Consider the following 115,343-nt stretch of genomic DNA (forward strand, 5'->3'; position numbering starts at 1 on the left):
TTAGCTCATTTTTAATTTCTTCTCAATATCATTTACATAGGCCCTGAACGTCTTATCGGTCTGGATCAGGTCTTCTACTGTCTGACAGGCATAGATTACTGTAGAGTGATCCCTGCCCCCAAAAAACGCACCGATAGTTTTCAATGAAGATTTGGTCATTCCTTTAGATAAGTACATCGAGATCTGACGCGCCTGAACGATTTCCCTCTTACGGGTAGGCGCTTTCAGTAAATGTACAGGAACCTCAAAGTAATCGCAAACCAGCTTCTGGATATAATCCATAGAAACCTCTTTACTGGTATTCTTGATAAAGTTCTTCAACATCGATTTAGCCAATTGCAAATCGATTTCCTTTTTGTTCATTGTGGATTGTGCCAATAGCGAAACCATTGCACCTTCCAGCTCACGAACGTTATTGTCTATATTGTGTGCTACATATTCAACAACCTCATCAGGCAGGTCAATCCCATCAGCATACATTTTCTTTCTCAGAATGGCAATTCTGGTTTCCAGTTCTGGAATCTGAAGATCCGCAGAAAGCCCCCATTTGAAACGGCTTAGCAAACGCTCTTCCAGACCGGTAAGGTCTTTAGGTGATTTATCTGAAGTGATGATGATCTGCTTACCCGACTGGTGTAAGTGGTTGAAAATATGGAAGAAAATATCCTGCGTTTTTTCTTTCCCGGCAAAGTTGTGGATATCATCCATGATGATTACATCCATTGCCTGATAGAAATTCACGAAATCATTGATCGTATTGTTTTTCAATGATTCCACAAACTGCTGACAGAACTTCTCGCAGGAAAGATAGATCACCAGCTTATCAGGAAGGTTTTGTCTGATCTCATTTCCAATCGCCTGTGCAAGGTGGGTCTTACCAAGACCTGAAGCACCATAAATCATTAAAGGGTTAAAGGAGGTTGCTCCTGGTTTTGCGGATACCGCATGTCCTGCCGAACGGGCAAGGCGGTTACAGTCACCCTCAACAAAAGTATCAAAGGTATAATTTGAATTCAGTTGTGGGTCTACATTCATCTTCTTCAATCCCGGAATCACAAATGGGTTCTTAATATCTCTGTTTACATTTACCGGAACAGGCATTGACTGTTTCCTGTTTGTGGAAGACATGCTTCCGTTTGAAGGCATATTAGTGGTGTACGGTAAAGCCCCATTGGTAGACTTATCCACCACAATATTATACTCCAATCTTCCTTCTGTGCCAAGCTGTTGTTTAACAGTCTTGCGCAATAACGCCACATAGTGCTCCTCAAGCCATTCATAAAAGAATAAACTAGGTACCTGTACGGTTAAAACGCTACCATCCAGCTTAAGGGCAGATATCGGCTCGAACCAGGTTTTAAAGCTCTGGGCCGGGATATTATCCTTTATAATTTGGAGACAGTTATTCCATACTTGAGTACAAGTGTTTTGCATAGTTCTTCTTTAATTTTTACGGTTTATAATTTTCAAACAGCGGATGGGCCCGTCGTTTTGGGAGTGCGAAGATCATAAAATTTACCAACATTCGGATGGAAAATCTCACCTTTTTCCTAACTCACTCATTCCTAAATCTATACAGGTGGGATAACTTTTGTTAACTGTGGATAACTCAAAAAATGTGGATTTCGTTGTTGGTAGTACAGGTGTTTTTTGTGTAATTTACATTATTAATCTGACATAAGGCAAGGCAATAAAATAAAGAATAAAAAGAACGGATGGAGCGCTGGAAAATTGGTTTCGCTATGGTTATGGTTCTTTTGTTTTCCAGTTGTGGATTATTTCTCCGCGATAGAAAAACAAATCATGCCGGACTCGAACGAGATGACTTCGGGCTTCCGATCATCCTCTACCCTTCTGCCGATTCTGATTCGAAGAAAATGATACTTATTCTGTCCGGCGACGGAGGCTGGCTGGAATTTGAAGATGAGCTGGCCAGGCAGTTTTCGGAAAAAGGATTTCATACCATAGGCTTCAATTCCAGAAACTTCTTCTGGAGTCAGAAAACTCCGGAAGAACTGACTAAAAAAGTATGGATGCTGCTTCGCTCCTATGGCAGGAAATATAAAGCCCATAAAATTTACCTCTGCGGTTATTCATTTGGTGCCGATGTAGTCCCCTTTATTTACAACCGGCTCCCTGCCCCGGCAAAAAGAAGAATTGCTGGCCTGCAATTACTCTCCCCCTTTGCTTCCTCTGCATTTAAAGTCCATACCTCAGACCTGCTCAACCTGGCCGGAGACGATAAAGCATATAAAGTCATTCCGGAGGTGGAAAAGCTGAATATGCCGGTCAGCTGCTACTATGGTATGGCGGAAAATCCTAAACCCTTACAGGAATTGAAGCTAAAAAATTTCCGGCTCAGGCTACTTCCCGGTGATCACCATTATGAATCCCCTGCTGTTCAAACAATTGTCTCAGATTGCCTGAAATCATTGCCTTAACTTCCTGATTCATTAAAAAATTTAGGTTAAATTTGCAGATATGAGCACTGCGGCCCCTTCCAATGAAATTTTTGACAAAGTCATCTCCTTTATTGAATATACCAATCAAAGTATCTTCCTTACCGGAAAAGCCGGAACGGGAAAAACCACTTTACTCAGAAAGATAAAAGAAACGACCGCAAAAAAGACGGTCATCGTCGCACCAACAGGCGTGGCGGCAATGAATGCCAAAGGAGTCACCATCAACTCCCTGTTTCAGCTTCCTCCGGGATCCTTCTTTCCGGGAGATGTGAGCCTGGCCAGTTTAAGGGCGGGTGTAGTCTCCATCAAAAACCTGCTTACTGAACTCAACTATTCCAGAGAAAGAAAAAGCCTGCTGACAGAACTGGAACTGATGATCATTGATGAGGTTTCTATGGTTCGCTGTGATGTGATTGATGCCGTAGATGCCATCCTCAGGATGGTCAGGAAAAATGATGCCCCCTTTGGAGGTGTTCAACTCCTGCTGATCGGCGATTTGTTCCAGCTCCCACCAGTCACCAAGAGAGAAGACTGGGACCTGTTAAGTAAGGTATACCCCTCTCCTTATTTCTTTGAGGCGACAGTAGTCAAACAACACCCATTGCTCCAGGTCGAGCTGAAAACGGTATTCAGACAAACAGAACCTGAATTCGTTGAGATTCTGAACGACATCAGGAACAACCAGATCGGTGAAGCCAGACTGGCCATCCTGAACCAGCGCTTTGACCCTGATTTCAAACAAGAAGAAGGATCCAATCACATCATCATCACCTCGCACAATGCAGAGGCCAATGCAGTGAATAATGAAAAACTGGATGAGCTGGAAGGACAAGACTATATTTTTGAAGGGCAGGTAGACGGGACACTGAATGTCCAGAACCTTCCTGTAGAACAATCCCTGCGGTTAAAAATAGGGGCTCAGGTGATGTTCATTAAGAATGATACCGGCGAAAATAGAAAATTTTACAATGGTAAGATTGGAAAAATAAAATCCATCGCCGGCGAAGAAATCTACATTTCCTTCCCCGATGAGGAAGACCTTCTGTTAGAAAGGGCTTCCTGGCAATCATTTGAATATAAAGCCAATGAAAACCAGGCTATTGTTCAGCAGCAGGTAGGAGAATTTTATCAGTTCCCGATCAAGCTGGCCTGGGCAGTAACGATTCATAAAAGTCAGGGTTTAACTTTCGACAGTGCGATTATCGATGCGGGTAATTCCTTTGTTTCCGGACAGGTATATGTGGCGCTCAGCAGGGTCCGCACCTTAAACGGACTGATCCTCCGCTCAAAAATCAATAAGGAAAGTCTGCGCTCCAATTTGGAAGTCCTGAACTATATGAATACCGGTAATGAAGGCGCACTCAGCGAACTCTTGTCGTCAGCACAGGAAAGATATATCATTCATTTATTTACCAATGTATTCTCTTTCCAGGAAGTGATAGAGTCTTTGAATACAGTAACTTCAGATCATGAAATCATGAAGTCTAACGACGCCGAACTGAGGTCGGTAATAGGCAACCTAAACCGGTCGGAAGAAGCACTTCAGGATGTTTCCTCACGCTTTCAGTCCCAGCTCCGTCAATTACAGAAAGACAGCGGCCTAAAAGATCATAAAACCATCCATGCCAGAATTGAAGCGGCATTCAATTACTTCTCAAAAGAAATCAACCTTCAGGTGATCAACCCGCTGAATAAACAGATCCGCGGAAAGCCGAAAAGTAAATCTGATCAGAAACTGGTTCATTTGTTCCAGCAACATCGTTTGGCAGCAGAGAATAAGCTGTACAAAATGCGTACTGCTACAGAAATAGCGGCAGAAGCCAGCAATTGGGAAGATCCTCATTTACTCATGAAAAAGATTCATGAGCTCCTGAAAAAGAAAATGAATACCCCCGCAGCGGCTCAGAACGCAACTACGATCCAGCTGTTTTAATTATTCATATTTCAGGGCATCAACAGGATTGGTCATGGCCGCTTTATAGGCCTGCCAGCTTACGGTAAGAATCGTCAGCAACAGCGATAAGAATCCGGTCAGTACAAACAACAAGACCGGCACCTCTATGCGATAGGCGAAACCATTCAGCCATTTGTTCATCAGGATATAAGCGATGATAAAGGCAATGATGTTGGCCACTGCCACCAATGCTACAAACTCTCTGTTCAGGAGCTTTAAGATTCCGGAAGTAGAGGCTCCAAGTACTCTTCGGACTGCAATTTCCCGGGTTCTGACCCTGGCATTGTAGGTCGCTAAGGCAAAGAGGCCAAGCAAAGCAATACAAAGTGTGGCGATGCTAAACACCTGCATCAAGACTCCCTGGCGCTGGTAATCTTTCATATTTTTAGCAAAAGACTCGTCGAGCCAGGTGGACCTGACCGGTAAGCCGGGTTCGATCTTTGTCCAGGCTTCGGTGATCTTTTTTAAAGTTTCCTGAGGATTTTCAGCATGGATGCTTATCAGCAGGTTTCCATATTGATACCAGCGCTGGCTCACAATAAAATGTGATGGTTTTACTTCAGTCTCAAACCCATGGTCATTAAAATCTTTTACTACACCAAGAATCCGGTAGTTTGTCCCTCCACGTTCATAAACAGTTCCAATAGGCTTTTTGAGGCCAAGTGCCTTTACCATCGCTTCATTTACCACTGAGCCTACATGAGTCGTATCTGCCCGAAAAGTGGCATTGGAAAAGGCTCTGCCACTCTTTAGAACAGCACCCAGCGTTTCAAAATAATCAAAACCAATATAATAATCCTGTACCATCAGGTTTTGTCCAAGGTAATTTAAATCCCCCGAACTGCCACCGTTGCCCCAGGGAGAACGACTGGAAAGTGTGACCTGTTTTACCCCTTCAATGCGTTTCAGTCTTTGACGGATTTGTTCAAACTTATCTGCAGGCATTTCTTTGATCCGATCCGTTTGTACATTCACAGACAACACCTGATCCCTTTGTAAGCCAACATCTTTGTTTCGCATGAACTTAAGCTGACTAAACATCACGGCAAAACAGATGATAAAAGTACAGGTAATCACAAACTGCGTAACCACCAGTACCTTTCTGATGAACACACCTCTGGCACTCCGGTCAAAATTGCCCTTCAATACCTTAACCGGTAAAAATCCGGAGAAATAAACTGCCGGATACAAACCGGCACAAAGGGTCACCAGAATAAAGACGACAGTCACTTGCAGAAACAAGAGGAATGCATTCCCGGCACCGAATAAACTGAGCTGGGTACCTAATAAACTATTGAAATAAGGCAACAGCAATTCCACCAGTGTTAATCCTACTAAAAAAGCACAGGTGGTCTGTAAAAACGTCTCAAACAGAAACTGAACCACCAGCATTCTTTTTTCTACACCCAATACCTTCTTCACCCCGATTTCACGGGCGCGTTTTCCGGCATGCGCAATAGCCAGATTGGTGAAATTAATACACGCGATGGCCAATAAAAATATAGCCAGTGCCGACAACACATACATCGTTGTTGTTTTGCTTTTTCCATAGAAAACGGAACTGGTAAACACAGTCCCGACCTGCTCATAGATCAGTTCCGTTTTACTGTCTCTTCCTTCATTCAGGATTGCCTGAGCTTCCGCTATAGTCAGCAATCCTTTAGTATTTATCACCTTATTTGCATTCCTGGCCGACCAGCGTGCTTTGGCATCCATAAACAAACGGGTAAGTTTAGGAAGGGCCACTTTTGGATCTACCCCTTCTTTTAACCGGATGTAAGAATTGTTACTGAAATTGCCCCAATGCTCTTCTGTAGGCATGGGTAAAGGAGTGATCACATCTGCCCAGAAATGAGTCCGGTTCTTTTCATTGTCCCAAACCCCGGTGATCGTATGGATCTCTTTCTTTAAACCCAGCTTTATGGTTTTTCCCAATACCTGTTCAGTCCCAAACAACATCACCGCAGTCTTTTTATTGATCACAACACTCTTAGGCTGATCAAGCGCGGTATTGATATCTCCCTGAAGGAAAGTAAATGGAAAAGTTCTGAAAAAGGTGCTGTCCGCCTGTCTGGCGTTGAGCTCATAATAAAACTGACGGTCATGCTCAATGACTTCATTTCCCCAGCCGGTGATGCTGGCACTCTCTACGTCAGGAGATTTCTCCCTGATCAGTGAAATAAAACTTGCAGGCATGGTTTCCCACCATTCATCTGCAGCACCTACGCGAAAATGTACCCCAACTTTATAAACGTTCTTCAATTTTGGAGACCATTTGTCATACCCTGTTTCATAATTCAGATACAATAAAATCAAAATAAAACCGGCAAGGCCAAATGCTAATCCGGCAATATTGACAAATGAAGCACTTCTGTTTTTCCAGATATTACGGAAGGCAATCTTTAAGTTAAGTTTAAACATCGGATGAAGTATTTATAGATAAACTGGTCAGCAGCCTCATAGAAACCATTTCAATGCCAAATCCTTAAACTATCCGTAAATCCATCGTCAGGTGGATATCCTACGAAAAAAGCGTTCAATATCGAACATAAATTGTTCCATATTGAACGCTTTCCAGTTAGCCTTGCTGTTCTTTCTTTTTAACCATTACGCTTACTCGGTATACGAAAATGCCGCAAATTAAAACCAGGACAGAAACGACCAGACCAAGAGTATCATAATGTTGCAGCGGACTGCTTTTTGTTTCCTGCGTAACGATCAATCCAGCACATAAAGCGGCTATTCCGCCCGCTACCTGCTGCAGAGAAGAGTTGACACTCATAAAAGCTCCTCTGTCTTTCATATCCGGTACACTCATTGTTAAAGTAGTAGCAGGAATCATCCGGCTCATAATTCCCATAAAAAGGATCATATTCAGCACCACCACTTCCCATAGCGGCACCGGACTCAGGTTCGTATAGATCAGGATCAGCACAACTGCCAGAACAGATCCGGCGGAAAAGATCATAAACTTGTCTACTTTATCACTTAATTTACCGATCAAAGGCATGATAATGATAGAAGCAACTCCGGTAAGCATGAAGACTACCGGCAATTCCGCCTGGGTAATTTTAATGTTATTGATCAGATAGGCACTTCCAAAGGGCATCAGCATAAAACCACCTACACTCAGAAAAGCGGTAGCGAGAAATCCGGTTTGATAAGAACGGTTGCTGATGGCATGCCACAGGTGTAGAAAAGCATTTTTATCGGACTGAAGTGCCAGGTGCTGATCAATCGGTTTGACCCTAAACAAAATGGTCAGGCCAATCAGAATCGCGAGGCCTACAATCATAAAGAAAGCCGCGTGCCAGCCCCAGATGTTGGCCAGGTAAAGTCCTACCGGAATTCCAAGCACCTGACTGGCGGCAAAAGCCATTTGTACGAAACCCATTACGCGTCCGCGTTGGTGAATGGCAAAAAGATCGGTTACGATGGTCATAGAAATCGCTCCGATGACTCCACCGAAAAGGCCGGTTACGATTCTCGCGCCAAGCAGCATTTCATAAGTGGTAGACATGGCGCAGCACAGGGTTCCGATGATAAATCCGGTGTAAAAAAACAGTAATAGCTGTTTCCGGTCAAACTTGTCGGCAAAACCGGCTGCCAGGATTCCTGAGGCCCCGGCACTGAAAGCATAGGCAGAAACCACCAGGCCAAAACCTTTTGGTGTAATAGACAATGATTTCATTAGAAAATCGCCAAGCGGTGCAAGCACCATAAAGTCGAGTACAATGGTAAATTGAAGTAAGGCCAGTAAAGCTATGACCAGCTTCTGGTACCCCGAAAATGGGGCGGCAATATTGGGATTGGGGAGTGTTTGTTCCATTAGAATAATTTTGATTAAGTTAATTCTTCACACTGGTATCCATTATGGACGACCAGCGCAATGACATCGTTTAGTTTTAATTGGGAGGATACGATCCTCAGGACACAGTCGACATCATCCTGGTCCACGGTCCAATTTGCAATCTGGTATTCCTGCATCACTTTTGCGATCAGCTGCTTATCTCCTTCAGTGCGGATGTCAGTCTTAAAAAGCAGGATGTCTTTCATTTGGAGTTCCATAGTTTTTGCATTTTAGGTTATTTTTTTAAAGCTTTTAACACCAGGTCAAAGGTGCCCCAAAGGACCTCGTCGGTTAATACAAAGGGCCGGCCGCCCATACTCCGGCCTTCATTATGGAAACGGATCAGGTTGTATAATGGCGCAAAGGCCACAGACCAGTAAGTTTCCAATGGCATCGCCTCTATCTCTCCTCTCTGTACGGCATTGTGCATGAACTTGCCCAGAGTAGATTTAAAGGTTTCAATCAGGCGTTCAAAAATTTTCTCCTGATAGGTCGAGGTTCGCAGCTGCTCCATCATCTGTACCGATAAAGGATTTTCCAGCATAGCCTTTGCCCGGTTTTTCCATTGTTGTTTCAAGCCTACCGCAAAAGGAGCTTCCGGATCAAAATCTGCCAGCATCATGGCACTCATTCTTTCCGTTTCTTCCATACCCACCTGCAAAATCAGGTCGTCCTTATCCTTGTAATAAATGTAAAGTGTAGCTACTGAAATCCCACATTCTTTGGCCAGTTTACCCATGGTAAAACCCTCGAAACCAACCTTGACAAGTAGTTCAACTGCCTTTTCTTTTACCAACTCTACTTTATTTACATCTCTGATACGCATAGTTTTACAATTGAGCACACAAATATAAATGAATATTCATTTACTTATAACTCTTCCGTATCTTTTTTAGAAAAAAAATAAAAAAGCCCGTATCATAAATCATGATCGGGCTCTTATTGGATGTCCGGAAATACCGGATAGGACAATTTTCTGTTTAGTCTTTACTTAGTTTTTTAATGGGTTTTATCCAGACCTTTCTAAACTCAACCTCAGATCCTTCAGCCTGTAAAGCTATATTTCCGCTTTTGGCAGTACAATCGTAGCCGTAGTTTACAAACTGATCATTGACCCAGACTTTAACTTTATTATCCAGACATTCTACAATCATTTTATTCCATTCGCCAACAGGATTTTCAACCCCGTCTATCCTCCTTTTGATCCTCCGCAGCTTGTCGCCATTTACCCCCCATTTTTCCTTTGAACCACGTCTTACTTCCATGTCAGGCACGGTAACGTCTTCTTCTATACACCAAAAATCTCCTGCATTCTTATTTTGCATTTGCACTTCAATTGATTTTGGGAACATCCCATAAAGCGCTCTTGGTGTTGAAGCATGTACCAGTACCCCACAGTTTCCTGGCTTAGATGAAAATCTGTATTGCAGCTCAATGCGGTAATTCTGATAAATAGCATCCGTGATGAGGTGCCCTCCCGGGGTTCCCATACTGACCAATAGCCCATTACGGACAATGAAGGACGGCTCAATGTTTGGATTTTGATCATGATCAGGTACATCACTGTGCCAGCCAGTTAAATCTTTTCCGTTAAACAGGCTCTTTGACTGAGCAAAAGAATTACGACCACCAAATGATATTAACATCATTGACAGTACGACGATCAGCGTTTGTTTCATATCAATAAATATAAGACAATACCTGAAGTTATCCTTTAATTGCATCCTCCAGGCTGGAACCATCTTTTGTCAGCACCTGAAAATGGTTTTCTTTCGCCAGCCCCAGCAGATGGTTGATAAAATCTGTAGCAGTAGGATAAACACTTTTGTCGAACTTCAGGATCGTTTCAATTTTATTTACCGCATTTACGTATTCGTCGTTTACTTCTTTCTGATTCATAACAGTTTTTTTTATAGGTGAAAATTATCCCCTACAAGGTACAAATTTTATAGCTGAATCCATTCCCGTTTATTGCCAGATCCGCTCTCAGAATCCGGAGGATATTGGCTTTGGAGCCATAAGCGATGGAAACATAAACCGGTAGAAACACCTGGCATCGCAGTTTAGAGATGCCGGGTGTAACAGTCATATGCTTATTTTAAGGCTGTTCTTTTAGATTTACATTGCTGCTTAAAAATTCCAGGTACTTGTCATCCTCCCCTTCAAAGATCTCTTCGGGATCCAATAAATACGCTCTTAAAAGGAATTCCTTAGCCCTTTCCTGATCGCCCTCCTCCAGGTAACATTCTCCCAGACGCAGCATGATGAAAGGATTGGAATAGACATTTTCCTCCACATTACCTTTTGCCGTCAGAAAGTAAGTCAGCGCCGTACCAAAATCATCCTGCAGAAAATAAGCATCCCCTATGGAAGCATTTAGCCAAACGCTTTGTATATAATGGTTTTGAGGTTCAGGAATAAGAGATAATGCTTCTTCCCAGATTTCCACTGCCCCATCAAAATCCTCCTCATCCATACAGTCGTTCCCGCTTTCGGAAAGTTCATCAATTTTAGCCAACACCTCATTGGAAAGCTCAGGGAAAGCCCCTTTTATTTCGTCTTCATTCATGATCTGATCTTTAAGTTTTAAAGTATTCCCCCAGGAATACTGTTCGTAAATACAATAATCGTGTTTTAGTTTGCTTAAAGCAATTCAAATATCTGCGAACTGCCTATAATTTTCTATCCTGCCGGAATCTGATCTGACTTTTCATTTTATATGTTTTTAATTTTTAAAGAATTACCTTTGTTCCAATATCTATTTAATACCACACAGATTGAAAAAAGTTCTTAAAATTACCGGAATAACGCTTGCATCGGTGTTACTGCTCTTATTTATTACCCCTTATTTATTGCCCGATACCATTTCCAGGGAGGTAAAAAAATGGCTCAACGGAAATATCAAAGGAGAAGTGAAGTTCGACAGCAGTAACCTATCCTTCTTTAAGCATTTTCCTTCCCTTACTTTTAGCCTTCATAACCTATCTTTAAAAGGTGCTGCGCCCTTCCAGCAGGATACCTTGCTATTCACCAAAGAATTATCCTTCAGGGTAGACCTGAGTACTGTTTTCTCAGATCAGGTAAAAATAGATCAGATTTTTATTGATCAGGCTGACATCCATATCGAAGTAGATGAAAAAGGGAATGCCAATTATAACGTATATCAAAGTAAAACGGATACCACAAAGAAAACAGACAGCAGCGCCACAGGCCTGAAAATTGAAGGCATCTTTATCAAGAAAAGTAACCTCATTTATAATGACCGTTCTGTTCCGATGATGATCAGTGCCAAAGGGTTAAATTATTCCGGACAGGGAGATTTAAGTAAGGCCATATTTGACCTGAAAAGCCAGGCAGAGATCGATACCCTTGACCTTTACTACGATGGGGCTCCTTACCTGCTGAATAAAAAGGTAAATGCCAAACTCCTGACCAAAATCAATACCAATTCCCTGGATCTGATGTTTGATGAAAATGACCTGAAAATCAATTCCCTCCCAATCCATTTTGTGGGCCGCTTCTCCTTTCTGAAGGATGGGTATGACATCAATTTTAGAACTAAAGCCAAAGAGACGGACCTTCATAATATTTTTTCTGCCATGCCCCCTGCCCTGGCAAGCCGCATGGAACAAACCGATATTAAAGGTTATGCCGAAATTGATGCTTCCCTGATCGGAAAATATCTGGCAAAAAGCAAAACCATGCCTACCCTTTCTTTTAATATGAAAATCCGTGACGGACAAATTTCCAATCCTAAAGCACCGGAGCCCATCCGTAATTTATACCTGAACCTGCAAACGAAATTACCCAGTCTGAATATGGACAGTCTATTCATCAATATGGACAGCCTGTATTTCAATATGGGGAAAGATCATGTCAGTTCGGTAGTCAAACTAAAGGGATTAAAAGAACCCGAAATTTACATCAAAACAAGGGCATCTATAGATATGGGCAAATGGGCTAAAGTATTTGGGCTGGACCAGATCAGAGGCCATTATGCCCTTGACCTGGATGCAGACGGCAAATACACCAGAAAGGTAGTCCGCAGTGGAATCAGACAAATTGATACCGTGATTGCCACCATTCCGAAATTCAGTTTAACCTCTTCGGTAAGTAACGGTTATTTCAAATATGCTTCCCTTCCGGCAGCGATCGACAAGATCAATTTCAGCATGAACGGCAGTAATCCGGATGGCAATTACAAAAACACCAAACTCGAGATCAGCGACATTAATATCCAGGCATTGAGCAATTATATCAGGGGCTTTGCCAAATTAAAAACGGCAGAAAACAACCCGATAGACGTTCGGTTAAAATCCATGATCAACTTTGCGGAGATCAAAAATTTCTATCCCCTCAAAGACCTGGAACTTAGTGGTGAGCTACACCTGGATGTGCAGAGCAAGGGTGGTTATAATAAACTTAAAAAACTATTCCCGGTAACTACTGCCAGTATCAAACTTGCAAACGGACGCATTAAAACGGCCCATTTTGATCAGCCTCTGGAACAAATCGTTGTGGACGGAACCCTGGTCAATAGAGACGGAAGCTTAAGAGGTACACAGCTGAACATCAAGCCGATCTCATTTCAAATGGCAGGTCAGCCTTTTATGCTGAAAGCAGACCTTCGGAATTTTGATAATATGTCTTATGACGTCAGCTCCAAAGGAACGGTTGACATCGGAAAAATGTACCAGTTATTTGCCATCAAAGGCTACAATGTCAAAGGTTCCGTGTTTACTGATGTCTCCTTTAAAGGATTACAGAGTGATGCCATGAATGGCCGGTATCAAAAGCTGAACAACAAAGGACGAGTGGAGGTTAAAGCGCTGACACTTGAATCAGACCTTTTTCCAAAATCTTTCTTTATCAAAAACGGATTGTTCTCTTTTGCACAGGATAAGATGAAATTTGAACGTTTCCATGCCAGTTACGGAAAGTCCGACTTTACCATGAGCGGCCATCTGGGCAATATCATCAATTATGTATTGTCGGAAAAGGCCATGCTTACCGGTAACTTTAACCTGCAGACCAAACAGCTTTTTGCAGACGAGTTTATGGTGTATAATGAAGCCCCTGCGCAACCTGGAAAAGCAACATCCGGAGCCGGAGTCATCATTATTCCAAACAACCTGAATGTTTCTGTAACCGCTGATGCCGGTTCAGTATATTATAACGGACTGAAAATTAAAGATGCAAAGGGAACATTAGCCCTGAATAACGGAACCATGACCCTGAGCCAGAGTAGTTTTAACCTGATTGATGCCCCGGTAAGCATGGAGGCAACCTATAAAAGTTTGACTCCTACTTCTGCAAGTTTCGACTACCACATCTCTGCTAAGGAGTTCGATGTTTCCAAAGCATATAAAGAAATTAAACTCTTCCGCGAACTGGCTACTTCGGCATCCAAAATAAAAGGGATTATCGGACTGGATTATCAGCTTTCCGGAAAACTGAATAAAGATATGTTTCCTGTTTTCCCTTCTCTGAAAGGCGGAGGAACACTCTCCGTTAAAAAGATCAGTATGATGGGTTTCAAATTCATGAATGCAGTGAGTAAAGCCACCCGCCGGGATAGCTTAAGCAATCCTGATCTGTCTGAAGTAAACATCAAAAGCACCATCAAAAATAACATCATCACCATCGAAAGGTTCAAAATGCGTGTAGCCGGATTCAGGCCTCGTTTTGAAGGACAGGTGAGCTTTGACGGACGTTTAAATATCAGTGGCAGACTTGGCCTGCCTCCCTTTGGTCTGATCGGAATCCCTTTGAGCATCACGGGAACGCAGGATAGTCCAAAAGTTGCCCTGAAAAGAAATAAAGAAGGCAAACTGGAAGAAACGGAAGATGACGATAAATGATGGATTAGCTTATTTACTGGAATTACCGGCCATTTATTTATGGCCGGTATTTTTATTGGAAAACATTCTGATTACCCTGATGGTCTTATGGTCGGGAAAAATCATCCGTCAATATTTTTCTCCCGCGGCAATGCCGGCATACCATTATACTTCCAGGGACTGGCTGATCTGCGGAATAACCAATGTACTGAATACGGTAATTACTTATCTGGGTTATTGGTTATGGAAACAGGGTTTCATTATCATCGGTACGGAGTTTTCGCTATTCATTTTAAGTGATTTGCTGATCCTGTTTCTGGCAATGGACCTGCTGATGTACCTCTTCCATTATGTCATTCATAAAACCTGGTTATATCAGGCGATACACGGACTCCATCATGAAGCAGTAAACCCTAAACCCATAGACTTGTTCGTATTGCATCCGCTGGAAACCCTTGGTTTTGGTTCGCTTTGGCTCTTATTATTGCTGGCATCTTCTTTTAATATTTATGCCATTATGATCTACCTGATGGTCAATATATTGTTCGGAATGATTGGACATCTTGGGATAGAACCTTTAAGTGCTCAGCTACGCAGTAAACCGCTGTTAAAATATCTGGGAAGCTCCAGCTTTCACCATGATCACCACCAGGACATTACCCGTAACTTCGGTTTTTACACCAGCATCTGGGACCGCTTATTTGGAACCTATAAAAGTTGAAATTCTGCGAAGAAAGGCAAAATTTCTCCCCGTTTTGTTTTAGACAAAAACAGGCCGCTATTAAAAATAACGGCCTGTTTCTGAAAATATTAATCGGTCATGATTATGGATTCATGATTTTGATCAGTTTTTTGGTTACCGCATAATCCGCAGCGATAATACTGTTCGTGATATAAGGGACATCCCGATCTATAGCATAAGAAAACACGCCTCCTTTGGTTCCCTGTGTAGGTTGCCAGCGCGCATACTGATAACACCTGCTTTGCAGGGTCGCATCAGGATACTGTACATCTCCCCAGCTTGCCCCATTCTCTTCATAGAAAGAAAAACCAGGTAAGAATTTATCAGGGGTAATGTAAGCCGCATACAGATTGAAGGTGCTCGTTAAATTACTGGTGCTTCTGCCGTAAGCCTGCAAAAACGTATAATCGATTAGCTTATAAATGGAAGTAAAGAAGGTGGTAGGGTTCTGGTTCGTGTCGTAAATGAACTTTTTACCGGTACCCGATCTTGGCCCGAAATACTTAGACAAGGCTTTCACTGCAGCCACTTTTTTTGTTAACGTAGTTCCTGTTGGATTGCTTTCCACATCAATATCAATTCCGTCCAGGTTATACTCTGTTACCCATTTATCATATATGGTTTTTGCCCAGGCTGCATAACCGGTAGAGTCCTGTCCGCCGGTAGTGGTCGCGCTGTTCAAATCACCAATAGTGATGATTACTTTCGTTCCTTTGGTATGTAAATAAGGGACATAATTGGTTTTCAGCACATTCCAGTAAGCATTTTCAGGAGGGGTATAATCCGGGAATACCATCACCATATCCAGGCTGTCCGGCAGACGGCGCATACTCGTTGCATTTCCACTCTCGGTTACACTGTCGCGCCAGGTGCGGTAATAGCCCACGCTCAGCTGGTGAGGACTGTTTTTGTAATCAATTAAAGTTCCGGTGGTTACATCTGTACCAGTGGTTGGCGGGTTCTTCTTACAGGCTGTTCCGAAGCCCAGCAAGGCCAGGCCAAGTAAGCAAATTTTAAAGTTTTTCATTTTTCGGGGGGATATAGGGTTGATATAATTTAGTTAATTCCGCTTAAGGCCAGCTTTGCAGCGGTGAGCTTAATTTCACACTATCTCCATACAATACCGTTGAAAATGAAGAAAGATAAGTAGCCATATTTGTTCCCGGAAGGTCATAAGCCAGGTAAACCCCATAACCCTGGTTTTTGGTGGATTGTGCCAATGATTTGGCCGTACTGGCGCTGGTATGATTGATCCATACTGCGGCCGGACCTAATACTGCTTTACCCATTGGTGGAACATTCGGAGCTGAAAAACTACCGTAATTGGCATTCCAGCTATAGTTCACGTTATCTCCTACCCTTTGTCCGTTCCACTGTACCCTTGAAGCCGCAGGTCCGTAATAGTAAAAAGTAATCAGTTTGGTTGGCATTAGTTTTCTGAGTTCCTGTACCAGCATCACGAATGAGCTGTCGTTTGGCTGAGTTGTTCCGTTTACACCATACTCTGCATATTCATCGTCAAAGTCGATTCCATCCAGATTATAGGTAGTCACTGCATTGCTCAGTTGCTGGGCAAATTCTTTTGCTGAAGCGCGACTGGTAAAATTACAGAAGCCTGCTCCCTGATGGTTTCCAAGAATAGAGAGTAAAACTTTGATTCCTTTGTCTTGTAGCGGCTTGATATACGTCGCTTTATTACTCAGTACCTTGGTTACTTTATCATTATTAAACAACACCGCTTTTTTGGTTGTCGTATTGTAATTGATATTCGCAGCAAAAATAATGGCAATATCGAAAAGTTGTTGTCCGCCATTTTTCAGGGTGTAATTCCCAACATTCAGGATATTGTTGTTGTTCACTTCCACATAGCAGACACTGATAGGCCCGGTTTTAGCCGTAGCTGTGGATGGGGCCGTTACGTCCGTTCCATCCACAGGTCCGTCTTTTGTACAGGCTGAGAAAAGCAGTCCTGCTGTTACTACAGCCACCAGGCTGTTTAACATGTTTTTTTTGTTCATCATAGGGTTTTGGTTAGATTGTTTATTGTTTAAAGATTAATTCATCATTCGATGGCTACCGAACGGGGCCGGTCTGCCGGGTTTACTCCCCAGGTTGCTGAAGGTTTAGCGCCCATAAAGAGGATCAGCTCTCCACCTGCTACCAGGTCTTTATGGCGTAAATAAGATTTTAAATAGGGTTTACCATTTAATACCACTTTCTGGATGTATTTATTCTCTTTGCTGTTTCCTTCTGCTTTAATACGGAATTTCTTATTTCCCGGAAGGGAGATCACCGCGTCATTAATTAAAGGAGAACCGAAGACATACGTTCCGTTTGCAGGATTTAAAGGGTAAAAGCCCATTGCTGAAAAAACATACCAGGACGACATCTGGCCAAGGTCTTCATTACCACATAAGCCGTCTGGTTTGTTCGTGTATAAGGAATCGGTAATATGGCGTACCAGATCTGCCGTTTTCCATGCCTGACCAGCATAGGCATACAAATAAGGGATATGGTGGTTCGGTTCATTTCCCTGTGCATACTGGCCCACTAAACCGGTAATGTCCGGTGAGCTGCCAGCTTCCATAGCTGAGCTCATGCTAAACAGCGTATCCAGCTTTCTGGTAAAAGGGGCATCACCACCAAACAGCTGGATCAGTCCCTCGGGATCCTGAGGAACCAGCCAGGTATACTGCCAGGCATTTCCTTCGGTATAATCGTCTTCTCGGTGTTTCGAAGCAACCGGATTAAATGGGGTCCTCCAGCTTCCGTTCTCCATTTTACCACGCATAAACTGACTTTGCTGGTCAAAATATTCGCGGTATAACTGAGCCCTCTGGCTAAAGTATTTATAGTCTGCTTCTTTATTCATGGCTTTTGCCATTTGTGCAATACACCAGTCGTCAATAGCATACTCCAGTCCTTTTGCCACAGATTCGATCACCTTTTCAGAAGGGATATATTGTAGTTTTTGTGCATATTGAATCCCTTCTACATTTTGCATCGCAGAATGTCTGATGGCCTCATAAGCAAGATTGGCATCAAATCCTTTGAATCCTTTCAGGTAAGCATCCACTATAATCGGAACCGCATGGTAGCCAATCATCGTATTCGTTTCACTGCCCATCAGGTGCCATACCGGCAATTTTCCCTGCTGTTTGTAAATCGCCAGGAACGTATTCACCACATCGGATACTTTATCCTGATGAAGGAAAGTAAACAGCGGATGATAAGCCCTGTAGGTATCCCATAAAGAGAAAGTGGTATAGTTGTTGAAATCTGCCTTAGGGTATACTTTTTTATCTGTACCCCTGTAATCGCCGTTGGCATCATTAAATATAGATGGTGCGAACATGGTATGGTACATGGCGGTATAAAATGTCTTTTTTACGTCTTCATCTGCATTGATTTTCAGTTTGGACAATTCCTTTTCCCATTTATTATTGGCCTTCAATCTGGCCTGTTCGAAATCCCAATCCGGAATTTCCACTGTGATATTGGCCAGTGCATTTTCATAACTCACCGGAGAAAGTCCTACTTTCAATTTTAAAATGGCCTGGTTAATGGCTTTAAAGTTCAGAACGGCTTTAACTCTTTTACCTTTTAATTCTTTTCTGTTTGTGCTTAAGCTGGTGCTATCCGATAAGGAAAGACTGCTCAGGGGCTGCGAAAGCCGGACGGCAAAATACAGGCGCTGATCGCTGGCCCATCCCGCAGAATGACGATAGCCGACTAAAGTTGTGGGATTGATTTGCTTCACATAGGTTTCCACCGGACTGTCCCATCCTACCCCCGCATTCAGATCCAGCATCACATGTGGATTTTTTGATCCTTTTTCAAAAGTATAACGGTGAAAGCCGACCCTTTCTGAACTGGTCAGCTCTGCTTTAATTTTATACTTATCCAGGATCACACTATAATACCCTGCTTTTACCACTTCTTTATCATGAGAAAAAGTGGATACATAATTGAGTTGTGAAGGACCTGTTGCAGGCATCACTAAAATATCGTTCAGGTCGCCGATACCCGTTCCGCTTAAATGGGTATGGGCAAAGCCTATAATCGTATTGCTGGCATAATTATAACCACTGCACCAGTCCCAGCCTTCAAAAACATTGGTTGGGCCTAACTGTACGGCTCCAAATGGAACATTGGCACCTACAAATACGTGGCCATGAGCCGCTGAACCGATGTAGGGGTCCACATAGCTCGTCAATGGTTTTTGAGCAAAGACAGGATCTACGGAAAAGATAATGCCAAGAAGTAAAAAGTGTTTAAGCTTCATTAAATTTTTAAATAAGGGTTTCATTGTTGACCCCGAAGGTATAAAAAATTGTCATGCAGCACCATTAGCGGGGGATAAAGGGTACAATAAGATGTACTTGGCTGCATGACAATTTTTTTAGAATGGTTTGTAATTAATTAGGTTTTTTATCCCACCAAAGTTTAGTTCCCCCATTATCTGCACCACCAAGCAGGCTTACTGCCTTGGTTACTTCTGCCTGATTGTTTTTATATTCATCCTCAGAGAATGGCAATCTTCTGATTTGTTTTTCTGTATTGATCGTTCCCCCGCTTTGGTTATTCACAACAGGGAAAATTTTAGGATAACCGGTACGTCTGAATTCAGACCATGCTTCCTGTCCGTCCGGAAAAATAGCAATCCATTTCTGGGTAATGATGCGTTCCAGTTTTTGTTCCATGGAAGCAGACTCATCCCATTTAACCGTTGTTTTACTTAACAATGGAGAATTTGCAGTTACATTATTCGCCGCATTGATCGGGTCGGTATAAGGTGCCTGGGTATTCGTATTATTGTTCAGATAAGTGCTGGCATCAGAACTTCCAAGGGTGTATTGCTCAAAAGAGATTTTCACCCCCTGCTCATAAAAGGATTGGGCAGATCCCCCCATGCTCCAGCCTCTTAATGCTCCTTCTGCACGCAGAAAGGCAACTTCCGCTGCGCACATGTATTGTACCGGCGTATTTTCCTTCAATGTGGAAGAAGAAGAATTCAGGTACGCATCCGGTTTACCACTAAAAGAAATCCCACTGCGAACGCCCTTATAATCACCAGGAATCACTTTTGAAGTCATAAAGTATTTAGATAAACGCGGATCTTTAAATCCTTTCAGAATGGATTCTGCCGAAGCATTCATTCTGGTATCGTTATAACTTAAATCATCTACCCATAATCCATTCCTCGTAGGTACCCCTTTACCTGATTTTACAAGCGCATTGTCGCCATTTAAGGCAAGTAATCCATAAGAATTATTTACCGCTTCTTCTGCTTTGGTCTTTGCCAGCGAAGGATTTGCATAGGCAATACGAATGGCCAGTCTGAGCTTTAATGAGTTTGCAAATTTGATCCATTGAATATAGTTCCCATCATAAACCAGGTCGAAACGGTTCAATGAATTATCAGATGGGTTTTTAGTCACGAACTCAGTCAGCGATTTTATCGCATCGTCCAGATCTTTAAAGAAAGTGTTATAAACGGTTTCCTGATCATCGTAAGGCGTGGCAAGTGCCCCGGCCCCAAATTTAGAATAAGGAATTGGTCCGTAAATATCAGACACCCGGTGCATGCCTTCTACCTTGAGGATATTGGCTACAGCAATGAACTGGGGATTGGTTACCGCACGTTTCGACACCTCTCTCCATCCATTCATTACCCCATTGTACCCCACTTTAAAAGGCCATAAGTTCCAGCCGTTCTTTAAGGCATAAGTGGAATTATTTGGCCCGCCGAAATCACCCGGAGGTGCAAAATATCCTGAAAAAATATCGGCATTTAGATTTTGCTGGAGTTGATAAATGTAATCCTCATTTGTTTTGCAGTACATGATGTTTACCTGCATCTCAGGAATAAAGATACCCGATGAAATGTTGTCTTTTAACAGATCTTCTTCTGTTAATCCATTTGGGTTACTATTGTATTTGTCAAAATCTTTTGTGCATGAACTCTGTACCATAACAAACGCTGCAGCAAAAATGGCCGCGCTAAGTCTGGTGTTTTTTATTAAGGTTCTCATAATATATGATGATACTAGGTCTTAAAATGTGAAATTTACGTTGAAACCAATGCTTCTTAAACTCGGCATAGAGAAGTAGTCATACCCCTGAAAGCCATTACCGGTAAGGGTCACTACATCCGGATCAAAAGGTGCTTTTTTATAGATCATCCATAAGTTTCTGCCGATTACAGAAAGCTGTATCTTTTGTATTTTGTTGTTAAATACTTTTGCAGGGATGGTATATCCAAATGACACCTCGCGTAAACGGATATTTGTTGCACTATAGATATAAGGCGTCAGCTCGGCTCCTATTCTATTGTAATAGGCTTCAGTTGCATCTGCACCATTAATCATTATTCCCCCTTGGTTACGGGAATCTGCAGTTCGTTGTGACATCCCACGTTTATCAAAAGTCTGCTCGGTTCTGGAAATCACCTCTCCTCCGATACGGCTGTCGACCAAGAAATTAAGGTTAAAATTTTTGTACCTGAAGCCATTGCTCATGCTGAGCATGTATCTTGGATTTACATTACCTGCAATGATATTATTGGTAGAATACTGTGGTAAGCCTTTATCATCCAGCACCTGATTTCCGCTGGCATCACGAATAAAATCTTTTACCTGAATGTCTCCATAAGAGCCACCTTTTCTAACGATAGAAGAACCGCCTAAGCTAAACTCCTTCACCTCTATAAACTGACCGGTTGCAGGATCGGTATAAGTATACAGTTCCTTGATTTTGTTTCTGTTGAAAGAGAAATTAACGGTCGGGTTCCAGCTCAGTTCTCCGAATTGCGCATTATAGCCCAATGAAAGTTCAAGACCCTGATTCTGAACATCTCCTGCATTCAGGTCATAGGTATTGTATCCTACTGTCGGGGATACATTCACTCTAAAGAACTGATTTACCGTATTCGTTCTGTAATAGGTGGCATTCAGACTCAATTTATTTTCCAGGAATTTCAAATCTGCTCCGAATTCAAATGATTTACTTCTTTCCGGATTTAACGTGGTAAAAGGTTTCCCTGTGAAAGGAACAATTGCACCCCCGATGATTGGAAAAGAAGGGTTTGTTGCATAGGCATAGTTATCAGGAATTTCGTTACCTACTTCAGCATAAGATGCCCTTAGTTTGGCAAAAGAAATAAATTCCGGTAATTCCGCCATTTCACTAATCACGGCACTTAAGCCCACTGATGGATAGAAGAATGGTTTTGGTAAAGTCGAATTCCAGTCGTTACGTCCGGAAACGTCCAAAAACAGGTAATTTTTATATCCGATGGAGGCGGTTAAAAAAGCAGCCTGAGTTTGTTTTCTGTAGGTATTTGGCGTAAATACTATACCCGCCTGCGTCAGGTTCAGGACGCTAAAAAAGTTAGGTACTTTAAAAGGATCCAGAGGCCCGTCGATCGTTAATCCGCTGGTCAGGTTATTGATGATACTGGCACCTGCGGTAGCATTAATTGTAAATTCACCCAACGCTTTATTGAAATTCAATAACAGGTCGGCATAAGTCTGACTGTTCAGGTTATCCAGTGTTGCATAACGTCCATTTGGACTATTGGAAACCAGGTTCCCCGGCGTTGTCGTTGCATAGACCTTGTTCTCTCCTTTATCTGTAGAGCGGTCCATTCTTACCCGTCCCTGAAGGTTCAGCCAGTCTGTAAACTTATATTTAGCCGTTACGGATCCTACTATACGGTTTCTTTGTGTCTGAAACATATTACGGTTGGCAATCCAGTAAGGGTTTTGAAGTGACATTCCCTGATCGCCATATGGCCAGTTTTGTACGTTTATTTTGCGGACAGCGTCAAAGGTTTCAAAATTCTTAGTATCATTAAAATTATAAGAAGCACCAGGAAATAAATAAACTGAGGTGATTGGATTATAATATTCACCCTGTCCCGGCATGTTCTGAGATTTCTGATAGATGTATTCTGCCCTTGCATCCACACTTAACTTATCCTCAAAAAAGGAGGTGTTATTTCTGAAAGAGAAGTTGTATCGATCCAGCTTGTTATTGGGAATAATTCCCTCTGCATTGGTTGCCGCAGCGGAGAAGAAAGATTGATTTTTCTCCGTACCACCTGATAATGACAAGGCATTGGTAAAAGTTTTACCCGTCTGAAAAAAGTCATTAGGCGTATAATTACTTTGGTTGGCTGTTTTTGCGCCCCAACCATTGAAAGTTGGACCTTCTTCTGGTTTCGCTTTATTGGCCGTTCCATAACTGCGTTGCAGTTCAGGAAGAAGGAAAGGGTTGTCGAATGTAGTACTGGAATTAAAGTTAACAACCGTTTTTCCGGCTTTTCCTTTCTTGGTCGTAATTAAGATCACCCCATTCGAAGCCTGTCCGCCGTAAAGTGCCGATGCAGAAGCCCCGCTCAACACACTTACTTCTTCGATGTCCTCAGGATTCAGGTTGGAAATCCCATCACCGGCATCACTTAGCTGAAAACCATCACTGGTTCCCTTTCCAGACAAACTTGGTAAAGGTACCCCATCCACTACATATAGCGCGTTGTTATTTCCACTGATTGATTTATTTCCACGAAGTACTGCTTTTGTGGATCCACCTGGTGCCGAAGAGTGTGTCAATGTCAAACCGGATACTTTTCCGGTTAAGCTGTTTACAAAACTCGGATCCTTAACGTCATTCACCTCTTTAGAGCCTAGTGTCTGGACATTATACGTTAATGATTTGGTAGATTTCTTAATCCCCAGAGCGGTAACCACTACCGTTTCCAGATTCTGTGAATCACCGGTAAGCACCACATCTAAAGTACTTGTACTTCCTACGGTGACTTCTTTACTCTGATACCCCACATAAGAAAAAACCAGGATATCCCCTGCTTTAGCCTGGATCACATACTGTCCTGAAACATTGGTCTGGGTGGTTAAAGTGCCGCCCTTAACTTTTACGGATACCCCTGGTATCGTTACTCCGGCATCGTCTTTTACGGTTCCTTTGATTCCTTCCTGATAGAATGAGTTGAATTCCATTTCATTAAATGAGGAAAGGCTGAGCGTCGGGAAGCTCTTTAATTTGTCCGACTTGACTCCAGCAAAAAGATTTGCTGAAGCGTAAAGTAATAAACACGTCAGTTGTAATGGTTTTCTCATCTCCATTGATACGGTTAGGTTTTATAATTGGTTAGCTATACCGTTTTACCTTTTTAAAATAAAAGCGGGTATAGGATAGAGACCCCGTTTAGAAATAAATTGCCTACAAGGAATTCATTTTTTTTGAAGATTATTTTTAATCCCTATCTTGCAGAGGATAATTACCTCCTAATCAAAACAATTGAAACTCGTAAAGCCTGACTTATCTGCTCTGTGGACCAAGATTTGCGTCGAAGATGATTTAAAATCTTTCGAGGTTTTATACCGTTCCCTTGCTGCCAGGCTTTTGAAGTTCTCCGTTTATTACGTCTCGCAAAAAGAGGTTGCAGAAGAAATTGTTTCTGAAATATTTGTAAAGTGCTGGGAAAACAGAAAGGACAACCTGCATGTCCTTAATCCGGAAACCTATCTTTTTGTGGCGGTAAAAAACCAGTCTTTAAAACACATCCGTAAATACAGCAATGTGCACCTGGTAGAGATTGAAGAGCAGCCGCAAAGCTTTCAATTCCGGGATAGCACGGATCCCTCCAAAGAACTGGAGAGAAAAGAGCTGCATCTTAAACTGGACCAGGCAATAGATACCCTCCCTGCCCAGGCAAAAATGGTTTTCAAGCTAATTAAGGAGGATGGAATGAAGTATAAAGAGGTGGCAGAGATTTTAGACATCTCTCCACGCACGGTACAGACGCAATTGTTCCGGGCAATTGCAAAACTCAGAATTGTGCTCAGCTCCTACTATGAGCTGGACCATAAAAAAAATAATAGCAGCAATATGGCCAATCTGATCCTGATTTTGGGGATAATGCATTATTTTTTAGTCTTTTGTAGGCAATTTTAGAAAAAATGGGAACCTTAATATATCACATCATAAAAAACAGATAATATCCTTAAAAATGACCGATCAAAGATTTACAGAATTGCTTAGCAAAAAACTGGCAGACGAAATTTCCCTTGAAGAACATAAAGAATTTATGCTTCTGCTGGAGGAAAATGCCGGCTATAGGCAAGAGTATGAATCTTTAAGTCATTATTTCCAGTATAAAGAAACTGATCAGGAAGCCGCAATGCAGCTTTTTGAGCAGATTAAATCAAAAATTGAAGTTCCTGAAAGTCCGTTGAAAGTTAGCGCGGCAGCAATAAATGAAATGCCTTTAACTGAAGTCCGGGCAGGCAGGTATGGCAACTGGTACAGGATTGCAGCAGTGCTTGCCATCGGCATCTGTTCTTTCGGGGCCTATCAGCTGTTTTATAAAAAATCATTCCCCACAGAACAGACGGCATTGGTTTGGAAGGAAACGAATAGTCCTGGCAGGCGGGTTTCAAAAATCAGGCTTGGGGATGGAACCCTCGTTACTTTAAATGCCGAAAGCCAGCTCAGGTATCCAGCCGAATTTAAAGGAGACAGCAGGGAAGTTTATCTTTCCGGAGAAGCCTTTTTCGATGTGAGTAAAGACGCACAGCATCCTTTTGTCATTCATACCGAAAAGATAAACATCAAAGTATTGGGCACCACATTCGATGTGAAGGCCTATAAAAACGACCCTCATACCGAAGCTACACTGATCAGTGGAGCCATTCAGATCAGCATGAAAGACCATCCGGAAAAACAGGTCCTGCTAAAACCAAAAGAGAAGTTCAGTATACAGAATCATGCGGCAGATGGAAAAGCTTCAGCCCTGTATAGTGTGATCCCTTTTAATGATACCGAGATCTCCTGGATGAACAACAAACTGGTTTTCAAAAATGAAACTTTCGAAGTACTGGCCAACAGCATTTCCAGGTGGTATGGCGTCACACTTATCTTTAAAAATGAAAGTTTAAAAAACGCCAGGTTTACCGGATTTTTTGAAAAAGAAAATATCTCTCAGGCGTTGAAAGCACTGCAACTTATTGAACCATTTCGTTATAAAATACAAGACAAAACTGTTTATATTTACTAATTTGGCGGCAAGCGTGTTTAAGGCGCGCAAACCGGGATATCAAATATAAATTTATAATGAGGCTAATTGGGTGGATTGTCATTTTTTTGACGCTTGTTGGCTCCTTAAACAGCTATTCACAATCTAAAGGCGAACAGCAAAACAAAGTAAGTCTCAGCTTTAAGTCGGCCGACTTTAAAAAAGTAATTGATGCCATTCAAAAGCAAACCTCCTATCATTTCATTTTTAGCGAGCGTAAAATCCCCGTTCATAAAATCAATATTCAGGTCAAAGATGAAGAGGCCTTAAAAGTCCTTGACCAGATCCTGGCCAATTCCAGCTATACCTATAAATTGCTTCAAAACAATTTAATTGTGATCAGGCCACGTCATAGCGATTCAGAGACCAGAATGGTTGCCGGAAAAGTGATAAATGAAAGTGGGCAAGCCCTTCCGGGAACCTCCATCAGGGTAAAAGGAAGTGATTTTTCGACCACAACCGATGCTAATGGTGAATTTTCAGTCCCTGTTTTCCCCCACACCTCCATTCAGGCCTCTCAGGTTGGCTACTTAAAAAAAGAAATCCCTGTCGGTTCATTAAACCACCTTCAGCTTACCATGATCGCTAAAACGAATGAGCTCGATGAGGTGGTGGTAACCGCCTTGGACATTAAAAAAGAACAGCGAAAAATCGGTTATTCCCTCTCTACCATTTCCGGTGCCGAGCTGAGCAAAGCAAGAGAATCCAATCTGATCTACGCTCTGGAAGGGCAAATCGCCGGATTAAATATCAGCGGTGTGTATGGTGGCCCCTCTTCTTCTGCAAAGATTTTACTGCGTGGTGCAGCAAGTATGAATGCCGGATCTCCTTTGTTTGTGGTCAATGGTGTACCCATAGACAATACCCAGAGGGGAAATGTAACGGAATATGGCGGTGCCGATTATGGCGATGGCATCAGCAATATCAACCCCGATGATGTGGAAAGTATCACCGTATTAAAAGGTTCAGCAGCCTCCGCCCTCTATGGTGCCCGTGCGGCGAATGGAGTCATCATCATCACGATAAAAAAAGGAATTAAAAATTCAGGAAGCATCGAGTACAATACCAACCTTTCTTTCGACAGTCCTTATAAAAACACCGACTTTCAATACGTTTACGGACAGGGAACACAAAACAGAAGGCCGGAAAGTATTTCTGCGGCCATTGCTTCCGGATCTTCCAGCTGGGGAGAAAAGCTTGATGGCCTTCCTACCATTCAGTTTGATGGAAAGAAATACCCCTACAGTGCGGTGAAAGACAACATCCAAAGGTTCTACCATACTGCCCCTACTTTTACCAATACCGTTTCCCTGAGCGGGGCGAATGAAAAAAGTATGTTTCGCCTCTCTGCCGCCAATCTCGATTACCAGTCTATCCTGAAAAACGGCCACCTGAACAGAAAAACGCTGAACCTCTTTACTTCCTACGATTTAACGAAGCGGCTGAGTGTTACTTTTAATGGAAATTATATCAATGAGCAAAATAAAAACAGGTCATACCTAAGTGACGGAACGCTAAACCCGAATTATGGAATTGCCAGTCTGGCCAATAGCGCAGACCAGATTGCGCTGTCGCCGGGCTACGATCCTTTAACAGGACGCGAAATGAGGTGGAACGATGATGAATACAAAACGAACCCTTATTTTATGCTGAATAAAGGAAAAGACCTTTCCAAACGGAACCGCTTCATTACCTCCACCTCCCTGAAACATAAATTCACCGACTGGCTCTACCTGCAGGGAAGGTTAGGTTACGACATCAGCAATGATCAGATCGTCAGCATTATCCCTACCGGGGCCTCATTTTCCATCAACGGACAAGGCGGGCTGAATGCTTTTCAAAAGATACAAACCTCAGAACTCAACAGCGACTTTCTGCTGGCAGCCAACAAAGACCTGATGCAGGATCTTAACCTGGATGTTTCCATTGGCGCAAACTACCGGAACCGGGAAAGCGATCTGTCGGATTCCAAAGGGAACCAGTTTAATACCCCATACCTCTACACCCCTTCCAATCTGGTCACCAGGACTGATACTTATACCCTGGCCAGGCTGGTCACCCAATCTGCTTATTATACCTTTGACCTGAACTATAAAAAATTCCTGAACCTTTCCTCTACAGGAAGGTATGATGTCTACTCCACCCTGCCCGGTAACAGCAGGGGCATTTTTGTACCCGGGGTTTCAGGAAGTTTTATCTTCTCTGACCTGCTCAGATCCAAATCACTGAGTTATGGAAAAATCAGGGCGAGTTTTGCGAAAACAAGCGGAGAACCTGCTCAGCCCTATATCACACAAACTTATTATGCTACTGAAAACGCAGTAAACGGAACACCGCTCGGAGATTATGACCGAAGTTTGCCCAACTACAATCTAAAACCCTTTACCTTAAATGAATTTGAGACCGGAATTAACCTCCGGTTCTTCGACAACCGGCTGGATCTGGATCTGACCTGGTTTCACCGCACCACACACAATGAAATCGTCAGTGCGATACAATCCGTTACCACCGGTTTTACCTCCGCTTACGTCAACCTCGGAAAAACCAGAAATGTGGGGACAGAGCTGACCATTCAGGGCATTCCGGTTGCAAAGGATAATTTTAAATGGAAATCAGGATTTAACTTCAGCCATATTCATAATATGCTTTTGTCCATTGACGGAAGCAGCCGTTTTTCCCTGACTGGTACTTATCGCCCCTTAAATGCCAATACCGCCATGGTGGTGGGTAAACCCATTACACAAATTATGGCCTACGACTATAAAAGGGATCCTGAGGGGAATATCATTATTGGAAGTGACGGCATTCCCAAACGCGGGGAACTCAAGCCTATGGGGGCTACACTGCCTAAAATTTACGGAGGCTTCAGCAATAGCTTTTTCTATAAAAATTTCAGTTTATCTTTTCTGGTAGACTTTAAGTTTGGTCATAAAATCCTCTCCGCAACAGAAAACTACTCCTATGTTTCGGGCCTCAATAAGGCCACGCTTCCGGGAAGGGAAACTGGAGTCATTGCAGATGGGGTAATGGAAGACGGCAGCCGGAACACCATCAATGTACCTGCCTACAATTATTATCCCCAGCTGGCCACCAATATCTCCGCAATTTCGGTTTTAAACGGAAGTTTTATCAAATTAAGACAGGCAGTATTGGGCTATGCGCTTCCTGCTAAACTAATCAAAAAGACGCCGTTTAGCAGCATCAACCTGGACCTGGTGGGAAGAAACCTGTTTACCCTGCTTAAATACACTAAAAATATAGATCCCGAATCCGAGTTTTCATCAAGGCTCAATTATGCGGGTATAGAAGGTGCGTCATTGCCTTCCACCAGAACTTATGGCATCAACCTGAATTTTAAATTTAAATAAGGATCGAATGAAACGTATTTTTCTACTTTACTTAGCCGGCTTGATGACACTCTGCTATGGTTGCTCCAAAGCAGACCTGGATCGCATCAATACAGATCCGACCAAGTCCAGACCAGAGAATTTCGACCCGAACTTTCTCTTGTCTACTGCACAGTTAAAATTTGCCAATAAAGGATATTATCAGTTGTTGTACCAGAGTACGATGATGCAATTGCTTGCTTCCACCTATTATTACTATAACAATGGCGATAAGTACATCAATGTGGCCAACTTCACAGATTATCAGGGAAGAATTTTTGATGAAGGTTATGCCGAAGCTTCCGCAATCCGGGAGATGCAGCGACTGGCCATGGAAAAAAATCCGGAGGCCTATAAAAACCTGATTAATATCGGGGACATCATGTTTGTCATGATCCTGCAGCGCATCACAGACACCTATGGTGATGTGCCCTATCATCAGGCCGGAAAAGCCAGGGAAGGCATTAAATATCCGGTTTACGATACCCAGGAAGATATTTATGAATCCATGTTAACCGACCTGGAAAACGCTATTAACAAGCTGGACCCCGCCGCTCCAAAAGCAACTGCCGATCTTTTTTATAAAGGAGACCTTACAAAATGGCGGAAATTCGGCTACTCGCTGATGCTCAGAATTGCCATGAGACTGACCAAAGTTGACCAGAAAAAAGCGAGGAACTGGGCAGAAAAAGCCGCTGCCGGAGGAACTTTTGCAGACATCAACGACAATACCTTCATTACCATGGATGCCTCCAGTTTTACCAGTCAGAACGGAACTTCACTGGCCTTGCGCACACTGTCCGATTATAGAGAAGTACGCTGGAGCAAAACCCTGATTGATCAGCTCAAAAATACAGCCGACCCAAGGTTGTCAGTAATCGGAGAAATTCCTCCTGACGGATTTGCCAACAACAACAACCAAAACCTTTCCGGAAATACCGATCCGGTAGTTCAAACCGGCCTGCCGAACGGCTATGATTTGCTGGGAGGAACAACCGATATCCGCAGCTATCCGGAATATCCCGGTGGAACAGGCAGCGGAACAGATGTTGCCCCTCTGGGAAAATATTCACGCCCAAGAACAGCAGTGTATCTGAAGCTTGGTGGCCCTGTATTCTTAATGACCTATGGAGAAACCGAGTTGCTCCTTGCTGAAGCAGCGGCAAGAAAGTGGAAAGTAAGCGGTACCGCAGCCAGCCATTTCAGCAATGGAATTAAGGGCGCTTTGCAAACACTGGCACAGATAGACCCACAGGCCAATATCCCTATGGAACAGATTAACAACTATGTCAAATCCCAGGTACTGGACCAGTCTTCCACAGAAAAATCACTGGAAATGATCAATATGCAATACTGGATCTCTACAGGAACAACCTTCAATTTCATTGAGTCCTGGCTCAATTGGAAAAGGTCCGGATATCCCCGTCTCCTTCCTGTAAATTATCCTGGAAATGTAACCAATGGCACCATTCCAAGAAGAATGATCTATTTATCTACGGAGATCTTAAATAACCCTGACAACTACAGGGCAGCAGTAAAACGACTGCCCGGAGGTGATGCCTTAACCTCAAGGGTGTGGTGGGACCAGTAAAATGCTGATCGGATAGTGATCAGACAGATGGTCGCTGATGTCGTCCTTTAAAATGGCAGATTTCAACATGGTCTTTTTCAGATCTTTCGAAATAAAAATATAATCAATCCGCTCTTTAGAGGAATCCGGGACAGGGCCAAATTCCACCGAAGGATAGCTATAATCGAAAGCGTGATGTTTCATAGACCAGGTATCTAAGAAACCTGCTTTCAGTAGCGCATCGGTAACGCTGTAATCCAGACGGCCCTGATTAGCATTGCTGATCTTACTGTTTTCATCACTTTTCAGCATGGGGATCAAACGTCCCTTATGGTTATAATCCAGACTATCGGAAGCAGCCAGGCTATTCATATCTCCCAGGATAATGATTTTTTTTGAGATAGATCAGCGCGCTAAGCTGTCGGTAATGAGGCCAATTTCTTCCTGCCTTTTCTCATGACTAAAGGGTGATAAATGTACAATGATAAAATTCAGGTCTTTAATGCGAACTGCCATAAAACCATGGTGCATCCCTTTGGTTACCGTCTTCACTTCCTGAATTGGATATTTGGATGAAATCCCAACAGCATAACCTTTTTCCTTAGCCAGGGCGGTGTATGGATGCCCGATAGACTGCCCCAATTGTGTTAGCTCCTGTGCATTGATATTCACGAGCTCCTGATAAGCAATCACGTCTGCCTGCTGTATTGTAGCCCAGGAGATGAAACGTTGCTTCCGTTCCTGCTCAGACTCAAAATAATTATAGACATTATAGGAGATGATTTTTAATGCCGGCTGCGCCAATAGATTTTGGCTATAAAAGCTAAACAGCAACAGGATAAGAATTTTTTTCATGATGACAGCCAAATTAAAATATAATTCTCAGATCCCTGTCTTTGTGTAACAAAAATGCAAAAAATTGAATAGTCAAAGAATAGGAATGCAAAAATTGCGTTTATATACGAGAACACAGTTTTAATAGACTGTGTTTAAGGGATGAATAGATTGGACGGTAATTATAATTTTTGAGAGAGGGAATTGTAATTCAACACATAAGGAGTGAGGACTCGCTGTCCAATCTATTTTCTTCAGCTATCCCCATTATCCTTTGTACTTCACATTTTTTCCTGTGTTCCAGGTTTTACTCCCTAAGTTCCGGATTTTGTTTCTGTGTTCCGGATTTTTTCAGGTATTTTTGATTTTTTTAAGATTTCGCCTTTAATTCCCTTTAATGTGCGCTTGATCTCCGTCCTCATCCAATTCATTTCTTCTTGATTTACGATAGGGGGTTGATTGATCCCTGATTGGTCTGAACGACCTGTTAAGGGCCTATTACCTACCAGAGAAATACAAATTTTATTGCCGCGTAGATTAACTGAATATGCAATTCATTTTGTATATTGAGTAAAATAATTTTTATTCATCAATTAAAAATATCAAAATGGGAAAATTAATAGGCGGTCCGTTCGGAATGATCCGCGGAAGAGTGGGTAACCTGGTGGGTTATGTACTCAATGGAGAAAATATCATGAGGAAAATTGGTAAGAGCTCAAAACCCTTAACTCCGGCAAGAAAAGCCAATTGCCAGAAGATGACGGTGGTGAATCAGTTTTTAAGTCCGGCACTTGATTTCCTCAGGTCAGGATTTCGTCTGGAGGTGGCCGGAACGAACAGAAACGCTTATAATGAAGCCGTTTCTTATAATAAAATGAATGCAATACAAGGCGAGTATCCTAACTTCAGCCTGGATTACAGCAAAGTTCTGATCAGCAAAGGCAGCCTTCCTGTGGCTGAAGATGTACAGATCAAAAAAACTGAAGATGGCTTAATGTTCACATGGGGTACTGCTGATACATGCAGTCAACGCGATCACGACCGTGCCATGCTCATGGTTTTTTTCCCTAAAGATAAGACCATCAATTATCATTTGATCGGCTCTAAACGCGTAGAGGGGAAAGATGTACTTTACATCGATCCGGATCATAGAAACGAGCATATGGAAGCCTATATTTCTTTTATCCGTCCGGATGGCACACAGATCTCAGACAGCGTATATGCAGGTTCCTTAGCAGCGGTTCAGGAGCAGGCGGCCCAAACAGAGCCGGAAGCTAAGGAAATAAAGCCAGCTGATTCCAGACCAGGCCATACCCTATCGGCAGAAAAAACAGTTCAGCAGGCGATGGATACCTCCGGAAAGAACACCGCCCCTTCCTGAAATTAGCCGAACAGTTCGCTGCTCAGGTAACGGTCTCCCCTGTCGCATGCAATAAATACGATCAGCCCGGAACTCAGTTCTTCGGCTAGTCTGAGCGAGCAGGCCAATGCACCACCACTACTCATTCCGGCAAAGATCCCTTCGGTTTTAGCCAGTTTGCGGGTCATTTCTGTGGCTTCTTTTTGAGAAACGTCCATCACACGGTCCACTCTTGAAGGATCAAATATTTTAGGCAGGTACGCAACAGGCCACCTGCGGATTCCGGGAATAGAAGACTCTTCTGTGGGTTGGCAACCGACAATCTGAATCTCCGGATTTTGTTCTTTCAGGAACATGGAATTGCCCATGATGCTGCCTGTAGTTCCCATAGAACTCACAAAATGGGTAATTTGCTGATGGGTGTCTCTCCAGATCTCCGGACCTGTGGTTTTATAATGAGCCAGGTAGTTATCCGGATTTGCAAACTGGTTTAGCAGAAAATATCCTTCATGCGTTCCTTTTTCTTCGGCGTAATCACGGCAAATTTCAATAGATTCCAGGAGGGTTACTTTAGCGCCATAAGCTTCCATCGTCAGGGTACGTTCTCTTGTAGAGTTGGCAGGCATCACCAGTTCAATTTCCAGGTCGTAAATGCTCGCAATCATCGCCAGTGCAATCCCTGTATTTCCGCTTGTCGCTTCAATCAGCTTCGTTCCTTTTTTAACATCACCCCTTTCCATTGCACTACGGATCATATTGAGGGCTGCACGATCTTTCACACTTCCTCCAGGGTTATTGCCTTCCAGTTTTGCATATATTTTCACATCCGGATTGGAATGTAATTTCTGAATCTCTACTAAAGGGGTATTTCCGACAAACGCTACAATATTTCCCATAATTTAATCTCTGTGTTTTGTTTCAATAACTTTAATGGCCGACTGATGATAAACGGTTGAATGTGAAGGGACGCTCTTGGTGAGCCATACGTTTCCACCGATGATGGAATGGTCACCAATAATGGTTTCACCTCCCAGGATCGTTGCTCCGGAATAGATGATGACATGGTCTTCTATTGTTGGATGACGCTTGATATTGGCCATATACTTCTCCACACTCAGTGCTCCCAGGGTTACTCCCTGATATAATTTAACGTGATTACCGATGATGGTAGTCTCCCCTATTACAATTCCTGTCCCATGATCTATGTATAAATACTCGCCGATCTCTGCTCCCGGATGGATGTCTATTCCGGTTTGGGAATGTGCATATTCGGTCAGGATTCGTGGAATCAATGGAACATCCAGTTTCAGCAATGCATTCGCAATGCGATACATGGAAATAGCCAGAAACCCAGGATAGGTACGAATAATTTCAAACTCACTTTTTGCAGCCGGGTCGCCCGTTAAAATGGAAGAAATATCAGTATTTAATTTACGGTAGAGCTCGGGAAGGATTTTAAAAAAGGCTTTCGAAATCAATTCATTATTACAGTTTTTACAAGCCTTCGTGGCATTCAGTATCTCCGTAAGTTCAATTTCCAAACCAGCAAACATCCCCTGTATTTCAGCAAAAGTATATTTCGGATAAGTGGAACGTTCCGGATAAATCAGGTCCATCAGTTTTAAGGCCCATGAGGCCACCACCTGATTGGAAGGAACCGCCTCCACAGCGTTCTGTTTATTAAAAATATGAAGATAAAATTCTTCGCTCATCTTAGATTTTGTTACTGTTTTGTTTGAAATTGTAAAGGAATGAAAATTATTACAAATAAAAACAGAAGACAACCAATTTTAAGACCGAATATTTAAAGCTATATTCGCCTGGAATCAATTTACCTTAATGCTATTTCCCAGAAATATGTCCGAAACATTTGAAATACTATATTTCTTTAATACCCCTTACAATTCCCTCGTCGAAATCAAACGACGTAATTTTGACTTTGAAACGGATCTTTCCAAAGTATATTTCTGGATTCTTTACGAAAAGAAAACCCATAGAATCTATCCGCTTCAATTTATTTCCATGAAAGATGACCTTTTAGGTCAGGAGCGCGTTTTTAAACAAGGAAGCTTTTTCTTCAATGAGCAGGAAGGAACCTTTCTGAATAGCAGTGATAAAGCAAAAATGGTCCTGAAAAGAATGCCGGCATCAGCAGTGACTAAATTATTAAAAATCAGAATTGATGAGTTTCTGATGATGATTGATAAACAAGCAGAAAAACAATTAGAGAAACTGTTGTAAAATGAAAAAATGGCTTTTGTTATTATTGATTGTTCCCATTGCATTTATCGCATGTAACAGGAAGAAAATACCTAAAGTTGAAAGAGACATCAGCATCACGCCTAAGAATGCAGTAACCCGGCTTGAACTGGACAGTTTGCAGATGGAGCGTTATATTTCCGGTCAGCAGCTCGGCGACAGCGCCGCACAATACCTGAGAAACTTTTACAACAGCAGGAACTTTCAGTTTGCCTGGATTGGTGAAAAAGGTTTAACAGAGCAGGCAAGGGTTTTCTATACACTCAACAAAGATTATGTCAATGATTTCCGGGACAGCACCATGCTGGACTCCACATTGCATGAAAAAATGGAGCTCCTGATGAAACAGGATACCGTATTTAAGAAAGCCGACAGCAGTCTGGCCGGATTGGAATTACAGCTGACCAGGCATTTTTTTAACTATGTGGCCAATGCTTATGCCGGAAAAGTAGATCCCGAAGTTTTACAATGGCATATTCCCAGAAAAAAACTGAGCGCCACTGCATTACTGGATTCTTTAATGGCCAGCAAAAACACCAAAATCGACGATTGGGAACCTGTAAACCAACAGTACAAACTCCTTAAAAAGGAATTGCTCCGCTACTATACCCTGCAAAAAAAGGGAGACTGGGAAAAGATCTCCCTGGGTAAGCAGAAAAGATATAAAACGGGAGATACCGGCCTTACGGTAAGAATGGTCCGTCAGCGTTTTCTTGAACTTGGAGATACCCTTCTAAAGGATTCCCTTCCTGAGTTTGACGAGACTTTAAAAACAGCAGTGAAACAGGCGCAGCAACAATTCGGCTACCGGGCTACCGGAAATATTGATGCTGCTCTGATCAAAGAATTGAACGTTCCTGTTCAGGAGCGTATAGAAAAACTACTCATCAATATGGAGCGCATGAGGTGGATGCCCGCCATGCCAGCAGGAAGAAGGGTTCTGGTGAACATCCCGGACTATCAGCTACACGTTTTTGAAGATAAAGAAATTGCGCTGAGTATGGGAATTGTGGTAGGTAAAGCGGCCAATAAAACCGTAATCTTCAGCAATAAACTAAGAAACATCGTATTCAGCCCTTACTGGAATATTCCTGCCAGTATCGTCCGCTCAGAAGTTCTTCCGGCCATGAGAAGAAACCGGAATTACCTGAGGAATAAAAACATGGAACAGACCGGGACCAGCAATGGCCTTCCCCAGATCCGTCAAAAACCGGGAGATAACAATTCTCTGGGCCGCGTAAAGTTCCTTTTCCCCAACAGTTACGACATTTATTTCCATGATACACCTGCAAAGTCACTCTTTGCAGAAGAGAAAAGGGCGTTTAGCCATGGTTGTATCCGCCTGGCACAGCCTGCAAAGCTGGCAGAATACCTGCTGGCCGATCAAAAACAATGGACTCCGGATAACATTGCGAAAGCAATGAAGTCGACCAAAGAGATCTGGGTTCGCCTGAAAAAGCCGGTTCCGGTTTTCATCACCTATTTCACGGCATGGGTAGATCAGCATGGACGCTTAAATTTCAGAGATGACATTTACGGTCATGATCAGAAAATGGCCGAACAACTGTTCCTCTCTGCCACAAAAGGGGCAGCGAAGCCAGTTACCATAGCAAAACTTTAATTCGTAAAAGATCTCCTTTCCCAACAAGTTTCGATATACTTTCAAAAAGTATAAGACAAAAAAAAACTGCCCTTGAGGGGCAGTTTTCACAATTTATATTGAGGAAATTTAAATCACCTTAACATTTACTGCATTAAGACCTTTACGGCCTTCTTCAACATCATAAGAAACTTTATCGTTCTCACGAATGTCGGCTAATAAGCCAGTTGAATGAACAAAGATTTCACTCTCTCCCGAACTTGGGACGATAAATCCGAAACCTTTAGTTTCATTGAAAAATTTTACTACTCCTTCTTGCATTGTATTTTTTATTATAATTAAAGTACAAATGTAATTATAAATTATTGCAATTCAGTTCTTTCATAAAATATAATTTTATTAGTACCTGAATTTCATCGTGATATAAGGATAATAGCCTTCTTTTGAATGCGCCAGTTGCGCCTGTATTACGGTCAGGATTGCAGGCGCATAATAAAGCCCGCCCCCATAACTGTAATGCCAGACATCCGACTGATCATTCTTTTCCCAGACCCTGCCGGTATCAAAGAAGGCAGTAAGGCCAAATTGTCCCGGTAATATATATCCACCCACATTCGCCACCTTTGCCCTCAGCTCCAGGTTGTTATACAGCATGTGTTTTCCACCGTAACGGAAGGAACGGAAACCCAGCAGGTTTCCTTGTCCGCCGAGAAAATGAGATTGATAGAAAGCCTGTTTTCCAAAGGTTAGTCCGCCGCCGATACGGTCTGTCAGCGTAAACCTTTTCCCTCCTCCCAAACGATGGTAAATGGAATAACTTCCCTGAAGCTGCACAGAAGGTTCTGCAGTACTGTTTAACCCGGTATATGCTTTTAATTTTGTCTCGATAAAACTTCCCGAAGAAGGCAAAACATCATTATTTCTGGTGTTTCTTGTAAAACCAACCGCCAGACCTGCATACAATTTATCCTGATCTATAGTGGCACTATCCGGAGAATGCAGCAGGTCTGTATTGCTAATGAACCTTCCTACATTGTCATGTCTGTTGAAACGGTAATACTGAAATGAAGGTCCGACTGTCCACACCGTCTTGTTTCCTCTCCACCTCAATGCGGGATCCAGCTCATATAAACTAAAACGTGCGCGGTAATATTTAATGTGCTCCCCATCTTTACGGTATGGCGTTTCATTTCCCAGGCCAAAGAAATTCTGGGAGTTTTCAGGTGCAAACGCGGTAGCCAGCAAAACGATATCTGCTTTACCCAGGGCCTGGAACCATTCCCCCGAATACTTAAAGCTAAAAGCATTGGTTTTAAAAGCACGCAGGAAAGAAAAGGAATGAATATTTCCAAAAGGCAGTTTTCTGAAACCCGGGCTCATCATTTTAAAGGAAAGGCCAAGAGAAAGGCCATCATCTGCATTAAAGCTTGCATTGAGCAGGGTCATCTTCCTGGTATAAAGATCTGTGGCTACATAGTGGGTATTATTGGTATCATTGTCAATGTGTTTAGTCAATCTCGATGCTGCCCCGGAATAAGTCAGGCCTTCTTCCATTCCATAAAACGGCACCCGACGTTTAGCATTCAATACCTGATAATGTTTATTTCCTTCCCCATTGACAATGCGAAGTTTGATATTCGAACTTTTATTGTTCAGGCTCAGGCTGTCATTTCCATCTCTGACATACAAGCGGATTTCCTTAGTCACTGCAGGATCATAGGACCTGTTAAAAATCACCTCTTTGCGTTGACCCTCTTTGGTCAATTTATGCATGGTAACAGTCAGCCCTTTCTGTTCATTGTCTGTCACCTCAACAAATTCATTTTTATTACTTCCCTGAATGTCTACAATCCGGTTGAGAAAATGATAATAGGTATTCATCATTTCAGGCAGGTGTTTTCTTCTTTCTTTCAATTGGGCAAGCAACTGATCATGGCGAAGCGAATAACCTGGTTGCGGCAGTTTTTTCAGGGCTCTTTCAAAAACCTCATCCGTCATTGAAGCGCAGAATTCCTGCACGATTGCATTCCATTGTTTTTCATCAATCTGTCCAAGAACCCGGTTATAGGTACTTCTTCCCTCCCAAAAAAACCAATTGATATCCGGCAGGTTCCGTTCATAGCCCTGTATCATCGGCAATAGCCAGGATGCCTGCGCAAATTTTGGAATAAGCCCCTGAGATAAATAAAATACCTGATCCCGGTCTCTCGGAACAACCTGATATTTTAAACCGGTATCTGTTTTCTGCGGAATCCACCTCCACTGGTCCTCATGTCTGTCCCAATCCCCGAGCAAAGCGTCTAAAGCTTTTGCTTTTAAGAGCAAAGCTGCATTCACGCTATTGTCATTGTTATCGTTCAGCTTTTTCAGCATTTTTTCCGTATTGTCGGTATCTCCCGCAGGTTCTCTTTCTTCCAGAAGACAAAGGCTGTTTTCAAACACTTGTGAATACTCTCCAAGGTTTGGATCCGGAAGCACCCAGCCAATCATCGGCTCACTATGTGGAATTCCCGCAGCACTTGCAAAAACAGGAACAACCAGGGCCGAAAAAGGATGCTGGGCAGACATGTTATCTTTAATGATATCTTTTGCAAAAGTCTGTCTGAGTTCCATGGGTAAAAGTACTTCCGGGTATTTTTCAACAGTTCTCAATACCCATTCTTTTCCTTGTTTATCTTCCAGACGTAAAGAATGGGTCTGATTTCCCCCACCTCTTTTAATCGGCGTCAGGCCACCTTTGATCTGAGACAGCCTGATTACCGGTACTTTGGTTTCCTGTGTATATTCTTTCCGGTAATTTTCACCAAAAAGAAAACGATGGAACTTGCCTACCTTATCATAATCGGGATAGATCCTGATTTTCAGCGAGTCCTGAGATTGTGCGTTTAGTCCCCATACAAACAAAGCAGTAAAGAGTAGATATTTATTCATTTTATACCTTTTTAAATTGTCTGGAAATCCAGATTGCGATGATCCATTTCATTTTATTAATCTCCTGTATACCCCTTTTATTGCTGGTAAAGGTAATCTATAAATGCTTTAAGACATATTATCATGTGATAAGAAATATAGTGATTTGTTTTAAAAAAGCAGGACTGAATTATTCCGATTTCATAATGAACAAAAAAAACAATTGAAGCTTCATCAGATCTACCGATATTGAGTTTAATACGGAACATCACCAGATATGGGTAGAAATATTGTTTATTTCCGTAAACATAGCTATATTAAACAAGGAGTTCGGGGGAACTCCAAATTTGTAGGGGCAAATATTGTTATAGGCATAATAAAATAGGAAGGAGGGGTATCCTTTTCATATTTACACATCGTCAATTTCAGGATATGAAACCAGAAGAACTGCACAGGGAGATTTTAAAAACCCCACAATGTCCCATTATGGACCCGGAACTCGTATCGGTATTAACCGACCTTTGTTTCCAGAAAGAGCATATTATCCCTTCAGACCTGCTCTTTGTTTTCGGATCCAATGTAAAGCATAAAGAAATCGCAGACCTGATCTGCGATCTTTTGGATACTGAAATCATCAATAAAGTTTTAATTACCGGTGGGGTAGCCAACTTTGGCGGGTCCTATTATCACCATAAACCGGAATCGGAAAGTATCCGCTCCTTTATTTCTGCGAAGAAATATGCAGACAAACAGATTGTCCTGGAAGTCATTTCCAGGAACACCCTTGAAAATGTAACCGAGGCACGGAAAATATTTTCCTTTGATCAGATAAAAAGTATCACTTTTATTTCTCATTCTTATGCTTCAACCAGGGCATCCTTATCTTTAAAACGGTTTTTCCCTGACATTAAGCTCTATTGTATCCCATTTCCCCTGCCATCGGATCAGGCAGAATTCCCCGTCAACAGACAGCTATGGTCCAGAACCAAGTATGGACAGAGCCTTGTTTTAGGGGAATACCTGCGTCTGATTACCTATGGAAAAAGAGGAGATTTTCCGATTGACGACATACAGGGGCTTTTAGACCAGGTTCAGGACCACCTGAAGATCAAAGACAGCTAGTATTTCCAGACCGGGATATCCACATAACTGTCTGTAGACCATTTGATTTTTAAAGGAACTTTTGCATCTGCAATACTTTCTTCACTGACCTCTTTTCCTGTGCCGTAATTGATTTGGGCAAAGGGATTTTTATTGATATCCAGAACCACCAGCAGGCGGCTTCCTTTACTTAAACGGCGGCTAAACATACGGGTACTGGAAAAGGGGATGGTATTGATTGCCCCTGCTTTCAATAATGTCCGTCTGGTCATGTCCTGGGCATAGCTGGCACGCCCTAAAAAGTAAGACAGGTGAAAATACTGTCCATCAGGCATCAGTTCATATAAAACCAATCCGACATCCATGTCTTTTTTATTGATTTCTGCTTTCAGGACCCCGCTGAAAATTCCATCTACAGAGACCTCTTCTTCAAATGGGGAAGAAATAAAATACAAGCCTGTAGAACGGTCCAGTTCCTTACGAACGATAGGATAAGGATAGTAATCATTATTGGTATGGTTGCGGTCTGCAAAATCTACTTCCTGTAAGGAAAATCCCGCTTTAACCGGCTTTCCAGGTAGTAACAAATGGTTTTCCCCCGACTTTAGATCAGTCAGGTAAAGGCGCTGAACCTGATTGCTCATTTTATCAATTGACGGCGCATGTTTCCATTCATTTGCGCCCATCACCTGATAGTTTATTTTATCCTTCAGCAATGCCGGCTTCGGTCCCCCTTTCAAAACATAATCCATCCATTCGTAAGTAATCTGAGCCGTATTGATCAGGCTCACCGGATCTACTTTATAATCTCTCAATACCGGGCTTCCACCCCGCTGTGCCCCAAAATGATCATAAGGGCCAATGATCAGGTAATGATCCGCATTTCTATGGTATTTATAATGTTCTTTAAAATAGCGGAGCGCTGAAATCTGTCCGTCATCATAATAGCCGGTAATGGACAATACAGGGATGTTGATTTTTGCAAAATCTTCCTTCCAGGGCACCATATTCTGCCAGTACCGGTCGTAGGCGGGATGTTGAATCCAGCGTTGCAGCAATGGATTTGGCCGGCCTTCAATACTGTCGATTTTACGATAAGGAAGGCCACTATGGTACCAGTTAAACTGCATATCCCTCCAGTGTTTCTGGTTGTAATAGTTGGTGGTATCCAGGTATTTATGATTGCTCACATAAAAACCCCATCCATAATTAGCGTTCAGGAAAATGTTATTTTCCATTGGCAGGCCAAATCCGGGAATTGCCGCCACGTATGGAATGATTGTTTTTAATGCAGGATGTAAGTGTTTTGTGGCCGCCCAGGCCGCAAAACCCGAATAACTTCCGCCATACATCGCCACACGCCCGTCGCTCCAGCCTTGCTTACTGATCCAGTCGATCACTCCATTTACATCTTCCGCCTCTGTCTCATAAGGATTGATCTGATCCGGACTCAAAGCTTTCCCTCTGGAATTTGCCACGACTCCCACATATCCACGATCTGCGGAACGTTTTGCTTCGGCAAGGTTCTTTTCATGATCGGCATAGATCGTGAAAAATAAAGCAGTTGCCTGTGGCGCTTTCCATTCCTTTTTACGCACCACGATTGCCGACAGCTGCTGACCGCCTTTAGTTTTAATCAATATACGATCCTGAATATCATAGATGTCTGCTGCAGGTACTTCTTTTTGTACTGCAGGTGTGGTCTGCTGCCCGAAAGCACAGGCAAAAGGAGCCATGCAAACCAAAATTAACTGGATTGTTGTTTTCATTTTTTTAGCTTAAAATTTATAATAAGAAGATCCTAAACCCCATTCAGGAGTTTGAACCTGACGGACTGCCGGTCAGATACATCCAGGACGTCTCCCGTTTGCAAACTGATGCGTAGCTTTCCTTTTGGCATTGGATAAATTTCTTTGATATAATTGAGGTTGATGATCTGGTTCCGGTTGATCCTAAAAAAAGTCAGGCCCTCCAGCTTTTCATTCAACTGGTTCAACGAGGTTTTAAGAAAGGCCTTCTGCGTTCCAAAATACAAACGGGCATAGTTATCCATAGATTCTATCAGATAAATGTCCTTTAGTTTTACAAAGTGACAGCGTTCTCCGTCTTTGATAAAAATAGTCCGTTCTGAGGTTAAACGCTGTTCCGCTCTTTTCGTTCTCTTTTCGCTCATCCGTTCCATCGCCTTGGCAAAGCGCTCATCCCTGATCGGTTTCATCAGGTAATCCAGTGCATTCACTTCAAAAGCCTGCAGTGCATACTGGTCGAAGGCCGTGGTAAAGATCACTTCCGGTACCTCTTCCAGGGAAGCCAGCAGTTCAAATCCCGATTCCCCAGGCATCTGAATGTCCAGAAAAATAAGGTCCGGCGACTTCATTTTTATTTCAGCCCTTGCTTCATCCGCATTTTTTGCTTCCCCGACTACCTCACAATAAGGATAATTTAACAAGGTGCGCCTGACTTCCTCTCTCGCAGCCCGCTCATCGTCAACAATCAGAACTTTCATTTTTTTCATCAGTGGGTAATTATTTGTTAATGGCGTTTATCATCGTCTTATGGCAAAGGAATAATGATGGTGGCCAATACGATGTTATAATCGAAAAGCATTAAGGCAACACTTGCTTTTCCCTCATACTGCAGGGCTAAGCGCTCCTCCAGGTTGTTGAGCCCCACTCCTTTTTTACCTCTTTCGGCATCTAAAATCCCGGGACTTAATACACTGATCCTTAATCCCTGTGCTCCCTCTTTGCAGACTTCTATACGGATCAGTCCTCCTTCCTTTTCATTTGCGATGCCGTGTTTAATTGCATTTTCAACCAGGGTATGAATAGATAATGGCGGAATGAGTAAATGATCCAGGTCAGTTTTCAGCTCAATACAACTTTCCATCCGGTCTCCAAACCTCAGCTTTTCCAGTTCCAGGTAATCCTTCACCAGCTCCAGCTCATCTTTGATCGGAATTAAAATAGATTCCTTCCGATAAAGTGAAATTCTGAGGAGCTCGGATAAAAGGTCGATTCCCCTTCTTGCCGCTTTTGGGTCATCGATAACCAGTGCTTTAATGTTATTCAAAGAATTGAACAGGAAATGTGGATTGAGTTGGGCAGAGAGGTTACTCAGCTGTTTTTCTTTAGCCATCAGTACCAGACGCGCGTTCTCTTTTGTTGTCTGAATCTCTCTTTGCGCATATAAATAAAGATGATAAGCCAATACCCAGATCGACATTAAGCGCAGCCCCGTCATAAAAACAGTTAGTCCGTTATTGGATAAAAACTCCCGGTAAGAAACATACATTTCAGGAAAAGATTTACTGACCCTGTTTCCATTAATCAGGAAAAAATAATCGTTAATCCAGGAAAGCTTGGCGCAGATTAAGATCATATACCATAATGCCATCAATAAGACTGCAGGAATCATGCGCCATATCAGCCGGCTGGTTTCCAGAAGGGCCCAGCGGTTCTTTTTTGCAAGGCTCCGGTAGGCATGTGTCAATCCGATCCCAATGGCCACATCGAATATAAAATGAATCAATCCGGCTGTTGGGTTAAAATACCGGCTGTTTAACATCGCCGGGAATAACCAGTACAGAGAAGCCAGCGACCAGCCGATGAGCTGACATTTCCAGTAAAGACTAAATCGGTTATTGTTAAGTGGCTTTTCCATAATTGCTTAACAAATATACCAATCCGGAAACGCTAAGAAATAAAAAATACATAAGCGCAGATATTTGGGTACGAACGCAGAATTTATCTCAAGAATTCAATCTTATTTGAGCAATTGCAGAAATCTTTGCACCTTCGTATCACACAACACCTGAGAATTATGTACCGTAGCATTGAAGATTTCCTGACCACACGTAAAGAAGAAGAGTCAAGTACCGTAAAACTATTTTCGAACCTTACCGAGGAAACAAAATCAGTAAAAATTCATGAAAATGTACGTTCTCTGGAGCGTCTGGCCTGGCACATCACCCAAACGCTTACAGAAATGGGTAAAAATGCAGGCTTATTTGAAACCGACCTGCTGCATGAACTTCCCATTCCGGCTACCCTGCCTGAACTGATTGAAACCTATGTCAATTACAATACTTTACTGATGCGAACCGTACGGTTAAAGTGGACAGATTCCAATCTTGATGACCTGGTAAACATGTATGGTGAAGAATGGAAAAAGGGAAAAATTCTTTCCGTTCTGATTGCCCATGAAAGCCACCACCGCAGTCAGATGACGGTAATTATGCGTATGCTTGGATTACCTGTTCCGGGGATCTATGGCCCCTCTAAAGAAGAATGGGCTTCCTTTGGCATGCCCCCTATGGATTAACCAATTCCTTCACATCGTCATAAACAAATGCCGGACGCAAGTCTTTGGCCTTGAGAATAAATTTCACATTGATGACCTTCAGCCCTTTTACATGTCTGGCCCATAAGCCATAGGCAGGAATTTTGGGGCCAAAGGTTTTCACTTCCGGATATTGATCTACCGCTTCCGGAACTACTACTTCAGTATCTTTTTCAGTCCCCCCTCCTGCCAGGGTAATTTCTATATTTTCAAGCTTCAGGTTGGTAATGTCATGACCCGGAACACCCGTAATCAGGATTCCGCTGGGGGGCATCAGTTGCGCATCATCTGCTGCAACAGCCTTTACATTTTTAATGCTCACCTGATCCATGATTCCCGTTTGCTGTTTGCTTTCTCCTTTACGAAAAACACTGAGCCTGGAGCCCAGCCGAAACAACATGGGCGTTCTTACATTGTTCATGCTGATGTCAGAGATCCTGATATTCTTTACCTTTGCCCCATCTACCGTCAGCAATTTGATCCCCCCGTTCCTGGTATCGTAAATATGGCAATCTGAGATCTCTATATTTTCAAAACCGGCCATCGATTCTGTTCCTATTTTTATGCCCGCCTGGTTGCTTTTTAAGCGTAATCCCGACACCACGATATCCTTACAGGCCATTTTTTCTGAAGTCGTTTTAAAGACAAGGGCATCATCACCACTCACAATATCACAATCTTTAATCCTTACGTTCTGGCATCCGTCAATCCCGATTCCGTCATTATGAGCCACTCCTATACTCTCGATCTTCAGGCCCTCAATACGGATCTCTTTACTCTGAAAATAATGAGAAGTCCAGGCTCCGGCATACTTCAGCGTAACCCCGGTTACTTTTACTCCGGTACAACGTACAATGCGGACCAGAAAAGGCCTTAAGCCCCAGCGTTGCCCCTCCGGGCGCGTATCCGTCAAAATATGTTTTGCTTTGATTGCCGCCCCTTGTCCGTCGATTATGCCAGCGCCTTCAATACCAATGTTCCGGGCGTCAATGGCGACCAGCAAAGCCCAGCCTACATCAATCCCCAGACCTTCCGTAAAAGGATCCATATTCGTATAGTCTTTCAGCTCCGTACTTCCGAGCAGCACAGCCTCCTTTTCCAGATAGAGGGTCACGTTATCTTTTAACACAATGGTACCGGAAAGAAATCTTCCGGCCGGGAAAATGACTTTGCCCCCTCCAGATTGATGGCATTCATCAATGGCCTTTTGAATGGCCAGCGTATTCAGGGTGCTGCCATCCGGAACAGCGCCATACTTGAGAATATGGGTATCAGCAGCTTTTCCAATGGTCAGAAAGGCGATAGAAATCAGGCCGGAAATCAGGATCTTTTTCATGTATTCTTTTTTATATTCATGCTGTTTATATTAAAACCAACCTGCATTCTGAGGATAGGACGGGCCCGTAGTCGTGGCATCAATTTGTGATTGAGGGATGGGGCGTAAAATATGGAAAGGTTTGATATTGCCTTTCGCTTCATTATTATACAATTTCACCCTTTCTTCCAGCTTACCCGTTCTGACCAGATCCAACCAGCGCGTCAGTTCACCACAAAGTTCCCGGGAACGTTCATCAAGGATAAAATCAAGTGAAGGGATGTTGTTTACATTCATCAGCTCCGGATTCGGGTTTGGAAATGCCGCTCTTCTGCGGATCACATTCAGGTTATTTAGTGCATCCGCAGCAGTTGCTCCACCCATAAATGCCGCTTCTGCAGCAATCAGGTAGGTTTCCCCAAGACGGTACACAATTACCGACCGGATCGAAGGATAATTCAGATCTGCCCGTTTGGTATCATTATACTTCTGCATATAAGGAGAAAGGCTCGTTGTATAATTTCGTGGCGGAATCAGCAGGTACCTGGCAGCTGCAATCTGTGCGTTGGTCACGTCTTTTCCAGGCATAAAAATCGCGGTGTCTCCCAATGCAAATTTGGGTTTTCCAACCACTGCATTAGCAGGTGCTCCCGGCGGCAGAGGTGCTGTCCATACCGGAATAGAAGCTTCATTATTGCAATACCAGACCGTTTGAAATGTCTTTTTATAACGGGTATCATTTACCCTTTCCTGAAAAGCGGTATTGGTAAGCCATGGTGTCGGGACACAACGAATATAAGGCCTTCCATAAAACACATCCCGCATCATTCCAGGCTGCAATTCGTATTGGGGAACCCACATGTGGTTCAACACGTTATCGGCCCCTCCACTATTGTTAGGTCCATTATAGGCTAAATTCGGGGTATGCTGAACACTCCACAGGACTTCATTGCTTCCTTCATTTCCCTCTGCATATACCTGTCCGAAATCAGGAAGCAATGCCAGGCCGCTGTTGTTGATCACCGCCATTGCATTCGTATACGCATCCTTGTAATCCGTATTTTTCTGAGCAGAAGAGCCTGCCCTGGCCAGATAAACTTTAGCCAGCACATGCATTGCTGCAGCTTTATTGGCCTGTCCCGGACGTACACCCGCAGCTTTTGGACTGGCATATAAACCAGGTGTAGCGATTGCTTCTTTCAAATCCCCAATGATGAAGTCGTACACTTCAGCCAAAGAGTTTCTGCCCGCAGCGGTAGTTGCCGCAGTCTGAAAGCTTTTATTCAGCGTCACATCTCCCCAGAACTGTACCAGTAGAAAATAAAAATTGGCCCTTAAAAATTTAGCCTCGGCAACCATTCTGTCCTTAGCGGCTTCATCAATTCCCGTTACCTGCGGCGCATTTTCTATAATTCCATTGCAGGTATTGATGTGCACATAACACTCCTTCCATACTGCCGCAACTGTTCCATTGGAAGTATTGTAATTGCTGTTGTATTTATTGATGTCATTGTTACCGTCCTTTCCGGTATAAAATTCATCCGTACCAATGACCGTCATAGTGAACAGGTTCTGGGTCCCCCAAAGCATTCTGGTTCCCGCATAGGCCGCATCCAGCCCTTTTTTAAATCCCTGAGTGGTGCGGAAAAATTCCGGGGTGAGAATGGAATGAGGTTCTTCATTGAGTTGTTTTTTACAACCCGAAATTCCTGCTAAAGTAAAGCAGGCATATAGTAGTATAGCGATCTTTCTCATGGTCTTTTAATTGAATTAAAGCGTCATATTAAGTCCGAAAATAATGGAATAGGATGCCGGGGTATCGACATTTACATCCCCTCTGTTGTTGTCACTGCCAATGGCTTCGGGATCTATACCACTGTATTTATTGCGGTATTTTGAAAACAGGATAAAGGCATCATTGGCCGTGGCATATACCCGCAGTGATTTGCCCCCGATTTTTGTCAGCACCGAAGCCGGCAGAACATAACCTAGTGTTAAGCTCCGGATCTTTACAAAAGTTCCGTCAAAGTATCCAAGTGTAGAGTTATTTGGCGTATTGGTAGAAGCTGCATTCGGCTTCGGCCAGTAATTCTCCTGGTTTGTTGGCGTCCAGTAACGGACATTCAGATTGTTGTAATTCCCCTGAAAAGTATTGGCAAACCCGCTGTTGTGTACCCGGCTTACAATCGTGCTTCCGAAACGGCCAAAAGCCACTACTGTAAAATCAAAATTGCGGTAGGCAAAGCGATTGGTTAAACCACCCGACCATTTCGGCTGACTGGAGCCGATGAACACCCGGTCGTCCGCATTGATGCGCTGTTCTCCTGCAGCATTTGGTGTGGTGTTCGCATTGTCTACTTTGATATTCCCGATCACAGAACCCGTTCCGCTTAATGAAAGGCCCAGACTTCTCGCCAGGGCAGAATCTGCTGCTGTATTTTGCCAGATGCCCAACCTCCGGTAATCATAAATCGTTCCGATAGGTTGCCCGACAAACCTGCTGTTGGTAATGTCGTTGGTAACATTTTCCTGCAATGCCGTGATTTTCCCTCTATTGATAAAAACATTTACATCCGATGTCCAGGAGAATTCCTTTTTTCCATCCCCCTTAAAATTCACCGTACTGATCTGAAATTCCAGTCCTTTATTCTCTGTTTTTCCTACATTCGTCAGGATAGAATTAGGAATTCCGGAGGTAGCCGGCAAGTTTTGAGGTAATAACAGATCTTCGGTAAAAGACTTATAGGCTTCAACTGATCCGGAAATCCGGTTGTCAAATAAGCCAAAATCCAGCCCGATATTGGCAGTTGTCGTGTACTCCCATCTTAAACCAGGATTTACCACATTAGCCAGGTAAACTCCGGTAGTGGTCTGATCACCAAAATTATACACGGCAGCACCCAGGCTTCCCAAAGTCTGATACGCATCGATTGCTGTATTTCCAACTCTTCCGTAACTCGCCCTGAGCTTCAGGTTTGACCATGTCTTAGTCCCTTTCAGGAAAGACTCTTCGAGCACATTCCAGGCCAGTGCTGCAGAGGGAAACAGCTGGTATTTACTTCCCGGCGCCAGTCGTGAGGAACCATCGGAACGCATGGTCAGCGTCATCAGGTATTTATTTTTATAGCCATAATTTAATCGTCCCATATAAGACACGATGGCCCATTTTTCGTACTCCCCGCTTCCGGTAAGGTTGGCACCGAAAGTAGGGTTATAGTACAACAATTCACCGGCAATATCATTGTTATTAAACCTGTTCGACTGGCTCAGTGATTCCTGAAAGCTGAATAAGCCCGTCAGGTTGATCCGGTGGTTAAGGGCAAAAGTTTTGTCATAGGTCAGGATATTTTCCAGGGTATAATTACTTCTGAAACTATTGCGGTTACTGGATGTAGACAAGCCGCCGAGGTTGTTCGAGGTTGCGCTTCCATAAAAATTCCCATAGTTATCAGATTTGATCTCCGTACCGGCATTAAACTTATACTTAAATCCTTCTGCAACCTTCACATCCACATATAAAGTGGTAAAAGTGCCGAACCGTTTCCTGTTTTCTTCCTTTGCGCCCGGCACAAAATCACCGAGCGGATTCCAGACCTGATTTGCACTTCCTGGTACAAAACCCACAAGGCCTCCGTTTTTATCGTAAGGAGTGGTAAGCGGACTCGCACGCAGCACTTGTCCCATCGGGTTTGCCCCTTCTCCCCGAGTGGTATTGTAAGTATTTAAACTACTCAGTCCGACTTTTACAATTTTACCCAGCTGCTGATCAAAACTGGCCTTTACACTAAAGCGTTCAAATGCCTGTCCGGGGTAAATTCCGGTTTCATTATGGTATCCCGCAGATACGGCATATTGTGTTTTTTCTACTCCTCCGGAAACACCGACCTGATGATTGGTATTCAAACCTGTTTTATAGATCAGGTCCTGCCAGTTGGTGCTCCTGCCCGATTTGATCCCTTCCAGTTCTTCTGCCGCAAATATGCCATCGGTCAGTAACCTGGGATCATCGATTCCGGTATATTTCGGTTTGCCATCTACATAATTCCCGTTTACCACCGCCCATTTTTTTAAGTCGGCAAACTGGGCTCCGTTCATCACATTGATTTCTCCCAGGTTTTTGGTTAACCCCGCATAGCCGCTATAGGTCACAACGGGAGTACCAGGTGCCCCTCTTTTTGTGCTGACCAGGATGACACCGTTTGCTCCCCTGGAACCATAAATCGCCGTAGAAGAAGCATCTTTAAGCACTTCCAATGAGACTACATCATCAGGGTTCAGGTCATTTATATTTCCATTAAATGGAATTCCGTCGACTACAAACAGCGGCCCGTTATCTGCACTGATCGACCGTACGCCACGGATCCGGATCACCGGGGAAGCTCCGGGTTTACTATTCCCTCCTCCTTTTTGAATGTCGATACCCGCTCCTTTTCCCTGTAAAGCCTGAGACAAATTGGCAACGGGCACTTCCCTTAAAGCCTTTTCATTAACAGAAACTATAGATCCGGTGATGTCGGATTTGCGCTGTGTTCCATAACCTACAACAATCACTTCCGTCAGGGTTTTATTTTCAGCAAGCAACGTAACGTCAATTACATTTCTATTGTTTACCGGGATTTCCTGAGCGATATAACCTATTGAACTGAAGACCAGGATTCCCGAACCTTCGGGAATGGTCAGGCTATAATTTCCGTTTTCATCCGTGCTGGTAGCAACAGCCGTTCCTTTAAGTTTAACAATCACACTGGGTAAAGTTCCTTCCGCATCCCTCACTTTTCCCTTCACTACGAAACTACCCTGATCTGAATTCAATACCGCTGGCTTCAGATTTCCTTCGGGAACCTTTCTATAAAACGGATGATAAACAGCCGGCCGTTTTGCCAGCACCTGCAGACTACAGCAGCAGTACATAAATACCATAAGGTACCCAGAAAGAGAAAATGCTCGGTTAATCATGAATTAAAGGTTTGATCGGTTTATATTTGATGATCTAATTGAAAAAAAAACCGTCAGATATTTATCTCTCTGATTAGCCTATATGTCGCTCTTTTTATCCTCCTTTCATTCCATAACCAACTCAAACACAGCACTGCTTAAGGGGCTGATCTTTCCAGGAGATAAGTTTAACCCCACCTTCATGAGGTAATCCCCAGTATAAGATTTTCCGTTATCCGGATGTGTAGAAACCGCATCGGGCAAAAGATTGATTTCTTTAATTTTATACCTCTTGTCCGGATCCAATCCTGACAGCAGGACTTTTCCCATATACTCTTTTCTTCTGAAATTAAGGAGATAACTGAACAGCACGGCCTTATTTCTGGCTTCGTTCACATACATTAATACCGCCCTGTTTTCTTCGTATGGGGAAACCAGACGGTACAAATCGCCAAACCAGATGACCTCACTGATTCTCTTATAGGTTTGCACCGCGGCGTTACTGAACCTGATTTCATCCGGTGACAGGTTTTTCACCCGGATATCATATCCCAGTTTTCCCATCATCGCCACATCCGTACGGAATTTCAGGGATTGTTTTCCCATGGAAGTGACGTGACTGGATACCGTAAGTGAAGGAAAAAAATTCAGATATCCCCATTGGATGAATACCCTTTCCAGTCCGTCTGTATTGTCACTTGGCCAGAATTCACTAAAATATTTCAGTCCGCCGTAATCTACACGACCTCCCCCTCCCGCGCATAGCATGATCGGCAAATGAGGATATTTTTTCCTCAGACGTTCCATCACTTGATACAGACTTTTGGTATAGTCAATGAACAGGTTGCCCTGATTCTCCTTCAGAAATGGGGAATAGGTATTGGTAAGCATCCTGTTGCAATCCCATTTGATAAAAGCGATGTCCGGATTTTCTGTCAGCAGGTCGTTCAGCAGGTTAAAGACAAAATCCTGAACCTTAGGATTAATCAGGTCCAGTACCAGCTGGTTTCTGGAATAAGATTCTTCCCTGTTGGGCAATTTCAGGATCCAGTCGGGATGTTGTTCATAGAGCTCACTTTTAGGGCTGATCATTTCCGGTTCCAGCCAGATGCCAAACTTCAGATTTCTGTTTCCGGCTTCTTTAACCAGATGTCCTAATCCGCTGGGAAGCTTTTTCTTATCCACCTGCCAGTCGCCCAAAGCAGTTTTATCCCCGTCCCTGGGATACTTATTACCAAACCATCCATCATCCAGTAAAAATAAATCTACCCCAAGCTGCTTCGCCCCCTCAAACAATTCTACCAGGACATTTTCATTAAAATCCATATGTGTTGCTTCCCAGTTATTTAACAAGGTTAAACGCGGCTGATCACCGTCCAAAACTTCGTATTGTCTTGCCCATCGGTGCAGGTTTCTACTTGCCTGTCCCTTTCCTTTATTGCTGTAAGTGAATATAAAAGCTGGGGTTTCAAAGGTTTTTCCTGCCGGCAATTTATATTCAGAAGCATAGGGGTTCATGCCATTGATTACCCGCAGCGAGTTTTGCTGATCAATTTCGAAAGTACATTGAAAGTTCCCCGACCAGGCCAGTGTACCGGCGATCAGCTCTCCGTTATTTTCATCTGAAGGTTTATTGAAAGAAAGGAAGAAGGCCGGTGCACGGTACATGTGTGCCCTTGTTCCCAGCTTACTGTCCAGTACTTTTATTCCCGTGGTCAGCTGGCTTTCTTTCATTCTCATTTCCGTCATATAATCTCCGTCAAACTGACTAAGCCAGTATTTTGAAGCTTCAAAATGAAGCATGGAAGAAGCATAATTACTGAGTGTCAGGGGCTTTTTTTCCTGGTGCCTGATTTCAGTCCAGGTTTTTATCACATCATCCTTAAAATAGGCTGCAAAATGGAGCAGCACTTCTACCGGATATTTTGGATCTTTCAGCCGAATGGAAGTCAGGCTGAGGTCATCTCCTTTTTTTTCTGTTTTATGGCTAACATATACCAGATCTAGTGAGGGGTTTCCGTCGGCATGTATCACACGGATTGCGGGTTCAAAAAGATCGCCCATTCCTGCCCCGATATAAGCCTCATGCCGGGTAGATTGCAACAAGGCATAATCTGTGGCATGGCCCGGCTTTTGTCCGAAATAACTTTGGTATAGTTTTCCATTTCCTCCGATACTAAAAACGAGCAGGCTGTTTTTCGTCTCCACCAGCAACTGGGGAGCATTTCCGGCGAAAGCACTCCGGCTAATCAGGGTGATCAACATCCCCATTAACACAAAAACAGCTATACATCTTTTCCTGTTTTTTTCTTTTGACATTGAATTTTCCTTTGATGTTAGCGGGTATATTTTAGTCTGCATCGTTTCCTTTTCAGGTAGCCGATGCGATCCGGCAATTTGAGAATTTCCTAAAAATAATAGAGAAGAGATGTTAGCCAGTTGATCAGTCATTTTAGCAAAAACTGAAGAAAACGTCTAGCAAAAAACGGAAGAAAGTGCAAGCTTTTCTCAACTTCAGCCTCAATTTCGTTCAATTCTGCAAATTAATTTCAACCTTCCTGTTGCGTTTTGACAGAAAGGTTCGTTTTAAAAGACAAAGCGTTAATGGCCATTAACCAATTACTAATTTTTATAAAAACCTTAAAAATGAAAACAATGACTAATTACTTTTCTCCAGTAGCCAAAACTTTAGTATGCGCCTTAACGTTAACCACCATTTTCAGTTCATGTAAAAAAGATAAAGACGGGATTACCCCACCTGTAGTAAAGCCAGCAAACCTGACCGTAGTTCATGCTGCACCGGGATTCGCGGAGCTTGACTTTTTCGTGGATAAAGACAAAGCAAATACCATTGCATTTACCTACAATACGGTCATCAATTATTTGTCTATTGTAAAACCTGGTAAAAAGGAGTTGAGTGCAACAAAAAAAGGAGTTACTGATATTCTGGTAAAACTTCCTGTTGAGTTCAAAGAAGATAAATTTTACTCTGCATTTGTTGCGGATCAAACTGCAAACACAATTGTTTTTGTAGAAGATGACCTGACCGCTCCTGCCGCAGATAAAGCAAAAATCCGTTTCATTAATTTAAGCCCTGATGCAGGTTCCCTTGATCTTAACATCACTGGAAAAGCAGAAGCTTTGGTTGCTAAAAAAGCATTTAAAGAATCCAGCTTATTCGTTGCTGCAGATGCCGGAGATGAAATCAATTTTGAGATCAAAGAAAATGGTAAAACTGATGTTTTAGCCAGCCTTCCAAAAGTTAAAATTGAAAAAGGAAAAATTTACACCATCTGGGCTAAAGGTTTAAAAACCACGGCTAATGTAGACGCCAAATTAGGAATGGCAGTGATGGCCAATAAATAAAAATACTGGAGCTGTCCGACCTCATTGTTCTCCTCCCTTCTTCATCCCAGACAGATTAGATCTTCCCCAGGGCTACGAAAAAAAGGATGTAAGACAAAATTCAAGAATTTACGGATGAGAGCGTAAGACATGAGTAAGGATGGCTCCTTCTATCAAACAAAAAAACAGGGACCCAAAACGGGTTCCTGTTTTTGTTTCATACGCTACATGTAAGCGTCACTTGGCTGTATCATAGCAATATGATGCTCTTTGAACAGCTCGCGGCAACTTTTTCCTTTCACTTTAAAATTCGCCAATCCTCCCACTTCCAGGTCAAACAGCACTTCCAGAATCCGGACCGTTTCATAAGGAATGTCTTTATCATCGCCCAACTGAAGTTTTCTGTAATTGTGGAATGTGTTAATAGAAGCTTTAATAATTTCGGGGATAAGTCGCTTAATCAACTTGTGCTGACTATAAGTCAGCTTTTCCATACATTCATTAATCTTATACTTGTCCATAGCCCTGATTTAAATTAAACAGATCATTTTTGAACATTTGCCTTGCACTTTTACAATTACATTTTTGCGCAAACAATAAGCATTGCTTTCTCATACGTTAGTTTTTTTATGTTAATTAACTACGAATCAAAAACCACTACGACCACCTCCTGCACACAGCTATAGCCAGGCAGTATATCGGCGTATGGTGGCGTCAACAGCACACAATCTATAAAATTTAGGTAACCGTCCGGGCGAACGGCAGAGAAAGACTACGACAACATTTTGCTGTCCCTATAATTAATCCCCTCTTAGCTCAAAACTAAGTAGTTAACTTTAAAAATACAATAGAAAAATAAAAAATAACACATTCACCTAAAGAATTGGACATTGTCTATATTTAAACGATGGCCACACTCACAAAAGGCTTCATTCAACACTCATTTATCCATGGAAAACAAAGAAATTAATCAGCTCATGTCTGATGAAAATGATCACCTTAAAAAGCTTCATCAGATTGTAAAAGATACTATTGAAGAGGAGCAGCTCATTGTAAATAACCTACTGAATCCACCGGAAGAGATGATCACCAAAGGACAGAAGATCTCTGATAAGGTCGCGCGTTTTGGTGGAAGCTGGGTATTCATCATCTGGTTTTTAATTGTGCTTACTTTCTGGATCATTTACAATTCTGCCGCATCGGGCAAAGCCGCCTTTGATCCCTATCCCTTTATCCTGATGAACCTGATTCTTTCCTGTATTGCCGCTTTACAGGCCCCGATCATTATGATGAGCCAAAACAGGCAGGAAGAGAAAGACCGGATGCGGGGAGAAAATGATTACCTGATCAACCTCAAGGCAGAGATGGAGATCCGCAAACTTCATTTAAAGATGGATCTGCTGCTGGAAGAACAGATCAAGACCATTTACGATACCCAATCCAAGCAGTTTATTTTGCTGGAGGAGATTTGTGAGAAACTGGACAGGCTGGAATCCAAACAAAAATAGACCTGTTTTATTCAGATACCTGCTTTAAGAAAGTCGCTGATAAGGAAGCATAGTCCTTATTAAAATGATGGTCTCCGGCAACGGTAATGACTTTTAATCCATTATTTATAAATTTACTTTTTATCCCGTTTCCTTCGCCCGTCCCGAAGATGGAAACGGGATCTGTTGTTTTGATACGTTTCATCTCTCTGATGACATCATACTGCTCTTTCGCGTGTCCGAAATTTAAAAGGTCGATCAGATGAATCTCAAAATCAGCTGTAACATCCGGAGAAAGAGACACCACTGCTTTCAGCTGTGTTTTCAATCCCTGAGGCAACCTGTTGGCCACAAAAGGGACAACGGATGCCCCAAAAGAATAACCTGCCAGGATAAAATTATCCTTTCCCAGCTCTTCCCGATAATGTGTTAAAGCGCTACTGATATCAGCGGCGCAATAGTCCGGGGTTTTGGCATTCCAGAAATACTTCTGTGCATCCAGTCCGATTACAGAAAAGCCCCGAGAGGCCAGGGATTCGGCCAGCGACTGGTCAAAGCCGGTCCATCCGCCATCCCCGGAGATCATAAATACCATCGGAAGGTTATTTTTTCTCACCGAAGGCACCAATGTCAGGGGCATATCTCCTGTATAAGGCCTGATTTGCCGGTTGCTCAGCGTTCCGTTTTTTTGTTCCGCAAAAGCCGGCGTCTTTAAGATTTTCTGATAGGCATTTCTCAGCTCCGGCTGCCAGTCGGCATCATGGAGAAAGCCGTGTCCCACTTTCGGCAAAGCAATCAGTTCGGTCATGGGCATTCCTTTTAGAAAAGCTTCCGCTTCATCAAAAGAACAACTCAGGTCCTGCTCCCCGTTTAACACGAAAAAAGGTGCGGTCAGACTTTTTGTACTTTCCAGGTAATAAGAGGTCCCTTTTTTAAGCACATGCTGATTCAGCCCATTCCCTTTACACAGCGGTTTCCGAAGGTTGATATCCGGAGAAAAGCCCAATGCAATTCCTCCACTGAACGTATTTGCCGGTGCCTGTACCAGCGTTCCGTAAATGAGTACGGCACCGTAAGAGTAGCCCATTAAAATCGGTTTGTGATAACCCGGCAATTTGTATTTCTTTTGGACCGATAAGCTCAGTTCCTCAAAATCAGCAGCAGGATAAAGGCAGGCTGCAGAGACTTTAGACAAATAATAGGCATAGTGCCGGGCATCAATTCCCAGCACCAATGCCCCTTCAGCGGCCATAGTTTTAGCCATCGGCACTACTGCATCCTTCCATCCCCCATCACCCGAAACAAAAAGGACCACAGAAACAGGTGCTTTTTCAGGATGATACACCGTAATTTTACCAAACTTACCGTAGGAAATCTGATCGATCGGCCCCATGGCAAAAGCCGGACTGCACAAAAGGATCAGTAAGAGGGATACGATCGCAAATCTTCTCATCTTTTTAAGGTTTAATCACTTTAGTTAATGCTGCAGGCACCTGCAATAAATCAAAATCATGGTCATAGATCAAATACCTGTTGTGCCATTGCGGGGAGAACTTTTCTTTGGCTGCCCGCAGGCCTTTATAATGAGAGAATGACCTGATTTTTTCATAGGCAAACTTCATCGACCTTTCCGGGAAATTATGAGGGGCCATTAAGCCCGACAAGGGTGCAAAACCAAGATTTACTGCTATACATCCTTGTTCTTTCAGGTGATTAAACAGGCCCACCATAATGAAATCAATGATTCCGTTCGGAGCATCTGTCGTTTTACGGATTAGGTCGTAGGTCCCCTCTCCTTTCACATAATCCGGAATGACGTTCAGGAATGCCACGATTTTCTCTTCGGCATTTTCCACCGTAATAATGGTCTGGGCTTTCAGCTCTTCCCAATTAAACATCCCCTGAGAAAAAACAATCTCTTCTCTTTCCGTACCCTCCAGCCATTCGTCTGAAACGGATTTTAATTTTTGCAACAGGCCATCTTTAACCGGAGCTTCATAGATCCGGGTATGAAAACCCTGATCGGACACCTTCTTCAAGGCATTGCGGATGGACTTTCGGCTTCCTCCTTCCAAAGAAAAACCAGCCAGGTCCAGCACTCCTTCCTGTCCGAGGAAAAGCTTTTTCTTTCCCAGAGCCATAAAATCTTCCAGACTTTCTTCCGGAACGCGGTAATACAGACTTTTCATTCCGTTTTCAAAACAATAACGGTCAAAATCTTTGATAAAGGCCGTTCTCAAAGCCGCCTCACAAACCGGACATTCCAGTACCACCGCAAAATTTCCGGCAATGCGGTAAGCGATAAAACCTTCCAGTGCTTCAGTCCGATAGATCAGCTTATCCCGATACGTTTTAAAATAGTCCACTGCCGAATTTCCATATTGCTCCAGCAATTGTTTTGCCTGTTCAAATTCTTCTTCTTCAGTATTGTTTTTCATCATGTATGGCCTGATCAGGGTATAGATCAGAAAGCCTATAGAGAGGAAACCACTGATGTTAATCGAATATAAAAAGCCTTTTGCAAAATGGTCCAGAGGCACCAGATCCTCATTTCCGATCAGCACAAAGTTTTCTAAAGTATACCTGATGGATTGTGACCAACTGAAATCGATACCGAAATGGTTTTTATCCAGAAAATAAAAGCCCAGTATTCCATAAACCAGAATCCCAAGGATACTCAGTAAGGTAGTTTGTATCCCAAAAGACCTCAACCTCGAATTATGTTTCACATAATACTCCTTTCTGGAACCAATGAGGATCAGGATCACCAGCAGGGAGAATCCTGCTTCTTCATAATCAATGGCCTTGGTGATGTGTCCGATGAAGGAAAGCAGACAAAGGGCTAGGCCAAAATACCAGGCCATGCGCAGCCCTTTCAACATAAATGCCGCCGTAATCAGCAGGAACAATCCGGCCACAAGAACAAAATAATTGGAGGCCGTAATCGCTTCCACAGGGATAAAATCTTTCAGAAACCTCAGCCTTTCATGGATTGCCGGAGTGAGCACAGAAACGACATTGATCAGCCCAAGCAATAAAAGGAACAATGCCGGAACCACCCGCATTAAGAGTTTATTGATCCGGAAAAGAAAGCTCATGGCACCAAGCCCCATGGGGATCCAGAATTCCATGAAGCGGTAAAGAAAGGTAATGGACACTGCTTCCGGTGCCGAATAGCCCAGACGGGTCAGGATAAAAGTCATGGAAGCTTCTACTGCTCCCAGCCCCCTTAAAAAAGGGGAAATGATCAGAAATACCACTGCCACAATGTAGCTGATAATGGCAATGATCCAGGAAGCAGGAATATTCAGTGCCAGCATGGCAATATAAATATGTACGATCCCTACGATCTCAATCAGGCTACTGTACAGAAAGGTGGAGATGAAATGTTTCCGCTCAATCTGGTTGTTTCTGAATTCCGCAGCATAGACCTCTATTACCGGAATGTACCTGACCACAAACCGGTAAAAACTTCCTTTATGAATCACCGAGCGGTAAAGCAGATAAATGCCCGCAATGAGTAAGATTGCCGCAATCAGCCCAAACCACTCTCCATATCCGATACTGCCCTGCAAAATCGCATAAATAAATACAGGAATTGCGATCACCAGTACCGACAAGATGCCTACAAAACCATAAATGGAAGAGGCAAAATTAATCTGGGATTTGCTTACCCCTTTCTGTTCTATGGCAGTACTGAAAAAAGCCAGCGAAGAAACTCCTCCGGCAGGTAAAAAAACGCTGACGAAATTGCGTTTTAAATAGAGTAAAGTACCATCAGCGATGGAGATTCTACTGGATACCGCAGCAAAGGAAGAGCGGTACATCATGCCATGAATAAAAACGTAGAGCACGCTCAAAGCAATCCCGATCGACAACCAGAACCATTGGGCTGTTAGCAGCAATCCTTTAACCTCATGTATCTCCCCACGCTGCTGTTTAATGAACCATATAATCAGTCCGATGAAAAAGAGACTGAACACATAACTGGATATAATTTTTCCGTTTTCGCGGAGGAAGGGAACAAAGAATTTAAATCGCTTCATTTTTTTATAGGATAAGCAAGTACCTGATTTCAGATAAAGGTACGTCTTATCAAAATAAAGAATATGAAGATTTCTTCATGTAAACCCTTAGAAGAGTTTATCATAATATCTAATATCTTTAACCAAATTTACAGCCAGTACCAATTACAAAAACAAACATCCCGATGAAAGATCCTTATCACAAAATCTTAAACCTCTTTCCGGAATATGCAAATGCAGAAAACACGGACAAGGCCCTGATTGAGCAGCTCTTTCATCCGGTAACCTTAAAAAAAGGAAGTGTATTGGTGGAAGAGAACAGTATTCCCGGGTACTTATATTTTATCAATACCGGATTCATCCGGGTGTATTATTATCATGATGGAGAGGCTGTTACCAGCCATATCAATTGTCCGAATGGTTTTATCACTTCCTTTGGCAGTTTTATGGCTCAGCGCAGGTCTATAGAAATTGTGGAATGCATCACGGCCTGTTCCGTACTCCGAATCAGCAGGAAGGACCTGGACCTTTTATATGAACGGAGTCCTAAATGGGCCGAGGCCGGTCGTAAGATCTATGACCAGTCTATCGTCTATAACGAACAGCGGACCAGAGATATACTCACACTTTCGGCAGAACAACGGTATTTGAAACTATTGAATGAATCGCCCGGGCTGATTCAGCAGGTTCCCCTGCAAATCATTGCTTCCTTTATCGGCATTAAGCCGGAAAGCCTCAGCAGAATCCGAAGACAGCTCATTTCCTAACCTAGGTTAGGTAGATTAGAAATCAGGTAGCAGACCTTTGTTTTATAAAAATAAACAAATGGAAAATACACCTCTTTCTCTGGTTACCGGTGCCAACGGGCATCTGGGAAACAACCTGGTCCGTGCCTTGCTGAATAAAGGAATCAATGTTCGCGCTTCCGTGCGTGACCTGTCCAACACCAGCCCTTTTAAAGGACTTACAGCTCAACTTGTAAAAGCAGACATCACCGATAAAAAATCTATGGTTCATGCGCTGGAGGGCGTACATACCTTTTATTCCGTTGGCGCTTCTTTTAAGTTATGGGCTAAAAATCCGGTAAAGGAAATCTACGAGGTGAATATGGAAGGAACCAGACTTTGCATCGAAGCAGCCAAAGAAGCCGGCGTAAAAAAGATCATTTATGTCAGTTCCATTGCCGCATTAGACTATACCCGGCTTCCTACCCGGGAAAGCAATGGCTATAATCCCGACCGCCGGAACTGGTATTACAACTCAAAAAACGACGGTGAGCAGCTCGCTTTTGAACTCTCCGCAAAACATGGGATAGAACTCGTTTCAGTGATGCCCTCCGCCATGATTGGTCAGGTCGCCCTTCCTCCGCTAAGTGTATCCTATGGCATTTTAAAACTGGTCCTGAACAAGGAAATTCCCGTAGACACCAAAATTACCCTGAACTGGGTTGATGTTAAAGATGTAGCGGAAGGACTCTATCAGGCTGCACAAAGGGGAAGAAACGGGGAACGTTACATCCTGGCCAATGAGCAATGCATGGGAATTCAGGAAGTTACGGCGATTGCCAAAGAATTATATCCTGAACTGGGCATCAAAATGCCAGCCTCTGTTCCGAAAGGAATATTGTACCTGATTGCCTGGCTGATGGAGATCGGCGGTAAAATTAAAGGGACGGCACCCTTGTTATCTGTAAATGACCTCGCCATGTTTTCCGGATTGCAACAGAATTTCGACATCAGCAAGGCCCGTACAGAATTGGGGTTTAACCCAAAACCACCGCGGCAGATCGTAGTAGAATCGCTGCAATACCTGATGGACAACAAGACCTTGTTTTTATAATATTGCGGTCCTTCGGACCGCAATACCCAATCCTTTTATTTGATGGTTTCTTTAACTTCTCCGCAGGTCAGCATTGACGCTCCATAATAAGGATTTTTAATGTCCTTATCATTGCTCAACCAGGAAGCACCTTTATCATTCATTGCCATCGGGCAATACTCTACATATATTTCTCCTGAATTGACTCCCGAGGCTTTTACCCTTTCAATAAAATCAGCACTCAATGCAGCAAAAGCTGTTCTTTGAACTTCAAGATCTGAAGCATTGCTGATTTTGCTGGTCAACGCAAGTAAGGCAGCTCCATTTCCAAGTTCTTTTGCGCCCAGTTCCACTGCCTGAGCAGCTACTTTTGCTTCTGCCACATCACCGGCGATCAATGCCGTACTCAACTTCAGGTAATGCGGATAAACTGCGTTTAGCCGGTCATCTTTTAAAGATACACCGCCTGCAGTGGCAGTAGTTCCCGCAGCGGATTCTTTTGCATGATCATGGCCATCATGACTTTCTTCTGCCGGCTTCTGTGTATTTCCGCATGCTGCAAATAGCGTTACTGTGGCGATGGTAAATGCTAAATTTCTAACTGTTTTCATTTTTTAAATTGTTTAATGGTTTATAATTTATGTGTTGTTATCCGCTTATCTTTAGGCCTTCAACAGGATTTTTACCTTTTTTCAGGATATATTCACTGTACAACAGGTAAGCTCCCGTTACCACTACCTGCTCCCCATTCTGCAAGCCGGCAGTGATTTCCACCTGATTGTCGTTCTCTTCTCCTGTGTTTACCCGTTTAGGCTCAAAGCTATCCTTCCCTTTTTTGATCCAGACATGCATTCCTTTGCCATCTCTGATCACCGCATCTACCGGTAAAGTCAGCACTGCGCTGTTGCTTCCGGAAGGAAGAAAAACATTGGCCTGAGCACCCGGTTGCCACTGATGATTTGGATTTGAAATGCTCCCCCGGATCTGGGTCAGCTGTGTTCCGGATTGTAACGCAGGGGTTATGAAACTGATGGTCATCTCCTGGGGCTGGTCTTCCCAACCCGGAATCACCACCTTTACCCTTTGTCCTTCTTTGATTCCTTTTGCTTCGTTGGGATATACATCGGCTTCCACCCATAAATTCCCATAACCCTCCAGTCGAAGAATCGGACCTCCTTCGGTCACATACTGACCCTGATTCACATAAAGTTCTGCCACTACCCCACTTTCAGGGGCAAAGAAAGTGACGTAAGGATTTTTCTTCTGCGTGTGCAGCAGTTGCTGCACCTGCCCGGCAGATTGCCCATACAGCAACAGTTTTTGTTTTGCAGATTCAACAATCTGCTTTTCTATTTTTTCTCCCGGAAATTGTTTCTCCTGAGCTACCGCCATCAGGTATTCCTGTTGTAAAGTAGCCAGCTGCTCGGAATACAATTGATATAAAGGCTGGCCTTTTTTTACCACTACACCGGTTTCCCGGATGTATAATTGTTCTATCCGGCCGGCAATGCGGCTGGAAATATAACTGCTTTGTTCCGGGTCTACGGTCAGGCGTCCGTTCAGTTGTTTTGCGCCCGACAGGTTATTAACGCCAATCACCATGGTGGTAATGTTGGCCAGGGCCTGACGCTTCTCATCTACTGTCAATGCCTTTTCATTACTGTTCTTTTCAAAAGGCACCAGGTCCATTCCGCAGATTGGGCAGGTCGACATCTCTTCCTTAATCACCTGCGGGTGCATGGGACAGGTAAAAGTCTGTTTTTTAACCGCTTTCGCCTCTCCGGTTTTCTTTTCTTCGCTACTGCAGGCGGCAATAAATACCGATGGAACCAGGGCCAGCAAGGCGAATTTTTGTATAAATAGTTTCCGTTCCATATCCTTAATGCTGATTATTTTCTGTCATTTTAATAAAACTCTCACTGTCTACCAGATAAGCCGCATTTTTGCTGATGTTCCAGTCGCTGATATCCTGGTTGATCTGAACCATTCCTCCGATAGTAATGCCCGCATTGACCGCTTTAGGAAGAAATACATTTCCTTCTTTCTTAAAGATGACCCGCTTATTTCCTACCGATAACACTGCAGGTTCCGGCAACCACCAGGAAGCCTGGAGCAACACCGGAATTCTGGCCGTCACGAGCTGACCAGGTTTAATGGTCGGGTTCCCAAGATATGCCCGGGCAATGGTAAAGTTCTCTCCGTTTTTAAAAGTGGGCTGAATGAGTCCGATCTCTGCCGTCTGGCTTTCCGACTTATCCGCAGTTTTATAAAAGATGAACTTTTTACCTTTTTTAATGTGCGCCGCAAAAGCTGCTTTCAATGAAAACTCCGCCACCAGGCGATCCGAACTATAAATCGTAAAAAGGGAAGCTCCCGCACTTACATATTGTCCTTCTCTCAATAGTACCGGAGCAGCTACCGGTACCGCTGCCGGAGCCGGAGCCCCTGATGAGGCCGGTCCGCTCATGTTGCTCATGCCATCACCACCTGAAGGAGCAGCAGCTGAGGGAGCCTGGGGGGCTGTAACTGAAGCTGCTGCTGTTTTCTCCAGGATATATCCCGAGGCATTGCTGTATACCGGAATCCGGTAAGCTGGTTTTCCTGTTTTTAATAAGTTACTGATTCCTGAAGGCGTCATCCCTAAAAGGATCAGGCGCTGTTTTCCCTGTGCCAGCATCACCGGATCATTTCCGCTACGGTGAATAAACAAGAGTTCCTGTTGTGCCGCTGCGAGGTCCGGAGAATAAATTTCCATGATCAGCTGTCCTTTTTTAACCGGCTGATAATTGTATTTTATCCATAGACGCTCTATCCGCCCGCTAACTTTGCTGGAGATGTTCTGCTCATTTCTGGCATCATAGTTAATGATTCCCTGAACTTCCTCCGTAAAAATTTTCGCACCATAAGTCGCTTTGATGACCGGCAATGCAGATACCACCTGTTCATTTGAAGGTTTCAGCAAATGAGAAAGGTTGCTGTCAATTTTTACCGTTCCAGGATCATGATGGTCTTTCTTTTTCTCCTTACAGGAGCTGATCAGCAGCATTCCCAGAATCCCCGGGATCATAAAGACCCGGAAAATCAACGCTCCGGACTTAACGATATAATTCTTTCTCATAATCTACGATCATTAAATAAAGTTTAAGTTTCTCATCCAGTACGCTGGTTTGCATCATTGTTAATGCCTCCCAGGTTCCGATCACTTCCGGAAGTTCCATTTTGTTCTCCCGATAGCTAAGGAAGCTGACATCCATTGTTTTCTGAAGGGTAGGAATGATCTTATCTTCCATTGCTTCGATCCGTTTTTGCATCGACTGGATTTCAAACTGCATCCCGTAAAGCATTCCCTGCGTTTCCTGCAGCATAGCTGATTTTTCCTTTTCCATGGCCAGCACTTCGTAAGCCATTCCTTTTGCTTCAGATTTATACATTTTCGAAGACCATGGAGCAATCGGAATACTCACCATCCCCATTACACTAAAGGCTTTGGGCATCATTTTAGTTAAGGGCGACATGTGGTCAAAGCGGAGTTTAAAGTCCGGCCGGCTCTGTTTTTTCATGGCCTCAATATTCAGTTTCATGGAATGGATACTGTAGTCCATCTTTTTAATATCCTTTCTCACCATTGCCAGACTGGCCGTATCAATTAAAGCTGCCGGTACGTATTGTGGCTGATAAGCAGAGTCGATTGCAAAATCCATGTTTCCGGGATTGTTCATCAGGCTGTTTAACCAGGCCCTGGATTTGGCCATATCGCCTTCCTGCATCCGGATCATGTTTCTGTTTTCTTCAATCTTTGCCGTAGCCTTATATACACTTCCCAGTTTCGACTGGTTATAAGGATACCTGATCTCTTCGATCTTTTTCATCGTTTGCATGATCTTCTCGTTCTTCTGCAAAACCGAGATCTTCTGAATCGCCACCAGCCAGGTAAAATACAGGCGTTTCGCCTGGGCTTTATATTCGTTCAGCGTTACCCCTCTGGTTGCATTTTCTACATTTCCTTTAGACTCGATGAACTTGCGGTTCGCATTCAGCTTTACCGGATTTGGAATATCCTGCTCAAATTGCAGCATGATGGAACCCTTATCCCGGTCGTCCATCATTTCCTGTCCCGGGTATGGCGTCATAAATGTCCCGACACCAACCATCGGGGCCATCCAGGCTGTTGCCGCTTTGGCGGTATGTTTATAGCTTTCTGCTTTCAATCCATACGACTGCAGCAGTAAATTATTCTGGTCTATCCTGTTCAGGATGGTGTCCAGTGAAAGGACTGGTTTTTGCTGTGCTGCCGAATAAAAAGGAAGCAGGCAAATCAGCCATATCATTCGCTTAATGTTGTACATCATGCACCTCCAGTTTTCCATATTTTCTCAATTCGTATTCTTTAGACATTAAAAAGATCAGTGGGGTCACCAGCAGGATATGCGTAGAAGAAGTCAGCACTCCCCCGATCATCGGCAAGACGATGGGCTGCATCACATCTACCCCTACTCCTGTGGCCCATAATACCGGTACCAATCCAAACAGCGACACACAGACCGTCATCAGCTTTGGTCTCAACCTTCTTGCTGCCCCAAAAATCACATATTCTCTTAAATCTGCTTTGGTAATCGTTTCGCTGGAATTTCCTTTCAATTTGATCAGTTGTTGCATGGCATCATTGAGGTAGATGACCATCACAATTCCCGTCTCCACCGCGATTCCAAACAAGGCAATAAAACCTACTGCAACCCCTACCGAAAGGTTTACATCCCAGAACCAGATCATGTATGCTCCACCAATTAAAGCGAAAGGAACCGTGATCAGACTTAGAAAAGCTTCCCTGACAGAATGAAAGGCAAAGTATAAAGAGAAGAAAATGATCACCAGCACTACCGGAGCAATCCACATCAGTGTCTGTTTTCCCCTGATCAGGTTTTCATATTGTCCGCTCCATTCCAGAAAATAGCCTTCCGGAAGTATTCCTTTTTCTTTGTTCAGCTTTTCCATTGCATCCTGTACCGTGCTTCCCAGGTCCCTGTCCCTCACGTTAAACATAACTGCACCCCTCAGGATCGCATTATCGGAACTGATCATTGGCGGACCATCTTCGAATTTAACCTCTGCAACCGCAGAGAGTGGAATTTCGCCAAAACCTTTAGACTGTACCGGGATGCGTTTGATCCTTTCGATGCTGTTTCTGTATTCCTGGGCCAGACGCACACTGATGGAAAAGCGCTGGCGTCCTTCGATGGTATTCCCGATCGTAGCCCCACCCAATGCCGTTTCCACAATCTGGTTGACATCATCCACATTCAGGCCATAGCGTGCCAGTTCTTCACGTTTCACATCAATAGAAAGGTATTTACCTCCTGTAATCGGTTCCACAAAAAGGTCACTTACACCTGCTGTTCCTTCCAATGCTGCTTTTACCCGCTCTGAAACGGAAGCGATGGTATCCAGATTTTGTCCGAAGACCTTAATCCCAACATCCGTCCTGATTCCCGTAGCCAGCATATTGATCCTGTTGATGATGGGCTGGGTCCAGCCGTTCACTACTCCCGGAATCTGCAGTTTGGCATCCAGTTCATTGATGATGTCCTTTTTCGTTACCCCTTCCCTCCATTCTTTTTTGGGCTTCAGGGTGATGATCGTTTCGATCATACTGATCGGGGAATTGTCGGTCGCCGTATTGGCCCTTCCTGCTTTTCCCAAAACTTTATCTACCTCAGGGACCGATTTAATAATCTTGTCCTGCACCTGTAAAATCCTTTTGGCTTCCGCATTGGAAACATCCGGCAGTGTTACCGGCATAAACAGGATACTCTGTTCATCCAATGGCGGAATAAATTCTGTACCTAAGTTTTTTAACAGCGGAATGGTGATCAATAAAGCAATGATATTGACTGCCAATGTTGTTTTTCTCCAGTTCAGGACCACCCTGATCACCGGTTCATATACTTTTTCCAGCACCCGGTTTACCGGGTTTGCATGATCCGGTCTGAATTTTCCTTTCATAAAAAAGGAAATCAAAACCGGGGCAAGCGTGATCACCAGCAAGGCATCGACAATCATGATGAAAGTCTTGGTAAAAGCCAGGGGATGGAATAATTTGCCCTCCTGTCCGGTTAACATAAATACCGGAAGGAAGGAAGTAATGATGATGACCGTGGCAAAAAATACGCCTCTGGACACCTGTTTGCTGGATTTGGTAATCACCGCGAGGCGATCTTCTTCCGTAATCCAATCCGGAGATTTACGGAATCTATTTTTTATCCACTTGATCATGATTCAGTTGTTTTTTGTTGATCCTGTTCCCAGATCGCATAACGTTCTGCAAGATGTTTGTAGGCATTTTCGCTCATGATAATCCCATTGTCGACGATCACCCCGATGGCCAGCGCAATCCCGGTCAGCGACATGATGTTGGAGGAAATGTTAAAGGCATTCAGCAGGATAAAGCTTGCTGCAATCGTGATCGGGATCTGAATGATGATGCTCAATGCGCTTCTCCAATGGAAAAGGAAAATGATCACGATGATCGAAACCACGATCATTTCTTCAATCAGGGTATGTGTGATGGAATCCACCGCTTCTTTAATCAGCTCCCCACGATCGTATACAATATCGAATTTCACCCCTTTAGGCAATCCTTTCGATACTTCTTTCATTTTAGCCTTTACTTTTTCAATCACCTCGGCTGCGTTTTCGCCGTAACGCATGACGACGATCCCACCTGCACGTTCCCCTTCTCCATTCTGATCAAAGATGCCAAGCCTCGTTTCTCCGGTCATCTGCACTGTTGCCAGGTCCGAAATCCGGATCGGCGTACCATTTTGGTTTTTCACCGGAATGTCTGAGATTTCCTTTATGGACTTGAGGTATCCGGAGGTCTTGATGATATAGCCCATATCACTCATTTCAAACTTCCGGCCTCCCGATTCGTTGTTATTGCTTCGTACTGCTGCAATCACCTCCGGGGCAGACAGCTTATAATAAAGGAGCTTGTTGGGATCTATCGAAATCTGGTATTGTTTCTGGAATCCGCCAAAAGAAGCAATTTCACTTACACCCGGTACCGTTTGCAAGGCAAACTTCACGTACCAGTCCTGGATGGCCCGCTGTTCTCCCAGATCCATATCCGGAGCATCCAACGTATACCACAACACATGTCCTACCCCCGTTCCATCCGGTCCAAGCTGAGGGGCAACCCCTTCAGGCAGGGTTCTGGATATCGTACTGATCCTTTCCAATACCCGTTCTCTTGCCCAGTATACATCCACATCATCTTCAAAGATGACGTAGATAAAGCTCATCCCAAACATGGAAGAACCACGAACATATTTAATCTTAGGAATCCCCTGCAAATTGGTGACCAGCGGATAGGTGATCTGATCTTCAATCAGTTGTGGCGAACGGCCCATCCATTCTGTAAATACAATCACCTGGTTTTCTGAGAGGTCAGGAATCGCATCTATGGGGTTTTTCTTCACGGCATAAATGCCCCAGATAAACAGCCCCGCAGAAAGCACCAGTACAATAAACCGGTTGCGCATTGACCATTCTATAATTTTATGTACCATTTCTTTATGTTAATGATGGTGATTCCGGATTAGTGTTTTTTCCCCGCCTTAACCGGAAGTTTTTCTGCGCCTTCGCGGTCATACTGGCAGCAGCCATGAAGCTTATCATACACCTCATCAGGCGCTTTAAATTTTGGGGTATCGTAACCTGCTGCGGCTACCTTTTTCTGTATTTCTTCGTTGGTAATTTTTGCAGCATCATAATTTACCTTCAGCATTTTTGTTTCCGGGCTCCAGCTTGCTGTAGTTACGCCGGGCACTTTAAGCGCAGTTTCAATGGTTCTTTTACACATGGAACAGTTACCTGAAACTTTAATGGTGTCAACTTTGGTTTGCGCAAATACGCCAATGCTAAGGAAGGTCAATACGACCGCCGGAAGGAATCTCAATGATTTCATAATGTTATTATTTAAGAAAATGGATGTAATAAAAAATGGGTTACGACAGTGTCATAACCATGACGCGGATGCGTCTGGAAATAAAAGGAAAGGGTATTATATTCTGTAGGTACAGTTTTTCAGGAAGACGGGAATTTTATTGCCGTCGGGAGGTGCATTGCTCCATGCTTCCCTGGTGATTTTAACAGGGATCTCCAGTTTGTAATTTACAAATAAAGAAGGGAGGATGACTGCCGATAAAGCGGCATTGAACTCATAAATCGGTGTATTGGCCTTTTGAGACTTATCTACTTTCGGCTGTTGTTTTTCATCCTCACAGCAAGATTTTGTTTTGGGTTTGGATTTTCCTTTCGGCATTCCACAAAGCCCGCAGATGTCTTTATTTTGCTGATCAAAACCCCAGCTCACCAGCTCTCCCATACAATAATGGAAATGCAGTGTCGCCCCACTGGAAACACCCAGGTAGAAGACAGCAAGTATGGTCAGCAGAGTTCTTTTCATTTAAGGTTCAAAGTTTAAAAATTACGCCCTTATATTTTTATATAATTACGGAATTATTTTATAAAATTCGGAAATTGAGTTTAAATTTTATCTATTGGTGTACGTCCCGGACTTCCGGCAGATTTAAATTTACTTGGAGAAAGACCGGTAATTGCCTTGAACTGTGCCGATAGGTGAGCGCTGCTGCTGTAGCCCATTTTCACGGAAATCTCATTGATGTTCATTTCCCCATATCCGATCAGTTCCTTTACTTTTTCTATTTTCTGATGGATGATAAACTTTTCGATCGTCAGTGCTTCTGAATCAGAAAACAGGCGACTGAGAAAAGTATAATCCCGGTTGATGCGGCCGGCAATAATGCTGGCTATACTTTGCTCCAGATTCGCCAGATCAGAATGGTGCACCAGTTCAATGATCACATTCTTGATCCGCTCTACCAGCTGATCTTTTTCCTTATCTATCAATTCAAATCCCAGCATTTTCAGCGACGCGGCAATATTCTCCAATTGCTGGCCGTCTGGTTCGGGGTGTATCTGTACGGTTCCCAGCGTAAGGTCAGAAACCCGGAAATTTAAATTTTCCATTAGTTGGCGGACCGCCATAGTGCAACGGCCGCAAACCATATTTTTGATGTGTAATAACATGAGTATTCAGGCTTGATAACAATTCAATTTCAGATCATGGTTGCACAAAGTATCCTATACTTCAGCTTCCTAAACCAGGAGATTTGAATCAGATCAGGAGTACCCTGTTTGAAAGATAAAGCGGTGTTTTCCGGTCCGGAGGGTGTCCGGTATCCGGGTTCCATTTTTCCCTGCCGGTCAGCAGGTCCGGAACCAGTAAATCAGGAAAAGAAGACAGGCTAATGGCCAGCAACATGGCGGGTACCTTTAGTTCATCAGCTATCGTTCTTTTGATGTTTTCCTTGATCACATATTCTCCATGTCCGTCACAGCAATCTGCAGCTTTCGACGCTCCGCAGGATTTGTGATCTGCCGCAGATTTTTTGTGAAGTCCTGTTTCCTTTTTAGCGGCGCTGCAATGCGTCTTTTCGGGAACGAATAAAGACCGACCGGAACAATGAAGCATGCACACAAACATCCCTGTGGTTAACATCAGGTAAAATGCGGCAAAACTTAAAGCTCCAATTTTTTTCATCATCAGGAATAGAAAATGGTGTTGCTGGCAAATATGCTAAATAAATCAGGAGAAACCTGAAATTCCGGTTTCTCCTTTTAAATTTACCATACCAGATGATTAATTTTCATGAGCAGGTAATCGTTTTATATTTTTTCAGCTGTATATCCTGCTTTACTCAGCGTGTCTTTAATGACCTGGGCATCCAGAGATTCCGATCCTTCTATCGTTAGTATTTTATCCGGGTCAACCGTATCCACTTCCCATTTAGAGATTTCCGGCAGGTTATTCAGATGTGGAGTAACAGTGGCAATACAGCCTGAACATTTGATATTGGTTTTGAATTTTAACGTTTCCATTTGAATTATTTAATTATGATTGATATTGATTAACTTAATTTAGAGAGTTTTAACCTCAGGCTATTTCCCACTACTGATACCGAACTCAGCGCCATTGCAGCCCCTGCAATCATCGGGTTTAGTAAAAATCCATTGAATGGATATAACAGACCCGCTGCAATAGGAATACCGATCAGGTTGTAGATAAAGGCCCAGAACAGGTTCTGTCTGATGGTTCGTACCGTTAATTTGGAAAGCCTCAACGCTTTAGGCACCTGTTGCAGATCCGAAGAAACCAGGGTAATCTTGGCCACATCTATCGCAATGTCAGATCCCTTGCCCATGGCAATCGAAACATCTGCCTGAGCCAATGCCTGACTGTCGTTGATCCCATCACCTACCATCGCCACTACTTTTCCCTGAGCCTGTAATTCCTTCACAAAGTCAGCTTTATCTGAGGGCAATACTTCGGCTTTGAAATGGTCAATCCCTGCATATTTAGCAACTGAAGCTGCAGTATGCTGGTTATCACCGGTTAACATATATACCGCTATTCCCTGCGCTTTTAAGGCAGCTACCGCTCTAGCTGATCCTTCTTTAACCTGGTCTGCAATGGCTACTATGGCCAGGACCTGTGTGGCATTGGCCAGATAAATCACGGTTTGTGCCTGTTCCTGCAATTGCAGCACCCTGCTTTCCAATTCTTTAGAAACCCCGATCTGCTGATCTTTTAAAATCTTATGGCTTCCTGCCCAGTATTTTGTACCCTTGAATTCCCCTTCCACTCCTTTTCCGGTTAAGCTTTCAAAGCCACTGATTTCTGCAGGTTTTATTCCTGCTGCTTTCAGATGACCCACAATTGCTTCCGCAAGCGGATGCTCAGAGGCATGTTCCAGTGCCATCAGAACTTCAGATAATGTTCCTTTTTCTTCAGGGAGGTTTCCAGCCCATTCCAGTGCGGTCACTTCCGGCTTTCCGGCTGTAATTGTACCGGTTTTATCCAGGATTACCGCATTTACCTTATAGCCCAGTTCCAAAGCTTCCGCATCTTTAATCAGGATACCACTTTCGGCACCTTTCCCTATTCCAACCATAATGGCTGTAGGTGTGGCCAGCCCTAACGCACAAGGACAGGCAATCACCAATACAGTCACCATTGCCAGAAGACCATGAGTAAAGGCATGTTCTCCACCTAAAAGTAACCAGGCCCCCAGCGTCAGTACCGCGATAAGCATCACAATCGGAACAAAGATTCCTGCAATCTTATCTACCAGTTTCTGCACCGGTGCTTTTGAGCCCTGGGCATCCTGAACTAATTTTATAATCTGGGCAAGCATGGTTTCCCCGCCTACCTTTTCTGCTTTAAAGCGGAAAGTTCCTTTTTGATTGATCGTACCCGCGAAGACTTTGTCGCCCTCCATTTTGGATACCGCCACCGGCTCTCCGGTAATCATGCTTTCATCCACATAAGAACTTCCCGAGTAAACAACCCCATCTACCGGAATTTTTTCTCCCGAACGGACCATGAGCAGATCTCCGATATGTACATCGGCTACCGGAATTTCTTTTTCTCCATCTTCGGTAACCAGAAGCACGGTTTTTGGTTGTAAGCCAACGAGTTTTTTAATCGCCGATGAAGTATTGGATTTTGCCTTTTCTTCGAGCAGTTTCCCCAGCATAATAAAGACAATGACCACTGCTGCTGCTTCGAAGTACACATGAGGATGTAAACCTCTGGAATGCCAGAATTCCGGGTAAAAAGTATTGAATACACTAAAAATATAGGCAATTCCCGTACTTAAGGCGACCAGGGTATCCATATTTGCTTTTCCATGCTGTGCCTGTTTCCAAGCATTGATGAAGAAGTTCCTTCCAAAAATAAACAGGATCGGCGTGGTCAGTGCCAACATATAATAATTACCGTTAGGCATGTCCATAAACAACATTCCGATGATGACTACCGGTATCGCCAGGACAGAAGAAGCAATCATCCTCTTTTTTAAAGACTCATAATTGTTCTTTTGTAGTTCTTCCTGTTTCTCCTTTGCCCCTTCTACTTCCAGGATCAGGTCATATCCAATGGACTGAACTGCTTTTTGAAAAGCTGCAGGCTGTACCTGGTCCGGATGGTAAGTTACTTTTACAGATTGTGTGGCATAATTCACTTCCGCATGTTCCACCCCTTCCTGAGCGCCAATCATAGACTGGACACTGGTGGCACAAGAGGCACAGGTCATTCCTAAAACGGGCAAGGTCAGGGTTTCTATATTTTCTTTCATGACGTATCTTAATTAGATTCTAACACAAAGGTAAGTCCCGGACTGCCGAACAATTTTATAGGATTTCGGGAAAGTTTTACATAATATCAGCCAAAAGAATCAACAGCAAACCTGATCATCCTTCGGTCAGGGCGGTTACACGGAACATCCTGAAAACAGACCTGAGACGTAGCATGAACGTCTGAGGATTGCTCAGGACGTTCATGCTACGTTCCGTATACGTTCATGGTACGTTCCGGTTAACCGTCCTTATCGAACAAAAGCCAAAGAAAAATGCTGCTGGTTTTTAGTCAGGAATCCTGAAGATTTCAGGTTACCCGGTAAAAACAACGTTACATATCTACTGATAAAGAAGCAGTTATTAATTAAACCGGCAAACAATTTAAGGTCTCAATGGTTTATTATTTGCGCTTTCTTATTGAAATTCTGTTTGATCTAATTATCATAACATGGCAAAGATTAATATGTGTTTTGAACATCAGGTAGCAGTTAAAGCCTTCTTTGTTAACAGGGATAAAATAAAGGATCCTGCCATCATAAAATACCTTAAAAGTGATCCAGAGGGTATTTTAGAGATTTCTCTGGACGGAATAAAAAAAGGTAAATGGAAGATGACGCTGGAATGGAATTATGAAGACAAAGATTATTCCCTGGTAAAAAATATAGTTATTCCTATCCCCGAAAAAGCCGCCCTTTAACCCTGGAACCCAATTAACATTCCTGATTTTGCCTCACTATCTTTCCCCATTCCTACTGCCTTCAAATAATTTTTGATTAATGATTTTATTTTATAGATTTGGTAAACCAATAATTGGTAAACCAAATATATCTTATGAAATCATTTATAGAAACCATCAAATCTATAGAGGTGGAGACTCCCGTAGATAAAATAATCGGGCAGCTCAAACAACTCATTACTTCCGGGCAGCTTCAACCCGGCGACCGCCTTCCTGCTGAAAGGCTTCTTGCCGAGAAGTTTGGTGTAGGCCGCAGTTATGTTCGCGAAGCCATTTTAAAACTGGAGTTTTATGGATTACTCAAAACCAATCCTCAAAGTGGCACCTATGTATCCGGTTTAAGCATCAAAGTTCTGGACAGCATCATTACCGATATCATAAAATTCAATAAAGAAGATTTCAATGCCCTTCTGGAAGCCAGATATTACCTGGAGCTTGATGCGGTAAAACTTGCAGCAGAGAGAAGAACAGAGCAGGACCTGATTAGTCTGAACGAAGCTTTATTAGATTATGAAGCCAAAGTAAATGCCAACCAGAATGCGGTGGAAGAAGACATGATTTTTCACATCTGCATTGCTAAGGCCTCTAAAAACTCTGTGATTGAATCCATGATCCTGATTCTGATTCCAGACCTCATTAAAAGCATCGTAGAAAATAAAATATGCGGGGATAACCGTGGTATACTCGCCATCGATGAACATAGAAAAATTTTAAAAGCAATACAGGAACAGGATATTGATGCCGCTGAAAATGCAGTAGCTGCACATTTAAACGACATGTTCCAGATTAGTAAAGCGGGATTTGCCGCACAAAAGATTGTACATGGTAATTAGATAAAGACGCCCTCAGAAAAAATGGCATAAGCCGCAAATTTTAATCTTCTTAACATCATTATGAACTACTTAAAAAAGTTGGTATGGGCACTTATTTGCCTTTTTTTCAGCCTTTCATCCTTCTCGCAGGAGCATCCTTCCATTATGCTCAGCAAGCAGAATATTGGTGCATTAAGAAAAGGTGTACAAACCTATGCCCTGCTTAAAAAGTCCTGGAAGAAAATAAAATCCGATGCAGATAAAGCCATTCTGGAAGCCATTGAGGTACCGGTACCCAAAGAGGCCGGAGGCGGAAAAAGCCATGAGCAGCACAAAAAGAATTACAGCACTATGCTCAGCTGTGGCATCGCTTATCAGATCAGCGGAGATCAAAAATATGCGGCCTATGTAGAACAGATGCTGTTAAAATATGCTGCAGAATATGAAAAATGGCCGCTACATCCTAAAAGAAAAGAAGGCCACCAGGGAGGAAGAATTTTCTGGCAAAGCCTCAACGATTTTGTCTGGCAGGTCTACACCATTCAAAGTTACGACCTGGTTCATGACGCCTTATCCGCCAGCAACAGAAAAACCATTGAATCAAAGCTGTTTGAGCCTATCTTAAAATTTTTCACGGTAGACTGTGCCGGGACTTTCGACAAAATTCATAACCATGCCACCTGGGATGTGGCTGCAGTAGGCATGACTGGTTATGTAATCAACAAACCTGAGTACGTACAGATGGCTTTAAAAGGCTCCGCTAAAGACGGAAAGACCGGTTATCTCGCTCAGGTTGATCAGCTTTTCTCGCCCGATGGATATTATACAGAAGGACCTTATTATCAACGCTATGCCTTACTTCCTTTTATCCTATTTGCCAAGACCATCAATAATTATCAACCCGAGCTAAAAATATTCCAATACCGTGACCAGTTGCTTGCGAAAGCCATTCAAACCTCCTTACAGCTCACCTATACCGATGGGACCTTCTTCCCGATAAACGATGCTATTAAAGGCAAAACCTATGAATCTTCAGAACTCGTTTACGGAGTAGACATTGCCTATGCAGACATTAACGCTTCGCCTGATCTTTTAGACATTGCAGCAAAACAAGGAGAAGTAGTGGTTTCTGATGCCGGGTTAAAAATTGCAAAAGACCTGAGTGAAGGCAGGTCAAAACCTTTTTCCTATCAGAGCCAGCTGATCAAAGATGGTGCTTCCGGCAAGGAGGGTGGTCTGGGTATCTTCAGATCAGGCAGCAATGAAGACCAGCAGGCCGTAGTACTTAAAGCTGCTTCGCAGGGAATGGGCCATGGTCATTTTGATCGTTTAAACCTGTTGTATTACGACAATGGCGTTGAAATATTCCCCGATTACGGTTCCGCCAGGTTCATCAACATTGAATCCAAAAAAGGGGGTGATTACCTTCCGGAGAATAAGACCTGGGCTAAGCAAACCATAGCCCATAATACCTTAACTGTAGACCAGACCTCAAACTTTAAAGCCAATGCCGACCTTGCCCAGCAAACCGCTGCATCGGTCAGCTATTTTAAGATTGATAAAGACCTGCAGATTTTTAGTGCAGATGAAAACCATGCTTATCCCGGCGTTCGAATGAACAGGACCACTGCCCTGCTCAAGGTCAAAGAACTTCAAAAACCATTATTAATCGACGTATTCAGGGTAAATTCAGATAAAGCGCATCAATACGACCTTCCCTTCTGGTATAAAGGTCATCTGGTAGATGCCAGTCCAAAAATCAAAGGATTTACCGATCAGCTGAAACCTCTGGGCAGTAAATATGGCTATGAACACATCTGGCTCAACGCAGAACAAGCTGTTCCAGGAAAAAGCGGATACCTCAGTATCTTAAACAACAAGCGTTTTTATACCGTCCATTTTGCAGCCGATGCCCCACTGAGCCTCAAGTTATTGTCCTTAGGTGCAAATGATCCCGATCTCAGTCTGCTGGAAAGCAAAGCCTTTATGCTTTCTTCTACTGACAGCAAAGACCAGCTCTTTTTCAGCATTACCGAAACACATGGACAAACCAATCCGGTAAATGAAACCACGACCGGAGCAAGTAGTCAGGTTACTGATCTTCAGGTTACCGCCAACCATCCGGACCGGGCCTCTCTTTCTTTTAAAGTGAAGGGAAAAACTTATCAGTATCAGATCAATTACAACAACAAAGAAAACTTCATAAAAATCAACTAAGCAACATGTTACAAAGCAATTTATTTCAAATAGAAGAACAAGTAGAATGGCAGGACCTAAAAAACGGTATCAAAAGACAGGTTTATGGGTACGACGATAAAATCATGTTAGTGAAAGCAAAATTTGAAGCTGAAGCCATTGGCGTACTTCATGAACACCACCATTCGCAGGTGACCTATGTAGATAGCGGCGTCTTTGAAATGAGGATTGGCGACGAGAAAAGAATCCTGAAAAAAGGAGATGGCTTTTACGCTCCCCCTCATGAAATTCATGGATGTGTATGCCTGGAACCGGGAATCCTCATTGACGTGTTCTCCCCGCACCGGGAAGATTTCTTGTAAATGATCAGCTAAAACCTATTCAAATGAAAAAACTCACGATACTATGCGCTTTGCTATGGACCACATTTAGTCTTAGCGCACAAGACACGGCAACGGTTAAAAAAGTACAATATCCCAAAGGGTTCAATGAACAGCTCAACCTGGTGTATACCAATGTGAACGGCTGGGAAGGGAAACTGGATTTGTACTTTCCTCCCACAACAGGAGCAGCCTCGCCTTTGGTCATCAACATTCATGGAGGGGGCTGGAATAAAGGAACTAAAGAATCTCAGGGCGGCTTCAGTCCTTTCTTTAAAAAAGGTTACGCGGTGGCCAATATTGAATACCGGCTAACTGGTGTAGCTACAGCACCTGCAGCTATAGAAGATACACGCTGCGCTTTGATCTACCTGATCAGCAATGCAAAAAAGCTAAATATCGATGTCAGCAAAATTGTCATCATGGGTGCTTCCGCAGGCGGACACCTGGCCTTAATGGGAGGTTTAATGGAAAATGACCACCTTTTTGATGGCAATTGCAGAGGAATAGAAAACATCAAAGTGGCTGCCATTATCGATAAATATGGCATTACCGATGTCTGGGACTGGGGCTATGGTAAATTAAAAACCAGCAAGTCAGCCAGCAGCTGGCTGGGTGCCAAAGCCAACGACAAAGACTTTGCGAAATCCGTTTCTCCGTTGTATCAGGTAAAGAAAAGCAGTCCGCCTGTATTTATTGTTCATGGTGATGCCGATCCTACCGTTCCCTATGAGCAATCGGTAGCCTTAAAGGCGAAGCTGGACGAAATTGGGGTTAAAAGCGAATTCATCACCGTAAAAGGCGGTTTACATGGTAAATTTTCTGCGGAAGACAATGCCATGGTGAATGAAAAGATCATGGAATTCCTGAAAGGACTGGGCTTATGAAAATTAAAGGGTTAAGGTGGTACATTGTGGCGCTGATTGCCTTGGCAACAGTGATCAATTATATCGACAGAAGTGCCATTAACATCATGTGGCCTTATATTTACAAGGAATTCGGGATTGCCGATGCAGACAATAAAAATGCACTCGCGCTGATTACCACCTTCTTCATGATTGCCTATGCATTGGGTCAGACCTTTACGGGTAAACTGATGGATGCGGTAGGAACCAGATTGGGAATGACCATTTCTATCATTGGCTGGAGTATTTCCATTGCCCTGCATTCCTTTGCAAGGTCGCTGATGTCTTTTAACCTATTCCGGTTTATGCTCGGTTTTTCTGAAGCAGGCAACTGGCCCGGAGCAACCAAGAGCAATGCAGAATGGTTTCCGGCAAAAGAACGGGCCATTGCACAGGGAATCTTTGGCGCAGGAGCTTCATTGGGATCGGTTGTTTCCGCCCCTATCATTGCTTTTCTGTACATCGTTTTCGGCTGGAAAATGACCTTTGTGCTCATTGCTGCTTTAGGCTTAATCTGGATCATCCCCTGGCTGATCATCAATAAAGCAGCTCCTGAAAAGCATCCATGGCTGACAGAAAAAGAAAGAAACTATATCCTCGATACCGATCCGGAAAGTAACAGTTCGGTAGAAGTGGTGCCCGTTCTGAGCTGGAGAGAATTATTGAAATTCAGAAATACCTGGGGCATCATCATGGCCAGATTCTTTATTGACCCGGTATGGTGGCTGTTTGTGACCTGGTTACCCACCTTTTTGAAAGAGCAGTTTCTCTTCGACATCAAACAGATCGGTGCCTTTACCTGGCTACCCTACCTCTTTGCCGCAATCGGCAGTCTGCTTGGCGGCTATCATTCTTCATGGCAGGTAAAACGGGGAGTGGATGCGGTTAAAGCAAGAAAAAATTCTGTGGCTGTTGGTTGTGGTTTTATGCTGGTATCCCTGGTTGCCATTGTCTATAACCTGGATGGCTTAAAAGCAAACCCATCCCTGGCCATGGTGCTGATTGGCACGACCCTTTTCGGTTTTCAGTTCCTGATCGGCAACCTGCAGACCTTACCCAGCGATTATTTCAACGGGAAAAATGTAGGTACCGTAGCTGGCATGGGTGGCACCGCAGCGGTAGTCGGAACCCTGATCACTACCTGGGCCGTTCCTGTGATGACGAAAACAAGTTACGTTTCCTTCTTTGTGCTGGCGGCAGTGCTGGTACCAATTACCTGGATCTGCATTAAATACATTACTTCTAAAAAAATCATTCATTCATAAATATTTTACTATGCGTTTAAAAAACAAAGTGGCAATTGTAACCGGTGGTTCAAGAGATATCGGAAGAGCTGTTTCCTTACAGCTGGCACAGGAAGGGGCTAAAGTAGTGATCAACTACCTGAGCAATCTGGCCAATGCAGAGGAAACCTTAAATCTGATTAAAGAAAATGGTGGCGAGGCCATTATTGTAAAAGGCGATGTGACCAAATCAGCTGAGGTGACTCAACTGATCGAACAGGCAAGAGCTGCCTTTGGAGAAGAGATCCATATCCTGGTGAATGTTGCAGGCGGTATGGTGGCCAGAAAACCGACCGCAGAGCTGGGTGAAGACTTCTGGGATGCGGTGATGGACCTCAACCTGAAAAGCGTGTTTCTGGTGAGCAAAGCGACCATCCCTTATATGGGTTCCGGCGCTTCAATCATCAATTTATCTTCCCTTGCGGGCAGAGATGGAGGCGGGCCCGGTGCAAGTGCCTATGCAACCGCTAAAGGCGGAGTAACCACCTATACCAGAGCCCTGGCAAAGGAACTGGGACCGAAAAACATCCGTGTAAATGCGGTACTACCGGGCATGATTGCAACCACCTTTCATGATACGTTCAGCAAACCTGAAGTCCGGGTAAATGTGGCCAATGCAACCTTATTAAAGCGGGAAGGACAAGCTTCGGAAGTTGCCGACCTGATCGTTTACTTAGCATCAGACCAGGCGAGTTATATCACCGGAACGAATATCGACATCAATGGCGGTTTAAACTTTTCTTAAACCAGAATCACCATACGGGAGGCCGCGGTCTCCCGTAATTAAACCAATACCTGGCTTTACGCTGCTACAGAAAAAGCTGCTTTCTACAGTAAATAGGGATTTTACCTGTAGGATACCACCTGAACCAAATATAAATCGACTAAATATGAATTCGAAAGTTTACTTACGAGGTATGCTCCTCCTTGTCATTTCCTGTTTTCTGATTTTGAAACCGGCATTTTCTCAAACCAAAGTAACCATCCAGGGTGTTGTAAAAGATGAACAAGGCGGAATCCTGCCAGGTGCTTCTGTTACTGTTGCCGATAGCAAGCAAGGAACAGTTACAGATGATAAAGGAGCCTTTTCCATTACTGTAGACGCCGGAAAAAACCTCCTGATCAATTACCTGGGCTATCAATCAAAAACCTATCCGGTTAGCAAAACTGAAACCATTACTATCGTGCTTGCCGCACAGGAAAACACGATGAATACCGTGGTGGTAATTGGCTACGGCACACAAAAGAAATCATCCGTTACCGGCTCTGTAGCCAGGCTGAGTAATGATAACCTGAACCAGATCCCGGTATCCAGGGCAGATCAGGCACTGGCAGGAAAACTGGCGGGAGTACAAATTCAAACCACCGATGCCACTGCAGGTGCGGCCCCGGTGATCCGGATCCGTGGTGCAGCCTCGATCACTGCCGGCACCAATCCACTGATCGTTATAGATGGTTATCCGGTTCCTACCGATCTCTCTTCTGTAGACATGAACAACGTAGAAAGCATTGAAGTCTTAAAAGATGCGGCTTCTGCGGCAATCTATGGTTCCAGAGGAGCAAACGGGGTGATCCTGATCACTTCCAAATCAGGAAAAAACGGAAAAACTGTAGTGGGTTTAAATACCTCAGCAGGATTTAAAGAAGTATACCGAAGATTAGACTTCCCTACCCTTTCCCAATGGTCTGAGCATGTAAAGTCTGTGAACAATGGGGTCTTATCTCCTGAGCTGCTTGCCGCTCAGCAATTTGATGTGCCTACAGATCCACAAGACATTGTTTTCAGAAACGGGTCTTTTCAAAACGCACAGGTGAATGTAAGCGGAGGAACGGAAAAGGTAAAATATTACGTTTCAGGTGAAGCCCTTTTTGATAAAGGCGTGATCGCTACCAACAATTACAAGCGCTATGGCGGACAAGCTAACATTGACATCACTCCTAATAAAAAATGGAAGATTGGTCTGAGCATCACCCCTTCTTATACCTTGCAGGATGCTCCCGTGTATAAAGTGCATGACCTGCTCAGGAGCTTTGCCACCTGGCTTCCACTTTATGCCACACAAAATATTTCTGATGCAACGGGATTACCAGTTGGCAACATCGTTCATCAAAGGGCCTTCGATCCCGCCACCAATCCCCGCTATAAAGGGATAAATTTATCCGCTACCGCAAATAACAATGGTTACAGCAATCTGTACGGCATCAACAACCGCATTTCCATTTCCAAAACACTGGCCAATGCCAATGTCCAGTATAACTTCTCCGAAGCACTTTCTTTAAAGGTATCCGGGGGTGCTTTTATCAGCAATTCCAGGAACGACTTTTTCCAAAAATCATGGGCCACCAGAGATCCTTTTTTACAAGGCGCTGCAGTGGCACAGGCCTCCACCAAAGGAAGTCTGGCCAATAGTGAAACCATAGATTTACTGAACGAGAACATCCTGAACTATACCAAAAGTTTTGGCAAACACGACCTGAATGTGATCGCTGGTTTCACTGCACAAACCACAAAAATCACGAGTAGCAGTGCCTCGGCCACCAATTTCTCCACAGACGAAATTCCAACCTTAAATGCAGGAACCATGAGTTCCTTAACCTCCAATATAGAAAAAAACGCTTTGGCCTCTGTACTCTTCAGGGCCAACTATGCTTACGACAATAAATACCTGATTTCCATAGGCTCCAGATGGGATGGCAGCTCCAGATTTGGCGCAGACAACCGCTGGGGATATTTCCCTTCTGCTTCCATAGGATGGCGGGTAAGCAATGAGAATTTCTATGACAGGGATGCTTTTGTAAACGACCTGAAAATCAGGATGAGTTATGGAGCTACCGGAAACAACAATATCGGCAACTACCGGGCATTTGCCAATGTAAATACTGTAGGGGCTATCCTTGGAGATGCCACCAGTCTGGGTTTTAACTCCAGCTTTTACGACAATCCAGATCTGGGATGGGAACGCAGTTTCAGTTTAAACGCGGGAGTAGATATGGCTTTTCTGAAAAACAGGTTTACCTTGACCGTAGATGCTTACCGCTCAACGACAAAAGACCTGCTTTTCTTCCTGCCCATCAATACCATCACCGGAAGTAATGGCGTATGGACCAATATAGGTGAAGTTCAAAACCAGGGTTTGGAAATAGAATTAGGAGCTAAGATCATCGACAATGAAAGTTTTAAATGGAACCTGAGCGCCAATGCAGCCACCAATAAAAACAAGGTTAAAGCTTTAGGAAACAGCAATTCCATCATCAGTATCGGAGATCCTAAAAGACTCAATTATTTCCTTGCCCAGGTGGGGCAGCCGCTGGTTCAGTTCTATGGATATGAGTACGACCGCGACATTGAAGTTGGCGGAAGCTACTGGCCTACCAATGTGCATTCCGACAGGATCATTGCCAGAGATATGAATGGAGATGGTGTAGTTAACGAACAAGACCGCGTAGTGCTGGGGCAACCGACACCTAAATTCACCTGGGGCTTAACGAGTAACCTCAAATACAAAGATTTCGACCTGAGCTTCGTCTTACAGGGATCGCATGGCGCAAGTGTATTTAACGCAGATCCGAATTATTATGAAACCCAGTTTTCGGCCACTGGAACTTCCGCTTACCTGAGCCTGCCGAAAGATCTACAGGCGAAAACGAAATACAAAACGGAGAGCAGGTATTCCATTGAAGATGCGTCATTTATCGCTTTGAGAAGCCTGAACCTGGGCTATACCTTAAACGCAAAATGGCTGAGCGCCATTAAAGCGAGCAACCTGAGGGTCTACGCTTCTGCGGCCAATCTATGGTACAAATTTGCCAAAGGATACTCCAGCTACAATCCTGAGGGCGTTAACGAATATACCGACGATCCGTTAAAAAACGGTTACCAACGCGGTTCGGCACCGATTACAAGAAACATCACATTTGGTATCAATGCTAATTTTTAAATTAAAACTTACTCCAATGAGACATCAAATATTCCTGGCGCTTATGCTGATCTTAAGTTTTAGCAGCTGCAAAAAATTCCTCAATGAACAACCGATTTCCAACCTGATTGAACAGAACTATTACCGGAACACAGAAGAGGTGGAAGCAGGTGTGATTGCCTGTTATGACGGACTTCAAAAAGTATACGATATTGAATTTAAACTCACCGAGATCAGGGCCGACAATACTTCCGGCGTTTCCCTGGAAGGCGACTGGGGGGCCATCAAGTTTTTCAGGGATGCCCCTTCCAATTTCTTTGTCCTGGATTACTGGCAACGGACCTATAATACCATTGCAAGGTGCAACCTGGTCTTAAAGTACCTGGATAATGTAACAGATCCTGTCAAAAAGAAATCTTTTGAAGGAGAAGCGAAATTTATCCGTTCCCTGATGTATTTTAACCTGGTGAGGCTATATGGTGATGTTCCGCTCCTGACCGCAGCGATAAAGTTCGATGATTTTGAAAAGTTTAAGCGCATCTCTAAAACAGAAGTTTATAACCAGCTGAAAACAGACCTGCAAACCGCAGTCGCTTCCTGCCCTGTTTCCTGGCCGAACAACCAACTGGCCAGAGCAACAAAAGGAGCCTCACAGGCTTTACTGGCTAAAGTATACCTGACTTTAAAAGATTATCCAAATGCAAAGTTGCAGCTGGACCCTTTGGTAGGCAGCAATTTTAAAGGCAATACTTATCAGCTTAACCCTTCCTATGCAGCAATTTTCGCCAGCACCTCAGAGATGAGCAAAGAGATTCTTTTTGCCGTTCGCTATAAAGCCAGTGCCAATGGAGAAGGAAATTCCTTCTCTTATGAATATTCCAATAACGGCGATGCCAGAAATGTAAAAGCCTCCGCTCCTTATCAGGCGCTATTTGAAACGGCAGATGTCAGGAAAGCAAGCACCTTTAATGCAACGAACGGGTTGTGTACAAAATTCCTGGACCCTACCGCTCCTCAGCGGGATGCAGGAAATGATTTCCCGGTTCTGCGTTTTGCAGATGTGTTGCTCATGTATGCGGAAGTCAACAATGAATTGCTTCCCGCACCAACCAATGAGGTGATTGATCCATTAAATGAAGTGAGAAACAGGGCTTCAGCAAGTGTGTATATGGCCGGCATGCTCAACAACAAAGAAACCGCCAGGGCGGCCATCTTCAAAGAACGAAAACTGGAATTTGGTTTTGAAAACCAACGTTGGTATGACCTGGTAAGAATGGAGGAAAGCAATACCATTTCCATCCTGAATGCTTACCTCAGTGCAACCGGTAACCCAGCCATTACCGTTCCGGCTTTCCGACTGATCTTTCCGATTCCACAAACTGAAATAGACCTGAGTAAGGGGAACCTGACACAGAATACAGGTTATAATTAACAGCGTACCGGCGGTAATTAGCCGATCATAAAACGAGCAACCGAACCAAATATAAATTAACCAGATATGAATTTTAAAGTTTTGTTACGAAGCATAGGGATGGTGATGATCTCCTGTTTCCTGTTTGCAAATACAGGCTGGTCGCAAAGCAGGGTAAAAGTGCAGGGTGTGGTAAAATCCGCAGCCGGCGAAACTTTACCAGGTGCATCTGTAACGGTAAAAGACACCAAACAAGGCGCAGTGACCAATAACAAAGGAGAGTTTAGCATCACTGCAGAGACTGGAAAACTACTGCTCTTCAATTACCTCGGTTTTCAGCCTCAGGCTTATGTTGTGAAAGCTGCCGAGACCGTTACCATCACCCTTCAGGAAATCCCGAATACGATGAACGAAGTGGTGGTGATCGGCTATGGTACCCAGAAGAAATCCGCAGTAACAGGTGCCGTGAGCAAGTTAAAAAATGAGAACCTGGACGAGATTCCTACCTCGCGCCTGGATAATGCATTGATCGGAAAAATTGCCGGGGTAACCATTCAGAATGTCAGTTCTGAATCCGGTGCAGAACCCATTGTGAGGGTGCGTGGATTTAGTTCGATCAGCGCCGGATCCCAGCCGCTGGTTGTGGTAGATGGTTACCCCGTTCCCGATGGTTTATCTTTTGTAAACCCTCAGGATGTGGAATCTATAGAGGTACTTAAAGATGCGGCCTCCGCAGCAATTTATGGCTCAAGAGCTGCAAACGGGGTGATCCTGATCACCACAAAAAGCGGCAATTCGGACAAACCAAGGTACAGCATCAAATCTTATTATGGTTTCAAAAAACCTTATGAGCTTAACCCGATCATGAGCATTACCGACTATACAAAAATGCTCTTTGCAGAAGCGGCCTTAAGGGAAAATGATCCTACCGTTCCTGCCAATGCAAAAAACCTGATTACCGGACCAGAAAGGGCGGCTTATATCATCGAAGACCAGATCAGCGGCATACCCACCGACTGGCAGCAGGAAGCTTTGCAAAGTGCAGGCATTAAAAACATACAGCTCGGCATTTCCGGAGGTAAAAAAGACCTGCGGTATTACATTTCTGCCAGCGGACAAAAAGATGAAGCAGTGCTGAAATACAGCGACAACAGCAGGATCAATGTTAAGGCGAAAGTGGATGGTGCATTGAGCAAGAAAATAGATTTCAGTATCAATTTTAACCCCTCTTATATTAAAACACAAAGACCGGCCGTAAATTTCACGGATTATTTCAGATTTGGGTCTTTCCTTCCGGTAAATCACAATGAATTTACCGCTGCCTATGTACGTCAAAACTCACAATGGGCCAATATCCTTCCCGGTGATTTTGTACAGGCAAGACATTTTAACGGATTGCAATATTCCGGGACCATGCCCGATGGCAGCATCTGGACAAGCACCGGCCCGGTGGAACCTTTTGCCACGAGCAACAATACCCCGGTATCAATTGCTGCAAGGGAAAACCGAGATCAGCAGACTTACCGGATGCTGGGTGCTGGGGATGTCAGCATTAAATTCCTGCCGAACCTGATCTTTAAGAGTTCCATCGGTGGATATTATTCCCAGCAGGAGAACAATACTTTCACAAAATCAAGTGCCAGAAAAGATGGAGATGTTAATGAAGCGACCATCTATACCAAAACCTATCTTGACCTCTTATTGGAAAACACGCTGAACTATAACCTCAGTAAGGGCAACCACAGTTTCAGCGGTTTACTGGGTTTCACCACTCAGCAAACACAGATCAAAGAATCCAATATGGTAGGAAGGAATTTCCCTACTGAAAATTTTGAGACCTTAAATCAGGCTGCTCAGATTGACCAGGCTTTAACCAATACGCTCAAAGACCGCATCGGCCTGATCTCTTATCTCGGTCGTTTTACTTATGATTACAAAAACAAGTATCTGCTGGCATTGAGCTACAGAATGGATGGTAGCTCCTATTTTGCTGAAGGACAAAAATATGGTTCTTTTCCCGCGGTGTCTGCCGGATGGGGAATCGGAAAAGAGGACTTCATGAAAAATGTTTCCTGGATCAGCAATATGAAAGTCAGGGCAAGTTATGGAGCTACCGGAAACAATAAAATTCAGAGTTTTGCCTTCCAGAACCTGTTATATCCGGGCAATTATTCTTTTGGCAGCGGCACAGGATCCGTAAACCTCGGCCTGGCGCCCAACTCCGATGTACTGGCCAATCCAAACATCACCTGGGAACGTACTTTTGAATTTAATGCGGGATTGGACCTGGGTTTTATGAAAGACCGTTTCGGACTTACCCTGGAATACTACAACTCAAATACGGATAAACTGTTATATAAACGTTCTACACAATCTTTCAGTGGATCTTTTGAATACTTTGACAATTCGGGAAGGATCAAAAATCAAGGTATAGAGATAGAACTTAGCTCCCACAACATCAAAAATGATCATTTTCAATGGTCTACTTCCCTGAATTTCTCTGCCAACAGGAACAAATTGCTGGAGCTTGGCGGGGAGCCTTTTCAATATAACTATGGAGAACGGAATGAAATCTATGCGGCTATTGTGGGGCAACCGGCCATTCAGTTTTTTGGTTATAAAACCAATGGAGTCTGGACATCACAAGCTCAGATTGATGAGGCAAAAGCAGGCGGACAGAGCTCTACCCTGGCAAAATATTATGCGCCAGGAGGTTTAAAATTTGTAGATGTTAATGGCGACAATAAGATTGATGTTAACGACCGTACCTCATTGGGAAGTCCTTTTCCTGACTTCACCTGGGGCATCAACAATTCATTTAAGTACAAAGGTTTTGACCTGAACATTCTGATTCAGGGCGTGCAGGGGGTAAAGCTGATCAATGGCGATGCCAACTATAACGAATCCAGGAGGTATAACGAAAACTTCAATAAAAACAGGTGGATCAGTGCAGCCAATCCCGGAGATGGCAAGACCCCTTATTATACCAACGGAGAAAACTGGTTGTTAACGGATTATGTGATTGAAGATGGTTCTTATGCAGCAATCAGAAATGTGATCCTGGGTTATACCATTCCCTCCAGGTTCACTAAAAAATTGGGAGTTACCGGCATCAGGTTATACAGCTCTGCAGACAACCTGCTGTACCTGATGGGCAAATCGTATCGGGGCATTAACCCGGAAGCAAGAGCTACTTCTTCTCAATACTCCTCTCCTTTGATTGACGGGTATCAGCGTGGAGCCTTCCCGATTTCCAGGACTTACACTTTTGGGATAGACGTTAACTTTTAATTATGAAAAACTTAAGCACATTTAAGATGAAAAAGCTGACCCATATCGGAACAGGAATTTTACTGATCATGAGCACAATGGCTTGCAAAAAGATCATCAATATTGATCCCATTTCTAATGTTGGGGTGAATGCTTTCTATAGAAATTATGAGGAAACAAAGGCAGGGCTAACCGGCTGTTATTACGGGTTGCAAAAACCTTTGGAATATGAATGGATGTTAACAGACCTGCGAACCGAAAACTCAAAACAAGGGGTAGCGAACAGTTCTGCCTCCATCAATTTTGAATTCAATGAACTGGATATGTTTACCCTGAATTCGGCGCATGATAAAGTTTACCAATACTGGTTACAGACCTATAAAAACATCAGGTCCATCAATTATGTATTGAAGAGCCTTGGCGCAAGCTATGCGGCCGGAAAAACCAGTCTGGGGGAAGGGACGGCCATCATGAGCTCAGCACAGAAAAACCAGCTTGCCGGAGAAGCCTTGTTTTTACGCGCCTACCATTATTTTAACCTGGTAAGGCTATACGGAGATGTATTCCTTGTTACTGAACCTGTAGATCCGGAACAATCAAAAAGAATCACCCGGACCCCTCTGGCAGCATGTTATCAATTGATCATTGCAGACCTGCTTGCTGCTAAAGATCTGCTTCCTCAAACGGCCTATTCGCCTACCGCCAACACAGATGTTGGGCGGGTCAGTTCATGGGCCGCAAGCGCCTTGCTGGCCAAAGTATACCTAAGCACTAAACAACCCGCAGCAGCCCTTCCCTTACTGGATGAGGTCATCAGCAATAGCGGACATGCACTACTCCCATCTTTTGGGGATGTCTTTTCCATCAATAATGAGATGAATAAAGAAATTGTTTTTGCAGTAAGGTTTAAAGCGGGAGGCTTTGGCCTGGGCAACCTGATGGCCAATAATTTTGCACCTACTTCAAGCGGGAGCGCCATTGTGAACGGAGATGGGCTTGGTTATAATTTTCCGACCAATGAGTTAGACCAAGCTTATAAAACGCCTGCTACCGGGGCTGCAGATAACAGGAAGGCAGTCACCATGGCTAAGTATTCTTCTAAATTGTACGTCAAAAAATTCATCTCTCCGGTATTGGTCAAGTTTGATGCAGAAAACGATTTTCCTGTGCTCCGCTTTTCGGACATATTGCTTATGAAAGCGGAGGCTTTGGGCTTCGGAAATTCAGCTGTTAACCTGATCAATCAGGTCAGGGAAAGAGCCGGTGCAGCTGACTATGTTTCAGGTGATTTTTCTGCCGGATTTTATAAGTATCCCCTGGATGCCAGCAATCCAAATGCATTGACAGATGAGGCCCTTTTTATCAATGCTTTGCTCAACGAAAGAAGACTGGAATTTGCTTTTGAAAATCAGCGGTTCTTCGATCTTTTGAGAACCGGGCAAGCCATTAAAGTCATCAAAAATCACTTTGCTTTAGAGTTTGACAGTCATTATAAAGCCTACCGCCCGGCATTTACCCTTGCGGAATTACAAGCCAACCTGACCGAAGAAAAATTGTTGCTGCCCATTCCACAGCGGGAACTGGATGCCAACGATCAGATTAAAATCATTCAGAACCCAGGGTATTAACCTTTAACAATATTGATGATGAAGCATAGCTTTTTAACCATTGCAGTTTTGAGCAGCATGTTGCTCTATAGTTGCAAAAAAGATAAAACGGCAGTCAGCAGCCCGGATACGATAAGCACCAGGGATTTTAGCTATAATATAGCGACCAGACAGATCAGCCCTGATGCAGAAATTAACGGGGAACTGAATTCCCCTGCAGGGATCAAACTCATCTATTATTACCTGGTACGGAACAACATTCCCGATTCTCTGGTCCATATCGGAACTCCTGCCGAAGGAAGTAGAAACAGTTACAAATTCAGTATCCCCACAGGCAATTTTGGAAACGCAAAAATGAACCAGGTAACCGGAATAAAAATGATGGTAAAACACCTGGACAACACTTCATTTGAGGGCTTCATAAAAGTCACTGCTTTTACGCCCCCTCTTCCAAAAATAGAAGACACTCCGGTAAGCCTGATTCCTGATGCCAATGGAAAAATTCACATTAGTGGAAAGGCCAGCTCTGAAAATGGCCTGAAACTGATCGAGATTTACGATGATTTTGAAGGCACATTTGCACTGGCCGGCAAAATCGATCTGAGTCAGAATGAAAAAGTTTATCAGTTAAATTATGAGTATAGTTATCGTAAAAATGCAGGTAAGCTCAAGATTGTGGCCACTGATCATTTTGGATTAAAAGCCGAGGCTTTGATCAGTATTCCTTTAAAATCATACGCACTTTATCAGGACCTGACGATGATGGCCAATGGAACCGCTTCTGCTCCATCCGGCAGTAGTTTCTTTATCGGGGAAACTGGTTCCGTTCTGGGCAGCTGTAACATCAGCGGACAAGAGCAAAAAATTGATTTCGTGACTTATTGCTCCTCTACGACCGCTGTATTTACCCTGTATAGCCCTGGAAACACGACTACCATCGCCAAAAACTATAAATGCGGGGCAATCATCTGGGAGCCAAATGCAACCGACCTTAAAGCCAGCAGGTTCAGGGTACTGATTCCGGGAATAGCCGCAGCAGACCGCATCTATACCGCTTATAATGGCAATACGATCACCGATCTTAATGATCAGTTTTTTGAAGGAATTGCCCTTCCGGGCAGCAGTACCGCAAAGTTCGACGCAGCAGTTGCGAACCAGGCAGCAAATACCTTTAACCTGACCGCGGCCTATCTGCTTTGGATCAGGGTACCAAAAGCCGATGGCAGTTTTGTGAATCAATTGCTAAGGGCAAAAGAGGTCATTATCGGCTCTACGCCTGCCTTATCAACGATTAAGTTTGACATTTTAGTTTCCAGATAAGCCATGAAAACATATCTTTTATCTTTTCTGTTGTGTTATAGTCTAATCTTATTTCCTGGTCCCGGGATAGCAGGAGCATCTTCCCCGATGGCAAATGCTTTCCTCCGGTCCGGGAATCATCTTGTCCCTGTAGTTCCGGATAACCCTATAATTGTAGATAGTCCTGAAGCGTTAAAAGCAGCTCTGGCAAAGGCCAGTCCAGGAGACATCATCCTGTTAAAAGATAAAGAGTGGAACAATGCAGCGCTTCGTATTCAGGGAAATGGGACCGCCCAAAAGCCCATTTTCATCATGCCTCAGACACCTGGCGGAGTGACCTTTACGGGCCAATCTTTTGTACAATTGGGCGGCTCTTATCTGGTGTTTAAAGATTTTCATTTCAGGAATGGCTACAGCCCAAAAAGAGAAGTTATTTCTTTCCGCATCAACAATGAGATCCTGGCCAATCATTGCAGGGTAACGGGGATAGTGATCGAAAATTATAGTCAGCCGGAAAGGTTTAAATCCGACAGCTGGATTACTTTGTATGGCAAACATAACCGTATTGACCATTCCACTTTTGTCAACAAGCTCAATTCCGGACCGCTGATCATTGCCGAACTCGATGACGAACGTAGTCAGCAAAACGGGCATAACATAGACAGTAATTATTTCAAAGGCCGGCAGCGGTTTGGTTCTAACGGCGGAGAGACCATCAGGATTGGGGTTTCCAGATATTCGTTAACCGCTTCCAGAACCAATATTGTCCGCAATTTCTTTGAGCGATGCAATGGAGAAGTAGAGATTGTGTCGATTAAATCCGGAGAAAACAACGTCAGTTTCAATACCTTTCTGGAATGCGAAGGAGGACTGGTTTTAAGACATGGTTCCGGCAATGTAGTGGAAGGGAATCTTTTCCTGGGCAACAACAAACCTTTTACCGGCGGTGTCCGTGTCATCAATCCTAAGCAGAAGGTAATCAATAACGTATTTTCTGACCTTCAGGGTGTAAATTTCAGGTCTGCACTGGCCGTATTGAATGGTGTTCCCAATTCCTTAATCAACAGGTATTATCAGGTAAAAGATGCCCTGATAGAGCGAAATACTTTTATCAACAGTGCCAGCATTCTATTTGGAGCTGGTAAAGATGCGGAACGCAGCCTTGCACCGGAAAATGTATCCTTTAAACACAACCTGATCCTGAGTACCGGAACAGCGGTTTATACCAATGCCAATACCGGAAACGGGATTGTCTTTTCAGATAATGGACTGGAGAAAAGTTTCAAAGGAGAAGTGCCTCAGGGCTTCAAAATCATGAAAACCAGCACCATAAAAATCAATGGTTTTTCATTGCCTTATCACCCGGATTACGGCGCTGATATCAGGAAACTACCCTTGATTAAAAAAGAAAACACCGGTGCTTCCTGGTATCATCCTGAACCGGACAAAGCCATCAGGAAAGCCATGAGCTTCCGGGTCAAATCCAATCAGAGTCAGACTTTACCTGCGTTGCTTAAGCAAGCCAATGCCGGTGATACGATTGTCCTTTCCGAAGCAGGAAATTATAAGATATCAGCAGAGCTTTCGGTAAGCAAACCGCTGATGATCATGGCCGCTCCCGGATTAAAAAGCAGACCCGTATTGGTCGGAACCTCCACAAAATCAATGGATGCTTTTATCAGCATTGAAAACGGAGGAGACCTGCTGGTCAAAGGCATTGCTTTCAAAGGAACTTACGAAAGTTTTCCTGCTGTTGATGCCGGCATCCGTTCTACAGACCTGCCCATGAACAGACCTTACCGCCTGGAGATCAACAATTGCGAGTTCTATGATTATAATGAAAGTTCGAATGCAGGCTTTAAAGCCTCAAAAAGCACCCTGGCAGACAGCCTGGTGGTACTCAATTCCATTTTCCACCATATGTCTGGTACCGGGATTGATCTTTCCTCCGAGAAAGATGATAAAGGGATGTACAATGCAGAATATACCGTGATCAAAAACTGCACATTCAGTAATTTACTCGGTGCTGCCATAAACATCTATCGCGGAGGAAATGACGAAAGCACCTTAGGTCCGTTTGTGACCATAGACCATTGCACATTTAACGAGGTCGAAAACAGAGAACAGGGAACAGTGGTCAGGCTGATTGGCGCCCAACAGACTTCCCTGACCAACAGTAATTTTTCCTATTCCGGACAAGGGGGAAGATCGGTTTTATTTCAGGAATACCGCTGGGACAATATCCTGGTAGATTACTGCAATTTCTATGAATCAGGAAAGGTAGAATCCTTTTACAACAAAGCTTCGGGTGCTCACATTTACCAGTTGAAACCGGAGTATAAAAATCCGGAACAGTTGAATTTCGAATGGTCGGGAAACGCTCCTTTATCCAATCATCAAACTCCTGTTGGAATTATCGCCTATGATCCTGAATAACACGATCCGCAATAGAATCCGGTTTCCGCACTGCAATTACCTTCGGGTAACTGTAAAACATGAATAAAATCAGTTCGCCTCAAGAATGGCTTTTCCATCTTCAATTTTAAAATCGCAATGGGCACTTAAACACAATACTTTCAACACACGTTCCAGAGGTTGGTTCGTAAAATCTGCAGAGAAGTTATGGTTCAGCTTCTTTTCACCGATTATTTCAAAAGGAACACCATACCAATCTTCGAGGATCTCAAGTACTTTAGGGAAACCAACATTATTAAATTTAAGCTGTCCCATCAGCCAGGATTGACGTTCTGTAATAGCATATTTTTCTTTTTCCATGAGATCGACTGTTCGGTTTAGCATCACCATTTCTCCGGGCAAGAGGAATTCCGCCTTATTATCTGACTCAGAGTGATAGGATTTCTCTACTTTCAAGTTGCCTGCAGTAACCTCTATTTGCCGACCGGATTCGTGAGGATAGGCTCTTGCAAAAAAAGAGGCACCCATTGTGCTTGCCTTAATATCAGTAGATTCAACTACAAAAGGAAATACGGAACCCGGCGCAACAGTAAAAAAAGCGGCCCCGAGTAAGATGACCTTTCTGCTGTCTTTGTGATAACCATGAGGAACTTTAAGGATACTGTTTGAATTCAGGAGCACACTGGAACCGTCGGGAAGTTTTAGGCTTAACCGGTGTCCGGGACGCGATTGATAAACCTGATATGCACCATCATCTTTGCAGCCTGAAGGAATAACCAGTACCACAAATATCAGGAATAGCATCAGTCTTTCAGCCCATAATGGGGTATGTATTTTTATGGTCACGACCGCAATCTACCATTCTAATCCTTCAACATGAAATATTTCTCTTAACCGTCATCATCATTTTACCTGCCGTCAACGGGATCATGCCTTTCGTCAAATACTTTTCCCATCAACAGGGATTATTCGCCCTTTTGCAGCCAACAAATAAAAATCAATAACACCGGTGGTTCCCTGGAACTGCCAGCAACATTAAAAAAAATGAAAAAACAATTTCTTTTACCTCTGATTGCATTTACAATGATGGCTACTGCAGCCTCTGCTCAAAAAAATCCTTTCCATATTGGTCTTAAAGGAGGAGCCAATTTCAGTAAGTTACCTATTTCTTCTGAAGGCATTTCGTCCAAATATGCGACAGGTTTTTCAGCCGGTGCTTTTACAAGAATCGATATTTCTAAAGTTTACGTTCAGGGAGAGCTGTTGTTCAGCAAAAAAGCCAGTAAGTTTAATTCCGACTTATTAAATGATCAGAAAGTGAGCTGGTCAAGTATTGACGTACCGGTATTGGTAGGTTATAAACTGCTCAACATGGATTTACTGAATGTAAGAATTTTTGGTGGTGGTGTTTATTCTTATACCATCAATGAAAAAGCATCTCTTTTCAAACAGATAGACAATTCTTTTAACAAATTCGACAAATCAAATATCGGTTACCAGGTTGGTGCAGGAATTGATGTAGGAAAGCTTACTTTTGACCTGAGATATGAAGGTGGATTATCAAGCGTTAGTAAACAGTTTAAATCCCGCCCTAACTCCTTTCAGGCAAGTGTAGGATTTATGATTTTCTAAACCCTTTGATCTAGCTTATTTCATCAGCATGAAGAAACCCGTATTTGACAAACATTTCTTTTTTATAGCAGGATTCTGGATCCTGCTTACCATTACTCTGATTGCACAAATCAGCCGGGATTACCCTACCGCTTATGTCGTTCTCCCTTGCTTGCTAATCATTGGATGTGCCATGCTGATTTCTTATATTTTCAGTAACAAGATTCTTCCGAATGCTTTTATAAAGGGAAAAACACCTTTGTTCGCGATGCAGAGTTTCAGTGTTATTGTATTGCTCACCTTTGTCATTGCAGCTGTGAACTACATGACATTTCTGAAGTATGGAGCCAATTATACACCCAGCGACTTGTCTTTAATAAAATCACAGAACTCTTTTTGGTTTTTATTTTTCACAAGTTCCCCGGCCTCCTTATTGATTTTAGGATCAGTTTGCGGGTTCAAATTTTATCAGCGGCACAACCAGATCGAACAGCAGCATAATTTATTAAAACAGGCTCACATGGAAGCACATGTTCGTATCTTACAGGATCAGATCAATCCGCACCTTATGTTTAATGTGCTGAACCATATCCATATCCTGATGAAAAAAGATGTGGATTTAGCCTCAGTGTTGCTGGTCAGATTTTCGGATATTCTGCGATACCAGATCTATGAATGCAATAGGGAAACTGTGACACTGGAAAAAGATGTAAAATACCTTAAGGACCTGGTTTCTGTAGAAAAAATACGATGGGGAGAGGAACTGGATGTCAAATGCGAATGGAATATTGCTAACGGAAAGAGGGACATTGTCCCTCTTTTATTGGTTCCATTTGTAGAAAATGCATTTAAGCATGTGTCCCGTTTACCCTCTTCCAAAGGCTATGTCCACCTGGAATTAAACCAACACGAGGAAAACCTCCGCTTAACCATTGAGAATTCAAACTCCACACAACCAACAAGAAAGAATAGCAGCAATAGCGGACTTGGCCTGGAAAATGTTCGTCAACGACTGGAGATTCTCTATCCGGAGCATCACGAACTGGAAATTACAAACACTGGCACTATTTTTAAAGTTGTACTCCATATTAATTTAGAAAAGAAAGCAAGCTATGCAGAGCAATAAAACCACTACAGAATTACCCCTGCAATGTCTGGTCATTGATGATGAACCTATCGCAAGAACAGGGATCATAGATTTTATTGATCAGGTGGATTTTCTTCAGGTGGCCGGCTCCTGCTCAACCGCCATGGAAGCTTCAGACTTCATCCATAGTAATCCTGTGGATTTGTTGTTTCTGGACATTAATATGCCTTATCTTACTGGTCTAGAGTTATTGGAGTCTATGGAAAATCCTCCATTAACCATCCTTACGACTGCCTATTCAGAACATGCACTGGAAGGATACCGATTGCAGATTGTAGATTACCTGTTAAAGCCCATCACTTTTCAGCGCTTTCATCAGGCGGCAACAAAAGCAAGGCAACTGCACCAGATGCAGCGCTTGTCAAAACAAGCCCCCACCATAGATCCTTTCCTTTTTGTCCGCCAGAAAGACAGCTTTAAGAAAATTCTCTGGGCTGATATTTTATATGTAGAAGGCATGCAGAACTATGCCAAGTTAAAGTTCAAAGATCAGGAGCTGATCATTCATCAGACTTTAGTCTCCCTTGAAGAGATCTTACCTGCTGATCAGTTTTTCAGGATCCATAAATCTTACCTGGTCAATATCGCGCATATAGATGTGGTATCGGGTGGACGAATATTCATTGATGGTCATGAATTGCCCATATCCCGACACCGCAGGGAAGAACTGCTGAAAGAAGTCGTTTACAATAAGCTCATCAGCCGATAAGCATGTTCAAACAGAAAAGAGAGAGATGTCCGAAAAAGGCATCTCTCTTTGTTTTTAAGGGAATATTGATCTTTTAAAAGGGAATTCTACTGCTAGCCTGGAAACTGTTGAGAACAGCATTCTTAATTTAACAACTGAAATTTCAAAAATCAATGACACTAGCGGTTATGAGGGTTTGTATGCAAATATGAAAATAGTGGGTTTCAAAAAAGTTCTTTGCCAGGGTGTGGCAAGTTAACCAATCACTCCACACCAGGAACGGATGATGGAACAGGGATAGAATAGAACTGATAGGAGAATTTAAGATTAGTAGTTTTTATAAAAAAGTGATGCCCTCAATTGAAATCAACAGTTCAACTGAGGGCATCGCCTTTAATTTTTCAACTATTTCTTTCCGAAATTCCATTTTAAACCTATTCCTCCATAGGGCGCAGGCTTAAAATAAGATATTTTTTCGTCGGTTTTATCTTTAAAAAAGTCCGATAATTTCCTGCTGGTAAAAGTCATGGAACGGTATACAGAGTAACCTGCCGTCAGTTCAACACTCAGTGATTTGCCTATTTTAAATTCTGGCCTTAAGCCGGTCACCACCTGCAGATAAGACAACATGAACTTATCTTCGCGGTCCACATCAGCCGTCATCGAGCTCACCTCTCCTACTGCTTTTAAATTAATGGCCTCATTTACTTTCATCCCCAGTTCAACCCGTTGCGGGAAGTTCACAAGCACCTGGAATTTCCCCTCTGTCTTCCAGGTAAAATATATGGCGGGCAATATCATTGGCACCCCAAAAGTATTCGACACTACAGGTCCAAATCCCAGGGCAGTTCTCGGGTTGAATTGTTTGATAAAGATCACCCCTCCCATTGCTAAAATATCTCTGGAATCTACCTTTTTCATATTTGTATATACACCCGCCGAAGCCATAAACATGATGTTCCATGTTTTTCCCAGGGGTCTGAGGTGCATCAGGCCCACACTTGCATTTAACAACTCATTTGGAAACAGGCTCTTTTCATAATTCTGGTTTTTTATCGAGGCATAAGACCCTTCAAGCATCAGCCCCCAGATCTTTGGCCTGCCCAGGGAATCCATCTTTACTGATAAAGGAATTCCTATCCCTCCTTCAATTCTTCTCATATCACTCTTGCCACTATTGCTATCTCCATTGCCATTTGGATTGTAATTGGAAAAAGGAATATACTCGCCTTTCAGCCTTATTCCCGGTTCCATTTGTGCTTTGCTATTTAGGGTAAAAAATGCTGCCATGACCACAAGGCAGTACGTTGAAATTTTCATAGTTTCTTAAAATCAATGATTAAATATATTTTTCGGCGAATTACGGAATGTTCCATACCCTACCGAAATATTATTGACCACTGGTAAGCTGGTGTTGACAAAAGGGAGGATTTTACATTTGTCAATAAGAATTGGCATAAATTAAGCTGAATTTCATTTTTTTAATACATTTGCAGCATAGGGGGACATACGCAATAATTCTACGTAAGAACAACAGTTTGAAGGCAAGAAACTATAAAATTCCAATCATTTATATCGTGTTAGGTGTTTTATGGATCACACTTAGCGACAGTTTACTCAGGTCTATCGAATCTACTTTAGGACCCGAAACGGCGGAATACACAGCTTCATTAAAAGGCATTTTTTATGTTCTTGCAACCGGCTTTCTTCTATATTTTCTGATCAAACAGGAACGCAAAAGACTTACGCAGGGCGACAATAAGAGAATGGCTGAGATTGTTGACAAGATGAACAACCTGATTATCATTTCTGACATCTCCGGAAAGATCACCTGGGTGAACCGTGCATTTGTCAATATTACCGGATACACCATGCAGGAAGCCCTTGGAAAAACGCATGGAGAACTTTTATATGGTCCCAAAACAGATCTGGAAGTTGTCAAAACGTTAAGCCAGGCCATAAAAAACAAAGAATTCTTTAGCGGGGAGCTGGTCAATTACGCAAAGGGGGGAAGAGAATACTGGTCTCAGTTTAACCTCTCTCCCATGTTCAATGCAAAAGGTGGGCTGGAGGGTTATATTTCGGTGGAGAACAATATTGACGACAATAAACGCAAGGAAGATGTGATTGTACAGCAACACCAGAAACTAAAGGCTGTTTCCTGGCTAAATTCACATGAAATCAGAAAACCTGTTGCTTCCATTATGGCACTTACAGAATTAATTCTGGAGGAGAGCGATCAGGAAGAGCTAAAAGAACTGGTCAGATATTTGCATCAGAGTACAATGGCACTCGACCTCATCATTCATCAGATTAATGAAGAGGCGGCTGTGAAATAAATTATGTACCTTTGAAAGCAACACACAATACCAAACAAACAATTTCCTTAAAATGATCCGGCAATTTAAACCATCCGATCTTAACCCGATGAGGGAGATCTATAATCACTATGTGGAAAATACACTACTGACTTTTGATGAAGTAGCGTTGACAGAAACCGAATTTTCGGATAAACTGAATCCGGTTTTTTCTAAGTTTCCCTGCATCGTGTATGAAAAAGAAGGAAAAGTGCTGGGCTTCGCTTACGCCACAGAATGGAAACAAAATCCGGCTTATCGTTTTACGGTCAGCAGCTCGGTTTACCTTCATCCTGAAGCTCTTGATAAAGGAACAGGAACCTCCTTATACCGCAAACTGATTGAGGAACTCCGGGAAATGAAAATTCACTCTATTGTAGCGGGAATCCTGATGCCAAATGAGAAGAGCACTAGGATGCACGAAAGGCTTGGATTCAGTAAGGTAGCACACCTGAGCCAGATCGGATATAAGTTTAACAAATGGATAGATGTCAGCTACTGGCAGATGATTTTGTAATTCCCCATTCTTTTATCTCCCCATTCCCGCAGATGATCAATAAAAGGAATGAGTTCTTTAGCTGATTCAGTTAAGGTGTACTCTACCTTTGGAGGGACTTCATTGTAAACCCTTCTGTTTACCAGGCCATCGTCTTCCAGTTCACGAAGGGTCTGGGTCAGCATCTTTGGCGTAATGCCTACTATACTCCTCTTCAGCTCCCCATATCGAAGAACGGTAAAGCTGTGGATGTACCAGATGATTCTTCCTTTATATTTTCCGCCAATTCTCTGAAAAGCATAATCGACTGCACAAACGGGATCGGAATTGAGTTTTTTTGTCATTTTATAAATCTTTATAGCTGATAATCAATATTAGTATGATTTTAGTATGTAGGATACTAAAATGTGCATACTTGACGCAAAGATACTACTCTCTTAGCTTTGATGAAATTTAAGATCAAAGAAAATGAAAACATTAGTTGTAAATGAAAAATACGGAATACGGAACCTGAACATTGAAGAACATCAGATCCCCGAGCCACAAGCCCATGAGGTTTTAGTTAAAGTAGCTGCAATTTCATTGAATTATCTGGACCTGATGATTGTAAACGGAGATTTTGGTCATCAGTTCCCCTATATTCCTGGATCTGATGCTTCCGGGACCGTTGTGCGGACCGGAACTGCGGTTAGCCGGTTTCTTCCGGGCGACTTGGTGACTACCCATTTTACCCCTGGATGGGCCTCCGGTGAGTTGAGTCCTGAAGGATTAGAAAAACGCTTAGGGGTTGATGTGCCGGGTGTATTTTCAGCATACATTTGTGTTCCCGAAGCGGCTTTAATCAGGAGCCCGGCTAATTTAAGCCATGAAGAGGCCGCAACACTTCCTATTGCAGCACTTACTGCCTGGGAAGCCATTCATCAGGCAGGCGATCTTAAAGCAGGAGAAACCGTCCTGCTGCAGGGAACCGGAGGAGTATCCATATTTGCTTTACAATTCGCTAAGATGGCCGGTGCCAGGGTCATCATTACCTCTGGTTCAGATCAGAAACTGGAACGTGCCAGACAACTTGGTGCAGACCATGTTTTCAATTATAGAACAGATCCGGAATGGCCGGAAAAAATAGAAGCAATGGGAGGAGCAGACCTTATTCTGGAAGTTACAGGAACCGGAATAAAGGATGCTGTTAAGGCCAGCAGATTTGCCGGCAGAATTGTGATCATTGGCTTTTTAGATGGCAGTGAAACCAGTCTTAACATTTTTGACTTTCTGCAGAAGAAGTTAACCATTAAAGGTGTTTTGGTAGGCTCCAGACATACCTATCAGGAAATGAACGAAGCTATAGAAAAGAAGGACCTCCATCCGGTAATAGACAAGATCTTTTCATTTTCAGAGATTAAGCAGGCCTTTGACTACCTTTCAAAAGGAGCTCATTTTGGGAAAATAGTGTTGAAACTAAACGAAGGGACCTAAATTATCAGAAGGAAAAAAGAAATTATAAGAATAAAAAAAGAGGCAAGTGCCTCTTTTTTTATTTACCACCTGTTTCTCCCGACAATTGTCGGCGAAAAATGTGACAATTGTCTACGAAAGATGTGACAATTGTCGAAATCAATGCCCCCTTCCCTTCTTAACTTAGTATCCGGACGAAAAATGAATAAAATGATGAACCTTATACCTGTTTTTATTCTTGCGATTACTACGATACTAATGATGCTTTGGGCTTATTCTTCCCTATCTAAATTCATGGACCTTCCACGATTCCGACGGGGATTAAGAAATCAGGCATTTCCCAAATGGGTTGGAGCACTCTTGTTCTGGACGCTTCCCCTTACCGAACTTTTGCTCATTTTACTTTTATGGTTGCCTGACACCAGACTATCAGGAATGTATCTTTCGGCCATCCTGCTATTGATTTTTACGATCTATATCGGAGGTGCTGTTTATGGCTTTTACGACCGTTATCCCTGCCCCTGCGGGGGAATCTTCCGGGGCATGAGATGGAATACCCACCTCAAGGTCAATTTTATCCTGACCGGCATTGCAATAGCAGGTTTACTCTTAATGGAATTCGGCACAAATTAAACCAAACAACTATGCTATCCTGGTACATTTTAAGTCTGGGCAATGACCCAACCACGAAATACAACTACGAAAAAGTTTATACCGCTCCAACCTGTTGCGGAACAGAAGCTATATGCGCCATCCGGGCTTTCGACGACGGCCATAACCATCCGTTAATTTCTGAGCAGTTAAAGTTTGAAATGATTTCAGCGTTATGGAATAACAGGGGAACTCCAAATGTCCGGTTACACTATTCCGGCCGGGAGCAGGAATCCATTAACATTGTCTGCAACAATTACCTATTCAATAAGATGGCTCCGGTCTAGGCTTAATTTACCGCAAAACATTTCAGTTTACAACACGTTTTGGACAATTGTCGTTAAAAAATGTGACAATTGTCTTAAAAAAAAGTGACAATTGTCCGGCAATTCCCTTCATTTCCTAATTAACTTGGTATTTAACAACGGGAGATGCCAGATACCCAGAAAAGCAGGCAAGGGACAACACTGAAAACCCTGAAAAAAGTAAGTATAATTATAAATTTAAGGACCGTACTCGATCTACTAACATTTAAATCATTGGGAACTAACACAGGAGGATTCCTCCTGTGTTAATTAGAACTAAAGATAGAGTATAGGTGATATTAACGCTAAACCTTATGCAGTGGTATTCTTTTATAGGAACAGATTCCTTAAATCCAACTCATTATAAAATCATACAAACAGCTCCCGGTTGTTCAGGAACCAGAACCATTTGTGCCATTTTTACTTCCGGAAATATTTATCCTTTTATAGATTATGATGTGATTTGCTATATGGTATTAGCACTAAGCAGCCATAACAGTAATGAAAAGGTAATCTTAAGGGGTTAAAAAAAATAATTCTTTATGTCACCACTTTACATGAAACCGATAATTAAGTTTGAATATGTAGACTTAAAGAATTGAATTTATCATGAAAGAACAGACACCCTACTTCGGCGACATGATGTATAGCCCTGCAACATTTTCCCGTATTGATTTACAACTCACTGAACAGCCCTTACCTAAAACAAAAATCCTTATGATATATACTGCGTTAAGAAGAAAGATAGGGTCATTATGTCCGGTCAGTGACGAAGTCTTTCATTCTTTAAACAGGGACTTTAATCCGCTAACCCTATCCATGAATCAGATCCTGATTAGTGCAGAACAATTGCCTGATCGCATATTTTTTATCCAGAAAGGCTTATTAAGGGGATATTATATGGGAGAAAAGGAGCCGGTCACGACCTGGTTTGCAGGGCCTGACCAGTTTATCATTCCCAACAACTTCTTTTCGCAGGAGCCCTGCAATGAATACATTCAATCCCTGGAAGATTGTTCTTTACTTTCTATCAGTCATCATTCCTGTTTAAAGATGTCTTTGGAATCAAATGATATCGCCAAAATATTCTACAAGCTATTGGAAGAGAAACAACTGTTATCCGATGCAAGGGAAAGAATGCTCAGGATTCCCAATGCGGAAAAAAGGTACCTGAGCATGACTAAATTAATGCCTGTCCTGCACAGGAATGTGAAGGATGATACGCTTGCTTCTTACATGAATGTCACCAGAAGACATCTTGAGCGTATCAAAATAAAAACCTCAAGAAAATAAGCAGGATTAAGCTTTTTTAGCAGCGGCATCAAATGCCCATCCGACAAGTTGTTTTAATGCTTTAACAACTTCCCTCCTGTCGGACTCCTTCTTAATATCCAGTTCACAGAAATTACTGCCACTATTTTTTGAATGTAATACCAGGTAATTGATCCCTGAAATCAAGATGGCTTCTATTGCCCTGAAGTTTACAGATGAGCCTTCGAAATGAGGATCTGTCAATTCAAAGAGTTCCGATTTGATACTCTCCCGGAACCGGGCTATTTTATTCATCATCTGGCTTCTGCCATTGATTTCCCATAAAATGATGTTTTGCAATTCAGGGCTATCGGAGAAATACTCCAGATTTTCCTCCAGCATATTCTCAGCCAGGCTCCTGCCGAAATCATGTCGGTTAGCTTCTACAATTTCAGGAAGCTTTTTATAAGATCTGGTCCAGTAATCTTTTTCCAGGATATAAGATTCGATCAATTCCTGAGGTCCGACAAAGTACCGGTAAATCAATTTTTTATGAACATCCGCATACCTTGCTATGTTATTAGGGCCCAAACCACTGTACCCTTCAGTTTTTAAAATATCCCCTACTGCATCGTAAAGTTTACGTTTAGTCCTCCGACTATCTCTTAACTTTTCGGTTTCCTTATAATTATTCATTGAAACTACGTATTAGATTTTCATTTAACGGACCATTTAATCTCTAACCTGTGTACTCCTTAATTTAAGGAATTTCCTTCATGACCAATTCTGAAGGAAAGTTTAACAGTTAGAAGGGTTTAAAAGCTGAACTGTTATTGAAATCCTTAAAAAAGGTGTTTTGCAAATTAATTTTCATGATAAGAGTGTTAATGATTGAGAGCCGACTGTGTTACCTTCCATATTTCGGGATGCCTTCTAACATTTAAAGTCACCGTTAAGTTTAAATTGGAATTTCAGTAAAATTAAATCGTAATTTATAAATCCATTAAAACTATGGGTTTTAAGTTATAGCCAAAACGTTTAAAATAACCTATAAGGAGAAAATAAGGAGATAAATTAACCAATCCTATTTTTGATTAAATATTTTAACCTTTAAGCATAAATCAGCTGTTAACCTGAGATTACGGTTAGAAAAACAGGATGCAGAAATAAGAAATAAGAAGAACAGATCAACTGAAATCGAAAGATTTATTCCACCTTTTATCTTCAATCGAATAAGGTGTTAAAGAATGATTTGCTTTTTATAACCCACCTGCCCAGACCTGAGAGATTGACCACACTACTGGACCTCACATCAGGAAGTAATTGATAAACAGAAACTTCTAAAATTTCGGCGATTTCATAAATTCTTCTGACACTCAGCTCAGTCTCTTCTCTTTCTAATTTAGAATAGGCATTTTGGGAAATATTCAGCCTTGAAGCCATATATTCCTGACTGTAACCTTTTATCACTCTCTGTATCCTTATAGCGTTACCAAATTGCATATTTACGTCTCAATCTTTACGAAGATAACAAGAATAAAGTTAAACATATCAAGCTAAATATAAAACTTCTTGATTTGTCTTTTAATATTCAGTTTATCAAAACAAAATAATTACATTAAATTTTATAAAATTGAAACTAAAAAAGAAGTAAACTTATCTCAATAGGAAAATTATAGTTATAAGATAAACAAACACTTCAATGCTCAGAATCACTGTTAAAAGAGGTAGATTAAACGAAATAGATGGGGATAAAACAATAAAGTAATCAGAATTCCGGACAATACACCGAAGATATGGGCATATTGATCTGTATGGTCTTTTTTGCCAAACTTAATCTCATAGATCAAACCCAGAATAAAGATGATGACGAAGTGAATGTTCAGAATTTCGCCCAGATAAGGTAGGGAAATATAGCTTTCAGTGGCATTCACGATACAGAAGCTTCCCAGAATAGCCAGTGCCCCTGTTGACGCCCCTGCACTTCTAAAAGAGAAATCTTTTCTATGGACAAGGGCTGAGCCAAAATTTCCGGTAATCGTTGTAAAAAGATAAAGGACAAAAAACCGGACAGAACCATAACTTCCCATCATTTCGAACTTCTGCTCCACCATTACCCCTAAAATATAGACAATCGCCATGTTAAAGATCAGATGAAACCAGCTGGTATGTACCAGGGCAGCAGTAATCAGTGTATACAGCTTCTTCTTTCCCGCGATACTATATGGATGAAGCAGGAAAGAAAAATAGACTTTTTGATAATAGAATGCGTAGACGCTGATTATCGTAGTGATGCTGATAATCAGGAGGATTCCCGGGGTTGGGGAGAGAGGGGCATTAAAGTCTGACAACATGGGACAATAATGACAAAAAAATAACTTCTAATTTAAAACCTACAGCTCTAAATTAAAACACTGTGGTTTAGTAATTTGATGGCTATTAAAAGATTTTTGTATAGATCATGAGCAGAAATCCATCCCTAAACCCTGCCGGAATATGTACCGGATTCTTCCCTTTTAAAAGAAAAAATGCAGCCAAATGGATCTGGCTCAGCAAGCTATTAAGGGACGACATCAATATCATTACGGCCAATATGGTTATTGGTTTTTTCATTACAATCCTTAGTTTTTCTACCGCTGTCTTTTCACAGGTATTCATTGATGAGCTTCTTCCATCAGCAGACCGAAGCCGGTTCACTGTCGCTTTTATCCTTCTGTTTTTAACCCTCATTGTTCGTTCAGGTCTGACTTATTTTCGCAGGCAACTGCTGTTATCACAGAACAAGCGCATCAACAATAAAGTACTACCAGCTTTCCTTAGCCTTGCTCTTCACCTGCCAAAATCATTCTTTGATGACCACAGTACTGCTGAGCTCCTTTCGAAGCTTCATGAACATAGGGGGCTTCAGAAAATCATTTCCTATATCACGAACACCCTTTTCATGGACCTCCTCCTGATCTTTTCCGCAACTGCTTTTCTGGCCTGGTATTCGGTCCCGGTTGCGGCAGCTCTTTCCATAGGCATTTCGATTTTCTTCTTTGTGACGTTGAATTTCGCAAAATCGATAAAGAGTCAACAAATAGAGCTCAGCCATGCCGATGAAGCGAATCAGGAACAATATTTAAGTATGTTCCAAAGTATTGAAGCTATAAAGATCCACAATGCAGAGGATCACTTCATCACCCGGACTGAAGAAATACAAAGTGCATCTTACCAAAAGAAAGCGGGGCTCTCCGCATCAAAAAACGGATCTGCCGTCATCGCTGATCTCTTAACCGTGATCTTCAGTCTCCTGATTACCGGACTTTCCTATTTACTTTTAGTCAGGCATGAGCTGAAAACCGGCGAGATGATGGCCATTATCATCACCGGTCTTTCCATTATCCCTGCCATCTACCGTTCTTCACAAATCCGTTTACCAATCGAAAAGCTGGCCCTGATTGTAGAAAACATGTATGCTTTCTCCACCCTCGAGAAGGAATATCCTGAACGAGAGAAAGAAGAGTTACAGTACATCCATTTTCAATCGCTCTATGTGAAAAACCTGAGGTTTTCCTTTCCGGATTGCAGCGCCATTCTGAAGGACATTTCTTTTCGGGTAAGTTCCGGAGAAAGTATCGCCTTACTTGGAGAGAGTGGCTCAGGAAAAAGCACCGTTTTTGCCCTATTACAAAAGCTTTATACTCCACAATATGGTTTGATTACGATTAATGAACAATCCATCAGCCATATCGCCACCCCTTCGTTACGCAACATCGTCGCCATCGTGCCTCAGGAAGTAAAAATCTTTAACGGAACCTTGTTGGATAACATTGCACTGGGTAGCCCTCATGCCAGTCCTTCTTCCATTATAGACTTCTGTATGAATACCGGGCTTCATCATTTCTTTCAATCACTACCTCAGGGATATCTGACTCAGATCGGTGATGGAAAAGTAAAGCTTTCTTCCGGTCAGAAACAACTGGTTGGTATTGCCAGAGCACTTTACCGGAGACCTCAGCTACTTTTGCTCGATGAAGCAACCGCATTTATGGACAGCAGTACTGAAAAATTCACTCTTGAGCTACTTGTACGTTTCAAAAGAAATATGGCCATCATCCTGATCACTCACAAAACCGAAACCACCAGATTGGCAGATCGTATTTACGTCATTAAAGATGGCCATATTCAAGATCCTTATCCCGTTTTATATCATAAAAATTAGAATCTTTTTTTATTCATATCCATTTTTCAACACAATTTCTCCTCCAGGCTTACAGGTTAAGCTGAGGAAACCATCTTCAGTATTCTTCAGAACGACACCATTGTTTTTTGCTGCATACCAGGTTTTAAAGGGCAATTTCAATTTCGTCTGTCCACCTTTTTCCGCAACAATTTTCAATTCCTCTACCTGTCCTCCTGTTCTTTTCACACTGAGCAAAAAGGCGCCTTCTGCGCGTAAATTTTCGAAGGAAACATCCGACCAACCTTGCGGGATAGCCGGCATTAGCTCAATAAACCCTGCATAGCTCTGTATCAACATTTCCTGTAATCCGGCTGCAAAAGCAAAATTTCCCTCCAGCGTAAATGGGCGATAATGAAATTTTGAATAACCCGCTTTCAGCTGATCTCCATTCAAATGAAAACTATTTGCAGAACAGAATGCTTTTGCGAAAATCCGGAGATCCTCGGCAGCCGCCTCTCCATTTTTAGCTCTGGCCTTCAAATTTGCCCGCCAGGTATAAGAATACCCCACAAAATAATCAGGGCCTATGCTATCTAATAGTTTAATGCTGTTGGCGATCACCCTTTGTGCTTTTTCACCATCTTCCCATTTGATCAATCCGAGCGGATGTATCGCCATCAAATGAGAAAAATGACGGTGCGACTCCTTATAGGCAAGATCTGGTGCGAACATCAGTTCCCCTTTCTCTGTAGTTGAAAAATCTTTAAACTCCTCCAGTATCTGCGTCCAATGTTTTGCTTCCTGAGAAAAGCCCAGTTCCTGAGCCAGCTCAGCCGCAGCTTTAAAGGTGAATTTCATGATGGCCAGATCGTAATTTGTATTATCTGAGAACCAAGCATTTAAAGAATTATCATTAATCTCCGGACTAGAGCTGATTTTCAATTTCCGGTTTCCATTTCCATCCTTCACTGTAATGCTTTCCAGAAATACAGAAACCCCTTTTATCCATGGATAAGCTTTCTTTTTCAAGAAATCACGATCCATACTGTATCGCCATTGCAGGTAATAATGTTGTGCCAGCCAGCCCGAAACAGTTGGAGAAAGAGAATATTGAATCCAGCCTCCCATTTCTGTACCATCCAGAGTGGTGACTCCAGGTACAGCAATCCCCTCCGCATTAAAGAACTGTTTTGTATAACGTTTATAATTCGCTTTATTCTCCTCTAAATGATCAAGATAGCCCATTGCTTCTTTCAGGTGATTACCACTATAAGCCGGCCAATAGCTCAATTGAGTATTTAAGTCGTGATGAAAATCTCCTTTCCATGGTGGTATTCTCCCATTGTCAGCCGTCCATACTGCCTGCAAAGAAATCGGAGGAGCCCCTACCCTCGCTGCCGAACCAAATTTATATTGTTCCAGGTACCATTGTTTTTCCAGCAAAGCATCAGGAATATGGATAGCGGATTTACTCCAAAAGGTTTTCCACCAATTTTTATGAGCAGCATAACGCAAGCTAAAATCACCGGTAACCGGTTTATCTGCAGCCTTGCTAAGCTTTGCCTGTCTTGAAGTGATGGTCCAATACCCTTCCACAGCACCAGACTTCATCTTTTTCCAGTTTACTACAATCTGATAACTAAATCCACCCCAGCCTTGCTGCAGATAAGTGATCCTGTTTCCTTCTTCCTTAATCTTTCCCTGAGGATACCCCAGTCTTGACAGGTCATCTCCTCCTACCGGATCCCCGGAGCTCCTGACTGCCCCCTGGTATCTGGGTGCAATTAGTTGAGGCTTAAAGTTATCTTTTACGTTTTCAAACCTGAACCAGCCGGCAGGTTTAACCGCATCTACGAAGGTTTTCAATTTCACTCCATTTGTCCATGCTACCTCACATAAGGCATCTTTCAGCGACAAATGTACCGCCTTGACTTTCCCCCAGTTTCCGGTCTCAAATTCCAGTGCCCCTCCGGGAATTTTTGAAGGTGCCGGCTCCCGGTCATAAGGTGCATCAAAATATTCCTGTACAGGTTTATAATCTTTCTTATTCACCTGATCTACCACCCATTGGTAACTGAATTCTTTGCGGTGCAATCCTTTCATTGGGCGCATATCCCAAAGATCTGCCCTATCGAGCGAGAACCTTAACCGGGTTCCATTCTGCCAGATCAAAGCGCCCAACATTCCGTTTCCTAAGGGGATAGCTTCATCCCATTTATTTGCCAGCTGATCAAAATGTAAGTCATGCTTCACACTTTGTCCACTTACATTCATGGCCATACAGGTCGCCAGCAAGAATGCAGTGAGTCCATTTTTTAAATTCATAGTTTCATTTGTGTTTTTGGTTTATTTAATTCCGGAGATGTGTTCTTTCAACGGAATCTGGTTCATCTCTTAAAAGTCTGATTTTATTTCTATCAAACCAATAAAATAATAAGGTTCAAAAACAGAATTGGCCCTCCAGTAACGGAGCGCCTTTCCTGAACTAATTAACCAATTGCAGCCTCTTTTAATATCCCGGATTATTGGGATTCAGTTTACTATTTTTATCTACTGCCGCCTGCGGAACCGGCAGCTTCATTAATTTAGCATTCCAGGATCTTTTCTGCACTGAGGAATTTTTAATGTCCACCAGATCTTTCATAACTGCAGGTGCAATTCCCCAGCGTCTGATGTCAAAATAGCGATGACCTTCTCCGGCGAGTTCGATCCTTCTCTCTTTCCTTATCAATAAACGGACTTTATCCTGACTATTGTAAACGACTCTATCTACGACAGGCATTCCCACCCTGGTTCTGATTTCATCCAGTGCCTCATAGACCTCCGAATTGGGCCCGCTCAGTTCATTCTGCGCTTCAGCCAGGGTAAGTAAAACCTCGGCATAACGGATCAGTATCGCATTATTGAAAGCTTTATATTCTCTTTGCTCATTTGGATCCACCATTTTCCGGAATCCGTAACCTGTTTTGGAAGCACTCTCATTCACACCCCAATTATAGCTATATCCATTCACCAGTAAGTTCCATGGATTGCCATCAAATTCAATAGAGGCATAGAACCTGGGATCTCTGTTTTTATATTCATCCAAATACTTTGGATCTTTTGCATTATACCAGGCGGCCCGGGTAGTTACAGCTACCGGCACATGATCCTGGCCATTACTCATCCAGTAATCATCCACTAAAGGTTGGGTCGGACTGATTGACGCCCAGCCACCAACCTGAGCAGGCAACATCAAAGTATTCAAACCATGTGTATCTTTTTCAGGTGTATACTGTCGCTCCAGAATCACTTCCGAATTCCCCTCATTCTCGGCATAAAACAGCTTCTCATAACTACGTAAACCTAATCTGAATTTCTTTTCTGCCGCAGCATCTGCAAAATCCACCCATTTGCTGTAATCATCTTTCAGATCCTGAGCATTGGTTTCCGCAGTTACTTTAAACAGGCTATACCCCAATGCTTTTACTTCTTTCGCAGCAGCTGCTGCTGCTGCCCATTGTTTATAATACAGGTGAGCTCTGGCCTTCAGTGCCAGTGCAGCTCCCTTAGTAACTCTGCCCTTTTCCATTTTTTTACCTCCGGCATAAGAAACCGGCAATACTGCCCCGACTTCAGACAATTCCTTGATCACAAAACTCAGTACTTCGGTTTCTTTCGTTCTCGGCAACTCTTCTCCAAAGGGCAGTGTCTTCGTCACCAATGGAACATCTCCCACCAATAAAATCATATTCAGGTATTGATAGGCTCTTAAGAATCTTACTTCCGCTTTATAACGCTCCAGCAAGTTTTTATCCTCCGGTGTTTTGTCTATATTTTCCAGCAGGTAATTGAATTTTCTAATTGCCTTATACCCTGCTTCCCAGCCAAAATCCACTGTCAGGTTCACATCTCCAGAGCTCACCACAGTTGCAATACTTTCCCATGGATATTGTGCATAGGCATTATCCGCATAAGCATCATAATAGGATTGATAAGCATCTCCGGAAATGTCCATATAACAGGCATTTACTGCCAGAAAAGCATCATTACTGGTTTTCCAAAAAGTTTCACTTGAAATACTATCCTGTGGAATTTTATTCAGCAGGTCTTTTTTACAAGCTGATAATACGGCGGCAAACAGCCCCAGATATATGATATATTTAAATTTTTTCATCACTATATTTTCTAAATTAAATGAAGGCCAACAATTAAAAACGAACACTTAAACCCATTACATAAGATTTTAAACCGGGATAAGAAGACCTTGCTGAAGGCACCTCAGGATCAAAATCTTTAAGACGTTTATCTGCTCTTACCGTGAAAGGATTAGTTGCACTCAGGTAAATTCTCAAGCCACCCAGATGCATTTTCGAAAGCAAGGGATCGTTAAAAGTATAACCCAATGAAAGCGATTTGATCCTCAGGTAAGCTGCATTAAATAACCAGAAGTCTGAGAATACGGTATTTTGGGTGTTATTTTCTGACTTTAACACTCTTGGATACGCTGCATTTGGATCCGGGTTTTCTACCGTCCATCGTTGCTCATGAATAGGTTTTACCCCTGCACCATTAAAGAAGGCCATGGAAGCCTCGTTGTCCAGATAAACTTTAACATTCGTAACCCCCTGCGCAAGCATAGAGAAATCGAATCCTTTATACCCCATATTGAGGTTAAAACCATAGGTAAAAAATGGCTGATCATTTCCAACAATCGTCCTGTCATTGGCATCAATTTTACCATCCCCATTTAGATCCATGTATTTGATATCTCCGCCTTTAGAGGCTGAATTGATTTTAGGAGCCGCCGCCGCATCTGCATCACTGGCAAACAATCCCTGGGTTTTATACATATAGAAAGATCCCAATGGCTCACCTACTTTATAGATGTATTTATCGTTGATGTTACCATCTGCACTGGATAAGGAAGTAATTTTGTTCCAGACCTTAGCCATATTTGCCCCGATTCCATAAGTAAATGCACCAATATTGTTCTTATAGCCCAATTGCAATTCCAGACCTTTATTCTGAACCGAACCTGCATTCTGCGCCGGAGCCACCAAGCCATATTCCAGCGCACTTTGTAAAGAAAGTAAAATGTCATTGGTATTTCGGACATAATAATCAGCCGTCAGGTTGACCTTCCCTTTGAACATAGAAAGATCCAGTCCCAGGTTGGAGACTGTTGTCTTTTCCCAACTTACTTTTGAATTTGAGCCCTTTTCCTGCCATACCCCGTTCTGGGTCTGGTCTGCAAAAGAATAGGCAAACTTTGATACCAAAAGATCCAGATAATCATAATTACCTACATTGTCCTGGTTCCCCAGTTTACCCCAGGAGGCCCGTAGTTTCAGGTCGTCAATCCATTTGACCTGTTTCATGAATTCTTCCTGACTGATCCTCCATCCAGCTGAAAAACCAGGAAAAACAGCCAGTCTGTTCTCCGGTCCAAACCGGGAAGATTTATCAAACCTGATGTTCGCTTCCAATAAATACCTGTCGTTGAACACATAATTCATCCTTCCGAAGAAAGACTGAATAGCCCACTCTCCAAGGTTTCCTTCGTTCGTATTAAAATTAGGATTATTGGCCCCCGCGTTGATTACCCCAAGATCATTGTTTGGGAAATCTTTACGCCCCGCGCGGATAAACCTGGACTGGAACGACTCATAAGATGTTCCTGCCAGTATTTTGCCATAGTGTTTTCCAATTATTTTTTCATACTCTGCTGTTCCCTGCAAGAGCATTCTGTTGTTTCTATCCCACCTTTCGTCTAATGCGTTTGGTGTTACCGCTGTACTGGCGACCGGTTGTTTTGTCAAAAAGTTGATGATCGGCGCCATTTCATTTGTGAACGTTGAGGCCGTTTTATTGTAGGCATTATAAGAAGCTGTTCCGCGTAAAACCAGTCCCTCTATCAGGGTCAGATCAGCATTTACTGCAGTATTGATTCTTTGTTCTTTCGAACTGCTACGTCCTCCCTCTTCTATCGTTCTTACCGTGTTTCCACTAACCAGGGGGTCAAATACGCCCCCATTCAGGCTTCCCCAGGTTCCATCAGTATGACGAATCGGAATACTGGGTACGTTTCTGTTTAAAGTGGTAAATGAATAATCTCCCTTACCCATCTGGAACATCTCCTGAGTGAAAGAGCTGGTAGTACTCAGGTTCAGGCGTTTATTTACTGTTGCATTTGTATTTAAGCGGAAGGAATAACGATCCAGGTCTTTTCCTGCTTTCAGGGATTCCTGGTTCATGTAACCAAAACCGGAATAGAATTTAATTTTCTCTCCGCCGCTTACACTAATCTGATGGTCCTGTAATGGCGCATTCTTTCTTAATGACGCCTTATACCAGTCGGTATTCGGATACTTGTCCGAATCTTCTCCGGTGTCGAACTTGCGAATCTCTTCGTCTGTAAAGCGAACTGGTCTGCCCGCATTTTTCAGCGCTTCATTCAGCAAACGTGCATATTGCGGAGAGCCCAGGTATTTAGGGATATTGGTTGGCGCCTGTTGTCCATAATACCCGTTATATTCAATATTCATCACCCCTGCTT

At 43.0% G+C, this 115,343-nt stretch carries 92 protein-coding genes (1 of these 92 running past the window's edge); 41 read left to right on the plus strand and 51 right to left on the minus strand.

The features are described 5' to 3' along the window. Complete coding sequence (gene dnaA, locus BFS30_RS00005; RefSeq protein WP_069377393.1) at nucleotides 1-1,434, minus strand: chromosomal replication initiator protein DnaA; 1,434 nt, start codon at nucleotides 1,432-1,434, stop codon at nucleotides 1-3. A gap of 281 nt (nucleotides 1,435-1,715) precedes the next feature. Between dnaA and BFS30_RS00010 the strand changes: the two genes are divergently transcribed. Further along, the gene (locus tag BFS30_RS00010; protein WP_069377394.1) at nucleotides 1,716-2,441 is read left to right on the plus strand and encodes an AcvB/VirJ family lysyl-phosphatidylglycerol hydrolase; all 726 of its coding nucleotides are present in this window, start codon (nucleotides 1,716-1,718) and stop codon (nucleotides 2,439-2,441) included. A 40-nt stretch (nucleotides 2,442-2,481) separates the two neighbouring features. After that, nucleotides 2,482-4,395, plus strand: coding sequence for an ATP-dependent DNA helicase (locus BFS30_RS00015; RefSeq protein ID WP_069377395.1), 1,914 nt, complete (start codon nucleotides 2,482-2,484; stop codon nucleotides 4,393-4,395). Here BFS30_RS00015 and BFS30_RS00020 read toward each other — a convergent pair whose 3' ends face one another. The 8 genes from BFS30_RS00020 to BFS30_RS00050 form a co-directional block, all read right to left on the minus strand. Further along, nucleotides 4,396-6,837 (minus strand): ABC transporter permease, encoded by a 2,442-nt coding sequence (locus tag BFS30_RS00020; protein ID WP_069377396.1) that lies wholly within the window; start codon nucleotides 6,835-6,837, stop codon nucleotides 4,396-4,398. Nucleotides 6,838-6,994: 157 nt separating this feature from the next. Beyond that, nucleotides 6,995-8,245: an MFS transporter gene (locus tag BFS30_RS00025; RefSeq protein ID WP_069377397.1), complete on the minus strand. Its 1,251-nt coding sequence runs from the start codon at nucleotides 8,243-8,245 to the stop codon at nucleotides 6,995-6,997. Between the two features lie 14 nt (nucleotides 8,246-8,259). Continuing rightward, nucleotides 8,260-8,484 (minus strand): hypothetical protein, encoded by a 225-nt coding sequence (locus BFS30_RS00030; RefSeq protein ID WP_069377398.1) that lies wholly within the window; start codon nucleotides 8,482-8,484, stop codon nucleotides 8,260-8,262. 17 nt (nucleotides 8,485-8,501) lie between these two features. Next, nucleotides 8,502-9,092 carry a TetR/AcrR family transcriptional regulator gene (locus BFS30_RS00035; protein WP_069377399.1) on the minus strand — a complete coding sequence of 197 codons (591 nt, stop codon included), beginning with the start codon at nucleotides 9,090-9,092 and terminating at the stop codon, nucleotides 8,502-8,504. Nucleotides 9,093-9,246: 154 nt separating this feature from the next. Beyond that, nucleotides 9,247-9,945 (minus strand): 3-keto-disaccharide hydrolase, encoded by a 699-nt coding sequence (locus tag BFS30_RS00040; RefSeq protein ID WP_069377400.1) that lies wholly within the window; start codon nucleotides 9,943-9,945, stop codon nucleotides 9,247-9,249. A 28-nt stretch (nucleotides 9,946-9,973) separates the two neighbouring features. Further along, nucleotides 9,974-10,165: a hypothetical protein gene (locus BFS30_RS00045; RefSeq protein WP_069377401.1), complete on the minus strand. Its 192-nt coding sequence runs from the start codon at nucleotides 10,163-10,165 to the stop codon at nucleotides 9,974-9,976. 31 nt (nucleotides 10,166-10,196) lie between these two features. Next, nucleotides 10,197-10,355 carry a hypothetical protein gene (locus BFS30_RS27640; RefSeq protein WP_157262835.1) on the minus strand — a complete coding sequence of 53 codons (159 nt, stop codon included), beginning with the start codon at nucleotides 10,353-10,355 and terminating at the stop codon, nucleotides 10,197-10,199. Between the two features lie 9 nt (nucleotides 10,356-10,364). Further along, nucleotides 10,365-10,835, minus strand: coding sequence for a tetratricopeptide repeat protein (locus tag BFS30_RS00050; protein WP_069377402.1), 471 nt, complete (start codon nucleotides 10,833-10,835; stop codon nucleotides 10,365-10,367). Nucleotides 10,836-11,043: 208 nt separating this feature from the next. Here BFS30_RS00050 and BFS30_RS00055 point away from each other — a divergent pair, with 208 nt between their 5' ends. Together BFS30_RS00055 and BFS30_RS00060 are read left to right on the plus strand one after the other, a co-directional pair. Further along, nucleotides 11,044-14,127: an AsmA family protein gene (locus tag BFS30_RS00055; protein ID WP_069377403.1), complete on the plus strand. Its 3,084-nt coding sequence runs from the start codon at nucleotides 11,044-11,046 to the stop codon at nucleotides 14,125-14,127. Beyond that, nucleotides 14,114-14,827, plus strand: coding sequence for a sterol desaturase family protein (locus BFS30_RS00060; protein ID WP_069377404.1), 714 nt, complete (start codon nucleotides 14,114-14,116; stop codon nucleotides 14,825-14,827). Before BFS30_RS00055 ends, BFS30_RS00060 begins: the two co-directional genes overlap by 14 nt. A 103-nt stretch (nucleotides 14,828-14,930) precedes the next feature. Here the strand turns inward: BFS30_RS00060 and BFS30_RS00065 are convergent, their stop codons facing one another. From BFS30_RS00065 to BFS30_RS00085, 5 genes are all read right to left on the minus strand, one after another. After that, on the minus strand, nucleotides 14,931-15,875 hold the full coding sequence (locus BFS30_RS00065) for an endo-beta-N-acetylglucosaminidase family protein (RefSeq protein ID WP_069377405.1): 945 nt from the start codon (nucleotides 15,873-15,875) through the stop codon (nucleotides 14,931-14,933). 43 nt (nucleotides 15,876-15,918) lie between these two features. Beyond that, complete coding sequence (locus BFS30_RS00070; protein WP_208603018.1) at nucleotides 15,919-16,869, minus strand: endo-beta-N-acetylglucosaminidase H; 951 nt, start codon at nucleotides 16,867-16,869, stop codon at nucleotides 15,919-15,921. Nucleotides 16,870-16,910: 41 nt separating this feature from the next. Further along, a complete protein-coding gene (locus tag BFS30_RS00075; RefSeq protein ID WP_069382200.1) occupies nucleotides 16,911-19,133 on the minus strand; it encodes a GH92 family glycosyl hydrolase in 2,223 nt (740 codons plus the stop codon). Between the two features lie 133 nt (nucleotides 19,134-19,266). Beyond that, a complete protein-coding gene (locus BFS30_RS00080) occupies nucleotides 19,267-20,883 on the minus strand; it encodes a RagB/SusD family nutrient uptake outer membrane protein (RefSeq protein ID WP_069377406.1) in 1,617 nt (538 codons plus the stop codon). 21 nt (nucleotides 20,884-20,904) lie between these two features. Further along, complete coding sequence (locus BFS30_RS00085) at nucleotides 20,905-23,988, minus strand: SusC/RagA family TonB-linked outer membrane protein (RefSeq protein ID WP_167353108.1); 3,084 nt, start codon at nucleotides 23,986-23,988, stop codon at nucleotides 20,905-20,907. A 181-nt stretch (nucleotides 23,989-24,169) separates the two neighbouring features. Between BFS30_RS00085 and BFS30_RS00090 the strand changes: the two genes are divergently transcribed. The 4 genes from BFS30_RS00090 to BFS30_RS00105 are packed head-to-tail and all read left to right on the plus strand — an operon-like array spanning nucleotide 24,170 to nucleotide 30,923. Next, the gene (locus BFS30_RS00090) at nucleotides 24,170-24,826 is read left to right on the plus strand and encodes an RNA polymerase sigma-70 factor (RefSeq protein WP_069377408.1); all 657 of its coding nucleotides are present in this window, start codon (nucleotides 24,170-24,172) and stop codon (nucleotides 24,824-24,826) included. Between the two features lie 55 nt (nucleotides 24,827-24,881). Continuing rightward, nucleotides 24,882-25,928 (plus strand): FecR family protein, encoded by a 1,047-nt coding sequence (locus BFS30_RS00095; protein ID WP_069377409.1) that lies wholly within the window; start codon nucleotides 24,882-24,884, stop codon nucleotides 25,926-25,928. Nucleotides 25,929-25,984: 56 nt separating this feature from the next. Continuing rightward, complete coding sequence (locus tag BFS30_RS00100) at nucleotides 25,985-29,314, plus strand: SusC/RagA family TonB-linked outer membrane protein (protein WP_083251877.1); 3,330 nt, start codon at nucleotides 25,985-25,987, stop codon at nucleotides 29,312-29,314. Nucleotides 29,315-29,321: 7 nt separating this feature from the next. After that, the gene (locus tag BFS30_RS00105; RefSeq protein WP_069377410.1) at nucleotides 29,322-30,923 is read left to right on the plus strand and encodes a SusD/RagB family nutrient-binding outer membrane lipoprotein; all 1,602 of its coding nucleotides are present in this window, start codon (nucleotides 29,322-29,324) and stop codon (nucleotides 30,921-30,923) included. On the opposite strand, the gene BFS30_RS00110 is transcribed toward BFS30_RS00105, so the two are convergent. Beyond that, nucleotides 30,900-31,304: an endonuclease/exonuclease/phosphatase family protein gene (locus BFS30_RS00110; RefSeq protein WP_335645382.1), complete on the minus strand. Its 405-nt coding sequence runs from the start codon at nucleotides 31,302-31,304 to the stop codon at nucleotides 30,900-30,902. The genes BFS30_RS00105 and BFS30_RS00110 overlap by 24 nt on opposite strands. 3 nt (nucleotides 31,305-31,307) lie before the next feature. Then, a complete protein-coding gene (locus tag BFS30_RS00115; protein ID WP_069377412.1) occupies nucleotides 31,308-31,757 on the minus strand; it encodes an endonuclease/exonuclease/phosphatase family protein in 450 nt (149 codons plus the stop codon). 586 nt (nucleotides 31,758-32,343) lie between these two features. Here BFS30_RS00115 and BFS30_RS00120 point away from each other — a divergent pair. Continuing rightward, nucleotides 32,344-33,117 (plus strand): DUF6266 family protein, encoded by a 774-nt coding sequence (locus BFS30_RS00120; RefSeq protein ID WP_069377413.1) that lies wholly within the window; start codon nucleotides 32,344-32,346, stop codon nucleotides 33,115-33,117. Between the two features lie 2 nt (nucleotides 33,118-33,119). Here BFS30_RS00120 and cysM read toward each other — a convergent pair whose 3' ends face one another. Then, the gene (gene cysM, locus BFS30_RS00125) at nucleotides 33,120-33,992 is read right to left on the minus strand and encodes a cysteine synthase CysM (protein ID WP_069377414.1); all 873 of its coding nucleotides are present in this window, start codon (nucleotides 33,990-33,992) and stop codon (nucleotides 33,120-33,122) included. Nucleotides 33,993-33,995: 3 nt separating this feature from the next. Beyond that, the gene (gene epsC, locus BFS30_RS00130) at nucleotides 33,996-34,808 is read right to left on the minus strand and encodes a serine O-acetyltransferase EpsC (RefSeq protein WP_069377415.1); all 813 of its coding nucleotides are present in this window, start codon (nucleotides 34,806-34,808) and stop codon (nucleotides 33,996-33,998) included. Between the two features lie 145 nt (nucleotides 34,809-34,953). Between epsC and BFS30_RS00135 the strand changes: the two genes are divergently transcribed. After that, nucleotides 34,954-35,337, plus strand: a complete 384-nt coding sequence (locus BFS30_RS00135) for a hypothetical protein (RefSeq protein WP_069377416.1) — start codon at nucleotides 34,954-34,956, stop codon at nucleotides 35,335-35,337. Nucleotide 35,338: 1 nt separating this feature from the next. Beyond that, a complete protein-coding gene (locus BFS30_RS00140) occupies nucleotides 35,339-36,976 on the plus strand; it encodes a L,D-transpeptidase family protein (RefSeq protein WP_069377417.1) in 1,638 nt (545 codons plus the stop codon). Nucleotides 36,977-37,084: 108 nt separating this feature from the next. On the opposite strand, the gene BFS30_RS00145 is transcribed toward BFS30_RS00140, so the two are convergent. Together BFS30_RS00145 and BFS30_RS00150 are read right to left on the minus strand one after the other, a co-directional pair. After that, nucleotides 37,085-37,276, minus strand: a complete 192-nt coding sequence (locus tag BFS30_RS00145; RefSeq protein ID WP_069377418.1) for a cold-shock protein — start codon at nucleotides 37,274-37,276, stop codon at nucleotides 37,085-37,087. Between the two features lie 78 nt (nucleotides 37,277-37,354). Next, nucleotides 37,355-39,886 (minus strand): BamA/TamA family outer membrane protein, encoded by a 2,532-nt coding sequence (locus BFS30_RS00150; protein ID WP_069377419.1) that lies wholly within the window; start codon nucleotides 39,884-39,886, stop codon nucleotides 37,355-37,357. A gap of 411 nt (nucleotides 39,887-40,297) precedes the next feature. On the opposite strand from BFS30_RS00150, the gene BFS30_RS00155 reads away from it, so the two are divergent. Beyond that, a complete protein-coding gene (locus tag BFS30_RS00155; RefSeq protein ID WP_069377420.1) occupies nucleotides 40,298-40,987 on the plus strand; it encodes a YdcF family protein in 690 nt (229 codons plus the stop codon). Here the strand turns inward: BFS30_RS00155 and BFS30_RS00160 are convergent. Genes BFS30_RS00160 through BFS30_RS00170 form a run of 3 tightly spaced genes read right to left on the minus strand, consistent with a single transcriptional unit; the run spans nucleotide 40,984 to nucleotide 44,629 of the window. Then, a complete protein-coding gene (locus BFS30_RS00160) occupies nucleotides 40,984-42,735 on the minus strand; it encodes a CocE/NonD family hydrolase (RefSeq protein WP_069377421.1) in 1,752 nt (583 codons plus the stop codon). The two genes, BFS30_RS00155 and BFS30_RS00160, sit on opposite strands and share 4 nt — an antisense overlap. Nucleotides 42,736-42,767: 32 nt before the next feature. Continuing rightward, the gene (locus tag BFS30_RS00165; protein WP_208603019.1) at nucleotides 42,768-43,481 is read right to left on the minus strand and encodes a LytR/AlgR family response regulator transcription factor; all 714 of its coding nucleotides are present in this window, start codon (nucleotides 43,479-43,481) and stop codon (nucleotides 42,768-42,770) included. Nucleotides 43,482-43,519: 38 nt separating this feature from the next. Then, nucleotides 43,520-44,629 carry a sensor histidine kinase gene (locus BFS30_RS00170; protein WP_069377422.1) on the minus strand — a complete coding sequence of 370 codons (1,110 nt, stop codon included), beginning with the start codon at nucleotides 44,627-44,629 and terminating at the stop codon, nucleotides 43,520-43,522. 159 nt (nucleotides 44,630-44,788) lie between these two features. Here BFS30_RS00170 and BFS30_RS00175 point away from each other — a divergent pair, with 159 nt between their 5' ends. After that, complete coding sequence (locus tag BFS30_RS00175) at nucleotides 44,789-45,289, plus strand: DinB family protein (RefSeq protein ID WP_069377423.1); 501 nt, start codon at nucleotides 44,789-44,791, stop codon at nucleotides 45,287-45,289. On the opposite strand, the gene BFS30_RS00180 is transcribed toward BFS30_RS00175, so the two are convergent. From BFS30_RS00180 to BFS30_RS00195, 4 genes are all read right to left on the minus strand, one after another. Then, nucleotides 45,279-46,643 carry a glycoside hydrolase family 28 protein gene (locus tag BFS30_RS00180; RefSeq protein WP_069377424.1) on the minus strand — a complete coding sequence of 455 codons (1,365 nt, stop codon included), beginning with the start codon at nucleotides 46,641-46,643 and terminating at the stop codon, nucleotides 45,279-45,281. The genes BFS30_RS00175 and BFS30_RS00180 overlap by 11 nt on opposite strands. Nucleotides 46,644-46,673: 30 nt before the next feature. Beyond that, nucleotides 46,674-48,377 (minus strand): RagB/SusD family nutrient uptake outer membrane protein, encoded by a 1,704-nt coding sequence (locus BFS30_RS00185; protein WP_069377425.1) that lies wholly within the window; start codon nucleotides 48,375-48,377, stop codon nucleotides 46,674-46,676. A 15-nt stretch (nucleotides 48,378-48,392) separates the two neighbouring features. Further along, nucleotides 48,393-51,578, minus strand: coding sequence for a SusC/RagA family TonB-linked outer membrane protein (locus BFS30_RS00190; RefSeq protein ID WP_157262836.1), 3,186 nt, complete (start codon nucleotides 51,576-51,578; stop codon nucleotides 48,393-48,395). A gap of 105 nt (nucleotides 51,579-51,683) precedes the next feature. Beyond that, nucleotides 51,684-53,876, minus strand: coding sequence for an alpha-galactosidase (locus tag BFS30_RS00195; RefSeq protein WP_069382204.1), 2,193 nt, complete (start codon nucleotides 53,874-53,876; stop codon nucleotides 51,684-51,686). Between the two features lie 327 nt (nucleotides 53,877-54,203). Between BFS30_RS00195 and BFS30_RS00200 the strand changes: the two genes are divergently transcribed. Then, entirely contained in the window at nucleotides 54,204-54,923 is a 720-nt protein-coding gene (locus tag BFS30_RS00200; protein ID WP_069382205.1) for a DUF4397 domain-containing protein, read from the plus strand. A 203-nt stretch (nucleotides 54,924-55,126) separates the two neighbouring features. On the opposite strand, the gene BFS30_RS00205 is transcribed toward BFS30_RS00200, so the two are convergent. After that, nucleotides 55,127-55,423, minus strand: a complete 297-nt coding sequence (locus tag BFS30_RS00205) for a hypothetical protein (protein ID WP_069377426.1) — start codon at nucleotides 55,421-55,423, stop codon at nucleotides 55,127-55,129. A gap of 429 nt (nucleotides 55,424-55,852) precedes the next feature. On the opposite strand from BFS30_RS00205, the gene BFS30_RS00210 reads away from it, so the two are divergent. Next, nucleotides 55,853-56,410 (plus strand): DUF1003 domain-containing protein, encoded by a 558-nt coding sequence (locus BFS30_RS00210; protein ID WP_069377427.1) that lies wholly within the window; start codon nucleotides 55,853-55,855, stop codon nucleotides 56,408-56,410. Between the two features lie 7 nt (nucleotides 56,411-56,417). On the opposite strand, the gene BFS30_RS00215 is transcribed toward BFS30_RS00210, so the two are convergent. Both BFS30_RS00215 and BFS30_RS00220 read right to left on the minus strand, forming a co-directional pair. Continuing rightward, the gene (locus BFS30_RS00215) at nucleotides 56,418-57,842 is read right to left on the minus strand and encodes an AcvB/VirJ family lysyl-phosphatidylglycerol hydrolase (protein ID WP_069377428.1); all 1,425 of its coding nucleotides are present in this window, start codon (nucleotides 57,840-57,842) and stop codon (nucleotides 56,418-56,420) included. 4 nt (nucleotides 57,843-57,846) lie between these two features. Continuing rightward, nucleotides 57,847-60,435: a phosphatidylglycerol lysyltransferase domain-containing protein gene (locus BFS30_RS00220; RefSeq protein ID WP_083251879.1), complete on the minus strand. Its 2,589-nt coding sequence runs from the start codon at nucleotides 60,433-60,435 to the stop codon at nucleotides 57,847-57,849. A 164-nt stretch (nucleotides 60,436-60,599) separates the two neighbouring features. On the opposite strand from BFS30_RS00220, the gene BFS30_RS00225 reads away from it, so the two are divergent. Continuing rightward, nucleotides 60,600-61,181: a Crp/Fnr family transcriptional regulator gene (locus BFS30_RS00225; RefSeq protein WP_069377429.1), complete on the plus strand. Its 582-nt coding sequence runs from the start codon at nucleotides 60,600-60,602 to the stop codon at nucleotides 61,179-61,181. Between the two features lie 58 nt (nucleotides 61,182-61,239). Beyond that, complete coding sequence (locus tag BFS30_RS00230) at nucleotides 61,240-62,253, plus strand: NAD-dependent epimerase/dehydratase family protein (RefSeq protein WP_069377430.1); 1,014 nt, start codon at nucleotides 61,240-61,242, stop codon at nucleotides 62,251-62,253. A gap of 35 nt (nucleotides 62,254-62,288) precedes the next feature. Here the strand turns inward: BFS30_RS00230 and BFS30_RS00235 are convergent, their stop codons facing one another. The 12 genes from BFS30_RS00235 to BFS30_RS00290 all read right to left on the minus strand — a co-directional run bounded on the left by BFS30_RS00235 (nucleotide 62,289) and on the right by BFS30_RS00290 (nucleotide 74,450). Beyond that, nucleotides 62,289-62,843, minus strand: coding sequence for a DUF3347 domain-containing protein (locus BFS30_RS00235; RefSeq protein WP_069377431.1), 555 nt, complete (start codon nucleotides 62,841-62,843; stop codon nucleotides 62,289-62,291). A gap of 37 nt (nucleotides 62,844-62,880) precedes the next feature. Beyond that, on the minus strand, nucleotides 62,881-64,107 hold the full coding sequence (locus tag BFS30_RS00240) for an efflux RND transporter periplasmic adaptor subunit (RefSeq protein ID WP_069377432.1): 1,227 nt from the start codon (nucleotides 64,105-64,107) through the stop codon (nucleotides 62,881-62,883). Nucleotides 64,108-64,111: 4 nt separating this feature from the next. Then, nucleotides 64,112-65,350 carry an efflux RND transporter periplasmic adaptor subunit gene (locus BFS30_RS00245; protein ID WP_069377433.1) on the minus strand — a complete coding sequence of 413 codons (1,239 nt, stop codon included), beginning with the start codon at nucleotides 65,348-65,350 and terminating at the stop codon, nucleotides 64,112-64,114. Then, nucleotides 65,328-66,581 carry a TolC family protein gene (locus BFS30_RS00250; protein WP_237028680.1) on the minus strand — a complete coding sequence of 418 codons (1,254 nt, stop codon included), beginning with the start codon at nucleotides 66,579-66,581 and terminating at the stop codon, nucleotides 65,328-65,330. Before BFS30_RS00250 ends, BFS30_RS00245 begins: the two co-directional genes overlap by 23 nt. Beyond that, nucleotides 66,565-68,502: an efflux RND transporter permease subunit gene (locus tag BFS30_RS28105; RefSeq protein WP_069377435.1), complete on the minus strand. Its 1,938-nt coding sequence runs from the start codon at nucleotides 68,500-68,502 to the stop codon at nucleotides 66,565-66,567. Before BFS30_RS28105 ends, BFS30_RS00250 begins: the two co-directional genes overlap by 17 nt. Then, nucleotides 68,499-69,797: an efflux RND transporter permease subunit gene (locus BFS30_RS28110; protein ID WP_069377436.1), complete on the minus strand. Its 1,299-nt coding sequence runs from the start codon at nucleotides 69,795-69,797 to the stop codon at nucleotides 68,499-68,501. Before BFS30_RS28110 ends, BFS30_RS28105 begins: the two co-directional genes overlap by 4 nt. Before the next feature lie 29 nt (nucleotides 69,798-69,826). Continuing rightward, nucleotides 69,827-70,195 (minus strand): heavy-metal-associated domain-containing protein, encoded by a 369-nt coding sequence (locus BFS30_RS00265; protein ID WP_069377437.1) that lies wholly within the window; start codon nucleotides 70,193-70,195, stop codon nucleotides 69,827-69,829. Nucleotides 70,196-70,291: 96 nt separating this feature from the next. After that, on the minus strand, nucleotides 70,292-70,696 hold the full coding sequence (locus tag BFS30_RS00270) for an HYC_CC_PP family protein (protein ID WP_069377438.1): 405 nt from the start codon (nucleotides 70,694-70,696) through the stop codon (nucleotides 70,292-70,294). Between the two features lie 80 nt (nucleotides 70,697-70,776). Continuing rightward, complete coding sequence (locus BFS30_RS00275; RefSeq protein ID WP_237028681.1) at nucleotides 70,777-71,280, minus strand: helix-turn-helix domain-containing protein; 504 nt, start codon at nucleotides 71,278-71,280, stop codon at nucleotides 70,777-70,779. 148 nt (nucleotides 71,281-71,428) lie between these two features. Next, nucleotides 71,429-71,857: a hypothetical protein gene (locus BFS30_RS00280; RefSeq protein ID WP_069377440.1), complete on the minus strand. Its 429-nt coding sequence runs from the start codon at nucleotides 71,855-71,857 to the stop codon at nucleotides 71,429-71,431. A 122-nt stretch (nucleotides 71,858-71,979) separates the two neighbouring features. Further along, the gene (locus tag BFS30_RS00285) at nucleotides 71,980-72,192 is read right to left on the minus strand and encodes a heavy-metal-associated domain-containing protein (protein ID WP_069377441.1); all 213 of its coding nucleotides are present in this window, start codon (nucleotides 72,190-72,192) and stop codon (nucleotides 71,980-71,982) included. 29 nt (nucleotides 72,193-72,221) lie between these two features. After that, complete coding sequence (locus BFS30_RS00290) at nucleotides 72,222-74,450, minus strand: heavy metal translocating P-type ATPase (protein ID WP_069377442.1); 2,229 nt, start codon at nucleotides 74,448-74,450, stop codon at nucleotides 72,222-72,224. Between the two features lie 449 nt (nucleotides 74,451-74,899). On the opposite strand from BFS30_RS00290, the gene BFS30_RS00295 reads away from it, so the two are divergent. The 13 genes from BFS30_RS00295 (at nucleotide 74,900) to BFS30_RS00355 (ending at nucleotide 94,703) form a co-directional block, all read left to right on the plus strand. Beyond that, nucleotides 74,900-75,148: a hypothetical protein gene (locus BFS30_RS00295; protein WP_069377443.1), complete on the plus strand. Its 249-nt coding sequence runs from the start codon at nucleotides 74,900-74,902 to the stop codon at nucleotides 75,146-75,148. Nucleotides 75,149-75,282: 134 nt separating this feature from the next. After that, nucleotides 75,283-76,020 (plus strand): FadR/GntR family transcriptional regulator, encoded by a 738-nt coding sequence (locus tag BFS30_RS00300; RefSeq protein ID WP_069377444.1) that lies wholly within the window; start codon nucleotides 75,283-75,285, stop codon nucleotides 76,018-76,020. A gap of 60 nt (nucleotides 76,021-76,080) precedes the next feature. Further along, entirely contained in the window at nucleotides 76,081-78,216 is a 2,136-nt protein-coding gene (locus BFS30_RS00305; RefSeq protein WP_069377445.1) for a heparinase II/III domain-containing protein, read from the plus strand. A 5-nt stretch (nucleotides 78,217-78,221) separates the two neighbouring features. Next, nucleotides 78,222-78,557, plus strand: coding sequence for a cupin domain-containing protein (locus BFS30_RS00310; protein ID WP_069377446.1), 336 nt, complete (start codon nucleotides 78,222-78,224; stop codon nucleotides 78,555-78,557). 23 nt (nucleotides 78,558-78,580) lie between these two features. After that, nucleotides 78,581-79,462 (plus strand): alpha/beta hydrolase, encoded by an 882-nt coding sequence (locus tag BFS30_RS00315; RefSeq protein ID WP_069377447.1) that lies wholly within the window; start codon nucleotides 78,581-78,583, stop codon nucleotides 79,460-79,462. Further along, complete coding sequence (locus tag BFS30_RS00320) at nucleotides 79,459-80,745, plus strand: MFS transporter (RefSeq protein WP_069377448.1); 1,287 nt, start codon at nucleotides 79,459-79,461, stop codon at nucleotides 80,743-80,745. The genes BFS30_RS00315 and BFS30_RS00320 overlap by 4 nt, the downstream gene beginning before the upstream one ends. A 10-nt stretch (nucleotides 80,746-80,755) precedes the next feature. Continuing rightward, nucleotides 80,756-81,508, plus strand: a complete 753-nt coding sequence (locus BFS30_RS00325; RefSeq protein ID WP_069377449.1) for an SDR family NAD(P)-dependent oxidoreductase — start codon at nucleotides 80,756-80,758, stop codon at nucleotides 81,506-81,508. Between the two features lie 145 nt (nucleotides 81,509-81,653). Further along, nucleotides 81,654-84,701: a SusC/RagA family TonB-linked outer membrane protein gene (locus BFS30_RS00330; RefSeq protein WP_083251880.1), complete on the plus strand. Its 3,048-nt coding sequence runs from the start codon at nucleotides 81,654-81,656 to the stop codon at nucleotides 84,699-84,701. Between the two features lie 16 nt (nucleotides 84,702-84,717). Continuing rightward, nucleotides 84,718-86,112, plus strand: coding sequence for a RagB/SusD family nutrient uptake outer membrane protein (locus BFS30_RS00335; protein ID WP_167353109.1), 1,395 nt, complete (start codon nucleotides 84,718-84,720; stop codon nucleotides 86,110-86,112). A 66-nt stretch (nucleotides 86,113-86,178) separates the two neighbouring features. Then, nucleotides 86,179-89,382, plus strand: coding sequence for a SusC/RagA family TonB-linked outer membrane protein (locus BFS30_RS00340; RefSeq protein WP_069377452.1), 3,204 nt, complete (start codon nucleotides 86,179-86,181; stop codon nucleotides 89,380-89,382). A 2-nt stretch (nucleotides 89,383-89,384) separates the two neighbouring features. Then, nucleotides 89,385-90,989, plus strand: coding sequence for a RagB/SusD family nutrient uptake outer membrane protein (locus tag BFS30_RS00345; RefSeq protein ID WP_237028682.1), 1,605 nt, complete (start codon nucleotides 89,385-89,387; stop codon nucleotides 90,987-90,989). Between the two features lie 15 nt (nucleotides 90,990-91,004). After that, the gene (locus BFS30_RS00350) at nucleotides 91,005-92,288 is read left to right on the plus strand and encodes a hypothetical protein (protein WP_157262837.1); all 1,284 of its coding nucleotides are present in this window, start codon (nucleotides 91,005-91,007) and stop codon (nucleotides 92,286-92,288) included. Nucleotides 92,289-92,291: 3 nt separating this feature from the next. Further along, entirely contained in the window at nucleotides 92,292-94,703 is a 2,412-nt protein-coding gene (locus BFS30_RS00355; protein ID WP_237028683.1) for a chondroitinase-B domain-containing protein, read from the plus strand. A gap of 69 nt (nucleotides 94,704-94,772) precedes the next feature. On the opposite strand, the gene BFS30_RS00360 is transcribed toward BFS30_RS00355, so the two are convergent. After that, nucleotides 94,773-95,528, minus strand: a complete 756-nt coding sequence (locus BFS30_RS00360; RefSeq protein ID WP_157262838.1) for a FecR family protein — start codon at nucleotides 95,526-95,528, stop codon at nucleotides 94,773-94,775. Between the two features lie 198 nt (nucleotides 95,529-95,726). Here BFS30_RS00360 and BFS30_RS00365 point away from each other — a divergent pair, with 198 nt between their 5' ends. From BFS30_RS00365 to BFS30_RS00375, 3 genes are read left to right on the plus strand one after another with little or no spacing between them, the layout of a single operon-like run. Beyond that, entirely contained in the window at nucleotides 95,727-96,314 is a 588-nt protein-coding gene (locus BFS30_RS00365) for a porin family protein (protein WP_069377455.1), read from the plus strand. A gap of 28 nt (nucleotides 96,315-96,342) precedes the next feature. Further along, a complete protein-coding gene (locus BFS30_RS00370; protein WP_069377456.1) occupies nucleotides 96,343-97,419 on the plus strand; it encodes a sensor histidine kinase in 1,077 nt (358 codons plus the stop codon). Then, the gene (locus tag BFS30_RS00375; RefSeq protein ID WP_069377457.1) at nucleotides 97,406-98,149 is read left to right on the plus strand and encodes a LytR/AlgR family response regulator transcription factor; all 744 of its coding nucleotides are present in this window, start codon (nucleotides 97,406-97,408) and stop codon (nucleotides 98,147-98,149) included. The genes BFS30_RS00370 and BFS30_RS00375 overlap by 14 nt, the downstream gene beginning before the upstream one ends. A 384-nt stretch (nucleotides 98,150-98,533) precedes the next feature. Here the strand turns inward: BFS30_RS00375 and BFS30_RS00380 are convergent, their stop codons facing one another. Beyond that, a complete protein-coding gene (locus tag BFS30_RS00380; protein ID WP_069377458.1) occupies nucleotides 98,534-99,448 on the minus strand; it encodes a DUF6268 family outer membrane beta-barrel protein in 915 nt (304 codons plus the stop codon). 218 nt (nucleotides 99,449-99,666) lie between these two features. Between BFS30_RS00380 and BFS30_RS00385 the strand changes: the two genes are divergently transcribed. Both BFS30_RS00385 and BFS30_RS00390 read left to right on the plus strand, forming a co-directional pair. Beyond that, the gene (locus BFS30_RS00385) at nucleotides 99,667-100,467 is read left to right on the plus strand and encodes a PAS domain-containing protein (protein ID WP_157262839.1); all 801 of its coding nucleotides are present in this window, start codon (nucleotides 99,667-99,669) and stop codon (nucleotides 100,465-100,467) included. Nucleotides 100,468-100,519: 52 nt separating this feature from the next. Beyond that, entirely contained in the window at nucleotides 100,520-101,002 is a 483-nt protein-coding gene (locus tag BFS30_RS00390) for a GNAT family N-acetyltransferase (RefSeq protein WP_069377460.1), read from the plus strand. On the opposite strand, the gene BFS30_RS00395 is transcribed toward BFS30_RS00390, so the two are convergent. Further along, complete coding sequence (locus BFS30_RS00395) at nucleotides 100,981-101,325, minus strand: winged helix-turn-helix transcriptional regulator (RefSeq protein ID WP_069377461.1); 345 nt, start codon at nucleotides 101,323-101,325, stop codon at nucleotides 100,981-100,983. The genes BFS30_RS00390 and BFS30_RS00395 overlap by 22 nt on opposite strands. A 124-nt stretch (nucleotides 101,326-101,449) precedes the next feature. Here BFS30_RS00395 and BFS30_RS00400 point away from each other — a divergent pair, with 124 nt between their 5' ends. From BFS30_RS00400 to BFS30_RS00420, 5 genes are all read left to right on the plus strand, one after another. Further along, nucleotides 101,450-102,454: a zinc-dependent alcohol dehydrogenase family protein gene (locus tag BFS30_RS00400; protein WP_069377462.1), complete on the plus strand. Its 1,005-nt coding sequence runs from the start codon at nucleotides 101,450-101,452 to the stop codon at nucleotides 102,452-102,454. Between the two features lie 189 nt (nucleotides 102,455-102,643). Further along, nucleotides 102,644-103,066: a MauE/DoxX family redox-associated membrane protein gene (locus BFS30_RS00405; RefSeq protein ID WP_167353110.1), complete on the plus strand. Its 423-nt coding sequence runs from the start codon at nucleotides 102,644-102,646 to the stop codon at nucleotides 103,064-103,066. Nucleotides 103,067-103,077: 11 nt separating this feature from the next. After that, nucleotides 103,078-103,371, plus strand: a complete 294-nt coding sequence (locus tag BFS30_RS00410; RefSeq protein WP_069377463.1) for a hypothetical protein — start codon at nucleotides 103,078-103,080, stop codon at nucleotides 103,369-103,371. A gap of 332 nt (nucleotides 103,372-103,703) precedes the next feature. Next, nucleotides 103,704-103,916 carry a hypothetical protein gene (locus BFS30_RS00415; RefSeq protein ID WP_069377464.1) on the plus strand — a complete coding sequence of 71 codons (213 nt, stop codon included), beginning with the start codon at nucleotides 103,704-103,706 and terminating at the stop codon, nucleotides 103,914-103,916. A gap of 82 nt (nucleotides 103,917-103,998) precedes the next feature. Continuing rightward, nucleotides 103,999-104,682, plus strand: coding sequence for a Crp/Fnr family transcriptional regulator (locus BFS30_RS00420; protein WP_069377465.1), 684 nt, complete (start codon nucleotides 103,999-104,001; stop codon nucleotides 104,680-104,682). Between the two features lie 6 nt (nucleotides 104,683-104,688). Here BFS30_RS00420 and BFS30_RS00425 read toward each other — a convergent pair whose 3' ends face one another. The 3 genes from BFS30_RS00425 to BFS30_RS00435 form a co-directional block, all read right to left on the minus strand. After that, nucleotides 104,689-105,336, minus strand: coding sequence for a TetR/AcrR family transcriptional regulator (locus tag BFS30_RS00425; RefSeq protein ID WP_069377466.1), 648 nt, complete (start codon nucleotides 105,334-105,336; stop codon nucleotides 104,689-104,691). 528 nt (nucleotides 105,337-105,864) lie between these two features. Beyond that, nucleotides 105,865-106,143 carry a helix-turn-helix domain-containing protein gene (locus BFS30_RS00430; protein WP_069377467.1) on the minus strand — a complete coding sequence of 93 codons (279 nt, stop codon included), beginning with the start codon at nucleotides 106,141-106,143 and terminating at the stop codon, nucleotides 105,865-105,867. A 215-nt stretch (nucleotides 106,144-106,358) separates the two neighbouring features. Beyond that, nucleotides 106,359-106,994: a rhomboid family intramembrane serine protease gene (locus BFS30_RS00435; protein ID WP_069377468.1), complete on the minus strand. Its 636-nt coding sequence runs from the start codon at nucleotides 106,992-106,994 to the stop codon at nucleotides 106,359-106,361. A gap of 107 nt (nucleotides 106,995-107,101) precedes the next feature. Between BFS30_RS00435 and BFS30_RS00440 the strand changes: the two genes are divergently transcribed. Next, entirely contained in the window at nucleotides 107,102-108,844 is a 1,743-nt protein-coding gene (locus BFS30_RS00440; protein ID WP_069377469.1) for a peptidase domain-containing ABC transporter, read from the plus strand. 9 nt (nucleotides 108,845-108,853) lie between these two features. Here the strand turns inward: BFS30_RS00440 and BFS30_RS00445 are convergent, their stop codons facing one another. The 3 genes from BFS30_RS00445 to BFS30_RS00455 form a co-directional block, all read right to left on the minus strand. After that, nucleotides 108,854-111,130 (minus strand): glycosyl hydrolase family 95 catalytic domain-containing protein, encoded by a 2,277-nt coding sequence (locus tag BFS30_RS00445; protein ID WP_083251883.1) that lies wholly within the window; start codon nucleotides 111,128-111,130, stop codon nucleotides 108,854-108,856. A gap of 184 nt (nucleotides 111,131-111,314) precedes the next feature. After that, on the minus strand, nucleotides 111,315-112,961 hold the full coding sequence (locus BFS30_RS00450) for a RagB/SusD family nutrient uptake outer membrane protein (RefSeq protein WP_069377470.1): 1,647 nt from the start codon (nucleotides 112,959-112,961) through the stop codon (nucleotides 111,315-111,317). 34 nt (nucleotides 112,962-112,995) lie between these two features. Then, nucleotides 112,996-115,343, minus strand: the 3' portion of a protein-coding gene (locus tag BFS30_RS00455) for a SusC/RagA family TonB-linked outer membrane protein (RefSeq protein ID WP_083251884.1). The gene runs 718 nt beyond the window's last position; the window shows 2,348 of its 3,066 coding nt (coding positions 719-3,066); its start codon lies beyond the right edge, outside the window; it ends in the stop codon at nucleotides 112,996-112,998.

The organism is Pedobacter steynii (assembly GCF_001721645.1).
Taxonomy (GTDB): Bacteria; Bacteroidota; Bacteroidia; order Sphingobacteriales; family Sphingobacteriaceae; genus Pedobacter; species Pedobacter steynii_A.

Excerpts from the sequence above, each read along its gene's own strand:
- BFS30_RS00065 (WP_069377405.1), bottom strand. The coding sequence starts at position 15,875 with ATGAAAAACTTTAAAATTTGCTTACTTGGCCTGGCCTTGCTGGGCTTC.
- BFS30_RS00120 (WP_069377413.1), top strand. The coding sequence starts at position 32,344 with ATGGGAAAATTAATAGGCGGTCCGTTCGGAATGATCCGCGGAAGAGTG.
- BFS30_RS00335 (WP_167353109.1), top strand. The coding sequence starts at position 84,718 with ATGAGACATCAAATATTCCTGGCGCTTATGCTGATCTTAAGTTTTAGC.
- BFS30_RS00225 (WP_069377429.1), top strand. The coding sequence starts at position 60,600 with ATGAAAGATCCTTATCACAAAATCTTAAACCTCTTTCCGGAATATGCA.
- cysM (WP_069377414.1), bottom strand. The coding sequence starts at position 33,992 with ATGGGAAATATTGTAGCGTTTGTCGGAAATACCCCTTTAGTAGAGATT.
- BFS30_RS00320 (WP_069377448.1), top strand. The coding sequence starts at position 79,459 with ATGAAAATTAAAGGGTTAAGGTGGTACATTGTGGCGCTGATTGCCTTG.
- BFS30_RS00400 (WP_069377462.1), top strand. The coding sequence starts at position 101,450 with ATGAAAACATTAGTTGTAAATGAAAAATACGGAATACGGAACCTGAAC.
- BFS30_RS28105 (WP_069377435.1), bottom strand. The coding sequence starts at position 68,502 with ATGATCAAGTGGATAAAAAATAGATTCCGTAAATCTCCGGATTGGATT.
- BFS30_RS00045 (WP_069377401.1), bottom strand. The coding sequence starts at position 10,165 with ATGAATCAGAAAGAAGTAAACGACGAATACGTAAATGCGGTAAATAAA.
- BFS30_RS00410 (WP_069377463.1), top strand. The coding sequence starts at position 103,078 with ATGCTATCCTGGTACATTTTAAGTCTGGGCAATGACCCAACCACGAAA.
- BFS30_RS00190 (WP_157262836.1), bottom strand. The coding sequence starts at position 51,578 with ATGATTAACCGAGCATTTTCTCTTTCTGGGTACCTTATGGTATTTATG.
- BFS30_RS00215 (WP_069377428.1), bottom strand. The coding sequence starts at position 57,842 with ATGAGAAGATTTGCGATCGTATCCCTCTTACTGATCCTTTTGTGCAGT.
- BFS30_RS00235 (WP_069377431.1), bottom strand. The coding sequence starts at position 62,843 with ATGAAAACAGTTAGAAATTTAGCATTTACCATCGCCACAGTAACGCTA.
- BFS30_RS00375 (WP_069377457.1), top strand. The coding sequence starts at position 97,406 with ATGCAGAGCAATAAAACCACTACAGAATTACCCCTGCAATGTCTGGTC.
- BFS30_RS00325 (WP_069377449.1), top strand. The coding sequence starts at position 80,756 with ATGCGTTTAAAAAACAAAGTGGCAATTGTAACCGGTGGTTCAAGAGAT.
- BFS30_RS00345 (WP_237028682.1), top strand. The coding sequence starts at position 89,385 with ATGAAAAACTTAAGCACATTTAAGATGAAAAAGCTGACCCATATCGGA.
- BFS30_RS00380 (WP_069377458.1), bottom strand. The coding sequence starts at position 99,448 with ATGAAAATTTCAACGTACTGCCTTGTGGTCATGGCAGCATTTTTTACC.
- BFS30_RS00230 (WP_069377430.1), top strand. The coding sequence starts at position 61,240 with ATGGAAAATACACCTCTTTCTCTGGTTACCGGTGCCAACGGGCATCTG.
- BFS30_RS00200 (WP_069382205.1), top strand. The coding sequence starts at position 54,204 with ATGAAAACAATGACTAATTACTTTTCTCCAGTAGCCAAAACTTTAGTA.
- BFS30_RS00315 (WP_069377447.1), top strand. The coding sequence starts at position 78,581 with ATGAAAAAACTCACGATACTATGCGCTTTGCTATGGACCACATTTAGT.
- BFS30_RS00210 (WP_069377427.1), top strand. The coding sequence starts at position 55,853 with ATGGAAAACAAAGAAATTAATCAGCTCATGTCTGATGAAAATGATCAC.
- BFS30_RS00085 (WP_167353108.1), bottom strand. The coding sequence starts at position 23,988 with ATGAGAAAACCATTACAACTGACGTGTTTATTACTTTACGCTTCAGCA.
- dnaA (WP_069377393.1), bottom strand. The coding sequence starts at position 1,434 with ATGCAAAACACTTGTACTCAAGTATGGAATAACTGTCTCCAAATTATA.
- BFS30_RS27640 (WP_157262835.1), bottom strand. The coding sequence starts at position 10,355 with ATGACTGTTACACCCGGCATCTCTAAACTGCGATGCCAGGTGTTTCTA.
- BFS30_RS00155 (WP_069377420.1), top strand. The coding sequence starts at position 40,298 with ATGAAACCAGAAGAACTGCACAGGGAGATTTTAAAAACCCCACAATGT.
- BFS30_RS00020 (WP_069377396.1), bottom strand. The coding sequence starts at position 6,837 with ATGTTTAAACTTAACTTAAAGATTGCCTTCCGTAATATCTGGAAAAAC.
- BFS30_RS00185 (WP_069377425.1), bottom strand. The coding sequence starts at position 48,377 with ATGAGAAAGATCGCTATACTACTATATGCCTGCTTTACTTTAGCAGGA.
- epsC (WP_069377415.1), bottom strand. The coding sequence starts at position 34,808 with ATGAGCGAAGAATTTTATCTTCATATTTTTAATAAACAGAACGCTGTG.
- BFS30_RS00140 (WP_069377417.1), top strand. The coding sequence starts at position 35,339 with ATGAAAAAATGGCTTTTGTTATTATTGATTGTTCCCATTGCATTTATC.
- BFS30_RS00010 (WP_069377394.1), top strand. The coding sequence starts at position 1,716 with ATGGAGCGCTGGAAAATTGGTTTCGCTATGGTTATGGTTCTTTTGTTT.
- BFS30_RS00115 (WP_069377412.1), bottom strand. The coding sequence starts at position 31,757 with ATGAAAAAAATTCTTATCCTGTTGCTGTTTAGCTTTTATAGCCAAAAT.
- BFS30_RS00365 (WP_069377455.1), top strand. The coding sequence starts at position 95,727 with ATGAAAAAACAATTTCTTTTACCTCTGATTGCATTTACAATGATGGCT.
- BFS30_RS00305 (WP_069377445.1), top strand. The coding sequence starts at position 76,081 with ATGAACTACTTAAAAAAGTTGGTATGGGCACTTATTTGCCTTTTTTTC.
- BFS30_RS00250 (WP_237028680.1), bottom strand. The coding sequence starts at position 66,581 with ATGATGTACAACATTAAGCGAATGATATGGCTGATTTGCCTGCTTCCT.
- BFS30_RS00220 (WP_083251879.1), bottom strand. The coding sequence starts at position 60,435 with ATGAAGCGATTTAAATTCTTTGTTCCCTTCCTCCGCGAAAACGGAAAA.
- BFS30_RS00180 (WP_069377424.1), bottom strand. The coding sequence starts at position 46,643 with ATGAAAAAGATCCTGATTTCCGGCCTGATTTCTATCGCCTTTCTGACC.
- BFS30_RS00440 (WP_069377469.1), top strand. The coding sequence starts at position 107,102 with ATGAGCAGAAATCCATCCCTAAACCCTGCCGGAATATGTACCGGATTC.
- BFS30_RS00040 (WP_069377400.1), bottom strand. The coding sequence starts at position 9,945 with ATGAAACAAACGCTGATCGTCGTACTGTCAATGATGTTAATATCATTT.
- BFS30_RS00405 (WP_167353110.1), top strand. The coding sequence starts at position 102,644 with ATGATGAACCTTATACCTGTTTTTATTCTTGCGATTACTACGATACTA.
- BFS30_RS00355 (WP_237028683.1), top strand. The coding sequence starts at position 92,292 with ATGAAAACATATCTTTTATCTTTTCTGTTGTGTTATAGTCTAATCTTA.
- BFS30_RS00340 (WP_069377452.1), top strand. The coding sequence starts at position 86,179 with ATGAATTTTAAAGTTTTGTTACGAAGCATAGGGATGGTGATGATCTCC.
- BFS30_RS00060 (WP_069377404.1), top strand. The coding sequence starts at position 14,114 with ATGACGATAAATGATGGATTAGCTTATTTACTGGAATTACCGGCCATT.
- BFS30_RS00240 (WP_069377432.1), bottom strand. The coding sequence starts at position 64,107 with ATGGAACGGAAACTATTTATACAAAAATTCGCCTTGCTGGCCCTGGTT.
- BFS30_RS00075 (WP_069382200.1), bottom strand. The coding sequence starts at position 19,133 with ATGAAGCTTAAACACTTTTTACTTCTTGGCATTATCTTTTCCGTAGAT.
- BFS30_RS00330 (WP_083251880.1), top strand. The coding sequence starts at position 81,654 with ATGAATTCGAAAGTTTACTTACGAGGTATGCTCCTCCTTGTCATTTCC.
- BFS30_RS00080 (WP_069377406.1), bottom strand. The coding sequence starts at position 20,883 with ATGAGAACCTTAATAAAAAACACCAGACTTAGCGCGGCCATTTTTGCT.
- BFS30_RS00030 (WP_069377398.1), bottom strand. The coding sequence starts at position 8,484 with ATGGAACTCCAAATGAAAGACATCCTGCTTTTTAAGACTGACATCCGC.
- BFS30_RS00270 (WP_069377438.1), bottom strand. The coding sequence starts at position 70,696 with ATGAAAAGAACTCTGCTGACCATACTTGCTGTCTTCTACCTGGGTGTT.
- BFS30_RS00015 (WP_069377395.1), top strand. The coding sequence starts at position 2,482 with ATGAGCACTGCGGCCCCTTCCAATGAAATTTTTGACAAAGTCATCTCC.
- BFS30_RS28110 (WP_069377436.1), bottom strand. The coding sequence starts at position 69,797 with ATGGTACATAAAATTATAGAATGGTCAATGCGCAACCGGTTTATTGTA.
- BFS30_RS00070 (WP_208603018.1), bottom strand. The coding sequence starts at position 16,869 with ATGATGAACAAAAAAAACATGTTAAACAGCCTGGTGGCTGTAGTAACA.
- BFS30_RS00295 (WP_069377443.1), top strand. The coding sequence starts at position 74,900 with ATGGCAAAGATTAATATGTGTTTTGAACATCAGGTAGCAGTTAAAGCC.
- BFS30_RS00160 (WP_069377421.1), bottom strand. The coding sequence starts at position 42,735 with ATGAAAACAACAATCCAGTTAATTTTGGTTTGCATGGCTCCTTTTGCC.
- BFS30_RS00025 (WP_069377397.1), bottom strand. The coding sequence starts at position 8,245 with ATGGAACAAACACTCCCCAATCCCAATATTGCCGCCCCATTTTCGGGG.
- BFS30_RS00095 (WP_069377409.1), top strand. The coding sequence starts at position 24,882 with ATGACCGATCAAAGATTTACAGAATTGCTTAGCAAAAAACTGGCAGAC.
- BFS30_RS00390 (WP_069377460.1), top strand. The coding sequence starts at position 100,520 with ATGATCCGGCAATTTAAACCATCCGATCTTAACCCGATGAGGGAGATC.
- BFS30_RS00445 (WP_083251883.1), bottom strand. The coding sequence starts at position 111,130 with ATGAATTTAAAAAATGGACTCACTGCATTCTTGCTGGCGACCTGTATG.
- BFS30_RS00035 (WP_069377399.1), bottom strand. The coding sequence starts at position 9,092 with ATGCGTATCAGAGATGTAAATAAAGTAGAGTTGGTAAAAGAAAAGGCA.
- BFS30_RS00135 (WP_069377416.1), top strand. The coding sequence starts at position 34,954 with ATGTCCGAAACATTTGAAATACTATATTTCTTTAATACCCCTTACAAT.
- BFS30_RS00285 (WP_069377441.1), bottom strand. The coding sequence starts at position 72,192 with ATGGAAACGTTAAAATTCAAAACCAATATCAAATGTTCAGGCTGTATT.
- BFS30_RS00165 (WP_208603019.1), bottom strand. The coding sequence starts at position 43,481 with ATGAAAAAAATGAAAGTTCTGATTGTTGACGATGAGCGGGCTGCGAGA.
- BFS30_RS00205 (WP_069377426.1), bottom strand. The coding sequence starts at position 55,423 with ATGGACAAGTATAAGATTAATGAATGTATGGAAAAGCTGACTTATAGT.
- BFS30_RS00100 (WP_083251877.1), top strand. The coding sequence starts at position 25,985 with ATGAGGCTAATTGGGTGGATTGTCATTTTTTTGACGCTTGTTGGCTCC.
- BFS30_RS00280 (WP_069377440.1), bottom strand. The coding sequence starts at position 71,857 with ATGATGAAAAAAATTGGAGCTTTAAGTTTTGCCGCATTTTACCTGATG.
- BFS30_RS00170 (WP_069377422.1), bottom strand. The coding sequence starts at position 44,629 with ATGGAAAAGCCACTTAACAATAACCGATTTAGTCTTTACTGGAAATGT.
- BFS30_RS00450 (WP_069377470.1), bottom strand. The coding sequence starts at position 112,961 with ATGAAAAAATTTAAATATATCATATATCTGGGGCTGTTTGCCGCCGTA.
- BFS30_RS00290 (WP_069377442.1), bottom strand. The coding sequence starts at position 74,450 with ATGAAAGAAAATATAGAAACCCTGACCTTGCCCGTTTTAGGAATGACC.
- BFS30_RS00050 (WP_069377402.1), bottom strand. The coding sequence starts at position 10,835 with ATGAATGAAGACGAAATAAAAGGGGCTTTCCCTGAGCTTTCCAATGAG.
- BFS30_RS00275 (WP_237028681.1), bottom strand. The coding sequence starts at position 71,280 with ATGGAAAATTTAAATTTCCGGGTTTCTGACCTTACGCTGGGAACCGTA.
- BFS30_RS00145 (WP_069377418.1), bottom strand. The coding sequence starts at position 37,276 with ATGCAAGAAGGAGTAGTAAAATTTTTCAATGAAACTAAAGGTTTCGGA.
- BFS30_RS00420 (WP_069377465.1), top strand. The coding sequence starts at position 103,999 with ATGAAAGAACAGACACCCTACTTCGGCGACATGATGTATAGCCCTGCA.
- BFS30_RS00435 (WP_069377468.1), bottom strand. The coding sequence starts at position 106,994 with ATGTTGTCAGACTTTAATGCCCCTCTCTCCCCAACCCCGGGAATCCTC.
- BFS30_RS00425 (WP_069377466.1), bottom strand. The coding sequence starts at position 105,336 with ATGAATAATTATAAGGAAACCGAAAAGTTAAGAGATAGTCGGAGGACT.
- BFS30_RS00150 (WP_069377419.1), bottom strand. The coding sequence starts at position 39,886 with ATGAATAAATATCTACTCTTTACTGCTTTGTTTGTATGGGGACTAAAC.
- BFS30_RS00175 (WP_069377423.1), top strand. The coding sequence starts at position 44,789 with ATGTACCGTAGCATTGAAGATTTCCTGACCACACGTAAAGAAGAAGAG.
- BFS30_RS00310 (WP_069377446.1), top strand. The coding sequence starts at position 78,222 with ATGTTACAAAGCAATTTATTTCAAATAGAAGAACAAGTAGAATGGCAG.
- BFS30_RS00395 (WP_069377461.1), bottom strand. The coding sequence starts at position 101,325 with ATGACAAAAAAACTCAATTCCGATCCCGTTTGTGCAGTCGATTATGCT.
- BFS30_RS00300 (WP_069377444.1), top strand. The coding sequence starts at position 75,283 with ATGAAATCATTTATAGAAACCATCAAATCTATAGAGGTGGAGACTCCC.
- BFS30_RS00195 (WP_069382204.1), bottom strand. The coding sequence starts at position 53,876 with ATGTCAAAAGAAAAAAACAGGAAAAGATGTATAGCTGTTTTTGTGTTA.
- BFS30_RS00105 (WP_069377410.1), top strand. The coding sequence starts at position 29,322 with ATGAAACGTATTTTTCTACTTTACTTAGCCGGCTTGATGACACTCTGC.
- BFS30_RS00350 (WP_157262837.1), top strand. The coding sequence starts at position 91,005 with ATGATGAAGCATAGCTTTTTAACCATTGCAGTTTTGAGCAGCATGTTG.
- BFS30_RS00430 (WP_069377467.1), bottom strand. The coding sequence starts at position 106,143 with ATGCAATTTGGTAACGCTATAAGGATACAGAGAGTGATAAAAGGTTAC.
- BFS30_RS00370 (WP_069377456.1), top strand. The coding sequence starts at position 96,343 with ATGAAGAAACCCGTATTTGACAAACATTTCTTTTTTATAGCAGGATTC.
- BFS30_RS00265 (WP_069377437.1), bottom strand. The coding sequence starts at position 70,195 with ATGAAATCATTGAGATTCCTTCCGGCGGTCGTATTGACCTTCCTTAGC.
- BFS30_RS00245 (WP_069377433.1), bottom strand. The coding sequence starts at position 65,350 with ATGAGAAAGAATTATATCGTTAAGTCCGGAGCGTTGATTTTCCGGGTC.
- BFS30_RS00415 (WP_069377464.1), top strand. The coding sequence starts at position 103,704 with ATGCAGTGGTATTCTTTTATAGGAACAGATTCCTTAAATCCAACTCAT.